This window comes from Actinoplanes sp. NBC_00393, assembly GCF_036053395.1.
Taxonomy (GTDB): domain Bacteria; phylum Actinomycetota; class Actinomycetes; order Mycobacteriales; family Micromonosporaceae; genus Actinoplanes.
Genome location: NZ_CP107942.1, coordinates 2839775 through 2951416, shown reverse-complemented (window position 1 = coordinate 2951416; position 111642 = coordinate 2839775). Strand labels below are relative to the sequence as shown.

General features: G+C 71.0%; 118 protein-coding genes, 1 tRNA gene, 3 pseudogenes and 1 riboswitch (2 of these 123 only partly in view). Of the genes and pseudogenes, 51 read left to right on the top strand and 71 right to left on the bottom strand.

Features of this window, described 5'->3' with window-relative positions:
- A protein-coding gene (locus OHA21_RS13750; protein ID WP_328473902.1) for a DUF808 domain-containing protein crosses the window boundary here: on the bottom strand, positions 1 to 766 show its 5' portion. The gene continues 521 nt to the left of window position 1, outside the view; 766 of the gene's 1287 nt are visible here — the first part of the coding sequence; its start codon is at positions 764 to 766; its stop codon lies beyond the left edge, outside the window.
- 287 nt (positions 767 to 1053) lie between these two features.
- Between OHA21_RS13750 and OHA21_RS13745 the strand changes: the two genes are divergently transcribed.
- From OHA21_RS13745 to OHA21_RS13735, 3 genes are read left to right on the top strand one after another with little or no spacing between them, the layout of a single operon-like run.
- Positions 1054 to 1560, top strand: a complete 507-nt coding sequence (locus OHA21_RS13745) for a DUF4158 domain-containing protein (protein WP_328473900.1) — start codon at positions 1054 to 1056, stop codon at positions 1558 to 1560.
- A complete protein-coding gene (locus tag OHA21_RS13740; RefSeq protein ID WP_328473898.1) occupies positions 1467 to 1988 on the top strand; it encodes a hypothetical protein in 522 nt (173 codons plus the stop codon). Before OHA21_RS13745 ends, OHA21_RS13740 begins: the two co-directional genes overlap by 94 nt.
- Entirely contained in the window at positions 1978 to 4116 is a 2139-nt protein-coding gene (locus OHA21_RS13735) for a Tn3 family transposase (protein ID WP_328478410.1), read from the top strand. Before OHA21_RS13740 ends, OHA21_RS13735 begins: the two co-directional genes overlap by 11 nt.
- A gap of 160 nt (positions 4117 to 4276) precedes the next feature.
- On the opposite strand, the gene OHA21_RS13730 is transcribed toward OHA21_RS13735, so the two are convergent.
- Both OHA21_RS13730 and OHA21_RS13725 read right to left on the bottom strand, forming a co-directional pair.
- The gene (locus tag OHA21_RS13730; protein ID WP_328473896.1) at positions 4277 to 5215 is read right to left on the bottom strand and encodes a hypothetical protein; all 939 of its coding nucleotides are present in this window, start codon (positions 5213 to 5215) and stop codon (positions 4277 to 4279) included.
- Positions 5216 to 5401: 186 nt separating this feature from the next.
- Positions 5402 to 6358 (bottom strand): hypothetical protein, encoded by a 957-nt coding sequence (locus OHA21_RS13725; protein ID WP_328473894.1) that lies wholly within the window; start codon positions 6356 to 6358, stop codon positions 5402 to 5404.
- 266 nt (positions 6359 to 6624) lie between these two features.
- Between OHA21_RS13725 and OHA21_RS13720 the strand changes: the two genes are divergently transcribed.
- Positions 6625 to 7491 carry a hypothetical protein gene (locus OHA21_RS13720; protein ID WP_328473892.1) on the top strand — a complete coding sequence of 289 codons (867 nt, stop codon included), beginning with the start codon at positions 6625 to 6627 and terminating at the stop codon, positions 7489 to 7491.
- Here OHA21_RS13720 and OHA21_RS13715 read toward each other — a convergent pair.
- From OHA21_RS13715 to OHA21_RS13705, 3 genes are all read right to left on the bottom strand, one after another.
- Positions 7446 to 7916 carry a DUF488 domain-containing protein gene (locus OHA21_RS13715; protein ID WP_328473890.1) on the bottom strand — a complete coding sequence of 157 codons (471 nt, stop codon included), beginning with the start codon at positions 7914 to 7916 and terminating at the stop codon, positions 7446 to 7448. The genes OHA21_RS13720 and OHA21_RS13715 overlap by 46 nt on opposite strands.
- Positions 7917 to 7957: 41 nt before the next feature.
- A complete protein-coding gene (locus OHA21_RS13710; RefSeq protein ID WP_328473888.1) occupies positions 7958 to 8527 on the bottom strand; it encodes a recombinase family protein in 570 nt (189 codons plus the stop codon).
- 198 nt (positions 8528 to 8725) lie between these two features.
- Positions 8726 to 10831 (bottom strand): HEAT repeat domain-containing protein, encoded by a 2106-nt coding sequence (locus OHA21_RS13705; protein ID WP_328473886.1) that lies wholly within the window; start codon positions 10829 to 10831, stop codon positions 8726 to 8728.
- A gap of 95 nt (positions 10832 to 10926) precedes the next feature.
- Between OHA21_RS13705 and OHA21_RS13700 the strand changes: the two genes are divergently transcribed.
- Positions 10927 to 11073 carry a hypothetical protein gene (locus OHA21_RS13700; RefSeq protein ID WP_328473884.1) on the top strand — a complete coding sequence of 49 codons (147 nt, stop codon included), beginning with the start codon at positions 10927 to 10929 and terminating at the stop codon, positions 11071 to 11073.
- Between the two features lie 19 nt (positions 11074 to 11092).
- Here OHA21_RS13700 and OHA21_RS13695 read toward each other — a convergent pair whose 3' ends face one another.
- Complete coding sequence (locus OHA21_RS13695) at positions 11093 to 11455, bottom strand: endonuclease VII domain-containing protein (RefSeq protein ID WP_328473882.1); 363 nt, start codon at positions 11453 to 11455, stop codon at positions 11093 to 11095.
- Positions 11456 to 11771: 316 nt separating this feature from the next.
- Here OHA21_RS13695 and OHA21_RS13690 point away from each other — a divergent pair, with 316 nt between their 5' ends.
- Positions 11772 to 12929, top strand: a complete 1158-nt coding sequence (locus tag OHA21_RS13690) for a tyrosine-type recombinase/integrase (RefSeq protein WP_328473880.1) — start codon at positions 11772 to 11774, stop codon at positions 12927 to 12929.
- A 148-nt stretch (positions 12930 to 13077) separates the two neighbouring features.
- Here OHA21_RS13690 and OHA21_RS13685 read toward each other — a convergent pair whose 3' ends face one another.
- Positions 13078 to 13647, bottom strand: a complete 570-nt coding sequence (locus tag OHA21_RS13685) for a hypothetical protein (RefSeq protein ID WP_328473878.1) — start codon at positions 13645 to 13647, stop codon at positions 13078 to 13080.
- A 242-nt stretch (positions 13648 to 13889) separates the two neighbouring features.
- Entirely contained in the window at positions 13890 to 14561 is a 672-nt protein-coding gene (locus OHA21_RS13680; protein ID WP_328473876.1) for an alpha/beta hydrolase family protein, read from the bottom strand.
- Positions 14562 to 14721: 160 nt separating this feature from the next.
- On the opposite strand from OHA21_RS13680, the gene OHA21_RS13675 reads away from it, so the two are divergent.
- Entirely contained in the window at positions 14722 to 15444 is a 723-nt protein-coding gene (locus OHA21_RS13675) for a Clp protease N-terminal domain-containing protein (protein WP_328473874.1), read from the top strand.
- A 182-nt stretch (positions 15445 to 15626) separates the two neighbouring features.
- Entirely contained in the window at positions 15627 to 15809 is a 183-nt protein-coding gene (locus OHA21_RS13670; protein WP_328473872.1) for a hypothetical protein, read from the top strand.
- A gap of 339 nt (positions 15810 to 16148) precedes the next feature.
- Here the strand turns inward: OHA21_RS13670 and OHA21_RS13665 are convergent, their stop codons facing one another.
- Positions 16149 to 16715, bottom strand: coding sequence for a TIGR03086 family metal-binding protein (locus OHA21_RS13665; protein WP_328473870.1), 567 nt, complete (start codon positions 16713 to 16715; stop codon positions 16149 to 16151).
- Positions 16716 to 16827: 112 nt separating this feature from the next.
- Here OHA21_RS13665 and OHA21_RS13660 point away from each other — a divergent pair, with 112 nt between their 5' ends.
- The 9 genes from OHA21_RS13660 (at position 16828) to OHA21_RS13620 (ending at position 28422) form a co-directional block, all read left to right on the top strand.
- A complete protein-coding gene (locus OHA21_RS13660; protein ID WP_328473868.1) occupies positions 16828 to 18603 on the top strand; it encodes a tetratricopeptide repeat protein in 1776 nt (591 codons plus the stop codon).
- A gap of 87 nt (positions 18604 to 18690) precedes the next feature.
- Positions 18691 to 19644, top strand: a complete 954-nt coding sequence (locus tag OHA21_RS13655; protein WP_328473866.1) for a nucleotidyltransferase domain-containing protein — start codon at positions 18691 to 18693, stop codon at positions 19642 to 19644.
- 59 nt (positions 19645 to 19703) lie between these two features.
- Positions 19704 to 20711: a LacI family DNA-binding transcriptional regulator gene (locus OHA21_RS13650; protein ID WP_328473864.1), complete on the top strand. Its 1008-nt coding sequence runs from the start codon at positions 19704 to 19706 to the stop codon at positions 20709 to 20711.
- The gene (locus OHA21_RS13645; protein ID WP_328473862.1) at positions 20708 to 21943 is read left to right on the top strand and encodes a sugar ABC transporter substrate-binding protein; all 1236 of its coding nucleotides are present in this window, start codon (positions 20708 to 20710) and stop codon (positions 21941 to 21943) included. The genes OHA21_RS13650 and OHA21_RS13645 overlap by 4 nt, the downstream gene beginning before the upstream one ends.
- Position 21944: 1 nt before the next feature.
- Positions 21945 to 22889: a carbohydrate ABC transporter permease gene (locus tag OHA21_RS13640; protein WP_328473860.1), complete on the top strand. Its 945-nt coding sequence runs from the start codon at positions 21945 to 21947 to the stop codon at positions 22887 to 22889.
- On the top strand, positions 22882 to 23703 hold the full coding sequence (locus OHA21_RS13635; RefSeq protein ID WP_328473858.1) for a carbohydrate ABC transporter permease: 822 nt from the start codon (positions 22882 to 22884) through the stop codon (positions 23701 to 23703). Before OHA21_RS13640 ends, OHA21_RS13635 begins: the two co-directional genes overlap by 8 nt.
- 10 nt (positions 23704 to 23713) lie before the next feature.
- The gene (locus tag OHA21_RS13630) at positions 23714 to 25213 is read left to right on the top strand and encodes a glucoamylase family protein (protein ID WP_328473856.1); all 1500 of its coding nucleotides are present in this window, start codon (positions 23714 to 23716) and stop codon (positions 25211 to 25213) included.
- Positions 25210 to 26955, top strand: a complete 1746-nt coding sequence (locus OHA21_RS13625) for a GH39 family glycosyl hydrolase (protein ID WP_328473854.1) — start codon at positions 25210 to 25212, stop codon at positions 26953 to 26955. The genes OHA21_RS13630 and OHA21_RS13625 overlap by 4 nt, the downstream gene beginning before the upstream one ends.
- A gap of 66 nt (positions 26956 to 27021) precedes the next feature.
- Positions 27022 to 28422 carry an amino acid permease gene (locus OHA21_RS13620; RefSeq protein WP_328473852.1) on the top strand — a complete coding sequence of 467 codons (1401 nt, stop codon included), beginning with the start codon at positions 27022 to 27024 and terminating at the stop codon, positions 28420 to 28422.
- Here the strand turns inward: OHA21_RS13620 and OHA21_RS13615 are convergent.
- From OHA21_RS13615 to OHA21_RS13600, 4 genes are read right to left on the bottom strand one after another with little or no spacing between them, the layout of a single operon-like run.
- A complete protein-coding gene (locus OHA21_RS13615; RefSeq protein WP_328473850.1) occupies positions 28412 to 28897 on the bottom strand; it encodes a suppressor of fused domain protein in 486 nt (161 codons plus the stop codon). The genes OHA21_RS13620 and OHA21_RS13615 overlap by 11 nt on opposite strands.
- Positions 28898 to 28950: 53 nt before the next feature.
- Positions 28951 to 29577 carry a hypothetical protein gene (locus OHA21_RS13610; RefSeq protein WP_328473848.1) on the bottom strand — a complete coding sequence of 209 codons (627 nt, stop codon included), beginning with the start codon at positions 29575 to 29577 and terminating at the stop codon, positions 28951 to 28953.
- Positions 29574 to 29975 carry a hypothetical protein gene (locus tag OHA21_RS13605; RefSeq protein ID WP_328473846.1) on the bottom strand — a complete coding sequence of 134 codons (402 nt, stop codon included), beginning with the start codon at positions 29973 to 29975 and terminating at the stop codon, positions 29574 to 29576. The genes OHA21_RS13610 and OHA21_RS13605 overlap by 4 nt, the downstream gene beginning before the upstream one ends.
- A gap of 30 nt (positions 29976 to 30005) precedes the next feature.
- On the bottom strand, positions 30006 to 31214 hold the full coding sequence (locus tag OHA21_RS13600; protein ID WP_328473844.1) for a S8 family serine peptidase: 1209 nt from the start codon (positions 31212 to 31214) through the stop codon (positions 30006 to 30008).
- 97 nt (positions 31215 to 31311) lie between these two features.
- Positions 31312 to 31384: riboswitch (cobalamin riboswitch) on the top strand.
- Positions 31385 to 31443: 59 nt separating this feature from the next.
- Between OHA21_RS13600 and OHA21_RS13595 the strand changes: the two genes are divergently transcribed.
- Together OHA21_RS13595 and OHA21_RS13590 are read left to right on the top strand one after the other, a co-directional pair.
- Positions 31444 to 31638 carry a CbtB domain-containing protein gene (locus OHA21_RS13595; RefSeq protein WP_328473842.1) on the top strand — a complete coding sequence of 65 codons (195 nt, stop codon included), beginning with the start codon at positions 31444 to 31446 and terminating at the stop codon, positions 31636 to 31638.
- A 90-nt stretch (positions 31639 to 31728) separates the two neighbouring features.
- On the top strand, positions 31729 to 32061 hold the full coding sequence (locus OHA21_RS13590; RefSeq protein ID WP_442875163.1) for a CbtA family protein: 333 nt from the start codon (positions 31729 to 31731) through the stop codon (positions 32059 to 32061).
- Here OHA21_RS13590 and OHA21_RS13585 read toward each other — a convergent pair.
- Positions 32058 to 32966, bottom strand: coding sequence for a nitroreductase/quinone reductase family protein (locus OHA21_RS13585; protein WP_328473838.1), 909 nt, complete (start codon positions 32964 to 32966; stop codon positions 32058 to 32060). The two genes, OHA21_RS13590 and OHA21_RS13585, sit on opposite strands and share 4 nt — an antisense overlap.
- Before the next feature lie 1664 nt (positions 32967 to 34630).
- Here OHA21_RS13585 and OHA21_RS13580 point away from each other — a divergent pair.
- Entirely contained in the window at positions 34631 to 35131 is a 501-nt protein-coding gene (locus OHA21_RS13580) for a hypothetical protein (protein ID WP_328473837.1), read from the top strand.
- 373 nt (positions 35132 to 35504) lie between these two features.
- Here the strand turns inward: OHA21_RS13580 and OHA21_RS13575 are convergent, their stop codons facing one another.
- Positions 35505 to 36539: a phosphotransferase gene (locus OHA21_RS13575; protein ID WP_328473836.1), complete on the bottom strand. Its 1035-nt coding sequence runs from the start codon at positions 36537 to 36539 to the stop codon at positions 35505 to 35507.
- On the opposite strand from OHA21_RS13575, the gene OHA21_RS13570 reads away from it, so the two are divergent.
- Entirely contained in the window at positions 36533 to 37570 is a 1038-nt protein-coding gene (locus OHA21_RS13570) for a DUF4037 domain-containing protein (protein WP_328473835.1), read from the top strand. The genes OHA21_RS13575 and OHA21_RS13570 overlap by 7 nt on opposite strands.
- A 10-nt stretch (positions 37571 to 37580) precedes the next feature.
- Positions 37581 to 38279 carry a hypothetical protein gene (locus tag OHA21_RS13565; RefSeq protein WP_328473834.1) on the top strand — a complete coding sequence of 233 codons (699 nt, stop codon included), beginning with the start codon at positions 37581 to 37583 and terminating at the stop codon, positions 38277 to 38279.
- Here the strand turns inward: OHA21_RS13565 and OHA21_RS13560 are convergent.
- Together OHA21_RS13560 and OHA21_RS13555 are read right to left on the bottom strand one after the other, a co-directional pair.
- Complete coding sequence (locus OHA21_RS13560) at positions 38276 to 39244, bottom strand: helix-turn-helix domain-containing protein (RefSeq protein WP_328473832.1); 969 nt, start codon at positions 39242 to 39244, stop codon at positions 38276 to 38278. The two genes, OHA21_RS13565 and OHA21_RS13560, sit on opposite strands and share 4 nt — an antisense overlap.
- A gap of 11 nt (positions 39245 to 39255) precedes the next feature.
- Entirely contained in the window at positions 39256 to 40149 is an 894-nt protein-coding gene (locus OHA21_RS13555; RefSeq protein WP_328473830.1) for an EamA family transporter, read from the bottom strand.
- Positions 40150 to 40218: 69 nt separating this feature from the next.
- Here OHA21_RS13555 and OHA21_RS13550 point away from each other — a divergent pair, with 69 nt between their 5' ends.
- On the top strand, positions 40219 to 41070 hold the full coding sequence (locus OHA21_RS13550) for a LysR family transcriptional regulator (RefSeq protein ID WP_328473829.1): 852 nt from the start codon (positions 40219 to 40221) through the stop codon (positions 41068 to 41070).
- 95 nt (positions 41071 to 41165) lie between these two features.
- On the top strand, positions 41166 to 41567 hold the full coding sequence (locus OHA21_RS13545) for an MmcQ/YjbR family DNA-binding protein (RefSeq protein ID WP_328473827.1): 402 nt from the start codon (positions 41166 to 41168) through the stop codon (positions 41565 to 41567).
- A gap of 196 nt (positions 41568 to 41763) precedes the next feature.
- On the opposite strand, the gene OHA21_RS13540 is transcribed toward OHA21_RS13545, so the two are convergent.
- The 4 genes from OHA21_RS13540 to OHA21_RS13525 all read right to left on the bottom strand — a co-directional run bounded on the left by OHA21_RS13540 (position 41764) and on the right by OHA21_RS13525 (position 45667).
- Entirely contained in the window at positions 41764 to 42018 is a 255-nt protein-coding gene (locus tag OHA21_RS13540; protein WP_328473825.1) for a DUF3040 domain-containing protein, read from the bottom strand.
- 107 nt (positions 42019 to 42125) lie between these two features.
- Entirely contained in the window at positions 42126 to 42983 is an 858-nt protein-coding gene (locus OHA21_RS13535; protein WP_328473823.1) for a MarC family protein, read from the bottom strand.
- A 1-nt stretch (position 42984) separates the two neighbouring features.
- Positions 42985 to 44226: an arginine deiminase gene (locus OHA21_RS13530; RefSeq protein WP_328473821.1), complete on the bottom strand. Its 1242-nt coding sequence runs from the start codon at positions 44224 to 44226 to the stop codon at positions 42985 to 42987.
- Positions 44227 to 44260: 34 nt separating this feature from the next.
- Positions 44261 to 45667 (bottom strand): basic amino acid/polyamine antiporter, encoded by a 1407-nt coding sequence (locus tag OHA21_RS13525; RefSeq protein ID WP_328473819.1) that lies wholly within the window; start codon positions 45665 to 45667, stop codon positions 44261 to 44263.
- Positions 45668 to 45826: 159 nt separating this feature from the next.
- On the opposite strand from OHA21_RS13525, the gene OHA21_RS13520 reads away from it, so the two are divergent.
- Together OHA21_RS13520 and OHA21_RS13515 are read left to right on the top strand one after the other, a co-directional pair.
- On the top strand, positions 45827 to 46237 hold the full coding sequence (locus tag OHA21_RS13520) for a helix-turn-helix transcriptional regulator (RefSeq protein ID WP_328478408.1): 411 nt from the start codon (positions 45827 to 45829) through the stop codon (positions 46235 to 46237).
- Complete coding sequence (locus tag OHA21_RS13515) at positions 46234 to 46650, top strand: VOC family protein (RefSeq protein ID WP_328473817.1); 417 nt, start codon at positions 46234 to 46236, stop codon at positions 46648 to 46650. Before OHA21_RS13520 ends, OHA21_RS13515 begins: the two co-directional genes overlap by 4 nt.
- Here OHA21_RS13515 and selB read toward each other — a convergent pair.
- On the bottom strand, positions 46628 to 48379 hold the full coding sequence (selB, locus tag OHA21_RS13510) for a selenocysteine-specific translation elongation factor (RefSeq protein WP_328473815.1): 1752 nt from the start codon (positions 48377 to 48379) through the stop codon (positions 46628 to 46630). The two genes, OHA21_RS13515 and selB, sit on opposite strands and share 23 nt — an antisense overlap.
- 1 nt (position 48380) lies before the next feature.
- Positions 48381 to 49709: an L-seryl-tRNA(Sec) selenium transferase gene (gene selA / locus OHA21_RS13505; RefSeq protein WP_328473813.1), complete on the bottom strand. Its 1329-nt coding sequence runs from the start codon at positions 49707 to 49709 to the stop codon at positions 48381 to 48383.
- Positions 49710 to 49818: 109 nt separating this feature from the next.
- Between selA and OHA21_RS13500 the strand changes: the two genes are divergently transcribed.
- Positions 49819 to 50316, top strand: a complete 498-nt coding sequence (locus OHA21_RS13500; RefSeq protein ID WP_328473811.1) for a pyridoxamine 5'-phosphate oxidase family protein — start codon at positions 49819 to 49821, stop codon at positions 50314 to 50316.
- Between the two features lie 85 nt (positions 50317 to 50401).
- Here OHA21_RS13500 and OHA21_RS13495 read toward each other — a convergent pair whose 3' ends face one another.
- Together OHA21_RS13495 and OHA21_RS13490 are read right to left on the bottom strand one after the other, a co-directional pair.
- Positions 50402 to 50968: a hypothetical protein gene (locus OHA21_RS13495; protein ID WP_328473809.1), complete on the bottom strand. Its 567-nt coding sequence runs from the start codon at positions 50966 to 50968 to the stop codon at positions 50402 to 50404.
- A gap of 268 nt (positions 50969 to 51236) precedes the next feature.
- Positions 51237 to 51330 (bottom strand) — tRNA-Sec (locus OHA21_RS13490).
- A gap of 150 nt (positions 51331 to 51480) precedes the next feature.
- Here OHA21_RS13490 and OHA21_RS13485 point away from each other — a divergent pair.
- From OHA21_RS13485 to OHA21_RS13475, 3 genes are read left to right on the top strand one after another with little or no spacing between them, the layout of a single operon-like run.
- Positions 51481 to 52059, top strand: coding sequence for a DUF998 domain-containing protein (locus OHA21_RS13485; protein ID WP_328473807.1), 579 nt, complete (start codon positions 51481 to 51483; stop codon positions 52057 to 52059).
- A gap of 33 nt (positions 52060 to 52092) precedes the next feature.
- A complete protein-coding gene (locus OHA21_RS13480) occupies positions 52093 to 52467 on the top strand; it encodes a YciI family protein (RefSeq protein WP_328473805.1) in 375 nt (124 codons plus the stop codon).
- A complete protein-coding gene (locus tag OHA21_RS13475; RefSeq protein WP_328473803.1) occupies positions 52464 to 53741 on the top strand; it encodes an RNA polymerase sigma factor in 1278 nt (425 codons plus the stop codon). Before OHA21_RS13480 ends, OHA21_RS13475 begins: the two co-directional genes overlap by 4 nt.
- On the opposite strand, the gene OHA21_RS13470 is transcribed toward OHA21_RS13475, so the two are convergent.
- Positions 53697 to 54314, bottom strand: a complete 618-nt coding sequence (locus OHA21_RS13470) for a hypothetical protein (protein WP_328473801.1) — start codon at positions 54312 to 54314, stop codon at positions 53697 to 53699. The two genes, OHA21_RS13475 and OHA21_RS13470, sit on opposite strands and share 45 nt — an antisense overlap.
- A gap of 105 nt (positions 54315 to 54419) precedes the next feature.
- Here OHA21_RS13470 and selD point away from each other — a divergent pair, with 105 nt between their 5' ends.
- From selD to OHA21_RS13455, 3 genes are all read left to right on the top strand, one after another.
- Positions 54420 to 55427, top strand: a complete 1008-nt coding sequence (gene selD, locus OHA21_RS13465; RefSeq protein WP_328473799.1) for a selenide, water dikinase SelD — start codon at positions 54420 to 54422, stop codon at positions 55425 to 55427.
- A 255-nt stretch (positions 55428 to 55682) separates the two neighbouring features.
- Entirely contained in the window at positions 55683 to 56651 is a 969-nt protein-coding gene (locus tag OHA21_RS13460) for a hypothetical protein (protein ID WP_328473797.1), read from the top strand.
- Between the two features lie 30 nt (positions 56652 to 56681).
- Positions 56682 to 57539 carry an alpha/beta fold hydrolase gene (locus tag OHA21_RS13455; RefSeq protein WP_328473795.1) on the top strand — a complete coding sequence of 286 codons (858 nt, stop codon included), beginning with the start codon at positions 56682 to 56684 and terminating at the stop codon, positions 57537 to 57539.
- Here the strand turns inward: OHA21_RS13455 and OHA21_RS13450 are convergent.
- The gene (locus OHA21_RS13450; protein ID WP_328473793.1) at positions 57532 to 58161 is read right to left on the bottom strand and encodes a response regulator transcription factor; all 630 of its coding nucleotides are present in this window, start codon (positions 58159 to 58161) and stop codon (positions 57532 to 57534) included. The genes OHA21_RS13455 and OHA21_RS13450 overlap by 8 nt on opposite strands.
- Positions 58158 to 59837 (bottom strand): sensor histidine kinase, encoded by a 1680-nt coding sequence (locus OHA21_RS13445; RefSeq protein ID WP_328473791.1) that lies wholly within the window; start codon positions 59835 to 59837, stop codon positions 58158 to 58160. The genes OHA21_RS13450 and OHA21_RS13445 overlap by 4 nt, the downstream gene beginning before the upstream one ends.
- A gap of 145 nt (positions 59838 to 59982) precedes the next feature.
- Here OHA21_RS13445 and OHA21_RS13440 point away from each other — a divergent pair, with 145 nt between their 5' ends.
- Complete coding sequence (locus tag OHA21_RS13440) at positions 59983 to 60459, top strand: hypothetical protein (protein ID WP_328473789.1); 477 nt, start codon at positions 59983 to 59985, stop codon at positions 60457 to 60459.
- Between the two features lie 5 nt (positions 60460 to 60464).
- Here the strand turns inward: OHA21_RS13440 and OHA21_RS13435 are convergent, their stop codons facing one another.
- From OHA21_RS13435 to fdh, 4 genes are all read right to left on the bottom strand, one after another.
- A complete protein-coding gene (locus tag OHA21_RS13435; RefSeq protein ID WP_328473787.1) occupies positions 60465 to 61244 on the bottom strand; it encodes a polysaccharide lyase family 7 protein in 780 nt (259 codons plus the stop codon).
- A gap of 381 nt (positions 61245 to 61625) precedes the next feature.
- The gene (gene nrfD / locus OHA21_RS13430) at positions 61626 to 62540 is read right to left on the bottom strand and encodes an NrfD/PsrC family molybdoenzyme membrane anchor subunit (RefSeq protein ID WP_328478406.1); all 915 of its coding nucleotides are present in this window, start codon (positions 62538 to 62540) and stop codon (positions 61626 to 61628) included.
- 95 nt (positions 62541 to 62635) lie between these two features.
- Positions 62636 to 63613: a 4Fe-4S dicluster domain-containing protein gene (locus OHA21_RS13425; protein WP_328473785.1), complete on the bottom strand. Its 978-nt coding sequence runs from the start codon at positions 63611 to 63613 to the stop codon at positions 62636 to 62638.
- Entirely contained in the window at positions 63603 to 66794 is a 3192-nt protein-coding gene (gene fdh, locus OHA21_RS13420) for a formate dehydrogenase (RefSeq protein ID WP_328473783.1), read from the bottom strand. Before fdh ends, OHA21_RS13425 begins: the two co-directional genes overlap by 11 nt.
- A gap of 209 nt (positions 66795 to 67003) precedes the next feature.
- On the opposite strand from fdh, the pseudogene OHA21_RS13415 reads away from it, so the two are divergent.
- A pseudogene (locus OHA21_RS13415) lies at positions 67004 to 68377 on the top strand (endo-1,4-beta-xylanase); the annotation flags it as partial.
- A gap of 156 nt (positions 68378 to 68533) precedes the next feature.
- Complete coding sequence (locus OHA21_RS52705; protein ID WP_442875162.1) at positions 68534 to 69007, top strand: cellulose binding domain-containing protein; 474 nt, start codon at positions 68534 to 68536, stop codon at positions 69005 to 69007.
- Positions 69008 to 69180: 173 nt separating this feature from the next.
- On the opposite strand, the gene OHA21_RS13405 is transcribed toward OHA21_RS52705, so the two are convergent.
- The 6 genes from OHA21_RS13405 to OHA21_RS13380 all read right to left on the bottom strand — a co-directional run bounded on the left by OHA21_RS13405 (position 69181) and on the right by OHA21_RS13380 (position 75859).
- Positions 69181 to 69546 (bottom strand): hypothetical protein, encoded by a 366-nt coding sequence (locus tag OHA21_RS13405; protein WP_328473781.1) that lies wholly within the window; start codon positions 69544 to 69546, stop codon positions 69181 to 69183.
- Between the two features lie 274 nt (positions 69547 to 69820).
- Positions 69821 to 71122: an IS256 family transposase gene (locus OHA21_RS13400; protein WP_328467659.1), complete on the bottom strand. Its 1302-nt coding sequence runs from the start codon at positions 71120 to 71122 to the stop codon at positions 69821 to 69823.
- Between the two features lie 166 nt (positions 71123 to 71288).
- Positions 71289 to 74042: an alpha-amylase family glycosyl hydrolase gene (locus tag OHA21_RS13395; protein WP_328473779.1), complete on the bottom strand. Its 2754-nt coding sequence runs from the start codon at positions 74040 to 74042 to the stop codon at positions 71289 to 71291.
- A 60-nt stretch (positions 74043 to 74102) separates the two neighbouring features.
- Complete coding sequence (locus OHA21_RS13390) at positions 74103 to 74786, bottom strand: hypothetical protein (protein ID WP_328473778.1); 684 nt, start codon at positions 74784 to 74786, stop codon at positions 74103 to 74105.
- A gap of 76 nt (positions 74787 to 74862) precedes the next feature.
- Positions 74863 to 75195: a TfoX/Sxy family protein gene (locus OHA21_RS13385; protein WP_328473777.1), complete on the bottom strand. Its 333-nt coding sequence runs from the start codon at positions 75193 to 75195 to the stop codon at positions 74863 to 74865.
- 13 nt (positions 75196 to 75208) lie between these two features.
- Positions 75209 to 75859, bottom strand: coding sequence for a TetR/AcrR family transcriptional regulator (locus OHA21_RS13380; RefSeq protein WP_328473775.1), 651 nt, complete (start codon positions 75857 to 75859; stop codon positions 75209 to 75211).
- A gap of 78 nt (positions 75860 to 75937) precedes the next feature.
- Here OHA21_RS13380 and OHA21_RS13375 point away from each other — a divergent pair, with 78 nt between their 5' ends.
- On the top strand, positions 75938 to 77395 hold the full coding sequence (locus OHA21_RS13375) for an MFS transporter (RefSeq protein ID WP_328473773.1): 1458 nt from the start codon (positions 75938 to 75940) through the stop codon (positions 77393 to 77395).
- On the opposite strand, the gene pflA is transcribed toward OHA21_RS13375, so the two are convergent.
- The 3 genes from pflA to OHA21_RS13360 all read right to left on the bottom strand — a co-directional run bounded on the left by pflA (position 77364) and on the right by OHA21_RS13360 (position 80589).
- Positions 77364 to 78107 carry a pyruvate formate-lyase-activating protein gene (gene pflA, locus OHA21_RS13370; RefSeq protein ID WP_328473771.1) on the bottom strand — a complete coding sequence of 248 codons (744 nt, stop codon included), beginning with the start codon at positions 78105 to 78107 and terminating at the stop codon, positions 77364 to 77366. The two genes, OHA21_RS13375 and pflA, sit on opposite strands and share 32 nt — an antisense overlap.
- 123 nt (positions 78108 to 78230) lie before the next feature.
- Complete coding sequence (locus OHA21_RS13365) at positions 78231 to 79709, bottom strand: benzaldehyde dehydrogenase (RefSeq protein WP_328473769.1); 1479 nt, start codon at positions 79707 to 79709, stop codon at positions 78231 to 78233.
- Positions 79710 to 79725: 16 nt separating this feature from the next.
- Complete coding sequence (locus OHA21_RS13360; RefSeq protein ID WP_328473767.1) at positions 79726 to 80589, bottom strand: helix-turn-helix domain-containing protein; 864 nt, start codon at positions 80587 to 80589, stop codon at positions 79726 to 79728.
- Positions 80590 to 80659: 70 nt separating this feature from the next.
- Here OHA21_RS13360 and OHA21_RS13355 point away from each other — a divergent pair, with 70 nt between their 5' ends.
- Entirely contained in the window at positions 80660 to 81085 is a 426-nt protein-coding gene (locus tag OHA21_RS13355; protein ID WP_328473765.1) for a DUF6157 family protein, read from the top strand.
- Positions 81086 to 81248: 163 nt separating this feature from the next.
- Here the strand turns inward: OHA21_RS13355 and OHA21_RS52700 are convergent.
- Positions 81249 to 81302, bottom strand: a pseudogene (locus OHA21_RS52700) (hypothetical protein); the annotation flags it as partial.
- Positions 81287 to 81853 (bottom strand): CPBP family intramembrane glutamic endopeptidase, encoded by a 567-nt coding sequence (locus OHA21_RS13350; RefSeq protein WP_328473763.1) that lies wholly within the window; start codon positions 81851 to 81853, stop codon positions 81287 to 81289. The pseudogene OHA21_RS52700 and the gene OHA21_RS13350, both read right to left, overlap by 16 nt.
- 140 nt (positions 81854 to 81993) lie before the next feature.
- Between OHA21_RS13350 and OHA21_RS13345 the strand changes: the two genes are divergently transcribed.
- On the top strand, positions 81994 to 82164 hold the full coding sequence (locus OHA21_RS13345) for a hypothetical protein (RefSeq protein ID WP_328473761.1): 171 nt from the start codon (positions 81994 to 81996) through the stop codon (positions 82162 to 82164).
- A complete protein-coding gene (locus tag OHA21_RS13340) occupies positions 82161 to 83090 on the top strand; it encodes an NAD-dependent epimerase/dehydratase family protein (RefSeq protein ID WP_328473759.1) in 930 nt (309 codons plus the stop codon). The genes OHA21_RS13345 and OHA21_RS13340 overlap by 4 nt, the downstream gene beginning before the upstream one ends.
- A gap of 25 nt (positions 83091 to 83115) precedes the next feature.
- On the opposite strand, the gene OHA21_RS13335 is transcribed toward OHA21_RS13340, so the two are convergent.
- The 3 genes from OHA21_RS13335 to OHA21_RS13325 are packed head-to-tail and all read right to left on the bottom strand — an operon-like array spanning position 83116 to position 87183.
- On the bottom strand, positions 83116 to 83328 hold the full coding sequence (locus OHA21_RS13335; RefSeq protein ID WP_328473756.1) for a helix-turn-helix domain-containing protein: 213 nt from the start codon (positions 83326 to 83328) through the stop codon (positions 83116 to 83118).
- Positions 83316 to 85862, bottom strand: a complete 2547-nt coding sequence (locus OHA21_RS13330) for an ATP-binding protein (protein ID WP_328473754.1) — start codon at positions 85860 to 85862, stop codon at positions 83316 to 83318. The genes OHA21_RS13335 and OHA21_RS13330 overlap by 13 nt, the downstream gene beginning before the upstream one ends.
- A 28-nt stretch (positions 85863 to 85890) precedes the next feature.
- Complete coding sequence (locus OHA21_RS13325) at positions 85891 to 87183, bottom strand: aspartate aminotransferase family protein (protein ID WP_328473752.1); 1293 nt, start codon at positions 87181 to 87183, stop codon at positions 85891 to 85893.
- Positions 87184 to 87201: 18 nt separating this feature from the next.
- On the opposite strand from OHA21_RS13325, the gene OHA21_RS13320 reads away from it, so the two are divergent.
- Genes OHA21_RS13320 through OHA21_RS13300 form a run of 5 tightly spaced genes read left to right on the top strand, consistent with a single transcriptional unit; the run spans position 87202 to position 91712 of the window.
- Positions 87202 to 87366, top strand: a complete 165-nt coding sequence (locus OHA21_RS13320) for a hypothetical protein (protein ID WP_328473750.1) — start codon at positions 87202 to 87204, stop codon at positions 87364 to 87366.
- A gap of 30 nt (positions 87367 to 87396) precedes the next feature.
- Positions 87397 to 88134, top strand: coding sequence for an esterase family protein (locus tag OHA21_RS13315; protein WP_328473748.1), 738 nt, complete (start codon positions 87397 to 87399; stop codon positions 88132 to 88134).
- 31 nt (positions 88135 to 88165) lie between these two features.
- Complete coding sequence (gene dxs, locus OHA21_RS13310; RefSeq protein WP_328473746.1) at positions 88166 to 90076, top strand: 1-deoxy-D-xylulose-5-phosphate synthase; 1911 nt, start codon at positions 88166 to 88168, stop codon at positions 90074 to 90076.
- A 44-nt stretch (positions 90077 to 90120) separates the two neighbouring features.
- Positions 90121 to 90486, top strand: a complete 366-nt coding sequence (locus OHA21_RS13305) for a YciI family protein (protein WP_328473744.1) — start codon at positions 90121 to 90123, stop codon at positions 90484 to 90486.
- Complete coding sequence (locus OHA21_RS13300; RefSeq protein WP_328473742.1) at positions 90486 to 91712, top strand: RNA polymerase sigma factor; 1227 nt, start codon at positions 90486 to 90488, stop codon at positions 91710 to 91712. The genes OHA21_RS13305 and OHA21_RS13300 overlap by 1 nt, the downstream gene beginning before the upstream one ends.
- 1 nt (position 91713) lies before the next feature.
- On the opposite strand, the gene OHA21_RS13295 is transcribed toward OHA21_RS13300, so the two are convergent.
- From OHA21_RS13295 to OHA21_RS13285, 3 genes are all read right to left on the bottom strand, one after another.
- Positions 91714 to 91908, bottom strand: coding sequence for a hypothetical protein (locus OHA21_RS13295; protein ID WP_328473740.1), 195 nt, complete (start codon positions 91906 to 91908; stop codon positions 91714 to 91716).
- A gap of 162 nt (positions 91909 to 92070) precedes the next feature.
- Complete coding sequence (locus OHA21_RS13290; RefSeq protein WP_328473738.1) at positions 92071 to 92478, bottom strand: DUF732 domain-containing protein; 408 nt, start codon at positions 92476 to 92478, stop codon at positions 92071 to 92073.
- An 88-nt stretch (positions 92479 to 92566) separates the two neighbouring features.
- Positions 92567 to 92755: a hypothetical protein gene (locus OHA21_RS13285; RefSeq protein ID WP_328473736.1), complete on the bottom strand. Its 189-nt coding sequence runs from the start codon at positions 92753 to 92755 to the stop codon at positions 92567 to 92569.
- Between the two features lie 113 nt (positions 92756 to 92868).
- Between OHA21_RS13285 and OHA21_RS13280 the strand changes: the two genes are divergently transcribed.
- Entirely contained in the window at positions 92869 to 93516 is a 648-nt protein-coding gene (locus OHA21_RS13280; RefSeq protein WP_328473734.1) for an HAD family hydrolase, read from the top strand.
- A 4-nt stretch (positions 93517 to 93520) separates the two neighbouring features.
- Here the strand turns inward: OHA21_RS13280 and OHA21_RS13275 are convergent, their stop codons facing one another.
- The 9 genes from OHA21_RS13275 to OHA21_RS13235 form a co-directional block, all read right to left on the bottom strand.
- Positions 93521 to 93805, bottom strand: a complete 285-nt coding sequence (locus tag OHA21_RS13275; RefSeq protein ID WP_328473732.1) for a hypothetical protein — start codon at positions 93803 to 93805, stop codon at positions 93521 to 93523.
- A gap of 135 nt (positions 93806 to 93940) precedes the next feature.
- On the bottom strand, positions 93941 to 94432 hold the full coding sequence (locus OHA21_RS13270; RefSeq protein ID WP_328473727.1) for an SRPBCC family protein: 492 nt from the start codon (positions 94430 to 94432) through the stop codon (positions 93941 to 93943).
- Positions 94433 to 94543: 111 nt separating this feature from the next.
- Positions 94544 to 95275 carry a hypothetical protein gene (locus tag OHA21_RS13265; RefSeq protein WP_328473725.1) on the bottom strand — a complete coding sequence of 244 codons (732 nt, stop codon included), beginning with the start codon at positions 95273 to 95275 and terminating at the stop codon, positions 94544 to 94546.
- Positions 95276 to 95294: 19 nt separating this feature from the next.
- Entirely contained in the window at positions 95295 to 95474 is a 180-nt protein-coding gene (locus tag OHA21_RS13260; protein WP_328473723.1) for a hypothetical protein, read from the bottom strand.
- Positions 95475 to 95485: 11 nt separating this feature from the next.
- On the bottom strand, positions 95486 to 95950 hold the full coding sequence (locus OHA21_RS13255; protein WP_328478402.1) for a DUF6325 family protein: 465 nt from the start codon (positions 95948 to 95950) through the stop codon (positions 95486 to 95488).
- Positions 95950 to 96183, bottom strand: a complete 234-nt coding sequence (locus tag OHA21_RS13250; RefSeq protein WP_328473721.1) for an SHOCT domain-containing protein — start codon at positions 96181 to 96183, stop codon at positions 95950 to 95952. Before OHA21_RS13250 ends, OHA21_RS13255 begins: the two co-directional genes overlap by 1 nt.
- A 186-nt stretch (positions 96184 to 96369) precedes the next feature.
- On the bottom strand, positions 96370 to 96615 hold the full coding sequence (locus OHA21_RS13245) for a dihydrofolate reductase family protein (protein WP_328478400.1): 246 nt from the start codon (positions 96613 to 96615) through the stop codon (positions 96370 to 96372).
- A gap of 30 nt (positions 96616 to 96645) precedes the next feature.
- The gene (locus tag OHA21_RS13240) at positions 96646 to 96972 is read right to left on the bottom strand and encodes a hypothetical protein (RefSeq protein ID WP_328473719.1); all 327 of its coding nucleotides are present in this window, start codon (positions 96970 to 96972) and stop codon (positions 96646 to 96648) included.
- Positions 96953 to 97918: an SDR family NAD(P)-dependent oxidoreductase gene (locus tag OHA21_RS13235; protein ID WP_328473716.1), complete on the bottom strand. Its 966-nt coding sequence runs from the start codon at positions 97916 to 97918 to the stop codon at positions 96953 to 96955. Before OHA21_RS13235 ends, OHA21_RS13240 begins: the two co-directional genes overlap by 20 nt.
- Before the next feature lie 86 nt (positions 97919 to 98004).
- Between OHA21_RS13235 and OHA21_RS13230 the strand changes: the two genes are divergently transcribed.
- Complete coding sequence (locus tag OHA21_RS13230; RefSeq protein ID WP_328473714.1) at positions 98005 to 98580, top strand: TetR/AcrR family transcriptional regulator; 576 nt, start codon at positions 98005 to 98007, stop codon at positions 98578 to 98580.
- A gap of 239 nt (positions 98581 to 98819) precedes the next feature.
- Positions 98820 to 99332 (top strand): LpxL/LpxP family acyltransferase, encoded by a 513-nt coding sequence (locus OHA21_RS13225; protein WP_328473712.1) that lies wholly within the window; start codon positions 98820 to 98822, stop codon positions 99330 to 99332.
- Positions 99333 to 99430: 98 nt separating this feature from the next.
- On the opposite strand, the gene OHA21_RS13220 is transcribed toward OHA21_RS13225, so the two are convergent.
- Positions 99431 to 100909: an MDR family MFS transporter gene (locus OHA21_RS13220; RefSeq protein ID WP_328473710.1), complete on the bottom strand. Its 1479-nt coding sequence runs from the start codon at positions 100907 to 100909 to the stop codon at positions 99431 to 99433.
- 77 nt (positions 100910 to 100986) lie between these two features.
- Between OHA21_RS13220 and OHA21_RS13215 the strand changes: the two genes are divergently transcribed.
- Positions 100987 to 101598 carry a TetR/AcrR family transcriptional regulator gene (locus OHA21_RS13215; protein WP_328473708.1) on the top strand — a complete coding sequence of 204 codons (612 nt, stop codon included), beginning with the start codon at positions 100987 to 100989 and terminating at the stop codon, positions 101596 to 101598.
- A 108-nt stretch (positions 101599 to 101706) separates the two neighbouring features.
- A complete protein-coding gene (locus OHA21_RS13210; protein ID WP_328473706.1) occupies positions 101707 to 102117 on the top strand; it encodes a hypothetical protein in 411 nt (136 codons plus the stop codon).
- An 87-nt stretch (positions 102118 to 102204) separates the two neighbouring features.
- On the opposite strand, the pseudogene OHA21_RS13205 reads toward OHA21_RS13210, so the two are convergent.
- The 4 genes and pseudogenes from OHA21_RS13205 to OHA21_RS13190 form a co-directional block, all read right to left on the bottom strand.
- Positions 102205 to 102417: pseudogene (locus OHA21_RS13205) on the bottom strand (RidA family protein); the annotation flags it as partial.
- Positions 102418 to 102617: 200 nt separating this feature from the next.
- Positions 102618 to 103766 carry an IS701 family transposase gene (locus tag OHA21_RS13200; protein ID WP_442875155.1) on the bottom strand — a complete coding sequence of 383 codons (1149 nt, stop codon included), beginning with the start codon at positions 103764 to 103766 and terminating at the stop codon, positions 102618 to 102620.
- 130 nt (positions 103767 to 103896) lie between these two features.
- Positions 103897 to 104679 carry a MerR family transcriptional regulator gene (locus OHA21_RS13195; protein ID WP_328473704.1) on the bottom strand — a complete coding sequence of 261 codons (783 nt, stop codon included), beginning with the start codon at positions 104677 to 104679 and terminating at the stop codon, positions 103897 to 103899.
- Positions 104676 to 105752, bottom strand: coding sequence for a serine hydrolase domain-containing protein (locus OHA21_RS13190; protein ID WP_328473702.1), 1077 nt, complete (start codon positions 105750 to 105752; stop codon positions 104676 to 104678). Before OHA21_RS13190 ends, OHA21_RS13195 begins: the two co-directional genes overlap by 4 nt.
- Positions 105753 to 105866: 114 nt before the next feature.
- Here OHA21_RS13190 and OHA21_RS13185 point away from each other — a divergent pair, with 114 nt between their 5' ends.
- A complete protein-coding gene (locus OHA21_RS13185; RefSeq protein ID WP_328473700.1) occupies positions 105867 to 106367 on the top strand; it encodes a GNAT family N-acetyltransferase in 501 nt (166 codons plus the stop codon).
- Here the strand turns inward: OHA21_RS13185 and OHA21_RS13180 are convergent.
- From OHA21_RS13180 to OHA21_RS13150, 7 genes are all read right to left on the bottom strand, one after another.
- The gene (locus tag OHA21_RS13180) at positions 106360 to 107076 is read right to left on the bottom strand and encodes a hypothetical protein (RefSeq protein ID WP_328473698.1); all 717 of its coding nucleotides are present in this window, start codon (positions 107074 to 107076) and stop codon (positions 106360 to 106362) included. The two genes, OHA21_RS13185 and OHA21_RS13180, sit on opposite strands and share 8 nt — an antisense overlap.
- Before the next feature lie 27 nt (positions 107077 to 107103).
- Positions 107104 to 107541: an ATP-binding protein gene (locus tag OHA21_RS13175; protein WP_328473696.1), complete on the bottom strand. Its 438-nt coding sequence runs from the start codon at positions 107539 to 107541 to the stop codon at positions 107104 to 107106.
- Positions 107542 to 107584: 43 nt separating this feature from the next.
- Entirely contained in the window at positions 107585 to 108769 is a 1185-nt protein-coding gene (locus OHA21_RS13170) for a helix-turn-helix domain-containing protein (RefSeq protein WP_328473694.1), read from the bottom strand.
- Between the two features lie 33 nt (positions 108770 to 108802).
- Positions 108803 to 109543: an alpha/beta fold hydrolase gene (locus OHA21_RS13165; RefSeq protein WP_328473692.1), complete on the bottom strand. Its 741-nt coding sequence runs from the start codon at positions 109541 to 109543 to the stop codon at positions 108803 to 108805.
- Between the two features lie 70 nt (positions 109544 to 109613).
- The gene (locus OHA21_RS13160; protein ID WP_328473690.1) at positions 109614 to 110276 is read right to left on the bottom strand and encodes a response regulator transcription factor; all 663 of its coding nucleotides are present in this window, start codon (positions 110274 to 110276) and stop codon (positions 109614 to 109616) included.
- A 1-nt stretch (position 110277) separates the two neighbouring features.
- Positions 110278 to 111483, bottom strand: coding sequence for a sensor histidine kinase (locus OHA21_RS13155; protein WP_328478398.1), 1206 nt, complete (start codon positions 111481 to 111483; stop codon positions 110278 to 110280).
- On the bottom strand, positions 111483 to 111642 hold the final stretch of the coding sequence (locus OHA21_RS13150; RefSeq protein ID WP_328473688.1) for an FtsX-like permease family protein. The gene runs 1151 nt beyond the window's last position; 160 of the gene's 1311 nt are visible here — the last part of the coding sequence; its start codon lies beyond the right edge, outside the window — the gene reads right to left on this strand; the stop codon is at positions 111483 to 111485. Before OHA21_RS13150 ends, OHA21_RS13155 begins: the two co-directional genes overlap by 1 nt.

The window sequence follows — 111642 nt, the reverse complement described above, 5'->3', positions numbered from 1 at the left end:
CGAAGTCGTACAGGAAATGCACGCCCAGATCGTCGAGACCGACCAGCAGGATGTGCCCACCGACCCACAGCATCGCCGCCGTACCGACCACGCTCAGCCCGGTCAGCACCTTCGGCATCGCCTTCACCAGGCCCCGCCCGAACCGCGCCGCCGCCTTGCTGGGCTTCTCCGCCAGCCGCAGACCGATGTCGTCCATCTTCACGATGAAGCCGACCGCCCCGTACACCAGCACCGTCATGATCACCGCGACCACCGACAGGATCAGCAGCCGCGAGATGAACGTCTCGTTCGCCACCTCGTTCAGCGAGATCACCATGATCTCCGCCGACAGGATCAGGTCGGTCCGGATCGCCCCGGCGATCAGCACCTTCTCCTCGGGCTGCTGCTCCTTCTCACCGTGCGCGTCGTGGTGCGCGATGCGCTCCCACACCTTCTCCGCGCCCTCGTAACACAGGTAGGCGCCACCGAGCATCAGCAGCGGCGTCAGCAGGCCGGGCAGGAACTGGCTGAGCAGCAGGATCACCGGCATGATGATCAGGAACTTGTTCCGCAGCGACCCGAGCGCGATCTTCCGCACGATCGGGATCTCCCGCTCGGCGGCCAGGCCCCGCACATACTGCGGAGTCACCGCAGCGTCATCGATCACCACACCGGCAGCCTTGGCACCGGCCTTCGCGGCAGCCACCCCGACATCGTCGACCGACGCGGCTGCCGCACGCGCCAGCACCGCCACATCGTCCAGCAGAGCTGCGAGTCCAGCGCTCAAGAGAGGTCCTTCCCAAGTCGGGCGTGCATATGTGCACGCTCATTCTCGTCTAAGCCGACTACCCGTGCGTGACCCCCCTCATGCCACCTGTCGACTTCGAGGCACAGTCAGGCCCCGCTCCCTCGAAGATCACCTGACCGCGGTGCTTCGGCGCTCGACTAACGATCTTGTGAAAACTAGCGGTAAGGCTGGTCAGAGGGGCTGCAGCGGTAGTTTCCGGCCGCTCCTGGCTGGTCACCCGTTGGCGGGACTGTGACCATGGTTGCCGCACTCTACGTTGACCATCGATGTCAGACGATGGTGATGAGAGACGATTTCTTACTGCTGTCCAGGTCGAGGCGTACGGGCGTTTCGTGGGGACGCCCGTACTGGAGGACTTGGAGCGGTTCTTCCTGCTGGACGATGTCGATCTGAAGCTGGTCCGGGGCCGGCGTGGGGCGGCGAACCGGTTGGGCTTCGCGTTGCAGCTGACCACGGTGCGGTTCCTGGGAACGTTCCTGGATGATCCGCTCGCGGTGCCGGAGGCGGTACTGGAGTACCTGGCTACACAGTTGGGAATCCGCCGGCCAGGTGTAGTGCGCGACTACATGATGCGGGAGATGACCCGGTTCGAACATCGCTGGGAGATCCAGGCCGCGGACGGCTGGCAGGAGTTCGCACAGGTCACCGACGAGTTGACGAGGTGGATCGATCGGCGGGCGTGGGCGACCGGAGAGGCCGCAAGGCGATCTTCGACCGGGCGGTGCCGTGGTTGCGGCAGCGGCGGGTGCTGCTGCCGGCGTTGGAACCGCTGACCCGGCTGGTGGGCCGGGTGGTCGGGCAGGCGCATCTGCGGTTGTGGGAGACGCTGCTCGGCCTCGTCACCGCGGAGCAGGCGGTGCTGCTGCTGGGCTTGGTGGAGGTGCCGGAGGGAGACCGGATCTCGGCGCTGGAGCGGTTGCGGCGCGAGCCGACCGGGGACACGACGGCGACGCTGGTCAAAGCGCTGGGCCGGGTGGCGGAGGTCGCCGGGATCGGGCTGGGTGGGGTGGATCTCTCGGTGGTGCCGCAGCGGCGGGTGGTGGACCTGGCCCGGGTGGGGATGACGGCGAACGCGACGTCGTTGCGGCAGCGGCAGCCGTACGCCAAGCGGGTGGCCACGTTGCTGGCCACGATCGACGTATCTGGAGGGCAAGGCCACCGACGACGCTCTGGAGCTATTCGACGTGGTGATGACGACTAAGCTGCTGGCCCGGGCGCAGCGGGAGTCGGCCAAGGATCAGGCCAAGCGGTATCCGCGGGTGTCGCGGGAGGCGGCCAAGCTGGCCGCCGCGATGGAGGTGGTCCTGACGGCCACCGAGGCGGAGCAGGACATGCCGATGGCCCGGATGTGGGATCTGGTCGAGGACGTGGCGACGAAGGCGGAGCTGCGGGCCGCGGTGGCGCTGATCCACGAGGTCGCACCGCCCGGATTGGATCCGGAGCAGGAGTGGCAGGCGGCGCTGTGTGCCCGGTTCCCGGTGGCGCGCAAGTTCGTGCGACTGCTGGCCGAGACGATCGAGTTCGGAGCGACCGCGGACGCGGCCAAGGTTCTGATCGCGTTGAAAGGGCTGCCCGATCTGCTGGACGCCCGGCCGAGTAAGCGGGTGCCTACCGGATTCTTGGACGCCCGGCTGGCTGACGTCGAGGTAGTGCCGACCGGATGGCGTAAACAGGTGTTCACCGAGGGCCGGCCGCCGGGCACGGTGGACCGGGCCGGGTACACGTTCTGCGTGCTCTCGCAGTTCCACACCCGGCTCAAACGCCGGGACATCTTCGCTGCAGCGTCGTCGCGGTGGGCCGACCCGCGCTCGCAGCTACTCGACGGCGAGCAGTGGCAGGCCAAACGGGAGGTCCTGCTGGAGTCCCTGGATGTTCCGGAGGTCCCCGACGACCTGTTACAGGAGTGCGCGAGCGAGTTGGACGGGGCGTGGCGGCACATGGCCGCGCGGGCGGCGGCCGGTGAGGTCACCGTCGGCGCGGACGGTCGGCTGCACGCCGCCGCGCTGAAGGCGGTTGCCGAGCCGGACACCCTGACGGCGTTGCGGGACCGGTGCCAGAAGATGATGCCGCGCCTGGACATCGGTGACCTGGTCACGGAGGTGATGGGCTGGTATCCGGGATTCGTGGACGCCTACACCCACGTCAGCAGCGGCGGGGCGCGGATGGACGACCTGCCGGTCACCCTGGCGGCGGTGCTGACCGCGCAGGCGCTCAACCTGAGCTGGACCGCGGTGATCTCGCCGAACGTACCGGCGCTGACCCGGTCGCGGATCAGCCACGTCTATCAGAACTACGTGCGCGCGGAGAACCATGCGGCGGCCAACCGGTGGCTGATCGACGGGCAGGCCGGGTCCGCGACGGCGGCCTGCTGGGGTGGCGGTCTGGTCGCCGCGGTGGACGGCACCCGGTTCGTGGTGCCGGTCCGGTCGCTGCACGCCCGGCCGAACCCGAAATACTTCGGCCGGCGCAAGGGCGCGACATTCCTCAACCTGATCAACGATCAGGGTGCTGGGACGGCGGGCATGGTGCTCTCCGGCACGCCGCGGGATTCGCTGAACGCGGTCGACCTGCTGTACCGGCGTGACGGCGGTCGGCAGCCGCAGGTGCTCATCTCAGACACCGGTTCGTACTCCGACATGGTATTCGGCCTGCTGAAACTGCTGGGGGTGCAGTATCGGCCGGAGCTGGCCGACCTGCCGGATCAGAAGCTGTGGCGGATCAGCCCGTCCGCGGACTACGGGATGCTCGACGGCGCGGCCCGCGGGCGCATCGACCTGGCACGGGTGCGGCAGCACTGGCCGGACATTCTGCGGCTGGTCGCCTCGGTGCACAGCGGCGCGGTGTCGGCGTGTGACGCGATGCGGATGCTGCAGCACTGCGGGAACCCGACCCAGCTCGGGCAGGCCCTCGCCCACTTCGGCAGGATCTTCAAGACGTTGCACGTTTTGGCCTACGTCGACGCCGAGTCGTACCGGCGGGCGATCAAACGGATGCGTAACCTGCAAGAAGGGCGGCACGGCCTGGGCAAGTACGTCTTCCACGGCCGCCGCGGCGAGCTACGCGAGCCGTACCACGCGGGCATGGAGGACCAGCTCGGCGCGCTCGGCCTGGTGATCAACTGCATCACGTTGTGGAACACCGTCTATCTGGACACGATCCTCGATCAGCTGCGCGCCGACGGATTCCCGGTCCTGGACGCCGACGTGGCCCGGCTCTCGCCGTACATGTACGCGCACATCAACGTGCACGGGCACTACACCTTCACAGCACCGGATCTACGTGGCGATCGGCGGCCCCTGCGTGATCCCGACACGGTGGGCGAGGAATAGACGGTTCGTCGTTATGACTCCCGCCCCGTTGACCGTCCCCGCATCCGCCCGAACCCCGGGCTGAGCAATCAGGAACAGTGGTGGGCACACACGGCGCTCTCGCTCTGCGGACTGCCGCGGGTCGGGAACTACACGACTCTCCTGACCGTTGCGGGGCAATCTAGTCCCTGGCGGTGGCGGTGACTGCCCAGGTGACTCCCTGGGCAGGGTCTTCCGCCGCCAGATGAAGGTGGTAGCTGTACTCGGTCGGCCTTCGCCAGGTGACGCACCGCAGGCGCTCAACGAAGGTGGACACCGGATCGTCGCCGGCCATCAGGCGCAGCACCCGCCACACGGCCAGTCGGCCCATCGCCTGGCCGGTCTCCTGCGCCACAGCATAGGGCCCGGTGCCCGTCGCCAGGTGCACCAAGTGCGGGTATGCCCGGGCGAACGGCACCTCGGCGGCTCGGCACGTCTCCCGGTCGGTTGCCATCGTCGCGGCGGCCTCCCAGGCGTTCCCCCGGAAGGCGCACGCCCTGATCGGCTTATGAGGGTCGTTCAACCCGTTCAGAACCGGGACCGCGGGATGTTCCATCGGCTCCACGGTGGCAGCCGGTAACGGGACGCCACCGGGCAGATCCTCGATCAGCCAGTTGGGGAAGGACCACAGGTGGCAGCCCGAACAGCCGGTCAGGTCGTATTCGGGAATGTCCCACTCTGGGTCCCAGTGAGCGGACTCCCACGGCTCCAGCTGCAACGGGATCTCCGACTCCACGACCCCGCGAAGATCCTCGCCATGCAGGACCCTGGTCTGAACGACCAGCTCCCGGACGCGCGGGTGGGTCAGGTGCGAAGCGAGATCGCGCCACGGCCGGCGGGCGACCACCTCCCACAACGGACCGGGAAAACCGTGGTCCTCGTCCGGGTAGAGCTCGGCCGCGGCGGCAGCCAGGGCGGGCGGTGCCCCGACCGCGACAGCGTGCGCAAGTTCGCGGCGCTCCTCCGCAGTGGCCTCGTCGCCGTCAACCCTGCCATGGGTCGCCAGAGCGAGAAGATCCGCCCAGCGCCCGGCTTCCATCAGCAACGAACTGTTTCGGTACGAGACGCTCACCGTGGCCACCCGCCCATCCTCGCGGACCGTCCGACGCCGGGTCGATCTAGGTCGGAGCAATGGCACCGGTCTGCTTCCGGGGCCTCACCCGACTCAGTCGGGCGGGTGAGACCCCGGAAGGCTACGCCGCCCATCCGACAAAATGACGATCAAGATCAACGGCGGGGACGCGGTTCTGGGGAATCCCGGAACGGGTCAGAAGGGTGCGATCAGTTCGATGGCTCGGCGAGCTGCCTCCTGGGCGCCCTCGCTGGCCCCCACCGCGCCGGCCGCGGCGATCGGGGTAAGCCCGGTGCGCAGCACCATGAGCGCCCGTCGGATCGGCCCGGGGCGGGGCTCGTCGCGGACGATCTCGGCCGCGATCTCGTCGCTGGCCGCTTCGACGTCCTCGCGGGCTTCCGGGGAGAGGTTCATGGCCGAGATCAGGGTCGCCATCTCGGCCATGGCCCGGGCGAGAGGTTCGTACCCGGGAGCGACCTGCTCGATTCTGGTGGTCTGGGTCACCGAGTTGTTGTTCCAGGCCAGCTGTGCGCCGTTGGCGTCACCGTGGAACACCGGCGCGTTGTAGGTGGACGTCGAGCCGGTGTTTTCCTGGCGGCGTACGTAGGCGGACACGTCTGCGCTCCAATCGACGACACAGTCCATGCCGTCCGAGGTGATGGTGGCCCGGATCGGGCCGGTATGGCCGAACGCGCCAGGCCCTTTGATCAGGCCCCGCTGGGCGAGGTAGTCGGCGGCCCGGCCGATCTCCACGCTGCTGAACGGCCTGCCCTCGAAGTTGGCCTCGGGGTTCGTGGCGAAGCCACTGGGGGTCGGCATGTGCACGCCGGCGTCGTGCTGGTGGTACATCCAGCGCAGCAGGGCGCTGCGGGCGGCTGCGGAGCGCAGCGCCGGATCGTCACGCCGGCGCCGGCGGTCCTGAACGTGGGCCAGCCCGGCGGCGGTCAGCATGATGGCCGGGTTGCCGTACGTGGACACGGACTCGGCCAGGCCGATGCGCCCGCAGGCGTCGGCCAGGGTGTAGCCCGCGTCCGGATCGAGCTGATGGTTCTCGACGAACGGCGTGATGTCGACGTCCGTCGTGGTGTCTCCCCGGGCCTGGTCGTAGGCCCACTCCAGCAGCGCATCCAGCGTTGCTGCGATGTCGTTCATCGTGATCCTCGGTGGTCGAAAAAGCGGCCGCCGGCCGAGAACCCTCCCCGGTCGCGGTCATGGTGCGGCCATCATCCCCGCGGGGTACGACAAGAACGCAGAGCCCTTGCTCGTCGCACAGGGCGATCACGTGGCGATGGCCCCGCCCGGCAGTGGCTTGTCTTGGCGGTGGTGTTCGGGTGGCAAGCCTTCCCGCTCGCATGAGGACATGACAGTCTGTCTATCTGTAACTGTCTTGTCGCTATGGGTGATGGCGGTGGTTCGGGGTGACGCAGCTGTCGTTGTTCGGCCCGCGTGAGGAGGGCCCCGAGCCGAAACCGGTATCGGATCAGGCGGTCGCGTTGCAGCTGTTGATCACGGTGAAGGCGGCGCCGAACCCGTCGGAGCGCTACGGCGAGACCGTGTGCGTGGCCGGGCTGAGCGTCGACTGGCGGCGCCGCGGCTGGATTCGGTTGTATCCGATCAACTTCCGGGAACTGGCCAGCGACGACAGGTTCCGCAAGTACGACCTGGTCACCGTGTCCGCGATCCCCGCACGACAGGATCAGCGGCGCGAGAGCTTCCGGCCGCTGATGGACACCATGGTCACCGAGCGGCACCTGGACCCGTGGAAACCGCGCCGGGCACTGCTCGATCCGTACGTCGAGGACTCGATGTGCCTGCTCAACCGGGCGGCCCGCGCGGACCCCAACGCCCCGTCACTGGGGCTGGTACGCCCGCGGACGGTGGACGGCCTGGACGTGGAGCCGCATCCGGGGTGGACGCCGGAGGAACAACGCAAGATCGACGCCTACATCCGGCAGCCGGACCTGTTCAGTGGCACGGACCGGACCGCGCTGGAACCGCCCCGGTTCCGTGCCTTCTACCGCTACCACTGCCACGACGAGGCCTGCCGCGGACACCGGCAGGGGGTGTTGGACTGGGAACTGGCGGCCTTCCAGCGCCGACTGGCCAGCTCCGGTGACGACGAGCTGCGCCGGGCGATCAGTGACAAGTTCTTCGGTGAACTGTGCGGGCCCGGCCGGGACGTGGCCTTCTACGTCGGCAACCAGGCCAAGCGGGCGCACGTGTTCAGCGTGCTGGGCGTCTACTGGCCGCCGCGGGCGTCGGTGCCGGCACCGAGGCGCCGCTGAACCTCCTGGATCAGCACCTGGCGGTGGCACTGATCCTCGTCGGCCTCGAAGCAGAGCACCGCGACGCGTTCCTGGCGGCCGGCAGCGGCGACGTCCTCGAGCGCCTGGCGGGCCTGGGGCTGTGCCAGCAGTTCGGCGTACCGGGTGCGGGCCTGGTTGCGGGCGGCACCGGTGCCGGCGAACCCGGGCCGGTTGTCCTTCGGGTTGCCCAGCTCCCGGCGGTGCTCGTAGACGATGCCGGCGTCCTGCAGCGCCTGCCCGAGCGCGGTCTTGCTCAGCCCGCGCTTGCGCGACAGCGGGGTCAACCGGACGTCGACGAGCCGAGACACCCCCAGCGCGTGCAGTTGCGTGATGAGCTCTTCGACCGTTCGGCCCTGATAGCCGACACCGATCAGACCCGCGGGATCCTGCTGCCTGGACGTCACGCGATCACCCTTTCACTGTGGCCGGAGCGGGACGCGACCAGTCACCCGGCCGGTACCGCGGCCGGGGCGGCGCGCAGGTAGCTGTAGAGGGTCTCCCGGCTGATCTCGTACTCGCGAGCCAGGGCGGCCTTCTTCTCGCCGGCGGCTGCCCGGGCCCGGAGTTCGGCGGCCTGGTCGGGGGTCAGTGCCGGTTTGCGGCCGGTGTAGACGCCGCGGGTCTTGGCCGCGGCGATGCCCTCGCGCTGGCGTTCCAGAATCAGTGCGCGCTCGAACTCCGCGAACGCGCCCATCACGTTCAGCAGCAGGGTCGCCATCGGTGAGTCCTCGCCGGTGAAGGTCAGGCCCTCCTTGACGAACTCCACCCGCACGCCCTTGCCGGTGAGTGTCCGGACGAGGCTGCGGAGGTCGTCGAGGTTGCGGGCGAGTCGGTCCATCGAGTGGACGAGGATGGTGTCGCCGTCGCGGACAAACGTGATCAGCTCGTTGAGCTTGGGCCGGGTGGTGTCCTTGCCGGACGACTTGTCGGTGAAGGTGCGCTCGACCTCGATGCCGTCGAGTTGCCGGACGGTGTTCTGGTCGACGGTGCTGACCCGGATGTAGCCGACGCGCATCTTCGCCTCCCTGACCGCCCTCTGTCAGGTTGGACTCTATGAGGTTCCCGGACATGCGTCAAGAAATGCCAGATGGGACCCTATTCTGACGCTCTTTGGTGCTGGCGGTGACTGTGGTGTTGGGGTGTACCCCAAGATGACATAATTGGATTGCGATCTGACGGAGATGTCGCGTACTTCCAACAGGATCCCCAGCGATCAGCGCGGCGCTGGATGGATGGCGCGCAGCGCGGCCATAGCCGACTGTTGGCAACGCTGGTCCCAGTCGACCGGGTCGTTCAAGCCAAACTGCTCGATCCGGCGATCGGCTTCGAGGAAGGCGGTCAACGCCGGCACTGCGGCCGTTGCCGCCGGACCCATCCGGGCAAGGTAGTCCACGACGGTGGTGTCGGCGGAGCCGAACGGATTCCACTCCCAGGACTCATCGAGGACGGCAGTGAGGATAGGCACCGTGTCGGTCGTGTTGCCGGTGGCGCTCCACAGCGCGAAAGCTGCCTGCACTCTGGTCGTCAAGTGATTGTCGGCGCTCAGCCGGGCGCGGATTGCCGGCGCGTGTGCCGCGGCGACGGGACCCAGGTCGGCGAGCAGGCGCAGGGGTTGAGATCCGGTGCCCGCCATCGTGGCCAGCCGGGCCAGCGTGGCGGCGGTGTCTTCGGCGCGTAACCCGGTGATGCGCCAGCGTGCCCAGACCAGGATAGCCAGCAGGCCAGGTTCGGCGTCGGCGGCCAGTCGGTCCAGAACGGGCACCACCGCGACGGCCGGCGGACCGATCCGAGCGAGGCAGGATACGACCGTGGTGCGATCGCTGTTCGGCGCGGACAGCAGCTCAGTCAGCAGTGCGACAGCACCAGCTCCTTGTTCGCCCCAGTGGCTCATGCCCTGGAGAAGATCACACCGGAGACGCTGCCAGCCGTTGCCCATGTCGGCCAGACGTGCCATGACGACCGGTGCGAGCCGCTCGGCATACGGGCTCATCGCCGGTAACAGATTGCCCGGATCGGGGTTGCCATCCGGGTGCCAGCGGGGCTCGGGCCAGGGATAGGCCGGCCGGCTCAGTAGGTCCGCCAGCGGCTCGACTACGCGGGCGTCGCCCAGACGAGCCAGCATCACGACCGTCCAGGCCCACACCTCGGGGTCCGGATCGTCGAGCGCGGCAGCGATCCGATCGGCGGCGGGCACGACGGCGGCTCCGGCCCGGACCAGGTGCCGAGCAGCGCTGCGCCGTACGGCCGGATCAGTGTCGTGCAGACGGTCCGCCAGCAAGCCGATCATCGCGTCGGTCCGCGAGCGCCACTCGCTGGCAACAGCGTAGGCCGCACGCAGGGCCGATGCGCGCAGAGCTGGGTGGGGCGATACCGCCAGGCGTGCCACCAGATCCGTCTGGACATCTGGCATGTCGCCCAGGAAGGCGACGAGCCACGCGGCCAGCCCGCCACGGCGAAGGTGGTGGTTGGGCCACGGCACATCGTCCATCGCTTCAGCCAGGCGAGCGTCGACTACCTCGGCGAACAAGTCCAGCATCCGTGTAGGCACGGGCTCGGTCGTCGCGCACAACCAGCTCAACGCGGCGGCGAACCGTACGTCAGGCAGGTTGCCCGGGTCGGCCCACAGCGCGGCCGTCCACGCCGTCACGTCCGAGTCCGCGTGCTCCACCGCCAACTGCGCGAGAGCCAGCACCAGACTGATCCGTACGGCCGGGGACGTTTCGACCGCGAGGCGTTCCCGCAGCGCGGCCGTCACCTCGGGCGGTGGCATCAGCGCGCCGGCCAGGGCGTATGCCGCGTTCGCCCGGACCGGTGGAGTCGGATCGTCGAGCAGGCCGATCAGCAGCGGGGCGTCGACCGTGACCGCCTCCCGCGCCGCCTGGCAGGTCCACGCGACGGTGCGCCCGTACCCGTCGATCGTCTCGCGGTCCTGTTCGTCGACCATCTGGAACAAGGACGCGCGCACGTCCGTACCGAAGTGGTTTCGGTGTCCCACCTCGGCGGCAAGGTTCAGCAGCTCGCCGCGCTGGGACGCCGCAGGGTCAGCGGCGATTCGCAGCAGAAACGGCACCGCGAGGGCTCCGGTGACGTCGCTGGTACCCTCGGTGCGCACGATGGTCCACAGCTCGCTGAGGCTGCTGGAAGCGTGGTCGGGATTAGACAGCGCCCGCAGCAGATTGGGAACGGCGTCGGGTGCCCAGCACTCGTCAGTGAACCGCGCCCAGGGAACGGCGTCCAACTCCGGCTCGCCGGCCCCACGTAGTGCCGCCATCACCCACCGGACGTCCTGCTCTCCGCCGGGCTCACAAATCTCAATCACGCCGCGATCATGCCCTACCGGTACGACGCTTCTGTGGCTCCTCAACGTTCGCGAATGCTCTGATCTTCACCCCGTGCAAAGGACTTCGGGCAACCGTGCACAGCACCTCAGAATCGACACTGGCCGACCTCGCCGAGGAATACAGCGTCGGCCGCTCCACCATCCACCGCGTCATCCACGGCAACCCGGCAACCAGCCGCCACGAACAGGCGGAGCCCCAAGATCATCCGAATGCCCTCTGACCAGCCTTACCGCTAGTTTTCACAAGATCGTCAGTCGAGGGCCGCTTCCACGCGGTGCTTCCAGGTAATCCGCTCCGGCCCGCAGCACCTCCGGCCGGTCCCGCGCTTGCCCGATCATTGCGTTGCAGCTGTTGCACAGCAGGCCGCGCACTCGCTGGCTGTCATGGCAGTGGTCGACGACAAGCCGCACCGGCTCAGCGGTCGGCTCGCCATCCAGACGCGGGCGCCCGGTGAGAATTGACCTGATGTCGTTCTCATGGATGCCGCAGATCTTGCAGCGGTAGTGCTGTGACTCGCAGAGCGCGTCGTCCTGCTGCGGGGTGATCCGGTACTTCTTCCAGCGATTCGCGGCACGGATCGCTTCAGGCCCAGACGGGCGCACCACTTCCGATGCTGGTTGCGGACAGTGTCGAGGCAGCGGCGACAGCGGGCGGTCAGCTTTCCCGACGGCTGCCGGAACTCCTCAGTCGGCAGCAACCTGTTTGCAGCCCTGGCAACGCCGTTCAGCTTCAGGCTCCGAGCTCTCCATGTCGTCGGACGTTATCGCCAAGGTCTGACAAACCTGTCGGGTTGAAGGTCGCCTAATTACTGGATTGCGATTATCAGTAATCCAGTAATTCCGACACGAGGAAGAACCGCAGAGAGACCACAGATTCGGAGTCATAGAATAATTACTGTTATCCTATGAGTCCTGTCCTGTGAGCGATCGGATGCCGATGACCGCCGAACCTGTTCTCGAACCGCCGTCGACTGCCCTGGCACCCGCGGCTGCGGCGACGGGAGAGGCAGCGCTGGCGGCGCGGGTTACCCGGATCGTCACGCTGGTAGCCGGGATGCCGGCGCTGCCCGCCGACGACGGCAGCCGGTACAGCCCGCGCCGGCTGACCGTCGCCTGGCTGCTGGAAGCCGAATCGCCCCACACGGAGAAAGCCCACAGCCGCGACCTCGACGTCTTCCTGCGCTGGTGCGATCGCGAACGCCTCGATCCGCTCACCGCCCGGCCCACGGATCTGAGCCAGTTCAGGGTGTGGCGCGAATCGTCTGCAGCCGACGGCAAACCGGCGGCGGCCAGCACGGTCGCCCGCGCGCTCGCGTCGATCTCCAGCTGGTACTCGCATCTGGTCGCCAACACCGACGGTGCGGTGGCCCGCAATCCGGCTGCCGCGGTGAAACGCCCGGCGGTGAACCGGCACACCTCAACCACTGCCGGGCTCACCCTGGACGAGGTCGATGCCCTGCTGGCCGCCGCCGACGCTCAGGTGGCGGCCCGCGCCGCAGCCGCGAACCGCACTATGACCGGCCGGATCAACCATCTGGCGGCATTGCGGGACCGGGCTCTGTTGCGCCTGCTCGCCGACCTCGGCCTGCGCATCAGCGAAGCTCTCGACCGGGACCTGGCCGATCTGAGTAACAACGCCGGGCACCGAACACTGCGATATGTCGGCAAGGGCGGCGTCATCCGGGAACGCCCGATGCCCGCGCACACCCTGCAGGCCCTGGACGAGTACCTGGCGGCCCGGGCCGTCGCGACCGGCGCCGACAGGCTCACCGGCCCGTTGTTCGCCACGAGCGGCGCCGCCGGTGACGGCCGGCTCGCCGAACCAAACGTCTTCATGACGATCCGTCGTCTGGCCGGCAAGGCCGGCATCGCCTCCGCGAACCGGCTGTCGCCACACTCGTTGCGGCATGCCTTCGCCACCGGTGCCCGCGAAGCCGGTGTCCCCCTGGAAGATGTGCAGGACGCGATGGGCCACGCCGACCCGCGAACCACCCGTCGCTACGACCGCGACCGGCACAACCTGGACCGCGACCCGGCCTTCCTCCTCGGCTCCCGCCGCGCCAGCCGCCGTACCTGAGGCGACCGTGCTTGCGGCGCCCGCATCCCGTCACAGGCGTGGGCTACGAGCCAGCGCAACTGCGCCACCCCTGCTGGGCGCCACGTCGGATTTTCGCATCGAATGACCGGCGGGCCCGCGATCGAGGTCGCGGGCCCGCCGGCTCTGATCAGTACCAGAACCACCTCAGCAGCCCGTCCGGCTGCAGATTGCAGTCCTGCATGTACACCCTGGTCGGGTCCCCGGAGATGGATTGGGCCATGCACAGCAGCTGGCCGGTCACCGGATGCCTGGCGTACTCGTTCATCAGGACGTTTTGCCCGCCACGAAGTACCGGCGTCCAGAGCTGCTTCTCCTCATTGACGCAGAGCTCCGCATAAACCCTGCTGAAGCCGCCGTTCGGCGCGGACAGGCACCAGTTGGTCCGGTATGCGGGGTCCCAGCGGCTGTTGACCACCTTGTAGGTGTTGCCTCGCACGTGGCGGAACGTCCACTGCTGGTTGCCGACCGAGTGGCAGGGGTCGGGCCAGGCGTACACCATGATCGTCGCATTGCCGTCGGCGTTGAAATGCTGGTCGAGACAGTCGTAGGTCACGGCGTGCCGGATGGTCAGACCAGCTGCCGCGGCCGCCGGTGACGCCACGGCCAGATTGCCCGCCACTATCAGGACGACGGCCGCCAGCACGATCTTCAGCTTGCCCGCAGCCGACCACGCCGGTCTTCTTGCTGTGCGATACATCGATTTCCCCCGTTCTGTATGGCACGTTCCCACCGTGGTTAGCACTCCGGGAAGCCGACGGTCACCGTTCTGTCCTCGATCGCATAGCCTTTCAGCGCCAGAGCGGCGGCCGCGCCTCCTCGCACACGGGTGGGCAGTAGACGTTCGGATATCCGTTGGCCAGCGCCACCCAACTTCGGGCGAACACTCAGCTGAACCTCCAGAGCTGCGGACCGGCCTTCTCCGCCGGCCCGCAGCTGCTGTCAGAGGTAGCGGGCGAAGAACCGGATCGCGCTGTCGATCTCGTGTTCCGGTAGCCGGTCCGAGTGCTTGCCCGGATTGGCGTGCAGCGTCTTCTCCGCAGAACCGAACGCGTCGAACAGCGCCAGGCTCTGCTCCCGCGGCACCCGCTCGTCATCCCACTGGATCAGGAACTCGACCGGCACCGTGATCCGCGCGGCGACCTCCGCGTTGGCGGCGGCGCCGCCGAGGCCCAGGACCGCCGCCCGCACGCGGGGTTCGGCGGCGACGAACGGCACGCCCAGCCCGCAGCCCAACGACACTCCCCAATAGCCCGCGGTGTCCACGCCGAGGTGGTCCAGGACGGCTTGCCATTCGGGAACGGTCTGTGCGGCGACCTGCGCCTGGAATGCGGCGAGCAGCGAAGCCAGGTCCTCCCCGCCGTCCACCCGGGCCTGGATGGTGTTGGCGAGCCGTTCGAGCTTCTGATCGGTGGGCCGCTCTCCGTGGTTGGGCACGTCGGCTGCGGCGACCGCGTAGCCGGCCGAGGTGAACCGCTGGGCGAGATGTACGACGGCGGGAGCCGTCTTGTGCTGACCGCCGCCGTGGCAGATCAGGATCAGCCGCCGCGGGCCGGTGGTGTTCTCGGGGGTCCACAGTGCGACGGGTACGTCGTTGACGGTGAGAGTTCGCATGGCAAAGGGCCTTTCGGGACGCCGTTTGCGGGCGCTCCCTAGCCGATACGCGGGAGGGAGTCCCGACCTGTCACTGCGTTGATCGGTCTCACCTCCTTCGGTCGCGAACGCCGACCCTAGCACCTATCGTTCATAACCCCACTGGGGTTATGGTGGGGTCATGCCGAAAATCAACGTGTACCTCCCCGACGAACTCGCCGACGCTGTCAAGGACACCGGCATCCCCGTCTCGGCCATCTGCCAGCGCGCCCTGGAGCAGGCAGTCCGCCGGGTCACCGCGATCCGGGAGACCTCCCTCACCCAGCTCACCCACGACGACCTGGAGCAACGCTTCCCCTTGTTCACCCCACGGGCCCGCACCGTGCTCACCCTGGCCATCGAGCAGGCCGGCACGGCGGCGACGGTCGGCACCGGGCAGCTGCTCGCCGGCATCCTCGACGAGGGCGACAACCTGGCGTTGCGCGTGCTGCAGGCGATCGAGATCGAGCCGGCCCAGGTCCGCCAGGCGCTGGCCCGGCACACCGACGCCGAGCCCGGCCCGCCCGGCGCCACCCACTTCAGCACCGCGGCCGCCGGGGCGCTGGAGCTCACCGTCACCGAGGCGACGTCGCTGGGTCACAACTATGTCGGCTGCGAGCATCTGCTGCTCGGGCTGATCGGCGAACCCGACGGCGTCGCCGGGCAGGTGCTGCGCGGGCTCGGCGCGGAGGCGCGGCTGACCCGCCGGGCGGTCAGCGCGGCCCTGGCCGGTTATGTTCATCTGCGCGCCAACACCGCTGCGCAGCCGGCGGCGCCGAGCACGCAGGCCTTGGTCGCGGCGCTGCAGGAGCAGCTCAAGCCGCTGATCGCCCGCATCGAGCGACTCGAACACAACCTTCCATGAGAAGGGCCGCGGCGGTTCTTCTGGTCTTGCTGATAGTGGCGGCTTTGTAGGCTTTTGATGGGTACGAGCTACGAAGGAGTACTTCGGCTACCGCGCGAGCCGGCAGCCGGTCCCGGCCGTAACGCGGCCGCCGGGCCCATGCAGCGGGTCAAGCTTCCTGAAGATCAACAGAAAGGGCCGCCGTGTCCCACCCCAGTCACCGTCAGATGGCCGCCGACATGCTGGCCAGCGTCGACAACAAGCTGCCCGGCACTGCCGCGGTGATCGCCGCCGCGCACGCGCACGCCGTGCTGGCGCTGGCCGACGAGATGGCGGCGCTGCGCCAGGCCCTGCAGTCCGCGCCGCGCGACCAGGACCGCAGGTAAGCGATCATGGCCGGATGACGGTGGTGTGGCGCGACGTGCTCGTCGACGTTGCGGTGGTCGACGGTGACGGGTTCACCGCCGAGGTGGGTTCGACGGCCCGTTTCGCGATGGAGCTGGACTGCCGGTGCTGGGCACCCGCCCAAGGGCCGGCCGCGCCACGGTATGACGGCGGCGACCACGTGGTCGCGGGCTGCGACGTAACCACCGGCTCGGACCGAACGCGACTGGCAGGTGCAGCGCATCGTCCGGCTGTCGCACGACGGCGCCCGCACCGACGTGGTGGCCGTCAGCCGCGAACGGCGGGCCCGGCGCGCCTATCTGCTGGACGTGATGTGACGGTCAGGGCTTCCACTGCGGGTCGCGGCCGGTGCGGGCGAGCAGCCGGCCGAACTCGTCGGTGTCGTCGGGGGCGGTGACCTCGGGGCCGAAGGCGCCCATCTGGCGGCCGGTGTCGCCCATGACGTCGAGGAATTCGCGGGTGGAGGTGAGCAGGCCGTCGTCGACCCGGTACGGCTGGCCGGTGGCCTTGGCCAGGTCCCAGCCGTGCACGACGAGGTCGGTGACGAGCATCTGGCCGACGACGCGTTGCGGCAGGCCGAGCCCGGGTGAGGTGCCGTCCAGGCTGGACGGGTCGGCCCACACGTCGCGCAGGCCCTGCACGTCGTCGGCGAACTCGGTGCGCCAGTCGCCGGTGAGCCGGTCCGGGCCGGCGCTCCAGTCGACGTCCTTGCGGTGGGCCAGGGCCTGGAAGTTCTGGGCGACCTGCAGCAGATGGTTCAACAGGTCGCGCACCTTGAAGTCGGCGCAGGGGGTGCGGTCGTCGAGTTGGTCGTCGCGGACACCGCGGACGGCGGCGGTGACGGTGGGTGCGGCGGCGTCAAGTAGATCACTGATCTCGGTGGACACCCGGACCAGCGTACGGAGACCGGCCGTGCCAGACCAGAGCCGTCATCCGGTCGTGCGGGTTGCCGCGCCCGGTTTCCTCATCTGTGCAGCTCAGCGACCGACCGTTGCGCGCATGCAGGACTCGCACCCGGATCACGTCGCCGCCGTTGCCGCGCTGTGGCCGTACGTCAAGGTCGAACGTGTCGGCGCCTCCCAGCCGGCGGCGCGGCTGCTGCCGGCCTCGCGCGGCCGCTGCGGTCTGTATGTGCTGCGGTTCGCCGACGGTGCGCTGCAGGTCGGCCGGGCCACCGACGTGGTGACCCGTTTCGCCGCGCTGTGCCGCAGCGAGAACGACCTGGTGGAGATGCATTTCTGGCGGTTCGCGAAGGCCGGTCTGGACAGCGCCGAGCAGTCCGCGATCGGTGTGCTGCGCCAGGCGGGTTTCCGGCTGCGCGACACCGGCAACGGCCTCGACGATCTGCTGGCGCCGGCCGGCCAGCTGGCCTGGCTGACTTCCCCGCCGGCCGACACCGTCGGTGCCGGCGCGCGCCCCGACCGCCCGGAGCTGCGGGCGGCCAATCTGCCGAAGTTCCGCACCCTGCAGGCCGATCCGCGTTTCGGCGCGCTACTGCCGGCGGTACGCCGCTACCTGGCCCGCACCATGCCGCTCCCCCGCCGCACCGAGTTCTCCCGCTGGTCGGTCAGCGCCCGCCCGGCGACCAACGAGCACGCCTGGCCGCGGCTGCTCACGGTGAGCGTCAACTGCCTGGAGACCCTGTACGCCGGCGCCCCGGCCGGCGAACCGCACCGCACGATCTTCCACGTCAACGTCGACCTGGCCGTCATGCAGCGGCAGTGGGGCGCCGACGTCGAGGAACTGGCCGAACGGTTCGGCGCCGTCTACTACTACCAGGCCGGCTACCGGGCGCGGCCCGGCGTGCTGGCCCTGCAGGTCGAGGGCGCCCGCAACCTGATCCGGCTGCTGGACGTGCCCGGTGTCGTCGAGGCGGCCCGCCGCCTGAACCTCGACATGATGCGCAAGGGCCCGGCCCTGCAGCGGCGCAGCCACTCGTTCGCGCTCGCCGACCTGCTGCTCGAACCGGTCCCGCCCGCCGACGCCCCGGCCGACGCGGACGCCTTCCAGCAGGGTGAGCTGTGCGCCGAACGCGGCGAGCACGAGCAGGCCGAACTCTGGTACGCCCGGGCGGCCGCCACCGGCTACCAGGGGGTACGCCGCAACCCGGACTGGAGCAGCATCTGGGCGCTGATCGCGTGGGGCCGCCAGTTCGCCGCCGACGGTGACCTGCCCAGCGCGGCGTCCTGCTACGAGTCCGCGGCCGACGCCGGAGCCACCGAGGCCTACCTCGACCTCGGCGACACCCGCCTGGAACTGGGCGAGACCGGCGACGCCGCCGCGGCGTTCCGCACGGCCGCCGCCTGCGGTCACCACGCCGGCTGGCACGGCCTCGGCCTGGTCCACCACGAGCGCGGCGAGCTGCGGCAGGCCCGCCGGCACTACCTGCGGGCCGTGGACTTCGGCCAGACGCAGGCCCTGGTGGATCTCGCCGACTGCCACGCCGAGCTGGGCGAGACCGAGCAGGCCGCCGGCTGCTACCGCGAGGCCATCGCGGCCGGGCACACCGACGCCCACCTGAGCCTGGGTGACCTGCTGCACCAGCGCGGCGACGACGACGGCGCCGAGCAGCAGTTCCGGCACGCCGCGGCGGCCGGCCACCCGGAGGCGGTGACCCGGCTCGGCAGGCTGTTCTACGACCGCGGCGACCTGGACGCCGCCGAACCGCTGCTGCGTGCCGCCTCTGACGACCCGGAGGCCGCGCACCTGCTCGACCGGTTGCTGCGCCGCCGCAGCGACATCCCGGCAGCACCGGACCTGCTCGCCGCGGCCTGAGCGTGTCCACCCTGTCTAATCGACGCAGGCGCCGGTTCGGATCGGGGCGAGCCCCCCATCCGGGCCACTACGGGGAGGGAGCCGGGTGTGCAGCCGTCGCAACGCTGGCAGGAGTTGCTGGCCGAACGCCTGCAGGAGGCGCTGAGTGTGCTCGCCGGCACGCCGGGCGTGCACGGTTTCCTGGTGGGCGGCAGCGTGGGCCGCGGCGAGCCGTGGCCGATGTCCGATATCGACCTGCTGCCGGTCTGCACCGGCGACCACGCCCGGGCCGCTGCCGAGCTCGAGCGCCGCCATGCCCGGCTGGTCGACTGGTGGGCCGCGTCCGGCCGGGCGCAGACCCTCGACATGGGCGCCCTGGCGTTCACCACCGCGGAGATCCGCGACGCCGTCCGCGCCGGCCCGGAGTTCGCGGCCGCCCGGATGGGTGACCGGCGCTGGTTCCACGGCCTGGACAAGGCGTTCGGTGGTTACGGCACCGACGAACTCGGCACCGCGTTCACCGCGTGGATCGCCCGCATCCGGTTCGACCCGGCGGTCGTCGCGGCCCGGCTGGACGTCTGGCGCGGGCAGGCCCGTGACGCTCTCACCCGAGCCCAGCGGGCGGGCGACCCGGCCGCGGCGACCCGGCTGCTGCAGGAGTCGGCCCGCGCCGGGCGGATGGTGCTGCTCGAGTCGTGGGGTGAGCGGCTCGGCTCGATGGGCCGCGAGTGGACCCGGTTCGAGCGGATGGCCGCCCGGCACGGCCACGCCGACATCGCGGCCCGGATCGCGGTGCTGGCCGGCGCCGACGTGGACAGCGCGGCGCAGCGGGCCGAGCGTGCCCCGGCGTGGCTGCGGGAACGCATCGACCTGTGCCTGGGCGCCCGGCGGGCAGTCGGTGAGCAGGTCAGCGCCGCCGAGAACGCCCGCGATCAGCTCGCCGCGTTCGCGCTGCATGTTGCCCGGCACCGCCCTGACCTGGACGGCGACTGGACCGGCTGTCCCGACCCGCTGCTGGCCGAGCGTCTCTCCGAAATGGCCGGGCTCGACGCAATCTACTGATGATGAACGTCGATTGCTGCCGAGTTTCGGGGTGATTGCGCCCAGGTTACGTTCCGCCCATGGCGGTGAAAGCGCTTACATCGAACCGTCCGGCGACCATCTACCAGGTCGCGGAGCGGGCCGGCGTGTCCATCGCCACCGTGTCGCGGGCGTTGCGCGACGACACCCCGGTCACCGACGAGACCCGCCGCCGGGTCCGGCAGGCGGCCGCTGAGCTGGACTTCACCCCGTCACGCTCGGCCCGTTCGCTCGCCGAGGGCCGGCACGCGGCCAACGGCATCGTCTTCCCCGACCTGGTCGGGCCCTACTACGCCGAGGTGGTGCTCGGCTACGAGGCGGTCGCGGCCGGCCTGGGCAGCAGTGTGCTGATCCTGGCCACCCGGGACCGTGCGGACGCCGCCGACGCGGTGCGGGAACTGGCCCGCCGCGTCGACGGCCTGGCGGTGCTGGGCCGCACTGTCGACGACGACGTGATCACCGGGCTGGCCCTGCCGGTGGTGCTGATCGCCCGGGACCCGGTGCCCGGCGTCGACACCGTGCGCACCGGCAACGTGAACACCGCCCGGGCCCTGGCCGAACACCTGCGCGGGCACGGTTACGAGCGGTTCGCGTTCCTCGGCGACCCGGACGGCTCACCGGACGTCGTCGGACGCTGGACCGGTGTCCGGCAGGTGCTGGGCGGCGCGTGCTCACTCGTACCGTCGCCCGGTTTTGATCTGGAGGCCGGGCAGCGTGCGGCGCGTGCCCTGCTGCGCTCACGCCGGCCACCGCGGGCCCTGATCTGTGCCAACGACGAACTGGCGCTGGGCGCTTTGCGTGCCGCCGAGGCCGCGGGCCGGGACGTGCCCGGCGAGCTGGCCGTGACCGGCTGGGACGACCTGCTGGCGGCCCGGTTCGCCGGGCTGACCACGGTTGCCCAGCCGATGCGGGCGCTCGGCGCGACTGCGGCCCGCTGGCTGGACCGGCGCATCAACGATCCCACGCCCGCCGCCCGGCGGCGGGTCCTGCCCACCCGGCTGCTCGTGCGGGGCAGCTGCGGTGCCCACCTGGAGGTGCATCCGAGATGAGAACCCGATTGTTCACCGCCGTGCTGCTCAGCGCGGTGCTGGTGGCCGGCTGCGGACGCGGCGGCAGCGAGGGCGGCGAGGCCGCCGAGCAGGTCAGCGAGGGCAAGGCGACCGGTGAGATCACCGTGTGGGCGATGGGCACCGAGGGCGAGAAGCTCGGCGAGTTCGCGAAGGCGTTCACCGCGGAGAACCCGGAGGCCACGGTCACCGTGACCGCGGTGCCGTGGGACGCCGCGCACCAGAAGATCGCCGGGGCGATCGCGGCCCGGCAGACCCCGGACGTGTCGATGATCGGCACGACGATGCAGGGCGAGTTCGCCAAGTCCGGCGCCCTGGACGCCACCCCGCCCGATCTGTTCAGCAAGGACGCGTTCTTCCCGGGGGCGTGGGACACCACCGTGGTCGGCGGCACCTCCTACGGGGTGCCCTGGTACGTGGAGACCCGCGGCATCTACTACCGCACCGACCTGGCCACCAAGGCCGGGTTCCCGGACGGCCCGAAGACCTGGGACGACCTGAAAGCCATGGCGGCCGCGATGCAGGACAAGGCCGGCGCCAAGTGGGGGTTCAACATCCAGCCCGGCAAGACCGGCAGCTGGCAGTCGGTGCTGCCGTTCGCCTGGTCCAACGGCGCCGACATCTCGCAGTACAAGTTCGACACCCCGGAGATGACCGAGGCGCTCGCCTACTACCAGTCGTTCTTCACCGACGGGCTCAGCCCCAAGGACCTGCCGCAGGGCGCGCTGGAACCGGCGTTCGTCAAGGGTGAGATCGCCGCGTTCATGTCCGGGCCGTGGCACGTCGGCATCCTCAAGGAGCAGGGCGCCAAGGATTTCGCGGTGGCGCCGATGCCGCAGAAGAAGTCGTCCACCTCGTTCATCGGCGGCTCCAACATGGCCGTGTTCAAGGACGCCAAGAACCGCGACGCCGCCTGGAAGTTCCTGGCCTGGCTGAGCAAACCGGCCGTGCAGGTCAGGTGGTACGAGACGGTCAGCGACCTGCCGGCCGTGCAGGACGCCTGGGTCGACCAGTCGCTGAGCGGCGACCCGATCCTGCAGGTGTTCGGCGAGCAGCTCAAGTCGGCGCAGGCGCCGCCCGCCTACCCGACCTGGGAGCAGGTCGCCGCGGCCTTCGACGTCGAGGTGGAGAAGGTGTGCGTGGCCGGCGAGGACCCGGGCACGGCCCTGAAGGCTGTGCAGGGCCAGGCCGACAGCATCGGCACGGGCGCCTGACATGGCGACTGCCACCGAGGTACGCGAAACCCGCGCACCCACGCCCACCCCGGCGGCCCGCTCGTCGCGCCGCCGCCGGCGTGCCCTGACCGGCTGGGCGTTCGCCGCCCCGTTCGTGGCCGTCTTCGGCGTGTTCCTGCTGCTGCCCGTCGTCGCGTCGCTGGTCATGAGTTTCACCGACATGCGCTCCACCGACCTGCGCACCCCGTGGGCCGTCGAGTTCGCCGGCCTGGACAACTACGCCCGCCTGCTCAGCGACGAGCTGCTCGCCAAGGCCGCCGCCAACACGGCGATCTTCGTGCTGTTCGGCGTGCCGCTGACCATGCTGGTCGCCCTCGCCGCCGCGAACGCCCTGAACTCCGGGCTGATCCGGCTGCGCGCGGTGTTCCGGGTCGGCTTCTACCTGCCGGTGGTCACCAGCATCGTGGCGATCGCGGTGATCTGGCGATTCCTGCTCGACCCGGAGGCCGGCCTGGTCGACGACCTGCTCGGCCTGATCGGGGTGGACGGCCCGCACTGGCTCGGCGACCCGTCGACCGCGCTCGGCTCGATCGTGGTGATCGCGGCGTGGCGCAACTTCGGCTCCCTCATGGTGATCTTCCTGGCCGCGTTGCAGGGCATCCCGCAGCACCTGTACGAGGCGGCCACCCTCGACGGCGCCGGCCGCTGGCAGCAGTTCCGCCACGTCACCCTGCCGCTGCTGCGCCCGGCCCTGCTGTTCGGCGCGGTCATCACCGGCATCGGCTACCTGCAGCTGTTCGAGGAACCCCTGGTCATGACGCAGGGCGGGCCGCTGCAGTCGACCCTGTCGGTGTCCTACCACGTGTACAACCAGTTCGGGTTCGGCAACTACGGCTACGCCTCGGCCGTGTCCTACGTGCTGTTCGTCGCCGTGGTCGCCCTGTCGGTCGTGCAGTTCCGGCTGCTGGGGAGCCGTGATGACTGACCGCCTGGCCCGCACCGCCCTGTACGCCATCCTGATCGCCGGGCTGCTCGTCGTGGTCGGCCCGTTCCTGTGGATGCTGCTGTCCTCGTTCAAACCGGAGGCCGAGATCCGCTCGGTGCCGCCGACCTGGTGGCCGCAGCACTGGACGCTCGGCAACTACGGGCAGCTGTTCGACCGGCTCGACTTCCCCCGCTACTTCGCGAACTCGGCGATCGTGGCGCTGCTGGTCACCGCCGGCAACCTGCTGTTCTGCTCGCTGCTCGGCTACGCCCTGGCGAAACTGGACTTCCCCGGCCGCAAGGCGCTGTTCCTGATCGTGCTGGGCATGCTGATGGTGCCCGGCATGGTGCTGTTCGTCCCGCAGTTCGTGCTGGTGTCGAACCTGGGGCTGGCCAACTCGTACGCCGGACTGGTCCTGCCGTTCCTGGCCGGCCCGTTCGGGGTGTTCCTGATGCGCCAGTTCCTGCTGCAGATCCCCGACGACCTGATCGAGGCCGCCCGCGTCGACGGCGCCGGCGAATGGCGAGTGTTCTGGCGCATCGTGCTCCCGCTGTGCAAACCCGCCCTGGCCACCCTCGGCATCCTGACGTTCCTGGCCTCCTGGAACAACTTCCTGTGGCCCCTGGTCGTGGCCACCACCGACGACATGTACACCCTGCCGGTCGCGCTCGCGCTCTACAGCATCGGCCAGAACCGCATCTTCTACGGCCTGCTGCTCGCCGGCGCCGTCGTCGTGGTGCTGCCCGTGCTGATCGTCTTCCTGGTGTTGCAGCGGCACTTCATGCGCGGCATCGCCACCACCGGACTCAAGTAGGAGGTGCTGGGTGAAACGCCTGCTCGCCGTCCTGATCCTGCTCATCCCGTTCACCGCGGTGGGGGCCGCGCAGGATCCGCTGCGCCGTTATGCCGCCGACACGTGGAAGTCCCTGACCGCGATGACGTCGCCCCTCGGCCTGGTCGCGGACAACATCTCGGGCGATTTGTCCGCTCCAAGTGCTTACACCTCGCCGACCAACATCGGCGGCTACATGTGGTCAGCCATCGTCGCGCGCGATCTGAAGATCATCTCCTCGGCGGAAGCCACCCGGCGAGTGGAAAAGACCCTGCGCACCTTGAGCACGCTGCGCCACCACGAAGAGTCCGGCATGTTCTACAACTGGTACGACCCGGCCACCGGCGAGGTCGTCACGGTCTGGCCGGAGGACGGGTCAACCGTCACCCCGTTCCTGTCCAGCGTCGACAACGGCTGGCTCGCCGCCGGCCTGCGCGTCGTCGCCGGCGGCATCCCGTCCCTGCGCGGCCAGGCTCAGGCGATCCTGCGCGACATGGATTTCGGGTTCTCCTTCAACCCGGCCGCCACCAGCCCGATCGGCACCCGCGGCCTGATCCGCGGCGGGTTCTGGGACACCGCGCCGCCGGGCTGCTCGGTGCCGCAGGACGGGGTGTGGTTCACCTGCAACCACTACGACATCACCGTCACCGAACCGCGGATCGCCACCTACCTGGGCATCGGCGCCGGGCAGATCCCGCCGACCGCCTACTTCGACACCATGCGCACCCTGCCGGAGAACTGCGACTACGCGTGGCAGGAGATGCGCCCGTCCGGGTTCACCACCACCCACCTGGGCCGCAGCGTCTACGAGGGCTCCTACACCTACCGCGGGATCACGTTCGTGCCGAGCTGGGGCGGGGACATGTTCGAGGCGCTGATGCCGGACCTGTTCGTCCCGGAAGCGCAGTGGGGGCCCAAGTCGTGGGGGCGTAACCATCCGGCGACGGTGGCCGCGCAGATCGAGCACGGGCTGAACGACGCCCGCTACGGGGCGTGGGGGTTCTCGCCGGCGTCGAACCCGGCCGGCGGGTACGCCGTCTACGGCGTGGACGCGATGGGCATGGACACCGACGGCTACCCGTCGGACGTCGAGGCGTCCAAGTACGACGCCGGGTTCGAAGGGTGCCGGCCCGCCGGGCCCGCACCGGACTACGGCGACGGGGTGGTCACCCCGCACGCGGCGTTCCTCGCGCTGCCGTACGCGCCCGGCCCGGTCCGCACCAACCTGGCCCACCTGGAAACCCTCGGCGCGTACGGGCCGGGCGGCTTCTACGACGCCATCGCCGTCGGCTCCGGCACGGTCGCCCGCCGCTACCTGTCCCTCGACCAAGCCATGATCATGGGCGCGCTCGGCAACCACCTCGGCCGGGACCTGCTCAAACGGGCATTCGTCACCCGCGACTTCGAACGGGCGGTGCGGCCGCTGCTGGCCCGCGAGACGTTCAACATCCCGGCCGGGCAGCCGCTGCCGCAGCTGCGGGGCCAGTCGTGACCGCCGCCGACCACGCCCGCGACCAGTGGGCGCAGCTGATGGGCGGCGGCGGCGCCCAGGACCGTCAGGCGGGCGAACCGCAGACCGCCGACCTGCCCGCGCCGCGTACCGTCACCGTCGAAGTCGGCCGCGGGCAGGTCACCGTCGCCTGGGACCCGGTGCCCGGCGCCATCGGCTACGCAGTGCACCGCTCCGACAGCCCGGAAGGGCCGTTCACCGTCGTCGACCACGGCGGCGGCGACGTCCTCGCCGTGCCGCACGGCCCGTACGCTGACACCACCGACGGCCGCGGCGGCTGGTACGCCGTCGCCGCCCTGCAGACCGTCACCGCGCTCGGCCCGCTGTCCGACCCGGCGTCCCCGTCCCCGTGGACCCCCGACCCCGACGTCCTCGTCAAGGTCGGCGCCGAGGGCCGGCCGCTGCACCGGATCTGGCAGGCCATGGTCGGCGCCGAACACCTCAGCCACCTGCTGTCGGCCGACACCACCGGCGGCCGGCCGATCGGCGCCGAACTGCGCGAGGCGCTGCGCCGCGTCCACGACGACATCGGCGTACGCACCGTCCGCGCCCACCACATCCTCGGCTGCGACTTCGACGACATCGACCGCATCTACGACCAGGTCCTGGAACTCGGGATGCGCCCGGTCGTCGAACTCGGGTTCATGCCGGCCGACCTGGCCGCCGACCCGGACCGCACGGTCTTCGCCTACCAGGGGATCATCTCGCCGCCGAAGGACTGGGACCGGTGGGCCGCCCTGATCCGCGACCTCGCCGAACACCTCATCGACCGGTACGGGGCGGTCGAGGTCCGGCAGTGGGCGTTCGAGGTGTGGAACGAGCCGAACCTGTCGGTGTTCTGGTCCGGCACCCCGGCCGAGTACTGGCGGCTCTACGAGGTCACCGCCGCCGCCATCAAAGCCGTCGACCCGGCGCTGCGGGTCGGTGGGCCGTCCACCGCGGCGGTCGGCTGGGTCGACGAGCAACTGCGCGTCGACGCGCCGGTCGACTTCCTGTCCACCCACGTCTACGGCACCGTGCCACTCGATCTGCGCCCGCTCGCCGGTGGGCGGCCGCTGTGGTGGACCGAATGGGGAGTGACCGCCACCCACGGCAGCGCCATCAACGACACCGTGTTCGCCGCCGCGTTCCTGCTCAAAGGGATGCGCTCGGCGGCCGGGCGCATCGACGCGCTCGCCCCGTGGGTGGTCTCCGACCACTTCGAGGAACTCGGCCGCCCGCAACGGCTGTGGCACGGCGGATTCGGGCTGCTCACCGTCGGCAACCTGGCCAAACCCAAATTCTGGGCGCTCGCCCTGGCGCAGCGGCTCGGCGAGACGGAACTGCCGGTCACGCTGACCGGCGACGGCGCCGACAGCCTCGTCGAGGCGTGGGCGTCGCGCACGCCGACCGGGCTGGCGGTGCTGCTGTGGAACGCCACCCTCGATCACGGCAAGGCCGCCGGGGATCCGGCCCTCGCACGCCGGGTCCGGCTGCGCACACCCCATCAAACCCCGCATCGGGTACGGGTATGGCGCGTCGACGCTTCCCACGGCAACCCGGCCGGCGCCTGGGACGGCGGTGACTGGCCCACGCCGGCGCAGTGGGAGCAGCTCGCCGCCGCCGACCGGCTCGACGAAGCACAGCCGTCGTGGGTGGCCGAACCGGGCGAGGACATCGTCCTGCAGCTGCCCAACCCGGGTATCGCATTCGTGTCCCTGGATGCGATCACGACCGGGACGTGATACTCCGGTGTGTGCGGCCCGGCCCCGGCACGGGCTGGGCCGCGCGTACTGCGGCAGGAGGTTGCGGTGAGTGAACTGGAACGCGGAACCGGGATCTTCCGGCGCAAGCCGGTCGACGAGATCGTCGACGACCGGGAGACCGGGCTGACCCGCAGCCTCGGGCTGTGGCAGCTCACCGCGATCGGGGTCGGCGGCATCATCGGCGCCGGCATCTTCGCGCTGGCCGGCGCCGTCGCCCACGAAACCGCCGGCCCCGCAGTGCTGATCTCCTTCCTGCTCGCCGGGATCGCCAGCGCGGCCGCCGCCCTGTCGTACGCCGAGTTCGCCGGGCTGATCCCGAAAGCCGGCTCCGCCTACACGTACGGCTACGCGGTGCTCGGCGAGGTCGTCGGCTGGTTCATCGGCTGGGACCTGCTGCTGGAGTACACGGCGATCGTCGCGGTCGTCGCCATCGGCATCTCCGGCTACTTCAACTTCCTGATGGGCGAGCTCGGCGCCGACCTGCCGGCCTGGATGCTCGGCGCCCCCGGCACCGGCGACGGGCACGTCGTCGACCTGTTCGCCGTCATCCTGTGCCTGTTCATCGCCTACCTGCTGAACCAGGGCATCCGCACCGCCGCCCGCTTCGAGACCATCGTCGTGGCGATCAAGGTGGCGGTGGTGCTGCTCGTCATCGGCGTCGGCGTGTTCTACATCGACACCGCCAACTACAGCCCGTTCTTCCCGTTCGGCATCAGCGGGGCGATCACCGGCGCCGCGACCGTGTTCTTCGCCGTGTTCGGCTACGACGCGATGAGCACCGCCGCCGAAGAATCCCACGACGCCCGCCGGCACATGCCGAAAGCCATCGTCTACTCACTGATCATCTCGATGATCCTGTACGTGCTGGCCACCCTCGTGCTCACCGGCATGCAGAACTACCAGGACATCGACCCGGAGAGCGGGTTCTCCTCCGCGTTCGCCGCAGTCGGCCTTTCCGGGCTCGCCGACGTCATCGCCGTCGGCGCGATCATCGGCATCCTCACCGTCATGTTCACGTTCCTGCTCGGCGTCACCCGGGTCTGGTACGCGATGAGCCGCGACGGCCTGCTCCCGCAGTGGTTCGCCAAACTGCACCCCGAACGCCGCGTCCCGACCCGGGTCACCTGGATCGCCGGTGTCGCCTCCGCCGTGATCGCCGGGTTCCTGCCGATCCGCGAGGCCGCCGAACTGACCAACATCGGCATCCTGCTCGCCTTCGTCGTGGTCTGCGTCGCCGTGATCGTGCTGCGCTACCGCCGGCCCGACCTGCCGCGCACCTTCAAGGTGCCGGGCATGCCGGTCGTCCCGATCGTCGGCATCGTGTTCTCACTGTGGCTGATCACGTTCCTGGCCCCGGTGACCTGGCTGCGGTTCGCGATCTGGTTCCTGATCGGCGGCGTCATCTACTGGTTCTACGGGCGCAGACACTCCCTGCTCAACCGCTGACCCGCGCCTGCAGGAACACCACCCGCCCGTGCGGGGTGGCGATCTCACCGAGCAGCGGATCCCGGGCGAACACCAGCACCGGATCCACATCGATCGAGTCACCCTCGTCGAGCAGCGTCCCGCGGTGGTTCACGAACGTCGCCGCCCGGTGCAGCAACGCGAACGGCCACTGCGGCGCCTCCTGCTCGCCGGCGCCGCGCTCGAGCCGGAACGTCAACTCGAAACCCCAGCCCGACCACTCCGGGTCGTCGTCCTCCGACTTGTCGTACAGCTCGCTCAACCCGTACGTCACGTAATGCCAATGCCCGTCCGCCGGATACGCGGCACAGCCGTGCAGGATGCTGCCCGGCTCCGCCGACGCGGCGAACGTGACATGCCGCGCCTGCGCGCCCGGGTAGAGACGGCCGAGCGCGGCATCGATCGCGTCCCGGCCGGGAGCGGGCCGCCGGTCACGGCCGGGTTCGGTGCTGGTCACCGCGGCATTATGCCCCGGCCGCCCAGCCTGTTGATCTTCGGCCCGCCGGGTTCTCATTCCGGCCGGTGACACAGCCGCCAGGCGAGCGCGACAGCGCTCTCCGCCGGGCCGAGGAAGTACTCCCACGCCAGGGTGCCACCCGCGAACGGGCCGATCTCGGCGAACACCGCCCGCGCCTCCGGCCGCCGATTCGCCAGGAAGTAGTACAACGCCAGCCAGTTGCGCATCGTCATCGGCCGCCCGGGACCCTTCGGGCCGACCCGCCACTTCGCCGTACACGCGTCCAACTCGGCCTGCACCTGCGGCCGCTGGAAGTACATGGCGACGTCGGCGAGGCTCTGCGCGTCCGCCCGGTTCCAGCTGAACTCGCGCATCGCGTACTCGAAATGGGCCAGGAACGGCATCATCACCGCGGTCGCGCCGGCCGGAGCCGCCGCCGACACCTCGCGGGCCACCGCGAACATCTGCTCGTGCGAGCCGAACCACTTCTGGCAGTACAGGCTGACCAGGGTGACGTTCAGGTCGAAGTTGAACGGGTCCCGGCGGCGGGCCTCCGCGAGCACATCGTGGAACTCCCGGCTCTGCACCCGGGCCCGGCCGTCGGCGAACATCGCATCCAGCAGCTCCACGAACGGCGCCGGGTCATACGGGCCGGCCAGGGCGATCGCCCGGCGGCTCACCTGCGCGGCGGCGTCGGACAGGGCGGCGAAGGCCTGGAACTGCTCGGCGCTGGTCTGATTCGCCGGGGCGAACCGCGGGCCTCGCCGGCCCGGCCGTTGAGCATGGCGGCCTGGATCAGCACGGCGGCCGGGTCGTCGGCGTCGGTCCGCAACCACTGGTAGAGCCAGGCGTCGTTCGCGACGGCCTCGCCGGCCAGCAGGGTGATCCGGCGGCCGCGCAGCTCCCAGTCCGTGCCGGAAGCGGCCACCACGTCGCGGGCCGCCTGCCAGTCGCCGAAGCCCACCCGGGTCAGGGCGTCGCGCAGCGCGTGGTCGTCGAGAGCGGGGTGATGGTCGAACGGCGGCGCTTGCGGGCCGGCCGGTGCGGCGGGCTCACGACGGAGCAGGCGGGCGAACATCGCAAGATCATAAGGGCGGGACCTCGGCGATCAAGCCTCCGCGGCCGGGCCCTCGGACGCCGGGGTCTCCGATGCCGGGGCCTGAGATGCCGGACGTCGGGCACGGCTGATTGCGGCGGCGGCCGCGCCGCCGACCGCGAGCAGGCCCAGCACCGCCGCGGCGAACCAGAACGCGCGATCCCGGGCAGCACCACGCCGCTGCGCCACCGCGACAGCGTCCACCGTCGGCTGCGGCGCCGGCCCAGCCTCCGCCAGCGCCGTCCCCGCACCGGGCAGCGCCTCGGTCAGCGCCCGATACGGGTTCAGCAGGCCATGCCCGTACTCGTCGCGGGACTCGGTCGGCGCCGGATCCGCCGACGCCAGCAACCGCCGGGTGATCTCCGCCGCCCCCGCCTTCGGGAACCGCTGCTTGAGCAACGCCACCGTCGCCGCCACATACGGCACCGCATAACTGGTGCCCTGCCCGGTCCGGTGACCCCGCCCGGCAGCAGCCACCGTCACCCCATCACCGAACGCAACCACATCAACGTACGGGCCACGCTGCGAATACTCCGCCCGGACACCATCGGCCCGAACCGCGCCCACCCCGATCACCCCCGGATAGGAAGCCGGAAACGGCACCGGGTTCCCGTCCTGCGCCCGCCCGGCGTTCCCGGCCGCCGCCACCACGATCACACCGGCCTTCACCGCGGCCGCCACCGCCCGCCGCACCCGCACATCGTCCTCGGTCATCACCAGCGAAATGTTGATCACCTGAGCGTGCCGGGCCGCCCAGCTGATCGCCGCCGCGAACTGCGCCGCACTACCCCGCGCACCGACCGCCCGGCCACCGAGCTCCGACTGCTCACTGACCCGCACCGGCACGATCGTCGCGCCCGGCGCCAGCCCACGAAAACCCGTACCGGCCGCCGGCACCGCAGCGATCACACTCGCCACCCCGGTGCCGTGACCGACACAGTCACGACGCCCGTCGGAATCCCTGCGCAGCAGGTCACGGCCCGCCGCGACCCGGCCCCGCAACTGCGGATGCCGGGCATCCACCCCGGAGTCGAGCACCGCGACCCGCACCCCGGCCCCGGTCGCCAAAGGGGCCAGGCGCTGTGGCGCGTACGCCGCAATCTCCAACGGCGTGCCCACCGCAACCGGACCCGACGGCGGAGCGCAGCCCGGCGCGGCAGCCGCCGGCGCCGGCACGGCCAGCAGCAGCGCCACCGCAAGCCCCGCCCGCACCACCGCCACCGGACCCCCAATGATCGGCCAGGATGCTACCCGCCACGGTTGTGCCTGTACGCCCCCCGCAGCTAGGTTGAGGGCACGAAATCTGCGGCGACGTGAGGGAAACCGGTGAAAATCCGGTGCGGTCGCGCCACTGTGAACCAGCCCTTCGCGGGGCCGGTGAGTCAGGACACTCACGCGCAGCAGGCCCCAACGATCGGGACGCGTCATCCCGCAGGAGGTTGATTCCACCGTGCCCAAGGCACAGTCTCTCGCCGTTCCGGCAGTCTCCCTCAGGCTCCTCGCCACCGCCGCCGGTGTCACCGGCCTCATGCTGCTGCTCGCCTACCTGGTCGCCTTCGACCAGGGCGCCCTCTCCCAGAGCGGGACGTTCCTGCACGAGCTCATGCACGACGGCCGCCACCTGCTCGGGGTCCCGTGCCACTGACCTACCGCCGACTGCTGCTCACCGGACTGCTGCCGGCCTGATCGCCGGCGGCTTCGCCTACTTCGCCGGGGAACCGCACACCGACGCCGCCTGCACATCATCGCCTACCTCGCGGTCGTCGTGCTCGGCCTGGTCGCGGTCTGTGCCGCCGTCCTGGCCGCCCGCACCCAAACCGCCGAATGGCGCCGCGCTGCCGCCACGATCGGCTTCCTGGTCGAGGTCACCGCCGCCTACCTGCTGCTGCCCACCTTCGACGAGGTGCCCGCCACGTTCCCGGCAACCCTGCTGTGGGACTTCCGGGTCTCCTCACTCGGCACCCAGGTGGTCCTCTGGAGCGTGCTGGGCCTCACCTACGCCGACCTGGTTGCCCGGCACGGGGCACGGTCCCTCCCGGAACCGTCCCCCGTCCCCGCCGCCGGCTAGCCGTTCAACACCGGGATCAACGCCGTCTCTTCGTGATCCAGGTGCGCTTCCAGCTCGCCGATGAGCCGATCCACCTCACCGGCGAGCTGTTCCTTCTGCAGGCCCGGCTCGTCCAGCACCTTGCGCAACTGCTCGAGCAGACCCGCGATGATCTCGTGCTCGGCCCGCAACTGTTGAATCACCGGCGCCAGATCCGGGCGCAGATGCTCCACCCCCGGGAACATGCCCTCGTCCTCACGCACATGATGACCATGCAGCCCGGCACACAGACTCAGGCAGTTGATCCGCAACTGCGCCCCCAGCACCGCACCCGAACCGGCCACCTCCGCCCGGATCAGCGCCAGCTCACGCCGGAACGCGTCATGCACCAACTGCAACATGCCACCCGGCGTAGCAGCATCGGTGCGCGGCGGTCCGGGGACCACCGTCAGGGCAAACACCGGCAGCGTACGGCCGGACGAGCGCTCATACTCCGCCCAGCCCGGATCCTGCTCGACCGCCCGCGCGAACACTGCATCACGTTCGGCGCCGGCCAGCAGGGTGGCCGTCACCTCGTACGTGAAGGTGCCGTCCTCGACGGTCGCCACCGGGTTGGCGCGCAGGTTGTGCACCCAGGCCGGATTCCGCGGCGACCCACCGGCCGAGCCGATCACGAGCATCCGCTCCCCGCCATCGGGCAGATATCCGAGCGGCACAGTATGGGGCCGCCCCGACCGGGCGCCGGTCGTCGTCAGAAGCAGCAGGCGGGCCCCCTCGAACATCCCGCCGACCTTTCCCTGGTTGGCGCGGAACTCCTCGATGACGGGGGTGTTGAAATCGTTCGGCATTCTCACCTTTCTCATTGACTTCTTTTGTAGGCACTCATTGATTTCTCTTGTAGGCACTCGAAAGCCGGCCGCAGTCACGCTGACGCGGCAGGCAATGTGGCGGCACCGACGGACGTTCGTCCAGCGGGCCCGACGCCATGGCGTCAACGCGCAGGCCGCAGCAGCGCGGGTGCGATATTGGCTCCTGCCTGAGGGCCGGCGCAGTACACCAGCGCCTCGTGTGCCTCGGGTACCTGCGCGCACGGCTCGACCAGGTGAACAGCAACAACCCGGGCGGGCAGGCGTGGTGCCACCGGCCTCAGCGTGGAATAGGTCTCACACGGCGCAACCCGGTCCCTGCCGAAGGGTCACGACTGTCCGGTGCCGGTATAGGCGGGGGCGCAAGGGTTCCGCGTTGCGGAGAAGAAGCTCAGTCAGGGCAGGCGGGGCGCGGGCAGCAGGCGACCGGGGCGGCCGCCGGGCGATCACGCGCCGGCCGGGTGCCCCACTCGGTAATGGCCAAAGGCCGACCCGGCAGTCACGTCCGAAACCCTACCCCGAACCGGCCGTCCCGTGGATACCCGTCTCTGACCGCTCATGCAAAACGGCGGCCGGACCGTAGCGCCGCCGCCGTATCTCGTCGCTCGGCACCGCCCACCCGGTATCCGGGTCCCCGGCTGCCTCGCAACCGTCGACCCCGACCTCCAGCCGCGCCGTAGCCGACTGAGCGACGGCCGCGCGAACCGAGCCGTCGCCCACACGCCTACCTGGCAGGGATAAGCCGTCTCAGCGACGGCCGACCCGCATGGGGCCGTCGTCCGTGGGCGCTGAGTGTGCCCGCAAACTGCTCCAGCGAGGTCTCGGCGGCTGAGGGCACCGCGTTGCTGTCCCAGGACCACGGTCGACGACGGACCGGAGTCGCGAACGCCGCTCGAAGCTCCTCGGTGGAACAACGTCCTCGGATAAGGCCGGCCCAGACGTTGCCGACAACGTCCACTCCCCACTGCTTCTTGGAACGGAGCCGGCTCGGGCGAAGCGAACCGCTCAGTCACGGATTGCGGTCCCAGCCGCGGAGGCTTGCGGGCCGCATCCGTACCGAACACAGCTACCCAGCCAAGGCAAGAAGACCTGCGACCTCACGCCGAATCCGGTTCTTTCGGTGGTCGGCGAAGCCGTCCTTTTGGTTTTGATCTGTGTGCGGCTTGCCGCACACCCTGTAAGCCATCCTAGGATGGTAGGCTACCGGCCAACGTCAGGTCGGACGTGAGAATGCCAGGTCAGATGATGAATGCGGCAAGCTGCGAGCTGTGATGAAGGGTGCTGGCCCAAGTCGTCGAGGCGAACGGGTGGCGCAGCGAGTGCGACGGCAACCGGTCCGCGGCAGCCGGCCGACACGCGGACCCAAGTCGGCCTGCTGGCCGGCGCGCAGCCCAGGTCTCGCGGCAGGCCGAGATCAGCGGCAGGCCGCTGGAGTCAGACCGTCCGGTCCGGCGGGAGACAAGCTGCTGAAGGCGGCGCTGGCGAAGTCCGGACCATTAGAGTCCGGCCAGCGAGGGACAAGCTGCTGAAACTGCGCTGTCGGAGCACAGACCGCTGGAGTCTGGGTCGGCGAGCGACAAGCTGGGTGAAGACTGTGCTGTCGGAGACCGGACGCGTGGCGGTGGGTGATGGGAGCGCTCTTGTTCGGGCGGCGTGTCAACAAGATCTTTCACACAACACGGTGAGTTGATCATCGATCCCATGATCACTTAGCGTCTCGGCCTGTGAATCTTCTGAGAGCTGCTTCCGCCGTACTGATCGGCGTTTCGATTTCGGGTCTCGCCGCCTGCGGCGCGGAGGAGAAGGCTTCCTCGGCGGCTCCGGCCGTCACCACCGCTGCGGCTACCGCGGAGCCAGCCGCAGCGGTCGCCGGCCCCTCCGACCAGGAGATCTGCGTGGCCGCCGAGAAGGTGAGCCTGGCCTACGGCCAAGGGTTGGTGGCTCTGGCGGAGAAAGCCACCAACGGCGGTGCGGACTTCCCGCTTGCCGGCAGCAAGAAGGTGCTGAAAGAACTCGCAGCCTCCCTGACCGAGGCCGCCGGCAGCAGCGACACCGCGACCGCGAAGGCGGTCAAAGCCGTCGCCGCCTCGGCCACCAAGGCCGCCAAGGAGCCGGCGGACCCGATCGCCGAGTTCGACAACGATCCCAAGGCGACCAAGGCCCGCACGGCGATCGACACGGGTTGCGAGGCTCTCGGCGTCGACACCGCCATCGGATTCGAATAGGGAGGTGCGCCACGGGCGTCGTCGTCCGTGGCCGGTAGCTGCACGGCAGGATCATCAGCCGTGATGTCTCGCCGACCGGGGCATTACGGCTGCTCAGGAGGGTTTCGACCAGCCGGCGCACACGTGGCACTCGCCACCGCAATCCCAACCCTGACCAGCACGTGTCCGGCAGGACGACCACGATGTTCGGCGCGCCGGGCCCGGGACCGCATGCCGTCCAGGGCGGCGCCGCTGGATGACCAGCAGCAGCGGGTCGGTGAAGGCGGTGCCGTTGATACGGCCTGGCGGGACGCTGCGGGTGCAGCGGCAAGGCCTGGAGACGAGCGCGCGGCGAGCATGAGCGGGCTGTTGGTGGTACCGACAATCAGCGGGATCAGGGCGTGTTGTCCGCGGCGGAGGCCCACTCCACGATCACCTCGAACATCGGGGCGCGGCCGGCGAACATCTCCACCCAGTCCCGCGTGTCGTAGCCGGCGCCCCGCGGCCGCGCCCACGCCGTGGCCAGCATCCGCGGCGCCAGCCAGAAGTACTTGGCGGCGCCGGTCACCCGCACCGCCCGCCGCACCAGGTCCTCCCCCACCGCCCCGCGCATCCCCCGCACATAAGCGCTGGTCACGGCCTCCAAGACCGACGGCAGCAGGGCCACATCCGCCAGGCCGTCCCAGAACGTGTCCAGCGCCAGATTCGCCACATCCTCGCCGATCGCGCCGGGTCCCGCGTACGCCCAGTCCAGCAGCACCGGCCCACGACCGGAACCGATCAGATTCATCGGCCACAGATCGTGATGGCACAGGGTGCGCGGCAGCGCATCCGCGGCCGCCAGCAGCGCATGCCGCCGCGCCCACAACCGCTGCAGGCCGGCACGCAGCGCCGGCGGCCAGGCCGCCACCGCGGCCGGATGATCCCAGTCCAGCTCGGCGGGCACCGGCTGCGCCAGGGTGTAGTCCCGCAGGAAATCCCGGGCCAGCCAGGCATGTCGCGGCGGCCTTTCGAGCCAGGCGGCCTGGGCGACGCCGATCCGGTACGCGACATCGCCCAACTCCGCCGCCCCGAACGACATGCCCGCCGTCCCCGCCACATCCTCCAGCCACAGCGCGACCGACCCGTCCGGCCGGTCCTCACTCGCGTAGCATTCCGGCCCCGTCAGCCCACCTTCGGCAAAAGCCGAGGCCGCGAAGCCGGACGCGTACGCCAACGGCTCCCGCCGCCAGTAGTTGAAGTGCCCCGGCTCGTCGCTGGCCGCCAGATGCGCCGCCGCACCAGCCCGCCGCGGCGTCGCGATCTTCAAGATCGCCGTGCCGTCCGGGCGCCGCACCCGCCACACCCCGCCGGTGATCTCGTTCGCCGTGCTGTGCAGCAGTTCCTCGGCGGTCCACCCCGGACGGATAAGATCCTTCGGCAATGTCACCTCCGGACCATATGCCAGGCCTCGAACTCGCCCGCCTCTTCTACACCGAGGCGGTCCGGCCGCTGCTCGGCGACCGGCCGCACATCGCCGCCCGCATCGGCCCCGGCAGCGACGTCCTCGGCTTCGACACCGCCCGCTCCACCGACCACGACTGGGGCCCGCGGGTCGACCTGTTCCTCGACGACCCGGGCGACCTGTCCGGGCAGCTCAGCCAGAACCTGCCGAAACACTTCCGGGGCTGGTCCACGCACTTCGAGCCGCCGGGCGCGCGGGTCCGGTCGATGGCCGACAACGACGGGCCGGTCGACCACTACGTGCAGATCAGCGACCTGCCGGGCTGGCTGCACGGGCGGCTCGGCTTCGACCCGGCCGCGCCCATCGAAGTCCTGGACTGGCTGGCCACCCCGTGGCAGCGGTTCGCCGAGGTGACCGGGGGCGCCGTCTTCCACGACCCGGACGGCGCGCTCGAGCAGGTCCGGGCACGGCTCGCCTGGTATCCGGACGATCTGTGGCGGTACGTGCTGGCCTGCCAGTGGACACGGATCGGGCAGGAGGAAGCGTTCGTCGGGCGTACCGCGGAACTCGGCGACGACCTCGGCTCGCGCATCGTCACCGCCCGGCTGTGCCGCGACCTGGCCCGGTTGCTTCTGCTGCAGCAGCGACGCTGGCCGCCGTACCAGAAATGGCTCGGGACCGCGATCCGCACCGACCCGGCGGCCGTCCTGCTCACCCGGGCCGTGCGGGCGGGCACGCCTGCCGAGCGGGGAGCGGCGCTGTGCGCCGCCTACGAAGAGGCCGGGACCAGGCAGAACACCCTTGCGCTGAGCACGCCGGTGCCGGCTGAGCGCCGCGCCTTCTTCGACCGGGGGTACGCGGTGATCGGCGCCGGACGCTTCGCCGAGTCCCTGCACGCCGCCGTCACCGACCCGCAGCTCGCCGCCCGCCCACTGACCGGCTCGATCGACCAGATCAGCGACAACACCGACGTCCTGGAACGGCCCGTGGTGTGCCGCGCGCTGCTCAGCGACTAGGGTGCCCCCCGTGATCATCCCCGGTTACCAGGCCCGGTTCGGCGACGACGTCGACGTCGCAGCGCTGACCGTCGACGGCCGGCCGGTCGTGCGCAAGCCCGGGTTCTGGGCCGAGTACTGGCGCCAGCTGCTGCTCCCCGACGAGGACGACCTGCTCACCGAGGTCTGGGGCGACACCGGCGACGACCTGGGCGACTACCTCGGCCCGCACCGGTGGCCGGTGCTGACGGTGGACCTGCGCGACGGCGCGCAACTCGCGGTCGTGTTCCGCAACCTCGACTACGACGCCGGTGTGGACTTCCTGGTCCTGCCGGGCGGCGGCCGCGACGCCATCGAGATCGCCGCCCTCGACGGCCACCAGACCGGCCCCGGACTGTCCTGGCCGGAGCTGCAGGGCATCGCCGCGCGCCAGGCCGACCCGGTCCGGCGCGCCGAGACCCTGCTGCTGCTCGCCCCCGCGTTCGGTGACGAGGCCGCCGACACCCCGCAGGCGGTGGCGCTGTTCGCCGAGGCGATGCGCACGCTCGGCGCCACCGGCGACGTCGAGAAGGTGGCCGCGGCCGCGGTCTCCGACGAGGTGGACTTCTGGGGGCACCTGCGCTGGCAGGACGGCGCACCCGACTGCGACTACGCCCCGCGCAACCCGGACAGCGTCTTCGCCCTGCCGGAAGCCTCCCGGCGACTGGTCACCGCCCTGCTGGCGCCCTAGCCGCTGGTACGCAGGACGCTGCTGGGCGCGACCCCGTAGGTGGCGCGGAACAGTGCGGCGAACCTGCTGTGGTCCGCGAAGCCCCACAGTGCGGCCACCGCCGCCACCGTGGTGGACTCCGGGTCGGCGGCCAGCAACGCCCGGTGCACGTGGCCGAGGCGGACCTGGCGCAGATACGTCATCGGCGTGACCCCGTGATAGCGGCGGAACGCCAGCTGCACCGCCCGGATCGACACGTTCGCCGCGGCGGCCACGTCCGCCGCCGAGATGTCCTCACCGGCGTGCGCCTCGATGAACGCGACCGCCCGCCGCAACGTCGCCGGGGACGCGTCGTGCCGGTCACCCGCGGTCGGGTCGGTCAGCGCCGTGTTCGGGAACGTGGCCAGGGTGACCGCGGCGAGCAGCTGAGTGGCGTGCGCGACGACCAGCGGGGCCACCGGCTGCGGGGACTCCAGCAGGCCACTGACGTACGCGTAGGTGGCCCACCAGTCGGCAGCGGCCTGCGGCGAGTGCGGATCCAGCGAGGTGAACCGCAACGGCTGCGGCTTACGGCCGGGCGCGTTGGCGGCCACCCGGTGCAGCAGCGCCGGGTCGATCACGCAGTTGCGGGCGCCGCCCGGGTGGAAACTCACCGTGTACGGCTCGTCCGGGTACGCCATCAGGAACAGATCCCCCGCCTCGTACCGGCCGGCTGTGTCCGCGCAGGTCCGTTCCAGCCGGGCCGACGAACTGCGGGTCACCACCAGCCGCCCGTCGAGCGGCTCGATCGCGAAATCCATCGTCGCCGTCTGCACCAGCGTGTCCAGGGCCAGCGGACCCGCCTCGGTGCGCTGGTACCGCATCGCCGGCCGCTCGTGCTCGGTGCGCAGGCACATCCGATTGCCGTAATCGACGGTGAACGTCTGCTGAATCGCGTCGGCGTCGGTGAGTTCGAACGCGCGGGTTCGCGGAAGGATCGCGTCCATACTTCGCCGGTCTATCGTGCGTCAGCCGGCGCGGCAAGCCTGGTCGGGCCGGTAGTCCCCCGCGCGGGTGATCCCTTACCGGTGACAGTCAGGATGTTGACCGCAACCACCACCGCCATGCCCAGCCACTCGTGGGTCTTCAGCATCTCGCCGAGCAGCACCAGACCGGCGAGCGCGGCGAAAACCGGATGGATGCTCATCACCACCCCGAAGAAGCGGGCCGGCACCCGCCGCAACGCGATCAGATCGGCGGCGTAAGGCACGACCGACGACAGCACGCCCGCGCCGACGGCGAGCAGCAACGCGGCCGCGGTCAGCCGGCCCTGCACGGCCAGGACCAGCATCACCGGCAGATACAGCAGCGCGGCGACAGCGGACGCGGCCGCCGGCGCCTGCAGGCCCGGCAGGCGCGCCCCGACCAGGCGATTGAGCAGGATGTACGCCGCCCAGCACGCCGCCGCGACCAGGCCACAACCGATGCCGAACCAGTCACTGGAAGCGTCCGGCAGCACCAGCACATAGACACCGGCGCCAGCGCCGACCGCACAGAGCAGATCCTTCCTGGTACGCGAGCCGGCCAGCGCCACCGCCAGCGGACCGAGGAACTCCAGCGTGACCGCGAGGGCGAGGCCGACCCGGTCCACCGCGGTGTACAGGCTCAGGTTCATCGTGGCGAACACGAGCCCGAGCAGCAGCGTCGGCCACCACTGCGCCCAGGTGAAACGGCGCAGGTCGGGACGGGCCACCGGCAGCAGCACCGCGGCGGCGACGAACTGGCGTACCGCCACCACCCCGGCCGGGCCGATCGCCGGGAACGCGTGCGCGCCGACGGCCGCGCCGACCTGGTTGCTGGCGGCGCTGCCGGCCATCGTGGCCAGGCCGCTGAGCAGACGTTCGTGGTTCACGGCGCCAGTCTCGGCCCGCGGAGGCGGCCGGGAGAAATACCGCCAGTACGCCAGTAATACGCTCAGCGCATGAATGTGGAGCTGCGACAGCTGCGCGCCCTGGTCGCGGTGGTGGAGGCGGGCACGTTCACCGACGCGGCCGCCTCACTGGACGTCTCCCAGGCGGCAGTGTCCCGGTCGATCGCGGCGCTGGAGCACGCACTCGGCGTGCGCGTCCTGGAACGCTCCACCCGGCACGTCGCGCTGACCGCCCACGGCACGCAGGTCCTCGCGGCGGCCCGGCGGATCCTCGACGAGCTCGCGCACCTGCAGCGCATCGCGGAACAATCCCGCGAACTGCGGGTGGGGTACGCATGGGCAGCACTCGGCAAACACACCCGGCGACTGCAGCGGGCGTGGACCGGCGCTCCCCTGGTGTTCGTCCAGTCCAACACGGTCAGCGCCGGGCTCAGCGAAGGCACCGCCGACGTCGCCGTCGTGCGGCGGGCGCTGCAGGATCCGCGGTTCGAGACGGCGCTGATCGGCACCGAGGGCCGGTGCGCGGCCGTGGCCACCGACAATCCGCTGGCCCGGCGGCGCACGGTGACGGTCGCGGATCTGGCCCGGTACACGGTGGCGATCGACGACCGGACCGGGACGACGACGCTGGACCTGTGGTCCCCCGGGCCCGGGCCGGTCGCGGTGCGGGCCACCCACGGCGTGGACGAGTGGCTGACGCTGATCGCGGCCGGCCAGGCGGTGGGGATCACGTCGGAGGCGACCGCCAATCAGAATCCGCGGCCCGGCGTCGCGTACCGGATGCTGCGCCACGCCCCCCGCATCGAAGTCTGGCTGGCCTGGTGGCGTGACTCTCCGCCGGCCGGGCTCGCTGATCTGGTCCGGTTGAGTCGTGCGGCTTATGGGTCGTCAGCCCGCCCGTAGGGCGGTCCTATGTCAGCCTGCACTGCCTCTAGTGCGTCCTAGGAAGATAGGCTAATCGCCTGTCGCGATTGCCTGGCCGTGGTTAGCTACCAGGCGTGGCGCATCCTTTGATGTTCGACGACGCGGACCCGCTGCTCAGAAAGGTGCGGGCCATCGCCCTCGGCTTCCCCGACGCGGCCGAGAAGATCTCGCACGGCCATCCGGCCTTCTATACGACGAAGGTGTTCGCCTACTACGGCGGCTCGGTGAAGGTCGACGGCGTGTACCAGCAGCACGAACACTCTTTGCTCGTCCTTCCCGACCCGGACGAGCGGTCGGCACTGCTCGAGGAAAAGCGCTGCTACGTCCCGGCCTACCTGGGCGTGGCCGGCTGGGTCGGCGTCGACCTGGATGCGGACACCGACTGGGACGAGATCTCGGAACTGCTCGACGCGAGCTACCGCCGCACCGCCGGCGTCCGGCGGGTGGCCACCTTGGACGCCCGCCAACGCCCGTAACCCTCGGCTGGCGCTCAGGGCTGCTTCGCCAAGCCGGAAGCGACGCTCAGCGCCAGCCGGGCAGATCCGGCTGGCTCACAGGGCTGTCTCGGCGGGCCGGAAACGACACTCAGCGCCAGCCGGGCAGATCCGGCTGGCGCTCAGGGCGGTTTCCGGGGTCGGGAACGAGCCTGGGAGCCAGCCGGGCTGAGGTTGGTCAGCGGCGGTCGTAGTAGAGGGCCAGGCCGAGCGCGACGGCGACGGCCACGCAGGTGATGACCACGCCGACCGGGCCGGCGACGACCATCAGGACGGACAGGCCGGCCCAGGCCAGTCCCCCGACGACGGCAAGGACGATCAGGAGCGTGCGCCTGGGGAGGCGCCGGCGTACCGGTCGGGCCAGCGAGGGATAGTCGGCGGTCAGCTTGCCGACGATCTCGTCGAACTCCCGACGCGTGTCTCTCGTGGCCATGTCGACCTCACCCGCCCAATCCGATACCGCAACACCCGGCACAGTCTTACCCAGCAATGGTGCCCCGCACTCCCCCTAAGGCATCCTAGGAGGATAGGCCTTTCGGTCTAGCCGGTGCCCCAGGCGGCGTACACCAGGTCGGTGAAGCCGTTGGCCAGCAGCACCACGGCGATGCTGGTCAGCAGGATCCCGGCCACCCGGTCCAGGACGGCGGCCGCGGCCGGGGAGATCCGCCGTTCGACGTGCCCGGAAAGGTAGAGCGTCACACCGGTGACGATCGCGTAGGCGACCGCGGCGACCGACAACCACAGCCGGCCGGAGACGCTGCCGGCGTCGGCGGAGGCCGCCACCCCGAAGGCGAACGTGGTGCCGCCGACGGTCAGCGGGAACGTGATCGGTGTGAAGAGGACGGACCGCGGATCGGTCGGCCCGCCGACCTCGGCCGGCACGGCAGAGCTGACGGAGGAACCGGATCCGGCCGGCACAGGACCGGCTCCGGATGGCGCCGGGCCGGAGGAGCTGGTCACGGCACCGGCGGAGGCGGCCGGCACCGAGTCGGCGGAGGACGCTGGGACCGTACCGGTGATCGGTGTGGCAGTAGGAGCGACGGCCGCACCAGGCTGAGCCGCCGCCGCGGCCGCCGGGGAAACAGACGCCGCCGGAGCGTCCGGGACCACGCCCCCGGTGCCGCGCATCAGCGGCACCGAGGCGAGGATCAGCGCGATACCACCGGTGGCGGTGAGCGCAGCCGTGCTGATGCCGAGCAGTTCGAGCAGCGGCTCACCCACCCAGATGGCCAGCAGCACGAAGACCGTGACGTTGAGGGCCAGCCCCAACGCCAGCCGCAACTGCTGGGGGTGGGTGAACGGCCGCACGATCGGCAGGTACGACGACAGCGCCGCGACCGGGCTGTAGAGGGCGAACAGTGCCAGGAACAGCACCAGCGCCTCGTATTTGAAGGACACCTCAGAAGTCCACGGCGTCGCGGATCAGCGGGCACGTCATGCAGTGCCCACCTCCCCGGCCCCGGCCGAGTTCCGCCCCCACGATGGTGATCACCTCGACGCCGGCGCGGCGCAGCAGGGTGTTCGTCGTCGTGTTGCGGTCGTAGGTGAAGACCACGCCGGGCTCGACGGCGACCGCGTTGTTGCCGCTGTCCCACTGCTGGCGTTCGGAGGCGTACACGTCACCGCCGGTCTCGATGACCCGCAGTTCCTTGAGCCCCAGCGACGAGGCGACCACGTCGACGAACGGCCGGTCCCCCTCGTCGATCACCTCGACGCCCGGCTCCCGGTCGCTGGGGAGCAGGGAGAAGGTGTGTACGCCGTCCATGATGTTCGGATAGAGCGTGACGATGTCCCGGTCGGCGAAGGTGAACACCGTGTCCAGGTGCATCGCGGCCCGCAGCTTCGGCATGCCGGCGACCACCACCTTCTCCGCCGCGCCCTGGGCGAACAGCGCCGCCGCGACCTGGGTGATCGCCTGCCGCGACGTCCGCTCGCTCATACCCACCAGCACGACGCCGTTGCCGACCGGCATGACGTCGCCGCCCTCGAAGGTGGCCATCCCCCAGTCCTGCTCGGGGTCGCCCCACCAGATCTTGTTGCCGGCGAAGTCCGGGTGGAACTGGTAGATCGCCTTCATCAGCAGCGTCTCGTCGTGCCGGGCCGGCCAGTACAGCGGGTTCAGCGTCACCCCGCCGTAGAGCCAGCAGGTCGTGTCGCGGGTGTAGAGGGTGTTCGGCAGCGGCGGCATCAGGTACTCGCGGACCCCGGTCGACTCGCGGGCCAGCGCCACGTACCCGGAGCGGAAGTCGTTGGGCAGGTCCGAGGTGGCCAGCCCGCCGATCAGGAAGAAGCTCAGCTCCTTCGGCTTGAGCTCGTCGAGGAACGCCCGGGTGTCGGTGAGCAGCCCGATCCCCACCTCGTTGGCGATGATCTTGCGGTCCAGCAGCCACGCCTTGGCCTCGGGGATCTCCATGGTCTCGGCCAGCAGCTCGTGCAGCTCGACCACCTCGACGCCGCGGTTGCGCAGCTTGTTGACGAAGTCCAGGTGGTCGCGCTGGGCGTTCTCCACCCACATCACGTCGTCGAAGAGCAGGTCGTCCGCGTTGGTCGGGGTGAGCCGCCGGTGCGCCAGTCCGGGCGAGCAGACCAGGACCTTGCGCAGCCGGCCGACTTCCGAGTACACGCCGTGGTTGATGGGCATGAGCAGTCCCTTCAAAGGAGAGAACCAGGACCCTTCAGATGGAGATCCAGCCGGCCGCGAGCGCGACGACACCGGCGACGGCGCCGGCGATCGAGACGGCGAGGATGACGAGTTCACGTCCGGAGAACAGCTGCCGGCCCTGCTCGCGGCGCGCCTGGACGAACAGCAGGGTGGCGGGGGCGTAGATGATGAACGACAGGAGCAGGAACTTCGGGCCGGCCGCCACCAGCAGGAAGATCGTGTAGGCGACGGCCAGGAAGGCGATGACCAGTTCCCGGCGGGTGGCCTGGATCCGCAGCGCGTACCCGGCGGCCAGCAGGAACGGGATCAGGGTGAGGGCGCTGGTCAGGTCCAGGGCGAAGTTGAACGCGTCGGAGGAGAAATAGGTGATCACCAGGACGATCTGGACCAGGATCGTGGACAGCAGCAGCGCGTTGAACGGGACGTCGCCGCGGGTGGTGCGCCCCAGGAACCGCGGCATGTCGTCGTCCTTGGCGGCGACGTAGAGCACCTCGGCGGCCATCAGCGTCCAGGCCAGGTAGGCGCCCAGCACGGAGACGATCAGGCCGACGCTGACCAGCACCTTGCCCCATTCGCCGACGGCCGCCTCGAGGACGCCACCCATCGACGGCTGGCGCAGCTGGGCGATCTCGTCGGCCGGCAGGATGCCGTAGGACACGATGGTCACCGACGCGAAGACGGCGAACACGGCCAGGAAGCCGAGCACGGTGGCCCGGCCGACGTCTTCGCGGCGCTTGGCGTGCCGGGAGTAGACGCTGGCGCCCTCGACACCGAGGAACACGAAGACGGTCACCAGCATGGTGCCCTTGACCTGCTCGAACAGCGAGCCGTAGGACGTCGGCCCGCGCAGGTTGTCGGCGAACACCTGCGGGTCCAGGGCGAAAAGAGCCAGAAGAACGAAGACCAGGATCGGTACGACCTTCGCGATCGTGACGATCCGGTTCACCGCCGCCGCGTCCTTGACCCCGCGCTGGACCAGGTAGAAGAAGATCCACACGCCGATCGAGGACAGCACCACCGACAGAACCGTGTCGCCGTCACCGAGCGCGGGGGCGATCGCCCCGATCGTCGACATGATCAGCACCCAGTAGGTGACGTTGCCGACGCAGGCACTGGCCCAGTAGCCGAAGGCGGAGAAGAACCCCAGATACTCGCCGAAACCGGCTTTCGCGTACGCGTACACGCCGGCGTCCAACTCGGGTTTGCGCAGCGCGAGGGTCTGGAAGACGAACGCGAGCATCAGCATGCCGGACCCGGCGATCAGCCAGGCGATCAGCGCCCCGATGACCCCGGTCTCCTCAGCGAACCGCCGTGGCAGCGAGAACACCCCCGCACCGACCATGCCACCGACGACCATCATGGTCATGGTCGTGAAGGTCAGCTTCTGTACGGACGACGTCTGCGGCGCGGTCGCTGTCATGATCTGCCCTCCCGGGTACCTCGCGACCGTACGAAAGCGGGCTACTCTGTCACCTCATCCGCAACGGATGAGTGGGCCCGGTGGACATCGGGCCCTGACAGCGGGCACGCTGTGCCGGTGACCGGTAAAGACGACCCGCGGCTGCGTGAGCTGGTGCTGATGCGCCGCGTCCGGGACCGGATCGACCGGGACTACGCCCAGCCGCTGGATGTGGAGGCGCTGGCCCGCGGCGTGCACATGTCCGCCGGGCACCTGAGCCGGCAGTTCCGGGCGGCGTTCGGCGAGTCGCCGTACAGCTATCTGATGACCCGGCGCATCGAGCGGGCGATGACGCTGCTGCGCCGCGGCGACCTGTCCGTCACCGACGTCTGCTTCGCGGTCGGCTGCTCGTCGCTGGGCACGTTCAGCACCCGGTTCTCCGAGCTGGTCGGCATCTCGCCGAGCCGCTACCAGCAGATCGCCGCCGGCGACGCCGAGGGGCTGCCCAGCTGCCTCGCCAAACAGGTGATGCGACCGATCAGGAACAGAGAAGCCACACCCACCCGCACGCACCTAGCATCGCAGGCATGAACGTCACCATTCACAACACGTTCCTGCCGGCCGACGACCCCGAGCAGTCCCTCACCTTCTACCGCGACGCGCTGGGTTTCGAGGTGCGCGGCGACGTCGGGTACGGCGACATGCGCTGGATCACGGTCGGCCCGGCGAACCAGCCGCAGACCTCGATCGTGCTGCACCCGCCGGCCGCCGACCCGGGGATCACCGACGACGAGCGCCGGACCATCGCCGAGCTGATGGCCAAGGGCAGCTACGCGAGCATCGTGCTGAGCACCCCCGACCTCGAGGACGTCTTCGAGAAGCTGCAGGCCAGCGGCGCCGACGTGGTCCAGGAGCCGATGGACCAGCCGTACGGGATCCGCGACTGCGCGTTCCGCGACCCGGCCGGCAACATGGTCCGCATCAACCAGCAGCAGGTCGGCTGATCCGGCGGTCGTCCGGGAGCCGCTCGGTCACACCGGTGCGGTCCAGCAGTTCCAGCAGCGGGACGGCCACCCGGCGGCTGGTGTCCAGGGCCCGGCGGGCCTCGCTGAGCGTGAACGGCTGCGGAAGCCCGGCCAGCACGCCGGCCGCCCGGTCCGGGGCGCCGGGCCGCAGTAGCACGGTCTCGCCGAGCCGCATGACCAGGCCGGCGCGCACCGCGGCGGCGATCTGCCGGGCGCCGAGACCCAGCTCGGCGAGCCGGTGCGCTTCGGGTGCCGCGAACGGCCGGGACTCGTCGAAGGCCTCGTGCACGGCCGCGACCAGCTCGGGTGGGATGCCGGGAGTGCCGGCGGTGACCCGGCCGCCGGCCAGGCGCAGCGGTGGCTGGATGAGGGCCTCGACCAGCGAGCGGTCGGGCAGGCCGAGCCGGTGCCGCAGATCCTCCAGCGGCGCGCCGGGTTCGAGCGGTTGGTCGGCGGCGTGCCGGGCCACCTCGTCGGCGAGTCGTTTGCCCAGGTCGGCCCAGTGCTGCGGGTCGGCGTACCAGTCACCGGTCACCGGCGTGCCCACCGGAACACCCATCCGCAGCAACTCCTCGCCCCGGATCAGCCGGCGCCGGCGCAGCTCGCCGGCGAGGTCGGCGGCACCGGTCATCCCGGCCAGCTCGGCGGCACGCCGGGCCGCGGCGCCGCGGCGGGTCAGTCCGGGCGGCGCCACGTCGAGCACGGTCACACCGCCCGCGACGTGATGCCGGCCCGGGTCGCGCAGCAGCGCCCGGTCGCCGAGACGCAGCGGAAGCGGCCGGTCCAGCCGCAGCCGCGCGGTGTCCGCACCCAGCGGGCGGACCCGGACCGGTACGGCCGCCGAGCCCACATGCAGCGTCACGGTGGCCGGCAGGTCCGCGACGGGGTCGCCGTGCACCCGCACGTCGATCAGGTCGGTGGCGCGGAACCGGCCCGGCGCCAGCAGCGCGGCGCCGCGCGCGACCCGATCCTTGTCGACGCCGCGCAGGTTGACCGCGACCCGGGCGACGGCGTCGGCGTGATCGACGGGTTCGCCGAGGCTCTGCAGCCCGCGGACCCGGACCGGCCGGGACAAACCGGTGAGTTCCAGTTCGTCGCCGCTGCTGACCGACCCCGCGCCGAGGGTGCCGGTCACGACTGTTCCGGCGCCCTTGATCGTGAAGGACCGGTCGATCCACAGCCGCACCGGCGTGTCGGTCTCCGGCGCGGGCAGGGCGCTGACCAGGCGATCCAAGGCGGTCCGGAGGTCGTCGAGGCCGGCGCCGGTGCGGCCGCTGACCGGCACCGCTTCGACGGCGCCGAGCGAGGTCGCGGCGATCTCGGCGCGGGCGGCTTCCATGGCCGGCCGGGGATCGGCCAGGTCGCAGCGGGTGACGACGAGCAGGCCGTGTCGCACGTCGAGGGCGTTCAGCGCGGCCAGATGCTCGGCGGACTGCCGGCGCCAGCCCTCGTCGGCGGCTACCACGATCATGGCGGCGGGGACCGGGCCGATCCCGGCCAGCATGTTCGGCACGAACCGCTCGTGGCCCGGCACGTCGACGAAGGCGACCGTCGCCCCGGATGCCAGGGTGGTCCAGGCGAAGCCGAGGTCGATCGTCATGCCGCGGCGGCGTTCCTCGGCCCAGCGGTCCGGTTCCATCCCGGTCAGGGCCCGGACCAGGGTGGACTTGCCGTGGTCGACGTGCCCGGCGGTGGCGACGACGTGCATGTCAGCGCCCCGCCTCGCCGTCGCCACGGCCGTCGGCATCACGGCGCAGCGGGCCGGACACGGCCAGGACCGCTTGGACGACTGCGGCGTCGGCATGTTCCGGGACGCAGCGCAGGTCGAGCAGCAGGCGGCCCCGCTCGACGCGGCCCAGGACCGCTGGGGCGCCGGTTCGCAGCGGTTCCGCGTACGCCTCAGGCAGCGACAGTGACCACGACGCAAGCTCGACCTCGGGCGCACCGCCGCCACCGACCACCGCAACCGACGTCACCACCGCGGCGTCCCCGCCCACCTCGGCCCGCAGTTGCTCGGTGCGCTCGCGCAGCGCGTCCGGGTCGGTGCGCAGCGCCGCCCAGGTCGGCGTGACCGGCCCGCCCAGCGTGGCGGCGAGCGCTGCCAGCGTCAGCTTGTCCACCCGCAGCGCCCGGGCGAGGGGATGCCGCCGCAGCCGCTCCACCAGGTCGGCGTCGCCCAGCAGCAGCCCCGCCTGCGGGCCGCCGAGCAACTTGTCGCCGCTGGCCACCACGAGATTCGCGCCGCAGCGCAGCGTGGTGGCGGCATCCGGCTCGTCCGGCAGCAGCGGATCGGCCCGCAGCAGCCCCGACCCGATGTCGGCGACCACCGGCACGCCCAGCCCGGCCAGGTCGGGGATCGCCGCAGCGCTGGTGAAGCCGCGCACGACGAAGTTCGACGGATGCACCTTCAGGATGAGACCGGTCTGCGGCCCGATCACCGCGGCGTAGTCGGCGACCGACGTGCGGTTCGTGGTGCCGACCTCCCGCAGCCGCGCGCCGGTGGATTGCAGCAGGTCCGGCAGCCGGAACCCGTCGCCGATCTCCACCATCTCGCCGCGGCTGACCACGATCTCGCGCCCGGCAGCCAGCGCGGTAGCGGTCAGCACCAGCGCGGCCGCGCCGTTGTTGACCACGTGCACGCCGCCGGCATCCGGCACCGCGGAGGCCAGCGCGGCCAGGGTGTCGCGCCCGCGCCGGGCCCGCCGCCCGGTGGCGAGATCGAGCTCCACATCGGTGTACCCGCTGGCTGCCACGATCGCCTCGGCCGCCGCCGGGGACAGTGCCGCCCGGCCCAAGTTGGTGTGCAGCACGACGCCGGTGGCATTGAGCACCGGCCGCAGCCCGCCCGCGTTCGTCGGCAGGGCCGCCACCGCGGTGTCGGCGACCGCTTCCGGCGCCAGCTCGCCGCTGCGCACCCGCTGCTGCGCAGCGACCACCGCGGCCTTCACCGCCGCCCGGCCGAGCGTCTCGGCCGCGGCCACCAGGCGCGGATCTCCCAACACCGCATCGGTACGGGGTACCCGCCGCCGAGAATCCATGCCATCTCCGTTCGCCCAACAAATCTTCGCCGCGGATGTCGAGAACGCCGGGGCGGCTCCGTCCCCGGGATACCCAAGCATCAGAACATCGATCACAGGAGCGTTGGCAATGGAACAGCACGAGATCACCGAGGTCCTGAACCGCCCGTACAGCCAGGAGTTGCTCGCCCGCGACCTGACCCGCCTGGCGTACGTCGCCAAGGACGGCACCCCGCGCACCATCCCGATCGGCTTCACCTGGAACGGCTCGCAGATCGTCCTGTGCACCAGCCGCAACGCCCCGAAACTGCACTCCCTGCGCCGCAACCCGTCGGTCGCGCTGACCATCGACACCGAGGTCCACCCGCCCAAGATGCTGCTCATCCGCGGCCAGGCCGAACTCGACGACGTCGACGGCATCCCCGAGGAGTACCTGCAGATGAACGGCAGCTACCAGATGACCCCCGAGCAGCGGGTCGAGTGGGAGGCGCAGGTGCACGCCCTGTACGACGGCATGGTCCGCATCGTCATCACGCCGACCTGGGCGAAACTCATCGACTTCGAGACGAATCTGCCCACCCCGGTCGAGCAGCTGGTCCGCCAACAGGCCGAGCGGCGCAGTGCCTGAGCACGTCGGCGGCGGCAAAGCCGAACCCGGCGGAGCAACAGCGCGGGCCCCGGCCGACCGGCCGGGGCCCGCGCTGCGGAATGGATCAGACGGGGGTCGTCTCGGTGACCTGCTGGGTGGCGGTCACCGAGATGGTGCACGTCGTCGTCGGGTGGGCCGGGCCGAATGCCGGCTTGACGAGGGCGTGCACGTAGAAGTGGCCCTGCGTGATCTGCGGGGCGAGGTCGAACTCACCGCCGGTGGCGCCGCCGTTGGGCCACCACCGCCAGCCCGGTGCGGTGTACTGCCCGGGATCCGGGGTCGGCGCGGTGTTCGTCGGGTCGTCGGTGAAGCCCATCATCAACGACGGCCTGGGCTGCGTGCACTGCGCGAGGAACGAGACGTTCAGCGGGCCGGGCTGGATCTCCAGGTCACCGCTGAAGATGTGGCACCCGTTGGTCGCCGGGCCGCACTCGACGCCGGTCCCGCTGTACTGCCAGACCGTCTTGGTCGTGGTGCGGGTCGTGATGGTCTCGCCCACCGCCACCGGGTCAGGCGTGGCGCTGAACGTCATGGCAACCGCAGCCTTCCGGGCGGCCAGTGCCGCCGGGGGTGCGGCCACCACGGCCACCGTCAGGGCAACTGCCGGAATGAGGAAACGCGCAATTCGCATCGGGCCCCCGCCCTCCAATGTGTTGAGTTCGCCCCGGAAGAAGATCCAGAGCAAGATTCCGCACGACGTTAGTCGAAGATCGACTCGTGCGCCGCCCCATGGGGTGGCAGATCGCCTTGCCCCGGGCACCCGGACGCCTGGCCCGTGTCGCCCGTCCGGCCTGCCGCGCGACTGCTCGGCGGACGTGATTCCCGCCGACTCCTACGCCGCGAGCAGAGTGCTGACTGAGCGGCGTTGGGGCGGCTCAGTCAGCACTCTCTGCTGCTCAGCGGAGGCGGACGGGAATCGAACCCGCCCGGCCCGGATACCGGGCCGCAACGGTTTTGAAGACCGCGAGGAGCACCAGCTGCCTGAACGCCTCCGCTGATCACCGTAGCCGCACTGTCCGGTTCGCGCCCGCTGGGCCAGGACGGAGAAAAAACTTCGAGAACCGTGTCGATTCGGGGTGGGGCCGTTCGAGCCATGGGTGTGAGGGCCGGTAGGCGGCCCGCCTCCGACAGGGAGAAACACTCATGCGTACGCGTACGCTGCTGACCGCCGGCATCCTGGCCGGACCGCTGTATGTCCTGGTGTCGCTGGTCGAGATCGCGCTGCGGGACGGCTTCGATGCGACCCGGCACGCCTGGAGCATGCTGGCCAACGGCCCGTTCGGCTGGGTGCACAGCCTGAACCTGATCGTCTCGGGTCTGCTGGTCGTCGCCGGCGCGATCGGGCTGTCCCGGACGGTCAGGCCCGGCGCGCTGCTCGGCGTGTACGGGCTCGGCATGGTCGGGTCCGGCTTCTTCGCCGCCGATCCGGGCCGCGGGTTTCCGGCGGGCACGCCCGAGGTGGTGCCGATGAGCTGGCACGGGAGCCTGCACTTCGTGCTCGGCGGGATCGGGTTTCTCGCCCTGGTCGCCGCCTGTTTCCTGATCGGGCGGCGCCTCGACGGTGGATTGGCCGTCTTCTCGTACGTCACCGGGGTGTTGTTCCTGATCGGATTTGTTGCGATGGCCGCCGGCGGCGGCACCGCAGCGGGCCTGCTCGGCTTCACCGGAGCCGTGATACTGGCTTCGGCCTGGCTGTCCACGATCTTCGCCCACTACCGCTGAACCCACTACCGCTGATCTTGAAGGGGACCCGACATGCGTTACCTGACCCTGTTGCGTGCGAAGCAGTCCACCACCCCACCGCCGCCCGAGCTGATGGCCGCGATCATGGCGCTCGGCGAGGAGGCCACCAAGGCCGGCGCCCTGCTGGACACCTCCGGGCTGGCGCCGAGCGCGAGCGGCGCCCGGGTGAGCCTGGCCGGCGGGGAGCTGATGCTGACCGACGGGCCGTTCGCCGAGTCGAAGGAGGTGATCAGCTACGCGATCTACGAGGTGCGGTCGAAGGAGGAGGCGGTCGAGTGGGCGTCCCGGTTCCTGCGGGTGCACCAGGACCTCTGGCCGGGCTGGGAGGGTGAGGTGGACGTGCTGAAGCTGTTCGGGCCGGAGGACTTCCCGGCGGCCGGCGCTTGAACAGCGACGCGAAGGCCGTTCTCGAGGCGGTCTGGCGGATCGAGTCGGCGAGGCTCGTGGCGAGCCTCGCCCGGCTCGTCCAGGACGTCGGGGTGGCCGAGGAGATCGCCCAGGACACCCTGGTCATCGCGCTGGAGCAGTGGCCGCGTGACGGTGTGCCGCGCGAGCCCGGCCCGTGGCTGCGGGCGACCGCCAAGCACCGGGCGATCGACCTGATCCGGCGGCGGACCAACTACGCGTCGAAGCTGGCGGTGCTCGCGCACGACGCGATCCCGCGGGAGGACGACGACGAGCTGATCGACTCGCTCGACGACCACATCGGCGACGACCTGCTGCGGCTGATCTTCACGGCGGCGCATCCGGTGCTGTCGGTGGAGGCGCGGGCGGCGCTGACGTTGCGGCTGCTGGGCGGGCTGAGCACGCCGGAGATCGCGCGGGCGTTCCTGATCAGCGAGGCGACCGCGGCGCAGCGCATCGTGCGGGCCAAGCGGACGCTCGCCGAGGCGGGCGTGCGGTTCAGCATGCCGGCGCCGGCCGAGATCGGGGAACGGCTGGGCACGGTCCTCGGAGTGGTCTATCTGATCTTCAACGAGGGGTACGCGGCGACCGGCGGCACCGATTGGGCGCAGCCGGCGCTGTGCCGGGAGGCGATCCGGCTGGGCCGGGTGCTGGCCGGGCTGCTGCCGGACGAGCCGGAGGTGCACGGCCTGCTCGCCCTGATGGAGTTGCAGGCGTCGCGGCTCCCCGCGCGGATCGCCGCCGACGGCCGGCCGGTGCTGCTGGACGATCAGGACCGGCGGTTGTGGGACCGGCTGCTGATCCGCCGCGGTCTGGCCGCCCTGGAACGCGCCGAGGAGCTGGGCGGCGGCCTCTACTCGCTGCAGGCGGCGATCGCGGCCTGTCACGCGCGGGCGCACACCGCGGCCGACACCGACTGGGCGCGGATCGCGGCGCTCTACGAGGTGCTCGCCTACCTGCTGCCGTCGCCGGTGGTCCGGCTGAACCAGGCGGTTGCGGTGGGCCGGGCCGGTGATCCGGCGCGCGGACTCCGGATCGCGGACGGACTCGGCGCGGAACGGTCGCTGCGGGACTATCCGCAGCTGCCCGCGGTCCGCGGTGAGCTGCTGGCCCAGCTGGGGCGGGCGGCCGAGGCCCGGACGGAGTTCGGCCGGGCCGCCTCGCTCACGCGCAACGAGGCGGAGCGGGAGCTGTTCCGGGCCCGCGCCGAGTCAGCGGTGGTACATGTCGATCCAGGACCAGCCGTCGCCCAATGACCAGCGCACCTGACACGGGTCCCCCGCGCATTCGACGATGCTGCCGGCCGGCGGATCCCCGATGAAGGCGTAGCCGGTGACACCGTCGACGATCCCGGTCCAGGCGGGCAGGTACACCGTGCTCGCGCCGTAGACGATCGGATCCCCGGTGAACGCCAGATACCGCAGCTCGGCAGGGAAAGGGTCCAGCTGATGGGTGCGGGCCAGTTCGGCGACGGCCAGGAAGCCGGCGTGGTGCCGCTCGTAGTAGCCGTGCACGAAGGCGGCGGTCCAGTCGGTTCGCACGATCGCCGTCGCGCCGGCCGCACCGACCACGAACGCCATCCCGGCCAGGAGGAACCGGCGGACGAGACAGAATGCCGCCGCGACCAGCGCCGTGGCGGCGACGGCCACCAGCCAGGCCAGCCCGGACACGGCCCACGCCAGAGGCCCGATCCGGCTGAACAACCACACGCCGGACAGCTGAGTCACCGCCACCGCCGCCCAGGCCAGCGGAACGGCGAGGACCAGCGCTGTCGCCCCGCGCCGCAACCGGCGCGCCGGCGCAGCCTCGCGGCCTTCCATCGATCGCATCCCGTGATAGTGATGGCCGAGCCGCCACGGAACCGAGTCGCCATGCGCACCTTCACAGAACCTCCACGCCCTGCGGCGCCAGAATGGCTGTGCGACAGTGCGTGGGTGACGACCACAGCCCGCCCCCGCCTGACCCAGTACGCGCACGGCGGCGGCTGCGCCTGCAAGATCCCGCCCGGCGAGCTGGAGAGCGTGGTCTCCGGCCTGATCGGCGGCGCCGCCCCGGACGGCCCCGGTGAGCTGCTGGTCGGCCTGGACGACGGCGACGACGCCGCGGCGGTCCGGATCGCCGCCGGGACGGCCGTCATCGCCACCGCCGACTTCTTCACCCCGGTCGTCGACGACGCGTACGACTGGGGCCGGATCGCCGCCGCCAACGCGCTCTCCGACGTCTACGCCATGGGCGGCACGCCGGTGGTCGCTGTCAACCTGCTCGGCTGGCCGCGCGACACGCTGCCGATGGAACTCGCCGGCGAGGTGCTGCGCGGCGGCCTCGACGTGGCCCGCGAAGCCGGCTGCCACGTCGCCGGCGGCCACAGCGTCGACGACCCGGAACCCAAGTACGGCATGGCGGTCACCGGCATCGCCGACCCGGAACGCCTGCTCCGCAACGACGCCGGCACTCCCGGCACCCCGCTGACCCTGACCAAACCGCTCGGCATCGGCGTGCTCAACAGCCGTCACAAGTCCACCGGCGAGGTGTTTCCGCACGCCATCGCGACGATGACCACCCTGAACCGGTCCGCCGCCGAGGCCGCCCTCGCCGCCGGAGTCCGCTGCGCCACCGACGTGACCGGTTTCGGCCTCCTCGGCCACCTGCACAAACTCGCCCGCGCCAGCAACGTCACCGCCGTCATCGACAGCGCCGCGGTCCCCTACCTCGAGGGCGCGCGCAAGGCCCTCGCGGACGGCTTCGTCAGCGGCGGCACCCGCCGCAACCTCGACTGGGTGCGCCCGCACGCCGGCACCGGCCGGGTCTCCGAGGACGAACTGCTGCTGCTGGCCGACGCGCAGACCTCCGGCGGCCTGCTGATCGCCGGTGAGATCCCCGGACACCCGGTGATCGGCGAATTGGTCGCGCGCCGCGGCGACGTCACCCTGAGCATCAGATAGAAACCCATCATCGGTACGACAAGCGCTATCGCGACCACCGCATTCGGTCGCGGCCGATGCGCGACCGCCGGGCTGATGCGCGTTTTATCGAAGCTTCACATTTCCCCAACGGATTAACCCGATTCGTCAGCACCCGCGGCCCGATGGACGCCGGGTTCGACTGTCCGATTCATGGCCCGGCGGGAAACCGTTACGTAGGGTCGTTTACGGCGCGCCACGTCATATTCCGCCATTCCCCTTCCATCGGAGCACATCATGCGCCGTAATGCGCTCATCGCCGCGACCCTGGTCGCCGCCGGCATGTCATTCGCACCGCTGCCACCAGCGTCCGCCCAGGCAGAAGCTCAGCCCGAAGCTCAGACCGCAGCTCAGGCCGAAGCCCGAGCTGAAGCCAAGGCCCTGCCCAGCGTGCAGGTCGCCGCCCGCTACAGCGGAACCGTCGCCCGCGGCGAGACCTACTACCGTTCCGGGGATTTCGCGGTGTGGCGCAGCAGCGTCTCCAGCGCATTCCTCAGCGGATTCCGCAACGCGAACGGCCGCTTCGTCGTCGACGACGTGCTGACCATGACGGTCACCGGCGAAAACGGCCGCACGCAGACGTTCCGCCACGACTTCAGCCGGAACTGCACGGCACCCACACCGCAGCCACTCGACTATCTCAACCTGAACAAATACCTGTTCGCCGGCCTCAACACGGTACGGTTCGCACTCAGCGACAAGTGCGGCGACGTGGTCCGCAACTCGGACATCTTCCTGAGCGGATCCGGCGTCATCGACCCCGCGGTGGCCGGCGCCCGCGGCTGCTCCGGCAGCAACTGGGTGGGCGGCATCACCGGCAGCCCGGCGTTCATCCCGTCGACCAACCCACCGCAGCGCAAGGACCGCCGCGTCCAGGGCACAGCCGGGCTGAGCGTCGCCAACCGGATCAACTGCAGCGCGTCGGTGCAGGTCGCCCTGGAGACGAAGGTGTGCAACCGGTTCGGCTACAACTGCAATCCGCGGACCATCGCCAGCACCACCATCGAACGGCTGCCGGCCGCCGGCCCGCATGTGAAGACGCTGAGTGCGGACTGCCGTCGCGGCACCCACTCGTACCGGATGCAGGTCCGCGTGAAGTGGGTGACCTGGACCGGCTGGGCCCGCCAGACCGTGGTGCCGAAGTTCGAGACCCGGGTGCGCAACACCCCGGACGGTGACCGCGGCTGGACCCGGATCTCCTGCTGAGAGCCGCCGGGCCGGGGTAACAGGTACTCCATGTTCGAGGGATTCAAGGATGAGCGGGTGGACGTGGGCGACGTCGAGTTGCGAGTGCGGCATGCCGGGGACGGCCCACCGGTGCTGCTGATCCACGGCCACCCGCGCACCGGCGCGACCTGGCACCGGGTCGCGCCGCAGCTGCTGCAACGCGGTTTCACCGTCGTCTGCCCGGACATGCGCGGCTACGGCCGGTCCGGCACGGCGACGGTGCTCCCGGACCACTCGCAGCAGTCCAAACGGGCCGTCGCGCAGGACCTGGTGACGCTGATGCGGCGGCTGGGCCACGACAGGTTCGCCGTCGCCGGGCACGATCGTGGCTGCTACGTGGCGCTGCGCCTGGCCCTGGACCACCCGGACGCGGTGACCCGGCTGGTGGTCATGGACGGGGTGCCGATCAGCGAGGCCCTGGCCCGCTGCGACGCGAAGTTCGCCCGCGACTGGTACCACTGGTTCTTCTTCGCCGTGCCGGAGAAGCCGGAGCGCGCCATCCTGGCCGACCCGGACGCCTGGTACACCGCGGATCCGCGGGCCATGGGCGCGGAGAACTACGCCGAGTTCCGGGCGGCGATCCACGACCCGGACACGGTGCGGGCGATGCTCGAGGACTACCGGGCCGGTCTGGGCGTCGACCGCGATCATGAGCTGGCGGACCGCAGCGCCGGGCGCACCGTACGATGCCCGGCCCTGTTCCTGTGGTCCACCCGCGACGACATGGAAGACCTGTACGGCGACCCCCTGGCAATCTGGCGCACGTGGGCGGGCGACGTGCGGGGCGTGCCGATCGAGTCGGGCCACCACATGGCCGAGGAGAACCCGGACGCCGTCGCCGCCGCCCTCACCGATTTCCTCAAGTGACCCCGAGACCGTTGGCGCGGGCCAGCGCGACGGCGTCCTCGCGGGTGGCGACGCCGAGTTTGCCGAGCATCTCGGAGATCCGGTTGCGGATCGTCTTCGGGGCCAGGAACAGCCGGGACGCGACCTGTGTGGTGGACAGGCCGCGGACGAGCAGCTCGAGGATCTCCAGGTCGCGGGAGTCCAGCGCGGCCAGGCTCGGCGGCGGCGGCGCCACCCGCGTCGCCGCCACCACCGCGGCCTGCGCGCCGCGGCCCAGCACCAGGGCGCCGCGGGCGGCCGAGCGGATCGCGGCGAGCACGTCCTCCGGGTCGGAGTCCTTCAGCAGGTAGCCGTCCAGGCCGGAACCCAGACTGCGTACGACGGACTGGTCATCAGCGTGCATGGTGAACACCAGCACCCGCAGGCTGGGCTGTCGCCGTTTCAGGGTCGCGCCCAGGCTGATCCCGTCGCCGTCGGGCAGCCGCAGGTCCAGCACGGCGATGTCGGCCTCGGCGGTGACGGCCAGCGCCTCCGCGGCCGAGCGGACCGCGGCGACCACCTCCAGGCCGGGCTCCGAGTCGATCAGCGCGGACAGGCCGGCCAGGACGATCGGGTGGTCGTCGGCCACCAGCACCCTGATCACGGCGCCGCCGGCATTTCCAGGCGCAGCCGCGTACCCCGGCCGGCGCCGGCGTCCACCTGCAGCGTGCCGCCGAGCTCCTCCGCGCGGCGGCGCAGCGACGACAGGCCGACGCCGGGGACGATCGGGCCGCCCACACCGTCGTCGGTCACGTCCACCTGCACGGTGTCGCTCGTCGTGCGTACCTCGACGGCCACCTGCCCGGCTCGCGCGTGCCGCAGCGCGTTGGTGAGGCCTTCGGCGACCAGCCGGTACACCGCCACCGCGACCTCCGGGGCGAGATGCGCGTCCGGGACCGCGCCGAGCTTGACCTTGGGCCCCTGCCCGGTGAAGGAGCCGGCGAGGCGTTCCAGCGCGGCGGCGAGGTCGCCGTCGTCGAGAACCGACGGCGTGAGACCGGAGACGATGCGGCGCAGGTCGCTGCGGCAGCCGGCCAGATCGTTCGCCAGCGCCTCGAGGACCGGGGCCGGGCGGCGCCGCAGTTCGGCGCGGACCCGCATGCTCATCCCGACCAGCATCGGGCCGAGGCCGTCGTGCAGGTCGCCGAGGATCCGGGCGCGTTCGGTGTCGCGCTCGCGGGCCAGGTCGCGGCGCACGTGGTCGGCCTCGACGGCCAGGTCGACAGCCTTCGCCACCAGCGACACCGTCGGCAGCAGCTGCCGGACGACGCGGTCCTGGCGAGGCTCGGGACCCTCCGGGTGGCGCGGTTCGAGGTAGAGGGTGCCCACCCGGTCGGCGCCGACAGCGAGCGGATAGAGCACCCAGTGGCCGGGCACGTCCGGCAGGTCCGGGCCGACCACCAGGCCGACCTCCCGGTGGCCGCTCGCGGCGGCCACCATCGCGGCGGCCTTCCCCAACAGGGCACGAGCATCATCGGTACGGGTGTGCAGCTCAGCGGTGATCTCGGTGACGTCGGCGGCGGACAGGGCGCCCGGGCCGTACCGGCGGGTCAGGAACTGCCGCCGCAACCACAGTCCGGCCGGCAGCACCAGGACCGCCGCCACCACCGCGGAAAACGCCCCGGACACATCCGGCCGCGGCACCCCGGCGTGCTCGGCGCCGGTCCGGACCAGGGTGCCGACCCCGGCGCCGATCAGCAGGGTGGCGGCCGCGACCGCGGCGTCGACCAGCGGTTCGTCGACCGGGCGCAGCTCGCGGATGGTGACCAGCCGCACGATCAGGGCCGCGGCGCCCCACAACCCGAGCGTGGTGACGACCGCCGCCACCCGCGGACCACCGGCGACCGACGCCGTCGACACCGCGCCGAGCAGCGCCGCGGACCCGGCGACCAGCCAGACCAGCCGGCGCCGCGACATCCGGTCGGCGGCGATGTCCATCGTCGCGGCGACCACCGCCAGGGCGGCCACGACCAGGGCGACGCCGGCGCGTTCCCAGAGCTGCTCGATGGCGGCCCAGCCGGGCTGGTCACCGCGGAACAGCAGGGCGATCGCGGTGACGACCGCGGGGATGACGGCGAGCCCGGCGAAGGCACGGCCGAGACGCGATCGCGCGTGCCGGTCGAGCAGCAGGGCGGCGGCGAGACCGAACGCCGGCCAGCCCAGGCCGTACAGGGCTCCGGTCGGCAGGGTGCTCTCGCCCAGCCCGACCAGGGCCGGCGCCGCACCGGCCGCGGTCGCCAGCGCGGCCCCGACGACCGGGCCCGGCACTCCACTGTTCACAGACTCATGGTGCAGCACCGCGGGACGCGGTCACAGAGGCGCGGGACGCTCCGGGACATCGCGGGACTGGTGCCCGGGACAGGGTGGCGCGCACGGTGGACACAGCCCCGGAACGACCGGGGCGGTCCACGACGGAGGTTTCCTCATGTCCAACACCACTGCGAACCGTACGTCCCGCGGCATGTCCGCACCGATGCTCGTCGGCGGCGCGTTCCTGCTCTCGACCGTCGCGAACCTCGCGTTCCGGGTCGCCGACCTCGTGTTCGGCGACGGCGACCCGCACCGGCCGGAAGGACCGGTAGACAGCATCGTGAGCATCAGCGTCGTCGGCGGCCTCGGCCTGCTGGTCGCGCTGGCGGTCGGGCTGCCGCTGATCCGCGACCCGGCCCGGGCCCGGATCGGCGCGATCATCCTCGGCGCGCTGTCACTGGTCACGCTGCCGGTGTGGTGGTCGGGCGCCCCGGCCGTCCTCGGCGCCGCGGCAGCGTGGCTGGCCGGCCTGACCAAGGACGGCCCGCCACAGACCGGAGTCGCTCGCGGTTTCGGCATCACCGGTTTCGTCGTCGCGGTCCTGGTGATCGTCGCCGTGCTCGCCGGCAACCTGGCCTCCCTGCTCGGCTGACAACCTCAGCCGTGCTGGACCGTCAGGCCGTAGAACTTGACCTTAGCGCCGTTGGTGGTGCTCTCCGACGACGACTGGTTGTAGGAGCCGGCCTTGAAATACTGCCGGTACGGGTTGAACGCGGACGGGATCGGGTAACTCGTCCGCGTCCCGTTGACGGTCAGGTTGAGCCGGCTGCCGGTCACGTTGAGGACGTAGGTCCACTTCACCCCGAGGGCGACGTTGCCGACCTTGTGCAGCGTCTGCCCGCTGGCGTCCGGCGAGTTCTGGGTGCCGAAGAAGATGTCGCCGTTCGGCCGGTAGTACAGCTCGGCGAGAGGCTTGGTGGACGTGCCACCGGTGCCGAGCTTCACCTGGCCGACGGCGACGTTCTTCGTCACCGACACGACCCGCAGCTGGGCGCTGAGCGTGTGATTGCCGGCGAGCGTCCAGTCCGCGACGCTGCCGTTCGGGTTCATCTCGCGCAGCTCCGACCGGGCGTACTTCGAGTTCGGCGTGGTCACGCCCTTCTCCGGCGCCCAGAACGTCATCGACCCGTCGTTCTTGTCGGTCCAGAAGAACGACGAATTGGTGTAGCCGCCCTCGAGCCGCGACGGCGAGATGGTGTCGGGCTTGCCCGGGCTGCCGCTCGGCAGCTGAAGCGACCAGACCGACAGGTCGAAGTTGCCGCCCGGCGGCAGGCTGGGGTCGAGGGTGGCGGCCTCCGCGGCGCTGATGCCCACGGCGCCGAGCGTACCGGCGACGGTGGTGGACAGGGCTGCGGCGAGCAGGGTGCGTCTCTGCATGGGGATGACCTCGTTACCGTCAGGGGAATCCGGTAAGACAGTTAAATAAAGCAGGCCGTCGATGTCCGGCTCAAGCGGTTCGCCCACCCAAATCCTTAAACATCCTTAAATCCCCCAGCTGACCGCGAGCGTCGCTTCCGCCGCCGGGAAACAGCACTGGGCGTCAGCCCAACCCCGCCGGCTGACCGCCAACGTCCCTTCCGCCGCCGGGAGGCAGCACTGGGCGTCAGCCCAACCCCGCCGGCTGGCCTAGAGCGCGGGCTGGGTGGGCGGCCACCTCCATCAGCCCGGCGGGCGCGGTGGGGCCTTGCGTTGTGCGCAGGCCGCGCGGACGTAAGGGGACGGCGTCGAATTCGGCGGGCGCGGTGTCGGGCGTACTGATCAGGGGTTTCGGGCTAGGCGTTCGCGTTGCGGGAGCACGGTGTATTTGGGGTCCTTGGCGGAGGCTACGCCGCCTTCGAAGATGCCGAAGCGGGTGGCGAGCGACGCGGTGAGCAGGGAGAGGCCGGACAGGCCGGAGATCAGGCGGCTGCGGCGGCCGAGGAGGGCGCCGGCTACGCCGAGGGCGGTCAGGGCGCGTCCGGCGCGCAGGAGTCTGCCGGGGCGGCCCTGGGTGTAGGGCTCGCTGAGGATGCCCAACGTGGTCTCCACGCGGTGGGCGCCGTAGAGCTCGAGGGCGGCGCCGAAGACGGCCATGCGGCGGGCCGGGCCGGCCTGGGACGGGGGTGCGCCGAGCAGGCCGACGCCGGCGCCGCTGGCCAGGGCGCTGCCGGCGAAGACGTAGGGCAGTTCGGGGTACGCGGCGTGCCAGCTCGGGGTGGCGGTGTCGGCGAGCAGCACCGCGGTGTACGTGGCCAGGGCCGGAGCGGCGGCTGCGGCGGCGTACTGGCCGGCGGTGCCCAGTGGCGTGACCAGTTTGCCGAGGGGGCGGGGCAGCATCGGGGCGGCCTCGGCGATGGCGGAGACGCCCGCGGCGGCGCCGAACGCGCTGAGGATCCACGTGCCCATCGACATCGGCGACGTGGGTTTGGCGATCCGCAGCATGTGGTGGAAGCGGTCCGGGCGGCCCAGGTCGTTGACGAGGAAGTAGCCGCTGGCCACCAGGGCGCCGAGCGCGGTGGTGCGGCCGGCGCGGCGCAGCGCGGGACGGCCGGTGGCGTCACCGCCGGCGGCCAGCAGGGCGGAGCCGGCGGCGAGGCCGCCGGTGAACAGGTACGCGGCGATGTCGTGATGCCAGACCGGCGGCCGCACGATGGGGCGGCCGTAGTAGGAGCGGAACTCGGCGGGCGGCACCATGGAGCGGTCGGCGCCGCGCTTCTTCCCGCGGCGGCCGCCGTTGTGTCCTCCGCGGCCGGCGCCGCCCGTTTCCGCCCGGGCCTTGTCCTGGTGGCTCATGGGCGACCGCCCAGGAAGGACACGACGACAGCCGCGGCCATGGCGAGGCCGGCCACGCCGGCGCGTTTCCACATGGCCGGCAGGTCGCGGGTGGTGACGATCGGGTCGGGCGGCAGGCCGTACACCTCAGGTTCGTCCAACAGCAGGAAAAACGCGCCGTCGCCGCCGACGCCGTCGTCGGGGTCGTGGCCGTACAGCCGGGCCTCGCTCACGCCCTGCTCGTGCAACCGCGACACCCGCTCCGCGGCCCGGCCACGCAGTTCTTCGAGTTCGCCGTACTGGATGGACTGGGTCGGGCAGGCCTGCGCGCAGGCGGGCGTCAGCCCGTCGCCGATCCGGTCGTAACACATCGTGCACTTCCAGGCCCGCCCGTCGTCCTGCCGCTGGTCGATGACGCCGTAGGGGCAGGCCGGGATGCAGTAGCCGCAGCCGTTGCAGATGTCCTCCTGCACGACGACTGTGCCGAACTCGGTGCGGAACAACGCCCCGGTTGGGCAGACGTCCAGGCAGCCGGCGTGGGTGCAGTGCTTGCACACGTTGGACATCATCAGCCAGCGGAAGTCGGTGCGCGGCGCGTCCAGGTTCCGGCCGGGCAGATCGCTGCCGGGCATGCCGAGAAACTGCGGCGATGCGGTGGTCGCGGCCGCAGCAAGAGCATCAACAGCCGGGGGTACGCCCGGAGCAGTGCCGGTCTCCGCCGGCGCGCCCAGTGATGCCCGGCCCGCCGCCGGCTGTTCGATGAACGCCACGTGCCGCCACGAGTTCGCGGTCAGCCCACCGGTGTTGTCGTACGACGTGCCGAGCAGGTTGAACCCGTCGTCCGGCACCAGGTTCCACTCCTTGCAGGCCACCTCGCACGCTTTGCAGCCGATGCACACGCTGGTGTCGGTGAAGAAGCCCATCCGCGGCGGCGCGTCCACATATCCCGCGTCCGGCGCCGGGTCGAGCGGCCCGTACAGGCTGTTACTTCCCATTCTCGCCCGCCCGTCTGCGATAGCTCTCGACGTACTCGAGCAGGGCCGGTCCGACCGGGCGCCGTCCCGGCTGGATGTCGCAGGTGCCCACTTTGCTCTCCTGGATCAGCACGTTCGGGTCGAGGGTGATGCCGATCAGGTCGTTCGCCGAGTCGCCGGTGACCAGGCCTTCACTGCCCCAGTGGTACGGCATCCAGATCTGGTGCAGCACCCGGCCGTCGACGCGCAGCGGCCGCAGCCGGTCGGTCACCATGACCCGGGCCTCGATGGCGGCGCGCGCGGTGACGATGTGCGCCCACCCGAGGTGTTCCAGGCCGCGTTCCGCGGCCAGCTGCGGGGAGACCTCGACGAACATCTCCGGTTGCAGTTCCGACAGGTACGCCAGCTGCCGGCTCATCCCGCCCGCGGTGTGGTGCTCGGTGAGCCGGCTGGTGCTGAAGATGTACGGGTACACCGAGTTCACGCTCGGGTTGGCCGGGTTGTCCGGCCGGTCGTACACCTTGCGGGCCGGGTTGGCCTGCTGGCCGTAGAGCGGGTTGCGAACCGTCGACTCGGCCGGCTCGTAGTGGGTGGGCAGCGGCCCTTCGATCAGGCCGCTCGGCGCGTACAGCCAGCCCTTCCCGTCGCCCTGCATGATGAACGGGTCGTCGCCGGCGATCGCCGCGACCCCGCTGGCTCCGTCCGGCGGCCGGTAGGAGGGCGGCTTGGTCTTCTCGAAGTCGGGCACGTCGTAGCCGGTCCACTCCCCCGCCTCCGGGTCCCACCAGACGTACTTCTTGCGTTCCGACCACGGCTTGCCGTCCGGGTCGGCGGACGCCCGGTTGTAGAGGGTGCGCCGGTCCGACGGCCACGCCCAGCCCCACTCGCGGGCCACCCAGTTCTGCTCGCGGCCGGGTCTGCGGCGGGCCGCCTGGTTCACCCCGTCCTTGTAGACGCCGGAGTAGATCCAGCAGCCGCATGCGGTCGAGCCGTCGGCCTTGAGCGCGGTGAAGTTCGGCACCAGCTCGCCGGTGGCCACGTCATACCCGTTGATCTCCTTGAGGACGTCCTCGCCGCTGGGCTCCTCGTCCGGCCAGGTCAGGTTGAGCAGGCCCTGGTCGCGCGGCAGGACGGAGCCGGCCAGCCTCTCCCGGACCAGCCGGCCCAGGTGATGGAAGAACCACAGCTCGGACCGGCAGTCGCCCGGCGGGTCGAGGGCCTTCTCGCGCCACTGCAGCAGCCGCTGCGTCTGGGTGAACGTCCCGTCCTTCTCCGCGTGGGAGGCCGCGGGCATGAAGAACACCTCGGTGCGGCACTGTTCGGGCACGATCTCGCCGGTGGCGACCTCCGGTCCGTCTTTCCAGAAGGTCGCGCTTTCGATCAGGAACAGGTCGCGTACGACCAGCCAGTCCAGATTCGCCATCCCGAGTCGCTGCGCCTTGCCGTGGGCCGAGCCGACCGCCGGGTTCTGGCCGAGCAGGAAGTACCCCTTGATCTTGCCGTCGATCATGTCGAGGGCCTGCCGGTAGGTGCCGTGATCGCCGGTCAGCCGGGGCAGCCAGCCGTAACCCCAGTCGTTGCCGGCCGTGGCGGCGTCACCCCAGTAGGCCTTGAGCAGGCTCACCGCGTACGCCTCGGCGTTGGCCCAGAATCCCTTCTGCTCGGGGTTGCGGATCGCGTCGACCCACTGCCGGAACGTCTCGTGCTGCTGGTGGTGCGGCATCGGCAGGTAGCCGGGAAGCAGGTTGAACAGCGTCGGGATGTCGGTGGAGCCCTGGATGCTGGCGTGCCCGCGCAGGGCCATCACGCCGCCGCCAGGCCGGCCCATGTTGCCGAGCAGCAGCTGGATGATCGCGCCGGTGCGGATGTACTGCACGCCGACGCTGTGCTGGGTCCAGCCGACCGAGTAGACCAGCGCGGTGGTGCGCTCGCGGCCGGAGTTCGCCGTCCAGGCCTCGCAGACCTCGAGGAACTTGTCCTGCGGCACTCCGCAGACCTGCTCGACGACCTCCGGGGTGTAGCGGGCGTAGTGCCGCTTGAGGATCTGGTAGACGCAGCGCGGATCCTGCAGGGTCGGGTCCCGGGGCACGTCGGCCGGGATCGGCGGTCCGTGCGACTCCTGCTCGAGGCCGGAGGCGGTCTCCCGGTCGGCGTGCGCCTCACCCTCCTCCTGGCCCTCGTCCTGCTGTCCCGCGTACTGCCAGCTGCTCTGGTCGTAGACGTTGAGCTCGGGGTCGTAGCCGGAGAACAGGCCGTCGAGGTCCTCGGTGTCCTGGAAGTCCGCGCTGACGATCATGGACGCGTTGGTGTACGCCACCACGTAGTCCCGGAAGTCCTTCTCGTTGGCCAGGATGTAGTTGATCACCCCGCCCAGGAAGGCGATGTCGGCGCCGGCACGCACCGGCACGAACGAGTGCGCGAGCGCGCTGGTCCGGGTGAACCGCGGGTCGACGTGGATGATCTTCGCGCCGCGTTTCTTGGCCTCCACCACGTACTGGAAGCCCACCGGGTGCGCCTCCGCCATGTTGGAGCCCTGGATGATGATGCAGTCGGCGTTGGCCAGATCCTGAAGGAATCCGGTGGCCCCGCCACGGCCGAAGCTGGTCCCCAGACCGGGAACGGTGGCGGAGTGTCAAATCCGCGCCTGGTTCTCGATCTGTATCGCGCCCATCGCCGTGAACAGCTTCTTGATCAGGTAGTTCTCTTCGTTGTCCAGCGTCGCCCCGCCGAGGCTGGAGATGCCGAGCGTCCGGTTCAGCGGGCGGCCCTGGTCGTCGGTGTCCTCCCAGGTCTGCTCCCGGGCCTGCAGCACCCGGTCGGCGATCATGTCCATCGCCGTGTCCAGGTCGAGCTCTTCCCAGTCGGTCGCGTACGGCCGGCGGTAGAGCACCTTCTTCTGCCGTCGCTCGCTGGTGACCAGGCTCTTGCTGGCCGAACCCTTCGGGCAGAGCCGGCCCTGGGAGATCGGGCTGTCCGGGTCGCCCTCGATCTGGGTGACCTCGCCGTCCTTGACGAAGATCCGCTGGCCGCAGCCGACAGCGCAGTACGGGCACACGGAGCGGGCCATCGAATCGGCAGTGGTGGTGCGCGCGGTCAGCTCCCGCGAGCGCCCGGACTGTGCGGCCGCGCCGCGGCCCAGCGGGTCGGTCCCGGTCAGCTGCCGGTAGACCGGCCACCCTTCGATCCAGGTGCGGACGCCCATGGAAGGACCCTAACCCCGATCTTCGGCGCCCGCAGGACTTCCCGGGCTCCTTGGGAACGCTCCCAGATTGACGAATAGCGCAAGTTTCGATTCCGTTGCGCAAGTTTCGGGCCGATATCGCTAACGTGTTGATCGAGCTGGCTCGATCGTCCCGGTGATCGGGCCGACAGCTGACCCACCGTCCCCTGAAGTCAGCGAAAGGCACCGCAATGACAACCGCTCCACATCCCCAGTCCCGTCGCTGGCTGCGCACGATAGCCATCGCGGTGACGGCCGGAACCGTCGCCGCGACCACGGCGACCCTGGCCTCCAGCGCCGAAGCGGCCACCACGCTCGGCGCCTCGGCGGCCCAGTCCGGCCGCTATTTCGGCACCGCCGTCGCGATCAACAAGCTCAGCGACTCGACCTACTCGACCATCCTCAACCGCGAGTTCAACATGCTCACGGCCGAGAACGAGATGAAGATCGACGCGCTCGAGCCGCAGCAGAACCAGTTCAACTTCACCACCGCCGACCGGCTGATCACCCGGGCCAACGAGATCGGCGCCAAGGTCCGCGGGCACACGCTGGCCTGGCACTCGCAGCAGCCCGGCTGGATGCAGAGCATGAGCGGCACCGCCCTGCGCAACGCGATGAAGAACCACATCACCCAGGTGATGACCCACTACAAGGGCAAGATCCACTCCTGGGACGTGGTGAACGAGGCGTTCGACGACAGCAACGGCGGACGCCGCGACTCCAACCTGCAGCGCACCGGCAACGACTGGATCGAGGACGCGTTCAAGACGGCGCGGGCCGCCGACCCGGCCGCCAAGCTCTGCTACAACGACTACAACACCGACAACTGGACGTGGGCCAAGACGCAGGGCGTGTACAACCTGGTCAAGGACTTCAAGGCGCGTGGCGTACCGATCGATTGTGTCGGTCTGCAGTCGCACTTCAACAGCGGCTCGCCGTACCCGGGCAACTACCGCACCACCCTGCAGAACTTCGCCGATCTCGGCGTCGACGTGCAGATCACCGAACTGGACATCGAGGGTTCCGGCACCACGCAGGCCACCACGTACGCCAACGTGGTCAAGGACTGCCTGGCCGTCGCCCGCTGCACCGGCATCACAGTGTGGGGCATCCGCGACAGCGACTCGTGGCGGGCCAGCGGCACGCCGCTGCTGTTCGACGCGAGCGGCAACAAGAAGGCCGCCTACAACTCCACCCTCGAAGCCCTGAACGGCGCCCCGCCGTCGTCGCCGCCGCCCTCGTCCTCCCCGCCGCCCACCGGCAACTGCGCCAACGGCTACGTCGGCCTGACCTTCGACGACGGCCCCGGCTCCACCACCCAGCAGCTGCTGAGCGCGCTGAAGACCAACGGTCTGCGGGCCACCTTCTTCAACCAGGGCAACAACGCGACATCAAACCCGTCTCTGGTACGCGCACAGGTCACCGATGGTCACTGGGTCGGCAACCACAGCTACAGCCACCCGCACATGACCCAGCTGAGCCAGGCCGAGATGGACTCCGAGATCAGCCGCACCCAGACGGCGATCGCCAACGCCGGCGGGGGCACGCCCAAACTGTTCCGCCCGCCCTACGGCGAGACCAACGCGACCCTGAAGGCGGTCGAGCAGAAGTACGGCCTGACCGAGATCATCTGGGACGTCGACACGCAGGACTGGAACAACGTCAGCACCGACGCCATCGTGGCGGCCGCCGCGCAGCTCACCAACGGCCAGGTCATCCTGATGCACGACTGGCCGGCCAACACCATCGCGGCGCTCCCGCGTATCGCCCAGGACCTGCGCAACCGCGGCCTGTGCTCGGGCATGATCTCGCCGTCCACCGGCCGCGCGGTCGCCCCCGACACCACCACCCCGCCGCCGTCCTCGTCGCCGCCTCCCCCGCCGTCCTCGTCCCCGCCGCCGGTCCCCACCGGGTGCTCGGCGACGATCTCCAACAACGCGTGGACCGGCGGCTTCGTGACCACGGTGAAGGTCACCGCCGGCTCGACCGCGCTGAACAGCTGGTCGGTCTCGATCACCCTGCCGTCCGGATCCACGGTCACCAACTCGTGGAACTCGCAGGCCAGCGGCACGAGCGGCACCGTCCGCTTCGCCAACGCCTCCTACAACGGCCGGGTCCCGGCCGGCGGCAGCACGGAGTTCGGCTTCCAGGGCAACGGCACACCGCCCGCCAGCGCCACCTGCACCGCAGCCTGACCCCGCAATGAAACGACCCGGGAGCCTTCGAGCTCCCGGGTCGTTCCGCACCGCCCCGTGGCCCGGCGGTCCAGCACCGCCCTTTAGCTGGGCGATTCAGCAATGGCCGACGGCTGGGCGATTCAGCAATGGCCGACGGCTGGGCGATTCAGCACTGGCCGGCGGCTGGCGATTCAGCGGCGGCCCGCGGCCAGGGCGACGAGGAACTGGCCGCCGCCGGCGTCGACGCTCGCGGTCACCGGCAGCCCGGGCACCAGCCGGGAGAACCGGTCGACCAGCCAGTCCGCCGCTTCCTGAGCATCCTTCTTGGTCGGGCACCGGGCGACCAACTCCCGCCCACCCTTGCGTTCGAGCCGCTCGGCGACCGTGATCAGCGGCGCGGGCTCCACCACGCGCAGCCGGTCCGGCCAGGCGATGACCACCTTGACCGCGCCCTTGCGCGTGTTGCAGGCCCGGTGCGCAAGCCGCTCCGCGACTTTGGCCTTACGGTCAGCGGTCCGGCTGTCCACGCTGGGGCCACGCGGGTCATTCACCGACATATCGGAATCGACCGGCTCGTCACAAACCCAGCAGCGCCAGCCGTCGCGCTCCCCAACGTCATCAAGCAGACTCATGCGCTCAAACTAGCCGGTCACCCCACGACAGCCGACGCTCATCGCTGCCTCCCGCGCGCCGAAGCAGCAGTGGCGGTCAGCCAAACCCACCCAGCTGACCGCTAACGTCCCCTCACGCGCGCGGAGGCAACGGTAGCGGTCAGCCAGACCCACCCGGCCGGGAGTGTCAAGAAAACGGTGTAACTCGATTTGTTGAAGGTCAGTTACGGCCTGCGGTGAGGCGTCCTTCGAAGGCGAGGTCGAAGGCGTTGAGGGCGGGTTTCCAGCGCATAGTCCAGCGGCGCTGGCCGGTGCCGGTCGGGTCCAGGGCCATCACGGCGAGGTAGACGCATTTCAGGGCAGCCTGCTCGTTCGGGAAGTGCCCGCGGGCCCGCACGGCCCGGCGGATCCGGGCGTTCACGCTCTCGATCGCGTTGGTCGAGCAGACGACCTTGCGGATCTCGGCGTCGAAGGCCAGGAACGGCACGAACTCGGCCCAGGCGTTCTCCCAGAGCCGGACGATCGCCGGGTATCGCTCGCCCCAGACCTCGGCGAACTCCAGGAACCGCTGCTCGGCGGCTTGCTCGGTCGGTGCGGTGTAGACCGGCTTCAACGCCTTCGCGATGGCGTCCCAGTGCTGCCGGCCGGCGTATTTGAACGAGTTGCGCAGAAGGTGAACCACACACGTCTGGACCACCGTCTGCGGCCACACGGTGTTGATCGCGTCAGGCAGGCCGGTGAGGCCGTCGCAGACGGCCATCAGCACGTCCTCGACGCCGCGGTTCTTGAGCTCGGTGCACACGCTGAACCAGAACTTGGCGCCCTCGCCGCCGTCGCCGGCCCACAGCCCGAGGATGTCGCGGGTGCCCTCGGCGGTGACCGCCAAAGCGACGTAGATCGGCCGGTTGGCGACCTTCCCGTCGCGGATCTTGACGTTGATCGCGTCGAGGAACACGACCGGATAGACACGGTCCAGGGGCCGGTTCTGCCACTCAGCCATGCCGTCCATCACCTTGTCGGTGATCGTGGAGATCGTCTGCCGCGACACCTCGGCGCCATAGACTTCGGCCAGGTGAGCGCTGATCTCCCCGGTGGTCAGGCCCTTCGCCGACAGCGACAGGACCATGTCCTCGACCCCGGTCAGCCGGCGCTGCCGCTTCTTGACGATCTGCGGCTCGAACGAGCCGTCCCGGTCCCGCGGCACGACGATCTCGACCGGGCCGACATCAGTGAGCACCGTCTTCGCCCTCGACCCGTTGCGGGAGTTCCCGCCGTCCTTGCCGGCCGGATCGTGCTTCTCATAGCCGAGGTGGTCGGTGATCTCACCGTCCATCGCCGCCTCGATCACCCGCTTGGTCAGCTGCTGCAGCAGACCACCCTCACCGGTCAGCTGCAGGCCCGCGGCACGAGCCTGCTCCACGAGCCGGCCGACCAGTTCGGCATCGACACTCCCAGACAAGGCTGCCGGGTCCTTCTTCTTGGCCACCGCGGAAGTATCCACGGCCTCCGTCATCATGGTCATCAGGTGCGTCTCCTTGATCAGGAGTTACACCGTTCTTTTTACAGTCCCACCCGGCCGACCGCCAGCGTCCTATCCCGGGCGGGGAGGCAGCGTTGGCGGTCAGCCAAGCCGAGCCGGGCCGCTGACGGCCAGCGTCGTGTCCCGCGCCGGGAAGCAGCGGTGCTGGTCAGCTGGGAGGCTGCGTGGTGTGGACGGTGGGGTCGCCCTGGACTATCCAGACGTCGGGGCTGTTGATCGGGAGGAAGGAGCGGTCGCCGCCGGGCTCGCGGGTGGTGGGGACGGTGTCGCCGTTCGGCAGGTGCATGATGAAGTTGACGGGCTTGGTGTCGTCGGCGAGGGCGATGTCGTACGAGGCCCAGCCGTTCTCGATGCGGGTGGGTGGCATCGGGCGGTCCCAGGCGATCGTGGCGAGCAGGTCCGGGTCCACCGCGTCGCCCCACAGGTGCAGGCCCCAACCCTCGTAGTCGCCGGCCGGGCGCAGGTAGTGCAGGGTGGCGGTCTGCAGCGGCGGGCCGGCGTACCGGACGGTGCGGATCGCGCTGGTCACCCGGGTGCCGCCGGGCTCGGTGAGCACGGCGCGGTAGCGGATCTGGGTGCCGGCGGCCAGGTTGAGGGTGGAGAGGTCGTCGAAGGCGGTGTACGCGGGCGACGAGCTGTCCGTGCCCAGAGCAGTCCAGGCGCCACCGGCGATGCTGCGCTCGAAGCGGACCACGTGGGTGGCGCGTTCCGGGTCGGCGACGGCACGGACCTCGACGCGGCCGCGGACGTTGCTGCCTTCGGCCGGGGCTTCGATGGTCAGGGCCGGCGCCGGGACGCGGGTGCTGCGGGCCTGGCTGGTGGCGGTGTGCCGGGCGTTGTCGAGGACGACCGCGCGGTACTCGACGGGGCTGCCGGCGCGCAACCCGCTGACGTCGTGGAAGACCCGGTACGGGGCGGTGTCGTCGGTGCCGATCGGGGTCCAGCCGCCCTTGCCGGCGCGGGCGTAGAAGGTGACCTCGTAGAACGACGATCCGGTGACATCTGCCGAGACCTGCATTCGGGAACGGGACTCGGCGGCCGGAGCCGGTGTGCCGAGCGAGATGCGCGGGGCCGCATGGGAGGCCGGGATCCGGTTGTCGGAGGCGTACACCACAGCGGACAGCGGGGGCACGGTGAGAGTGAGCGTACGGTCGGCGCCGCTCTTCGAACGGGCGGGACCGGAGCCGTACACCCGGGAGAATTGCTGCCTGCTCGCGTACGTCGGAATGTCTGCCGTTGCGGGCTGCTCGCTGTTGTTCAGAGCGACCACGTACTCACGCTGCCGGTCGCGGTCGATGCGGGAGAAGGCGTAGACGCCGGAAGCGTCGGAGGCGTACCGATGCTGGTGTGCCCCGTCGCGCAGCGCGGGGTGCTTCTTCGTCAGCGCCGCGAGTTCGCTGATGCTGCGGTAGAGCGGGTGGGTGGGCACGAAGTTGGCCTGCGCGTGGGTGGCGTCGGTGCCGAGCAGGTCGTCGTCGAGGTACTCCGGGACGCGGCTGGCGAACATGGTCTGCCGGGCGTCCTGGTCACCGCCGGGCCCGGTGAAGCCCTGCTCGTCGCCGTAGTAGACGACCGGGTTGCCGCGGGAGAAGTACATGAGTTCGTGGGCGAGCCGGTCACGGGCGAGCCATTCGGCGTCGCCGGCGCCCGGGTTGTCGGTGACCACGAAGTTGCCGATCCGGCCCATGTCGTGGTTCCCGAGGAAGGTGGGCAGCTGGTAGACGTTCGAGTCGGCGTCGGTGTACCAGTCGTCGCCCGCGAAGAACTGCCCGAGTTGGCTGGTGGGGGCGCTGCGGGAGGCGAAGTTGCGGGCCGCGTCCTGGAACGGGAAGTCGATGACCGCCTGCATCCGGTTGCGGGTGGTGTACTGCGAGGTGAAGCTGCGGCTGGTGTCGAACACCTCGCCGAACATGAAGAACTCGCGCTTGCCCTGTGACCGGGCGAAGTCGAGGACCTCGGGACCGAACTTCTGCCAGAACGCGTCGTCGACGTGCTTCATGGTGTCGATCCGGAAGCCGTCGACGCCGAAGTCCGCGATCCACGTCTTGTAGATGTCGATCATGCCGCGGACCACGCGGGGGTGCTCGGTGAACAGGTCGTCGAGGCCGAAGAAGTCGCCGTAGTACGAGTTCTCCCCGACGAAGGTGGTGTCGCCGCGGTTGTGGTACAGCGTCACGTCGTTGAGCCAGGCCGGCACCTTGAGGTCCCGCTCGGCGGGGTCGAGCACCGGGGTGTACGGGAAGGAGACCGCCGGGTCGAGCGCCGGGAACCGGCCGGTGCCGGCGTAGTCGCGGTCGTCGAACGGGACGCCTGCGGCCGTACGGTATGGCTCGGTGTCCTTGCTGACGTAAGGCTGCCGCGCGCCCTCCTGATAGCCGATCACGTCGGCGGTGTGGTTCGTGATGATGTCGAAGTAGACCTTCATCCCGCGCGCGTGGGCGGCGTCGACCAGGGCCCGCAGCTCCTCGTTGCTGCCCAGGTGCGGGTCGATCCGGGTGAAGTCGGTGATCCAGTAGCCGTGGTAACCGGCCGACGGCCCGTCCTCCGGCTGGACCGGCTTGTTCTTGAAGCTCGGCGTCAGCCAGATCGACGTGGTGCCGAGCCCCTGGATGTAGTCGATGCGGTTGAGCAGCCCTTTCAGGTCGCCGCCGTTGTAGAAGCCCTTGCGGGTCGGGTCGAAGCCGGAGACCAGCGGGTCGGCCGGCAGACCGCCGGTGTCGTTGGCGGTGTCGCCGTTCTCGAAGCGGTCGGCCATGACGAAGTAGAAGTTCTCATCGGTGACCGGGGCGCGCAGCGAGTGCCGGGCCGGCAGGGTGCTGCCGGCGGCCTCAGCGGGCTGGACGGTGAAGGCTCCCGCGAGGATCGCGGACAGGGCGACGGCCACGAAACGACGGATCGACATGCATGGTGATGGTAGTCACCCGCCGATCACCCGGGCGGCCTGTTGTCGGAATCGCGGCAATCAGGAGATCGTGCCCGCCCGCTGCACCGCCTTGCCGAGCAGGTCGCGTGCCACCTTCTCGGAGCCGCCGATGTCCTCCCAGCCCAGGTCGGTGACCGTGACGACGGCGTCGCCGACGCGGGCCAGGCCGGCGTAGTAGCTGACCTTGGCCGGCTTCTCGCCACCGTAGGTGATCATCTCGTCGATGCGGACCAGCATCCGGTCGTCGCTGGACTCCAGGACGGTCCACTGACGTTCACCCTCGCCGAGGCCGCCGGGGCAGCGCTTGAGGGCGGCGCCGATGTGATCGAACTGTTCGGCCGCGCCGCCCGGAGTGTGCCGTCCGATGAAGTGCACGACGACGACCGGGGCGGTTCCGGCGGCGGTGGGATCGACGACGTAGCGCACGGCCACCGCGTCGGTGCGGGTCTTGTCACTCGGGTACGGCTCGGTGCCGCACGGCCGCAGCGGCCGGTACACCGCGAGGTCGCCCTGCTCGAGCGCCTCGGGCTCGGCGTCGTTGACGTCGGCGGCCTGCAGCAGGGCGCTGCCCGGAATGCCGGTGGTGGCCGGCTCGGGGCCGGCGCTCGCCGGTGGGCCGGCGGACGAGGCGGTCGCCGGTGCGGTCTCGGTGGCAGGGGTGCACGCGGCCAGCGAGGCGCCGAGCAGCCCGGCGGTCACCGTTGCACGAAGCGCGGCAGACATGGCGCTCTCCTCTCTGCGGTCCTGTTCGAACCTGCCCGTTATGGACGTACACCATGCCCGGCCCGCCCAGAAAGATCTACTTCGGGGGCAGGGCGAGGGCGTACGCCAACCCGCGCCGGACCCACGGCGCGAGCTGCTCGGGAGTGGCGCAGGCCTGCGCCTCGACGGTCAGCCAGCCCCGCATCGGCCGGCCGCGCATGATCATCGTTTCGGTGCCGTCCTCGGCGAGCAGATCGTCGTGGTCGGCGGGATCCACCCGCACCATCAGGCCGCCCTTGCCGCGGGCCACCACGGCCATGTTGCCGTTGATCAGCCAGGCCAGGCCGCCGAACATGCGGACCTCGGTCAGGTCGTCGCGGTCGCCGAGCAGCTCCCGGATCCGTTTGGCAAGCTCTTCGTCGTACGCCATGCCTGCGAGTGTGTCACCGCCGGGCCACTGTGATGCCGGCGAGGATCAGGTCGACGCCGGCCAGGAACTGCTCGCGGTCGTCGTGCTCGCGCAGCTGGCCGGCGACGTGGTGCAGGAACGGGAAGTCGGCGGGGTCCAGGTCGGCCCACGTGGCCGACTCGGCGCCGAGCACGTCGGAGCGGCTGGTGCCCGGCTCCTGCGAGCGCGCGTTGGCGGCGTTCTGGCCGGCGACGCCGAGGATGTAGTTCAGCAGCGCGGACGCGGCGTTGAACTGGGCGCCATCGGGTACGCCGAGCGCCTGCACCTGCCGCCCGAGGCGCTCGAAGATCTGCAGGGTCGCCGACTGTGAGGCGAGGCGCGACAGCTGCGTACCGATCCAGGGGTGAGTGTCGATCGCGTCGAACAGCCCGAGCGCGACCGCCCGGATCTCCCCCTGCGGTGTCGCGCCGGCCGCACCGGAGGTGAGCAGGCCGGCGAGGACGGCGTCGGTGGCCGCGGCCAGCAGCTCGTCCTTGTTCGCCACGTGCCAGTAGATCGCGCCGGCGCCGGTCTTGAGCTGCGCGCTCAGGGCCCGGAAGGTGAGCCCGCTCTCGCCGCGGGTGTCCAGCAGCTCGATCGCGGCCTCGACGATGCGCTCCCGGGAGAGAGCCGTCCTGGCTGCCATGCGCCCATCTTGACATGCCTGGAACGGCGTTCCAAACTCAATCACTGGAACGACGTTCCAGAAACGGGGAGATCACTGATGACCACAGCAGTCCTGGACGCGCCGAAAGCGTCCGCCACCTCACTGCGGGCCGTGTGGCCCGCCATTCTCGGCCTGTCGGTCGTCTTCCTCGTGGAGATGCTCGACAACTCCGTGCTCAACGTCGCGCTGCCGACCATCGCCCGTGAGCTGCACGCCACCGCTTCCGACCTGCAATGGATCAGCTCCGGCTACTCGCTGCTGTTCGGCGGCCTGATGATCGCCTTCGGCGCGATCGCCGACCGGTACGGGACGCGCCGGGTGATGCTGCTCGGGCTGAGCCTGTTCGCCCTGGCCAGCCTCGCCGTGCTGGTCGTCCGCACACCCGGCGAGCTCATCGCCGTCCGCGCCGCGATCGGCGTCACCGCCGCGATGACCGCGCCCGGCACCATGGCCCTGTGCTTCCGGCTCTTCGACCAGGAGAACCTGCTGATGCGGGCCACCTCGCTGATCGCCACGGTCGGCCTGGTCGGCATGGCCGTCGGACCGACCGTCGGCGGCCTGGTGATCCAGGTGCTGCCCTGGCAGACCCTGCTGGTGATGAACGTGCCGATCGCCGTGCTCGCGCTGTTCTGCATCAGCCGCGGCATCCCGGCCGACGACCTGGCCAAGCGCAACCGCACCCCGCTCGACCTGCCCGGCGCGCTGCTCGGCACGGCCACGCTGATCCTCACCCTGTGGACCGCCACGCTGGCCGTCGAGGACGGCTGGGGCCACGCGACGCCGTGGCTGGCCGGGCTGGGCGCGGTCGCGGGGGCTGTCGCATTCGTCGTGCGCGAGCGGCGTACCGCTCACCCGATCTTCGATTTCGCCCTGATCCGGCGCCCGGCCGTCTCGGCGAGCCTGGCCTACGAGGCCGCCCTCGGCCTCGGCATGGCCGCGCTCGCCTACAGCGTCTCGCTGCAGCTGCAGTTGGTCTGGGGCTGGTCGCCGGCGCAGGCCGCGCTCGGCAACCTGCCGCAGGTCGTCGTCCTGATCGCGGTCGGGCCGTTCGTCGAGAAGTTCGCCGAGAAGCTGGGCACCCAGCGTGCCGGGGCGATCGGTGCTGCCGCCGTGGTTGCCGGGCTGCTGGTCTACGCCCTGCTCGGCCGCTACGACTACGTGTGGATCGCCGTCGCGCTGGCGCTGACCGCCGCCGGCATGCGGGTCGTCTCGACGATCGCCGGGGTGACCGTGATGCGCGGGCTGCCGGAGGACCAGACCTCCACCGGCGCGGCGCTCAGCGACACCAGCCAGGAGGTCGCCGGCAGCGTCGGCATGGCGGTCACCGGCACCGTCGTGGCGGCCGCGGTCGCCGGATCGCTCACCGACATCGGCGGCGGCGTGGCCCACGACTTCGAGAACGCTGTCACCACCGCGACGCTGGTCCTCACCGCGGTCTGCGCGGCGCTCGTGGTGTGGGCCGCCCGCCGCGGCGCCAAAGCGCTCACGTCGTCACCCGCAACCCCCGGTCAGTGAAGTGCCGAGCCGCCGCGGCCAGCTGCTCCCCCGTCGGCGGGGCGGCGTCCGGCAGGAGGTAGCGCAGGCCGAGTTCGCGGTACTTGCCGACACCGAGCCGGTGGTAGCGGAGGATGTCGACCTGCTCGACGACGTCGCTCCAGCGGACCGCGAGGTCGGCGACGCCGGCGATGTTGCCCGGGTCGTCGGTGAGGCCGGGGACCAGCACGAACCGGATCCGCATCCGCGTGCCGCGGGCGGCCAGCCGGTCGCCGAACGCGATCGTCGGGTCCAGCGCGACACCGGTGACCTTGCGGTACGTCTCCGGGTCGGAGCTCTTCACGTCGAGCAGCACCAGGTCGGTGTCGTCGAGCAGCGGGCCGGTGGCGCGGGCGCCGAGCAAACCCGAGGTGTCCAGGGCGGTGTGCATGCCCTCCTGCTTGCAGCGGTGCAGGTACGCCTCGACGAAGTGGCTCTGCAGCAGCGGCTCGCCGCCGGACACCGTCACCCCGCCGCCGGCCGCCCGGATGAACGCCTGGAAGGTGAGCATCTTGGCGATCAGCTCGTCGACGGTCATGTGGCGGCCGGTGCGGCCCGCCCAGGTGTCCGGGTTGTGGCAGTACAGGCAGCGCAGCGGGCAGCCGGCGAGGAAGGTGACGAACCGGGTGCCGGGGCCGTCGGCGGCAGTGACGACATCCCAGGAATGCACCGAGGCCCGGACCGTTGCGCTCATGCTTCCAGGCTTGTCGCCGCAGGCCCGTACGCCCAGGGGCGAAGGTCCTCGACGCGGCAGGCGGATAAGGTCTCTTCCGCGGCAGCGATCAGCTCGGGGCCGTGACCCGAAGGCCGGCCGCGATCAGAGGGGGTACTGCGGCGGCTCGCGGCGAAGCGTGATCCAGCGGGTCTCGGTGAAGGCCTCGATGCTTGCCTCGGCGCCGCCGTGGCGGGAGCCGGTGCCGGAGGTGCGGACGCCGCCGAACGGGGCGGTGGCCTCGTCGTTGACTGTCTGGTCGTTGATGTGGACGATGCCGGTCGGGATGCGCTGGGCCAGCTCGAGGCCGGCGAGGGCGTCCGCGGTGACGATGCCGAGCGACAAGCCGTACGGCGTGTCGGCGGCCAGCGACGCCGCTTCGGAGTCGGTGGCGTACGGGATGACCGACACGACCGGGCCGAAGACCTCCTCGCGGAAGATCGTGGCGTCCCGGTCCGGGTTGGCGAGCACGGTCGGGCGGTAGAACAGGTCCTCGTACGTGCCTCCGGCTGCCAGCCCGGCGCCCTGCTCGACCGCCTCCTGCACCCACGCGTGGATGCGGTCGCGCTGGGTGGCGTCGATGACCGGGCCCAGGTGCACCTGGCCGGTCGCCGGGTTGCCGACGACCATCGACTCGGCTTTGGCGGCGAGCTTGGTGACGTACTCGTCGAACAGCGACTCGTGCACGATGTGCCGGCCGATCGACATGCAGATCTGGCCCTGGTTCAGGTAGTTGCCCCAGGTCGCGAGGTTCACCGCCGGCTCGACGTCGGCGTCGGGGCGGACGATGAACGCCGAGTTGCCGCCCAGCTCCAGGTGGGCGCGCTTGAGGTGGCGGCCGGCCGACTCGCCGACCGAGCGGCCGGCCCGGGTGGAGCCGGTGAACGCGATGACGCGTACCCGCGGGTCCTCGACCATCGCGGTGCCGATGTCCGCGCCGCCGGGCAGCAGCTGCAGTAGGCCCGCCGGCAGGCCGGCCTCCTCGAAGATCCGGACCATCGTGATGCCGCCGGTGACGACCGTACGCGGATCGGGTTTGAGAAGAACCGCGTTGCCCAGCGCGAGCGCCGGCGCGACCGCGCGGATCCCCAGGATCAGCGGCACGTTGAAGGGCGAGATCACCCCGACGACCCCCACCGGTACGCGTTGCGCGTACGACAGCCGTGGCTCGGCGCTCGCCAGCACCTGCCCGAGCGGGTGGGACGGCAGCGCGGCCGCCTCGAAGCACTCCTCGGCGGTGACGTGTACGGCGAACCCGGCGAACGGCGGGATCGAGCCGACCTCGCGTACGTTCCAGCCGATCACCTCCTCGGCGTGCTGTTCCCACAGCTGCCCGGCCCGGCGCAGGACCGCGGCGCGCTGCGGGTGCGGCAGGGCCGCCCACTCCTGCTGCGCACGCTCGGCGCTCTCCGCGGCCCGCGTCACGTCGGCCGGCCCGGCCAACCCGACGGTCGCAAGGACTTCGCCGGTCGCCGGCTCGATCGAGTCGAGCGTCCCGCCCGCTCCCTCGACCCACTGTCCGTCGAGGTGGATCCGTCCGGTGAAGGCGGCCGGGTCGAGCAGCTTGTCCTGCGGTGCGGTCATGCGTGCGGTCCTCGGTTCAGGCGGGGGTCGTGGAGCTCCTTCCATCGGCCGGCGACCCCGCCGGTGAAGACGAAACCGCTAGTGATCTCAGATACTCCCCCGGTGTCATGCCGACCGCGGCGCGGAAGTCGTTGACCAGGTGCGACTGGTCGACGTAGCCCAGCCGGGCCGCGATGCCGGCCGCGCCGGCCTCGCCGTCGACGGCGAACTGGCGGACCACCTCCTGCAGGCGCACCCATCGCCGGACCCAGGCCGGGCCCTGGCCGATCGTCTCGCGCAGGGCACGCTGCACGCTGCGCGCGGAGGGCTCCGGCGGCAGCGGTTCGCCGCGCATCAGCGCGGCCACGGCGTCGTTCGCCAGCCGCTGCCGGGCGGTCAGGGGTCGTTCGGCAACGAGGGTACGGATTAGCGCCGTCGCCCGGGCGATGCGGGACGCGACGTCCGGCTCGTCGGCGACCGCGCGCATCAGCGTGTGCAGCCGGGCGTCCAGCGCGGGGACGACCGCGAGGGTCCGGTCGGCGATCGCGTCCGGGGTCAGGTCGCTGACGACGGCAAGCCCGGCCGGCCGCAGCCGGATCGCGAAGGCGCTGCCCCAGCCGGCGATCTCGCGGACCCAGGTGCGCCGGTGCACACCGGTGACGACGAGTTCGGCGGGCACGTTGCCGGCCTCGACGGTGAGCGTCACCGCCGGGTCGGTGACGACGTGCTGCTGGATGCGCTCGCCGTCGGGCAGGTGCCACGCCACCGTCCAGAAGTGATCGACGACCGCGGCGACGCTCGCGTGCGCGTCGTGGATCGTCGCGGCGTAGCGACGCAGGTTGTCCGGGTGCAGCACCCCCGACCGGTCAGCCCGGTCGAGCGGCCGCGACGTGCTCGTCATCGGGCCAGACTGGCACCGGCTGTCGCGAATCTCCAAGACCGGCCGCGGCCCGGCGACCAGGATGTCGGGCATGCACAGCACCAACTACGTGAACACGTTCATCCAGGTGGCCGAGGACAGCCCGGCGTCGAGCGCGACGGTGCCGCCGCAGCGGGCCACGGCCAGCGTCGCCGAGCTCACCTTCCGGATGATCGCCGAGGCGCCGTACCGGTACACCTCCGACGACGTGGTCTTCACCGTGTGGGCGGACCGGCGCGCCGTGCCGGAAGGCGAGCGGGCAGCGGCGCGCGAGCAGTTCTTCGCCAAGGGCCAGCCCTGCCTGCGGTCGAGTGACCTGGGCAAACGGTACGGGTGGGGAATCCACTCGGACGCCGAGGGCCGGATCGCGCTGGTGGCGGTCGGGTCGGCGGAGTACGCGCGGCTGGCCGAGGGGCGGGCACCCGACGGGACCACCGTCGCGCTGACCCGGGCGATGCGTACCAGTCGCCGGAAGTGAACCGGACCACGACGGCTGCCGCCGCGGTCATCGTGGCGGCGGCCAGCCACCAGGCGATCTGATAGCCGGTGCCGGTGAACAGCGGCATCAGCAGCGAGGCCGTGGTGTTCAGCGCGCCGTGGAACAGGATGACCAGCAGGATGCTGCCGCCGGTGCGCTCGTACATCCAGGTGTGCAGGACCGAGGCGGCCAGCACCCAGATCAGGAACTGGGCGAGCGGGCGCTGGCCGGTGGCCGGCCCGGACACCATCGCGGGCAGGTGGAACGGCGCCCAGACAGGCCGATCAGCAGGCTGGCGGCGAGCGCGCCGTGCCGGCGGCGCAGCAGCGGCAGCAGGTAGCCGCGCCAGCCCGGTTCCTCGCCGAGCGGGCCGCCGAAGATCGTGCGGACGGCGAACAGGGTCGGCAGCGCGGCCCACGGGAACGGGCCGCCGCCGGTGTCGGCGGGCACGCCGAGCGCGACGGCGATCAGCACGGCCGCGCCGAACAGCAGCACCGGCAGCAGGAACGCGGTCGCGTACCAGGCGGGATGGACCCGCCAGCGGACCAGGCGGCGCAACAGGTCGCGCAGGTCGCCGCGGCGCCCGGCCCAGGCAGTCAGCACGAGAGCGGCGATGGTGGGCCCGTACGGCAGGAACGGCGCGCTGGACGGGTTGAGCAGGGTCAGCGGCCAGGCGGCCCAGGACACCAGGTAGCTGATCAGCAGGTAGACGGTGATGCGCCGGCGGTCGCTCCAGGCCCGGCGCGGTGGTGCCAGTTCGACTGTCATGGCGGGGACGCTAGGGCCGGTCGGCGAGGGCCCACACCGGCGAGATTGCCGGGATCGGAACCCGGCAATTTCACCGGTCCGGCAGGCCGGGCGGCGGTCGCAGGCTGTGGTGCGTATCCGATCCGTCGAGAGGAACTACGATGCGCATCGCCGTGAAAGTGCTGCTCGCCTGGTTCGCCTTCGTCAGCCTGGTCGCTGGGTCGTGGCAGCTGCTCGCGACCGTGGTCGCGGTCGCGCTGTGGGCCGTCCGGCTGCCGGCCGAACCGGTGAGCCCGACGTCGCGCGAACACGTGGCGGAGGTGGCCCGATGAGCCGGCTGTTCGTGACCGGCGGGACCGGCGCGCTGGGCGTACCGGCGATCGCTCATCTGCTGCGGGCCGGCCATCGGGTGGTCGCCCTGGCCACCGGAGCGGCCTCGGCCGCGAAGTTGCGGGCCGTCGGCGCCGAGCCGGTGGCCGGGCCGGTGTTCGATCCGGCGGCGATGGCCGCCGCCGTGCGCGGCGCTGACGCGATCCTGCACCTGGCCACGCGCATCGCGCCGCCGGCATCTGCGCGGCGCCGGTCCGCCTGGTACGCCAACGACCGCCTGCGCCGCGACGGCACCCGCGTCCTGGTCGACGCCGCCCTGCACACCGGCGTCAGCACGGTCGTCTATCCGAGTTTCGCCCCGGTCTACGCCGACGGCGGGTCACGCTGGCTGTCCTACGGCGATCCGGTCGCGCCGACCGACATCCTGCAGTCCACGCTCGACGCGGAACGGGAGGTCGACCGGTTCACCGCCGCCGGTGGGCGGGGTGTGGTGCTGCGGATGGCCGGGGTCTACGGCCGGCACTCCCCCGCCACCCGCGACGTGCTCGCGCTGGCCGGCAAGGGGTTCAGCGGGTTCGCCGGGCCGGCCGGCGCGTATCAGCCGCTGGTCTGGGACGAGGATGTCGCCGCGGCGCTGCTGGCGGCGGTGGAGACCAGGGGGCTGAGCGGCGGGTACGACGTCGCCGACGACCGGCCGCTGACCCGGGCGGAGCTGGCGGTCGCGCTGGCCGAGGTGGCCGGGCGCCGGTCGGTGCGCCGCCCGCCGACCTGGCTGGTGCGCGCCGCGACGGGGCGCCGGATGAGCTTCCTGCTGCGCAGCCAGCGGGTCAGCAACCGGCGGTTCCGCGAGGCGACCGGCTGGGCGCCGGCGATCCCGGACGCGGCCACCGGCCTGCGGTCCCTGCGCCGGTCCGGCGAGCGGGTGTAGCGCTCTCAAAGGTGCGAGCAGGTGGTCACCCGCCCGGCTCGGCGCCGGGGACGCGCCGTTCGGCGATCAGGTGCGCCAGCTCGGTACGCGAGGTGATGCCCAGCTTCGCGAACACGTTCCGCAGGTGGAAGTCGATCGTCCGGCGGGACAGGAACAGCTGGGCGGCCACCTCCGCGCTGGTCAGCCCGCGCGCCACGAACTGGGCCACCTGCACCTCCTGCGGGGTCAGCCGGTCCACCGCACCGCCCGCGACCCGGCGGTGGACCGCCTGCCCGCAGGCCCGCAGCTCGGCCTGCGCGCGAGCGGCCCACCCGGCGGCGCCGAGCGCGTCGAACCGGTCCAGCGCGGCCCGCAGGTGCGCCCGGGCGGCGGTGCGCTGCCGGGCCGGCGCAGCACGGCGCCGTACGCGTACTCGGTCCTGGCCTGCTCGAACGGCCGGTCCGCCGCCCGGTGATGTTCCAGCGCCACCACGAACCGGGAGGGGTCCGCCAGTCCTTCGGCGTGCGCGGCCCGGGCCTTTGCCCACGGTTGGCCGGTGCGCTCGGCGTACCCGGAAAGCTCCTGCGCCCACCCGGCGGCCCGCTGCCGGTCGCCGGCCTGATGGGCGGCCTCCACCCGGTCCAGGGCGGACATCATCCGCACCATCGGATGCCGGATCTGCGCCAGCCGGTCCAGCGCCGCCTGTGGCGCGGCCCGGGCGAGGTCGAGCGCGGACAGCGACCACCGGACCGCGTCGTCGAGCACCGCCATCGGCCGGTGCGGTCCGGCGGCCGCCTCGTCGAGGTGGCGACGGCATGCGCTGGCGTCGCCGCGCAGCGCCGCCAGCAGACCGAGGTGGGCCAGCGCCGGCCGGGCCAGATCGTCCTGCCGGGTCGCCCGGGCCAGTTGGACGGCCTCGCTCGCCACGGCCTCGCTGGCCACCCACTGCCCGGCGAGCAGGTGCGAGATGGCCTGCCGGGCGCCGGCCAGTGGCAGCACGCCGACGTCGCCGGCTTCGCGGGCCCGGGCCACCATGTCCGCGCTCAACCTCCGCTCGGCGGCATCGTCACCCAGGTAGAACGCGGCACGGTGGGCCGCGGCCAGCAGCGGCGCCTCGGCCACCCAGGCCGGCGCCGGCGACGAGGCACCGGCCAGGGAAAGGGCCTCCCGCAGCGGTCCGGTCGCGGCGGCCTCGCGTCCGGCGTACTGATCGGCCAAACCGGCCAGGAAGCGCACCAGGAACCGTTCCCGCGTGCCGTCAACCACCTGCAGGCTCGTGGCCAGGCGCGCCAGCGCGGCCATCTCGTCGCGGTCGGCGGCGAAGGCCGCCGCATCCACCGCGACCAGCAGCAGGTTCAGCGCGCGCAGCGGGTCGGTCACGGCCGCGTCCCGGGCAGCCGTCCAAAGGATGCGGTACGCCGCAGCAGCATCCCCCGCACCCAGGTGGATCAGGCCCAGCAGCCGGTCGATGTCGCTGTGCCACCGCGGATCGCCGGATGCCTCGCGCGCCCGCTGCAGCAACGGAACCGCCTGCTCCCCGCGCCCGTCCCGCCACAGGTTGTCCCCCGCACCGACGAGCCGGCGCACCTGGTCGCCCGGTTCCACGGACAGCTCCGCCGCACGGCGCAGCGCCGCCGCAGCCGCCGCGAACGCCCCACGGGCCCGGGCCCGGCCGGCGGCACGGTCGAGCTCCTGCGCCACCTCGCCATCGGGTCCGACCGTCGCCGCCGCCCGGTGCCAGGCCCGCCGGTCCGCGTCCCGGTCCTGGTCGAGCACGCCCGCGAGTGCCTGGTGAGCCGCCTGCCGGTCGGTGAAGGTGGCTCCGTGATAGACCGCCGAGCGCACCAGCGGATGCCGGAAGTCCAGCCGCGTGCCCTCCGCCCGCACCACCCCGGCCTTCTCCGCGGGCCCGAGCGCGCCCGCTTGCACGCCCAGGGCGGCCGCGGCAGCCAACACGGTGGCGATCCGGCCGGTCTCCTCAGCGGCGGCGACCAGCAGCAGCCGCTGGGTGTGCTCCGGCAGCCGCCGGACCCGGTCGAGGAAGGCCTGCTCGACGCCGGCGGTCAGGGGCAGCGGCACCGGCAGCGGCTCGGTGCCGGCCAGCTGCGCCGCGTCGAGGGCGCCGGCCAGCTCGGCCAGGGCGAGGGGGTTGCCGGCGGTGGCGACGGTGAGCCGTTCGGCGACGTCGGGGTGCACCGGGCCGGCGGTGTGCGCGGCGAGCACCTGCTGTGCCGCCGCGGTGTCCAGTGCGGTCACCGCGAGCTGCGGCAGGTCGTCGGCGGTGAACCCGCGGGCGGCCGGATCGCGCACGGCGAAGATCATCACGACGGCCTCGGCGAGCAGGCGCCGGGCCACGAAGGTCAGCGCCCGCGCCGACGCGGTGTCCAGCCAATGCGCGTCGTCGATCACGCAGAGCACCGGCTGCCCGGCCCCGAGGGCGTCGAGCAGGCCGAGCACGGCCAGTGACACCAGGAACCGGTCGGTGTCGCGGTCCGGTTCCATCCCGAGGGCCCGGCGCAGCGCGCCGGCCTGCGGCGGAGGCAGGATCTCCAACGCCGGCAGGGCCGGGCGCAGCAGCCGGTGCAGGGCCGCATAGGGCAGTTCCGCTTCCGATTCGACCCCGCGTACGCGCAGCACGGTCATTCCATCCGCCGCGGCGACCGTCTCGTCGAGCAGGGTGGACTTGCCGATGCCGGCCTCGCCCCGCAGCAGCAGCACCCCGCTGCGGCCCTGTCCCGCGGCGCCGAGCAGGTCCGCGAGCCGGCGCCGCTCCCCGTCGCGTCCCGCCAACACGCGTCGATGATACGAATCCGGCCCGCGCTCAGGCGACCATCGCGAAGGCCCGCCGGGCGGCCGCGATCGTCTCGTCGACGTCGTCGCCGGTGTAGGCGGCGCAGATCCGGTTGTCGGTGATCACATAGGGCGGGAGCAGGATGCCGGCGTCCAGCATGGCCAGCCGGAACGCCTCGGCCCGGCCGAAGTCGGCGTCGACCGCCTGGCGGAAGGTGACCGGCGGCTCGGCACGCCAGTTGACGATCCAGCCGGACCCGATCCCGGTGACGTTCGCGGTAACGCCGGTGTCGATGATCGCCTGGGCCAGGCCGGTCCGCAGCCGCTCACCGAGCCGGTTCATCCGGGCGATCCCGCCGTCCTCGAGCAGCGCGACGGTACGCCGGGCGGCCGCCACCGCGTACGGATTGGCGTAATACGTGCCGTCCATGGTGACCTCGCTGCCCAGCAGGTCCATCAGGTCGGCCCGCCCGCACAGCGCGGCGATCGTCCAGCCGTTACCCAGCGCCTTGCCGAGCGCGGTCAGGTCCGGCAGCACCCCGGCGATCGCCTGGTACCCGCCCAGGTGGTCACGGAAGCCGGTCTTCACCTCGTCGAACACCAGCACCGTGCCGTGCGCGTCGGCGAGGTCGCGCAGCAGTTCCAGGAAGCCCGGTGCGGGGGCGGCGTTGGTGTAGCTGTGCAGGTACGGCTCGGCGAAGACGGCGGCGAGATCCCGGCCGTACGCCTCGAACACCGCCCGCACCGCCCCGGCGTCGTTCCACTCGACCACGTGCGTGTCGTCGCCGACCCCGCGTCCGGCGCCACCGGAGTTCGGTGCGCCCGGCGGCGGCGCCTGCCCCGGGGCCACGTCGAAGTTGGCGCCGACCCCCAGCGCCCCGGCCCAGCCGTGGTAGTGCCCGTGGAACTTGAGGATCTGCCGGCGCCCGGTGGCCGCCCGGGCCACGTGCAGGGCATGCTGCAACGCGTCGGTGCCGGTGTTGAGGAAGGCGACCTTCTCCGCCGACGGCACCACCTCGACGATCTTCTCGGCGAGTTCGACCTCGCCGGCCTGCGGCCCCACCCAGGTCAGGCCGACACGGGCGGCGACGGTGTGCACCGCCTCGTTGACCCGGGCGTCGGCGTGCCCGATCACGATCGGGCCGTAGGACAGCAGGTGGTCGAGATAGCGGCGCCCGGCGGCGTTCCACAGGTAGGCGCCCTGCGCCCGGACCACGACGTCGCGGTAGACGTCGCGGCCGCCGGCCGACACCCCGTTCGGGATCACCCGGGCGGCCCGGTCCAGCAGGTCCTGGCTGTGCGGCAGTGCGGTGTGCGCGGTCATCGGTGCCTCCTCGGTCGGTTGCCGACACCGTGCCCCGCCCGCCGCACCCCGCGGACCGGCGAAATTGCCGGGGCTGTCCCCACCGCCACCGCCCGCAGCCCGCAGCCCGCCTTCAGCGGCGAGATCGTCAGCTCCCGCGACTACTTCGACCACCTGACCGCCGCGACCGGCTCGACCCCTTGATCGAGGCGGTCAAGGCGCGAAGATGACGGCATGCGTCACTACGTGGCAGACCTGCAGTCTCCGGCCGGCGCCCAGGGCACGGTCGCCGTTTACGGGCATTACGGGCGGCCGGTGCTGGTGTTCCCCAGCGAGTACGGCAGCGCGCACCAGTTCGCCGACCGCGGCATGGTGTCGGCGGTCGAGGGCCTGATCGAGGCGGGCCGGGTCAAGCTCTACTGCGCCGACTCGTTCGACGCGGGGACCTGGTCGGCGGCCGGCCTTCCGCTGGAGGAACGCGCGGTGCGGCACGGCGCGTACGAATCCTGGATCCTCGACGCGCTGGTCCCGCACATCCGGGCCGACACCGGGGACGCGGAGATCATGACGACCGGGTGCTCGCTGGGCGCGTTCCACGCCCTCAACTTCGCGTTCAAGCGGGCCGATCTGTTCCCGCTGGCGCTCTGCTTCTCCGGCAACTACGACCCGACCACCTGGCGCGGCTGGGGTTCGCCGGGCGACGCGGTCTACTTCAACAACCCGATCGCGTACGTCGAGAATCTGCACGGCGACCACCTGGACTGGCTGCGCTCGCGGCTCTCCATCCTGCTGGTCTGCGGCCAGGGGCAATGGGAGGACACCACCGGCGCCTTGGCGTCGACCCGGCGCATGGCTGAGCTGTTGACCGCGAAGGGCGTACGCCATGAACTTGATCTCTGGGGTTTCGACATCCCCCACGACTGGCCGTCCTGGCGCGCCCAGCTGGCCCACCACCTGCCCCGCTTCTGCTAGCCGCGTAGGCGCCGGTCGATAGAATCCGTCCATGGATGACCGCGCGCAGAGCCTGCTGAGCACGATCCGTGGACCTCAGGACCTGAAGGGTCTGGCGCCTGAGCAGCTGGCTGTGCTCGGCGCCGAGATCCGGGACTTCCTGATCGCCAAAGTGGCGCGCACCGGTGGTCACATCGGCCCCAACCTCGGCGTCGTCGAGCTGACCTTGGCGATGCACCGGATCTTCGACAGCCCCCGCGACCGGTTCATCTTCGACACCGGGCACCAGGCCTACGTGCACAAGATGGTGACCGGGCGGCAGGACGGGTTCGACCTGCTGAAGCAGCGCGGCGGGCTCACCGGCTACCCGAGCCGGGCCGAGAGCGAGCACGACCTGGTGGAGAACTGTCACGCCTCGACCGCGCTGTCCTACGCCGACGGCATGGCGAAGGCCTACGCCCTGCGCGGCGAGTCGCGGCACGTCGTCGCGGTGGTGGGCGACGGCGCGCTCACCGGCGGCATGTGCTGGGAGGCGCTCAACAACATCGCCGCCACCCGCAACCGGCTGGTCATCATCGTCAACGACAACGGCCGCTCCTACGCGCCGACGATCGGTGGGCTCGCGGATCACCTCGCCACCCTGCGGCTCAACCCGAACTACGAGAAGTCGCTCGAGCTGATCAAGGACGCGCTGGAGCGGACGCCGCTGGTCGGCAAGCCGGTGTTCGACGCGCTGCACGCGGTGAAGAAGGGCATCAAGGACGCCGTCGCGCCGCAGGCGATGTTCGAGGACCTGGGGATCAAGTACGTCGGACCGGTCGACGGTCACGACCTGGCCGCGGTGGAGTCGGCGTTGGTCCGGGCCAAGCGCTACGCCGGCCCGGTGATCGTGCACGCGGTCACCAAGAAGGGTCATGGGTACGCGCCGGCCGAGCAGGACGAGGCCGACCGGTTCCACGCCCCCGGCGCTTTCGACCCGGCGACCGGCAAGTCGTTGGCGGCCCCGAGCCTCAAGTGGACGAAGGTGTTCGCCGACGAACTGGTGGAGATCGCCGGCGAGCGGCCCGATGTCGTCGGCATCACGGCGGCGATGCCGGAGTCGACCGGCATCGACAAGCTCGCGAAGGCGTACCCGGATCGCGCTTTTGATGTCGGCATCGCCGAGCAGCATGCGACGACGTCGGCCGCGGGGCTGGCGCTGGCCGGGATGCACCCGGTGGTGGCGATCTACGCGACGTTCCTCAACCGTGCGTTCGACCAGGTGCTGCTGGATGTGGCGCTGCACCGGCTGCCCGTGACGTTCGTGCTGGACCGGGCGGGTGTCACCGGGCCGGACGGGCCCAGTCACTACGGCATCTGGGACATGTCCATCCTCGGCGTGGTGCCGGGCCTGCGGGTGGCCGCGCCCCGCGACGCCGAGACCCTGCGCACCGCGCTGCGCGAGGCGGTGGCGATCAGCGACGGCCCGACGGTGGTGCGTTTCCCGAGCGGGTCGGTGCCGGCCGCGCTGCCCGCGCTGCGCCGGGTCGGCGGTGTCGACGTGCTCGCCGAGACGCCGGAACGCAAAGACGTCCTGCTGGTCGCGGTGGGACCGTTCGCCCAGGTCGGCGTGCAGGTCGCGGCTGAGCTGGGGAAACGTGGCATCGGGGTGACCGTGGTGGATCCGCGCTGGGTCCGTCCGGTGCCGGTCGAGCTGGTCGGTCTCGCGGGCGCGCACCGGCTCGTCGTGACCATCGAGGACGGGGTCCGCAACGGAGGCGTCGGCGATGCGGTCGCCAAGCTGCTCCGCGACCACGAGCTGGACATGCCGCTGCGCGACCTGGGCGTGCCGGTGCAGTGGATCGAGCACGGTACGCGGGGCGAGATCCTCGCCGAGATCGGCTTGACGGCCGCCGAGGTGACTGACCGGGTCGAAGGATTTCTCCGCGGCATTGTCGATCTGCAGTCCACTCGTTCGACGTGAGGGTGCGGGAGCCGGGAGGCGGCCCCGCCGACGAGGAGGACACAGTGTCCAAGTACATGCTGATCATGCGGGGTACCGACGAGTCGAACGCGGCCATGATGGCCGACATCGAGCAGATGATCACCGCGACCCGGCAGTTCATCGACGACATGGTCAAGGCCGGCGTCTACGTCGCGGCCGAAGGGCTGGACGATCCGGGCAAGGGCGTCGTGGTCGACTTCAGCAGCGAGACCCCGGTGGTGACCGACGGCCCGTACGGGGAGACCAAGGAGCTGTTCGGCGGCTTCTTCCTGGTCGACGTCGCCTCGAAGCAGGAGGCGGTCGAATGGGCGAAACGGGTCCCGGCGGCCCGCGGCGCCAAGGTCGAGGTCCGGCGGGTGCCCGAGGGCGACGAGACCCCGCAGACCTGATGGGTACGCCCGGCATCGAGGCGGTCTGGCGGATCGAGTCGGCGCGGATCGTCGCCGCGCTGACCCGGTTCACCGGCGACTTCGGGCTGGCCGAGGACGCGGCCCAGGAGGCGGTGGCCGAGGCGCTGGAGTCGTGGCCGCACGCCGCTCCGGCGAATCCGGCAGGCTGGCTGATGGCCACGGCCCGGCGGCGGGCGATCGACACGATCCGCCGCCGGGCCGCCCTGCAGGACCGGTACGCCCTGCTGGCGGCCTCGTTCTCCAGCCCTTCCCCGGCCGCCGAACACTTCGACCCCGACCGGATCGACGACGACGTGCTGGCGCTGATGTTCATCAGCTGTCACCCGGTCCTCTCCCCCGAGGCGCGGGTGGCGCTGACGCTGCGCGTCGTCGCCGGACTGTCCAGCGAGGAGATCGCGCGCGCGTTCCTCGTACCGGTGCCGACCGTGCAGGCCCGCATCACCCGCGGCAAGAAGACCATCGCGGCGGCCGGAGTGCCGTTCGAACTGCCCCCGGCCGGCGAGCGCCGCGAGCGGCTGGGCGGCGTGCTCAGCGTCATCTACGTGATCTTCACCGAGGGTTCGACCGCCACGTCAGGCGACCGGCTGCTGCGTCCCGGCGTCGCCTACGAAGGGATCCGGCTGGCCCGTACGCTGGCCGCCCTGCAACCCGGCGAGCCGGAGGTGCACGGCCTGCTCGCCCTCTGCGAGCTGACCGCCGCCCGCTTCCCGGCGCGGACCGCCCCGGACGGATCGCCGATCCTGCTCGAGGACCAGGACCGCCGGCGCTGGGACGTCTCGGCGATCCGCCGCGGGCTGGCCGCGCTGGGCAAGGCGTCGGCGCGCGGCCTCGGCCCCTACGGCCTGCAGGCCGCGATCGCCGCCACCCACGCGTCGGCGCCCTCGGTCGAGGCGACCGACTGGGACCGGATCGTGCTGCTCTACGAGGCGCTCGGCCGGGTCGCGCCCTCACCGGTGGTCGAGCTCAACCGCGCCGTCGCCGTGGCCATGGCAGCCGGCCCGGCGCCGGCGCTGGCCATCGTGGACGAGCTGATCGCCTCGAACCGGCTGCCGGGTTCGCACCTGGTCCCGACCGTACGCGGCGAACTGCTGACCCGGCTCGGCCGCCGCCCGGAGGCGCAAGCCGAGCTCGAGCTGGCGGCCCGGCTCTGTTTGAACGAGCGGGAACGTTCCGTGCTGCTGCGCAAGGCAGCCACACTGGCCTGAGCTACGACCGCAGGCCGCGATACACGGCGGTGATACCGACGAACAACAGGCCGATCAGTACGAGCGTGATCGCCGCATTGATCGCCACCGGCCAGTCCTGCACGAAGTACTGCTTGACGTAGTTCGAACCCACGATGATCACCACATAGATCCACCAGGGCGCCCAGCGCCCGTCCGACTGCTTCTTCGCGGTCATGACGTCCACCTCCTGTCCACATGGTTTCCGGCATCGCTGTGCTTGCCGTCCGCCATCGGATGGAGGCCCACGTCATCATTTGGTATCAGCGCTGGTTCGCCGTCACCCGGCACACCGCGAAGCGAGAGAGCCTACTGGCCGCGGGTGCCACCGCCTTCGTGGCTAGAACTCGGTGACCCGCGGCGCCTGGCCCGGGCACGACGTGTCGATGGCCAGCTTGATCACCTCGTTCGCGGTCGCGTGGTCGATCGGCACCCCGTCGCGCGAACCCATCGAACGGGTCGCGTCGACGACGTCCTCGCTCTTCGCGTCCTTGGCCAGCGCATTGCAGATGACGTCGGCCATGGCCTGGATCTCATCGTCGCCGCGGCCGCTGCCGAGGTCCGGCAGCTGCTCGCGGACCACGCTCACGAAGGCGTACGTCACCGCGGTCGTGGTCGTGGGCTGCGCGGTTGTCGGCCGGGACGTGGGCGCCGCCGCGCCCTCTCCCGGCACGTTCACGTTGACCGTGCATCCGCTCAGAGCGACGATCGCCGCCATCACGGTCACTGTCGGCCAGCGTCTCAGCATCGTGTACCCATCCCTCAAGATCGTCAGTGCGGCGAGCAAGAGAGTAGATGACGTCCGCCAGCAGGGCGCTCAGCCCTCGGCTTGCGGGCTACTGCGGCGACTCTCGGTCGCGGATCGCACCCTCGATTCTCAGCAGCAAGCCACCGAACAGCATCACGAGGCCCCAGAACTGCCAATCCCCGCCGGGAGCGTCGGTGAATTGGGCAACCAGCAGACAGATGACACCAAGGAGCGCGAGGAAGGTTCCCACGACACCGGGTCTGGATTTCGTGTTCACGGCGGAAGTGTAGGTCCCAGGTGATCTTCTGATGTCGGCGCTCCGCACCACCGCCGGAGCCGCGCAGCGTGAGCAATGCACCCCCATGATCTACTGCGTTCATGCCGTTGTTGTTGATCGATCTGGACAACACGCTGATCGATCGCGATGCGGCTTTCCGTGGCGCTGTCGTCGCCTTCCTCGCCGACCACGGACTTCCGGCCATCGACGTGGCCTGGGTGATGAGTGTGGACGCGAGCGGCTACACCGCACGCGACGCAGTCGCCTCCGCCCTGGTCAACCGGTACGGACGTACAGTGCCGGCCGCTGCGGTCGGCGACCTCCTGGACAGCGGCGGCGCCGAGCATGTCGTTCTGCCCGATGCCATTCGTAACGCCCTCTTGAGGGCTCGCGAGAACGGTTGGACGTGCGTGATCGTGACCAACGGCCGAAGAGAGCAGCAGGAGACGAAGATCCGGAACGCCGGTCTCGATCAGCTTGTTGAAGGCTGGGCAGTATCGGAGGTCGTCGGCCACAAGAAGCCCGCACCGGAGATCTTCCGGGCGGCCGCTGACATCGCCGATGGTCTCCTCGACGGTGCCTGCGTCATCGGTGACTCGCCGCACGCGGACATCGCCGGCGCCGTAGCACTGGGGCTTCGCAGCGTCTGGATCGCCAACGGAAGAGCCTGGACCCAGGATGCCTACCGGCCTACCCATGTCGCCGGCGACGTCGCCTCCGCCATCGGCCGGGTGCTACCGGCCGGTTCCAGATCACGGTAGGTGGTCACGGCCGTTCTCGCGGAGCGCCGTGCTCCCACCAATCGCTGGGCGGCCGCTCCCTGATGATCGCTGCCGCGATCTCCACCCGGCCGAGATTGCAGAACTTCCACAGCTCCTTCGCCGCGCGCGAATACTGGAACAGGACGCGATCGACGTCGAAGGCATCAAGCTCGCCGGCCCGGTGACGATCGATAGCCTCACCGACCTGGGCGACGAGCGCCCGCAGCTCGGCCTCGTGATACTCCGCGACCACTGCACGCGCCGCCCGCCGCTCCGCCTTGTCCGACACGTCGACGAGGTTACTCAGCGCCCTGCTGGCTGAGTCGCCTGGACCGACGACCACCCGGACCGCCGTCCAGCGAAGTCCCGGATGATCGGAGCAGGAGAGGTAGCAGACTGAGCCGGCACAGCGGCCGGGCCCTCCTCAGCCCGCTACGTTGCGGACGTCCTGTCCCTGCTCGGCGAATGCCTTGAAATCCTGCATGTGCTGCAGTGACTGCTTGCGGAAGGCGCCCGGCATCACGAGCGCCACCAGCCGCATCAACAGGCTGCTGAACCGGTACTCATTTTCGCTCTGCCAGAGCGTCCTCTGCGGGCCGGCTTCGGTCAGCCGCTCCCGCGCGGCGTTCCACATGCCGGCGCCGACGATCTCGCGCTCGAAATGAACGACCGTGTCCTCCGGGATCTCGGTCAGGTCCTCCGGTTCCCGGCGCGTGATGGTTTCGGTGGCCTCCATCCTCTGCTTACCCATCTGCATCACGACCCGCGACGTGGTGCCGACATGTCCGTGTGCGCCGCTGATCGGCTCGTGCAGCACCAGGCCCCGCAGCCATTTCGGCATATGTGCCGGGTCTGCCAGCAGCTGGGCAACCCTCTCCCGCGGCAGGGCGATCTCGATCGAGACGGTGTACTTCATGGTGGCGCGCTCCAGATTTCTCGAGTGAACGAGCACACGTTGCGGCGCCGCTCATGTTAGTCCGGGGTCGTTCCGGCGGTTTCGCGGCAGTGGACGTACGCCGTGCCCCGCTCAGCCGAGATGGTTCGCGGCCGTACGGAGCAGGTCCCACAGCAGCGCGCTCAGCGTCGCGGTAACCACCAACGCGAGGAGCATGAGGTGCCACGCGCGCCAGAGGCGTCGAGCGCCGGCCAACCACGCGAGCACGGCGAGCGGAACGATCACCTCGACCAGTTCCGCCGCGACGAATCCGCGCACGATGCCGGCGTCCGGTCCGTCAATCTCCCAGAGCAGCCAGGGTGGCGGTGGAATCTCCTGCCAGCCCTGGCCGGACAGCAGCCCGCAGCCGGCACCTGCGGCCAGCGCGGCGCTCGGCAGTCGCGCAGTGCGCGTCATGTGGCCCAGCAGGCCCAATGACGGTCCCGCGACCACCGACACCAGCAGCCAGGCCGTGGTCATGACCGCCAGCGAACGCAGCCCGTACCAATCGGCCGACGACCCGTCGACCAGCGTGCCGCCGCTCCAACGGCGGCTGACCGCGAGAATCAGCAGGTAGTAGACAAGGGTGGCCGAAACCAGCAGCACGGTCGCACCCGTCATCGCGCTGCGCCGGTCCGGAGCCGCCCGTCCGGCCAGCAACGCCGCTGAACCCCAGGCGACCCCACTGCTGACCACCGCGATCATGACCGGCCCGGCAACACCGTCGACGCCGTCCGCCGCGAACGCCAGCACCCCGAGCACAACCGCCACCACGGCGATCATCACGGTTCGACTTGCCGGACGCTGCGCAATGACGTTGACCACGCGGCGAATGCGGACCGTACTAGGCGTCTTCGCGCGCGCCGCGACGCCCCAGTGCCGCCACGATGCCGGCGATGGCCAGCCCGACCACGACGGCCACGAGCAGTGAAACCACCACCGAGTCAGTGATCAGACGGGTGGCGAGAGCCGAGACGGCTCCAGCAACGAAGGGAGTCCAAGGCGAGGCACTGTAGCGCTTCACAGGGATCGACTCTACCCAGTAGACGGTCGTGACCGCTGTCCCTGCTCGTCGAGACGCTCAAGCACCGCAAGGTCGTCGGGCGCCAGCCAGGTCTCCTCCAGCGGGGCGCCACCCGCCTTCCGGATCGCCGCAGTCAGGGGCCCGGCCCAAAGGTGCTCGATCAGGGCGACCGCCGCCACGGACCCCGGCGGCACGGCATCGGCCAGGGACCACACAGAATCACCAGCATCGCGTACGCCGTTCGCGTCCTCACCTTCCGACTGTCCGAGGAGCGCAGCCGCCACACCGCCGAGTCCCGCGTCGGCGCCGTCCGGCACGGCCAGCGTCTCGACCGCACCGTCCTCGGCACGCGAGACGAGGAGCAGGTCGACCAGGCGAACGATTCCAGCCTGCCGCAACCGGGTGAACTCAGCGATGATCTCCCCGGAGAACGCCGGCTGGTCGAACCCGACAACGAGCACCTGCACCGGCCCCATCACCGGTTCACCCGCGCCCGCAGGTCCCGATACTCCTCAGCGGTGATCACCCCGGCGTCGAGCAGCTCCTGCAACGCCGGTAGCGGGTCCCTGTCCGGCGCCATCGCCGGCCGAGGCCGCGGGCCGGACGGATGAGAGGCCGCATAGGCCTGCGCAGGCGTGAACCGGCCACCGTAGTACGGCACACTGCCGGTCATCCCGGAACGCCGCAACTGCTTCGGCACCAACAACATCGGTCCTCCTCTCGACCTCCGGCCAGTCTCACCCGCCCGCCGCAGCAACACCTCATCCCCAGCGGGTGCATCGTGGGTCTCACCGGCGGAGCAATGGCCGATCGCAGGACACTCGACTCGACGTTGCGGCGCGCGGCGTTCAGCGGGCCACACGCAACATGTTGCCGCGGCGGGCCATCCACATCCTCAGGCGACGTCGTAGACCAGGTGGGTTGCGGTCGAGGTCGCGGTCACGCTCCGCCGCACCAGCGTGCGCGGTACTTCGCCGCCGGCGAACAGTGGCGTGCCTGCGCCCAGGACTACGGGCGCGAGGTGCAGCGACAGCGTGTCGACCAGGCCGGCGTCGAGGGCCGCGCGGATCGTGGCGCCGCCGCCCATGAGGACCACGTCGCGAGCCGACGCTGCCTCCGCGCGCGAACGCGCGACCTCGATGGCATCGGGTACGCCGGTGGTGACGAACGTTCAGTCGAGTTCGGTGAGCCGCACCGACTTCGGCGGCGAGCCCGTCACGACGATGAAGGCCGGCTTTCCGACCTCGCCGGCGCCGTAGCCGGTCTCGTCGTTCCAACCCTGCGGGCCGTCGACCACATCGAAAAGCCGGCGACCGAGTACGACGGCGCCGGAACGGGCGGTCGCCTCGCGCAGGACGCGGCGGTCCTCGGGGTCGGCGGAGAACGCCCAGGCGTGCAGGGCCTCGCCGCCGGTGCCCAGGCCGTTGCGCGGGCCGGGTTCGGGCCCGGTGACGAAGCCGTCGAGGGAGACCGAGATGTCAGCGATGATTCGGGTCATGCGGGTGTAGACCGGATCCGCCGCGCAGACTCATCGCTGTCGGCAAGACGGTGAGGCCGGTGATTGCCTCGGAGCGTGACCACAGTTGCCGCGCGAGGTCGGGATTGGTCGCCGGGCCGGAGAGCTTTTCGAAGGTGGGCCGAGCAGGGCCGAAAGGCCGGCCGGGGCCGATGTGGCGGCCGGTGGGGGCGGCGGTTTCGGTGGCGGCGTAGAGAATCGGGGTCACGGCCTCGTCGATGGGCCGGCGCAGGGCGAGGCCCAGCAGTGTGCCGACGGCGCGGTCCAGCAGCGGCGCGTTGCGATCGAGGTGGGTCTTGGCCATGCCGGGATGGGCGAGCAGGCTGCGTACGGGCGATCCGGTCGCGCGTAGCCGGCGGTCGAGTTCCAGGGCGAACAGCACGTTGGCGAGTTTGGACCGGGCGTAGGCGCGGCCGGGTGAGTAGCCGCGTTCGGCGGCGAGGTCGTCGGGGTCGAGGCGGCCGATGCGGTAGAGGCCGGAGCCGACCGTGACCACGACCGGGTTGCGGCCCGCGTTCAACCGCTCGAGCAGTAGCGCGGTGAGGGCGAAGTGGCCGAGGTGGTTGGTGGCCAGCTGGCTCTCGACGCCTTGCGCGCTGAGCCGGCGCGGCACGTTGCCGATGCCGCCGTTGTTGATCAGCGCGTCGACGGTGACGGCGTCGGCGCGCAGGCCCTCGCCGAACGCGTGCACGGTGTCGAGGTCGAGCAGGTCCAGATGGCGGATCTGGAGGTCGGCTGCCGGGTGGTCGGCGATCAGCTGGTCGCGGGCCTGCCGGCCTTTCGCGATGTCGCGGACCGCCATGATCACTCGGCCGCCGTGTGCGGCGAGGTGGCGGGTGATCGCGAGACCGAGGCCGCTGCTGGCGCCGGTGACGACGAAGGTGCGGCCGGTCTGATCGTTGAGGGTCCAGTCTGCGGCGTGGTCCATGGGTTCTCCCGAGCGCTAAGCGGATTACTTATCCGATTCAAGGGCAGCGTAAGCGGATTGTCAATCCGGTTAGGTAGAGTGGCGTGGTGACTCCACCGCTTCGCGCCGACGCCGCCCGTAACCGTGACCAGCTGCTGGTGACAGCCCGCGAAGCGATGGCCGAGGGTGATATGGCTCTGCAGCTCAACGACATCGCCCGCCGGGCCGGGATGGGCGTCGGGACGGTGTACCGGCACTTCCCGACCCGCCGGGCCCTCATCGAAGCGCTCGCCGAGAGCGCCTTCGCCACACTGGTCGAGGAAGCTCGCAACGCGAGCCGGCACGATGACGCCTGGACCGGAGTCGAGGTCCTGCTGCGCGCCCTACTCCTGGGGCAGCTGACCGATCCCGCGTTCGCCGAAGTGATCTCCACCGGAGCCGAGCAGGACGCCTTCACACAGACGACCGCTCATCGCGAGGAGTTCAGGACGGCGGCCCGCGAGGTGCTCGAGCGGGCGCGACAGGCTGGTTCGCTGCGCCCCGGCCTCACCGATGAGGACCTGCACCACCTGGTCTGCGGCACCGCGTTCGCCCTGCGGATCGGTGCCGACCCCGCCGATCGCATCGAGCGATACCTGCGGGTGCTGCTCGACGGCATCCATGCCGCAACGATGAAGCGGTGACGGTTACCATCCCGGTGTGAGAGAGGATCTTGCCAGCTGGCTCTACAGCCTTGCCTGGCGAGTCACGCCGCGGTTGCCGGGCCCGGTCGCCGGGCTCGTCTTCGACTCCGTCGCCGCCGGGATGCGCTGGTCGGGTGCGGGCGGGATGCGCCAGCTGCGGGTCAACCTGGGCCAGGTGCTCGGCCAGGCCGTGGACAGTCCAGCCGTGACCGCCGCGGCCGCTCGGGGCGCGTACTCAAATGGCCGGCGCCGCGCTGGTGCTGAGCGGGCACCGGTTCGCCACGGTCGCGCAACGCCTGCGGCCGGAGCGGCTCTATCAGCGGTTCGTAAGCCACCGTGCGGCGCTCGGCATCGAGGTGCTCCCCGCCGACGAGACTCGGCGGACGGTCACCACGCTCGCCCAGCGGCTGCGTGCCGGCGAGGTGGTGTGCCTGGTCGCTGACCGGGACACGTCCGCGGCCGGCATCGGCGTGCGGTTCTGCGGCGCGCCGACGACGTTCCCGGCCGGGCCCGCGCAGCTGGCGCTGCGCACCGGGGCCGCGCTGCTGCCCGTGTCGCTCTGGTACAACGGTCCGCGACTGCGGGTCCGGATCCACCCGGAGATCCTCCCGGGCCGTGAAGCCGCCACCCGGGCCCGGGTGGCGGCTATGACGCAGGAGCTGGCCGACGTCTTCACGGACGCGGTCCGCCGGCATCCCCACGACTGGCACGTGCTGCAACCGGTCTGGCCGGCCCCAGCCCACCGGACCTGAGCAGAAGCCGGCGGCGCTGAGGGTTGTCACGGCCGGCAGGGCCGCTCGGACGCTCAGAGGCGCTGATCCGGGCGGACAACACCGGCCGGCCGACGTGGTCAGTGGATGGCGGCGTGGCCCGGGACGACCGCTTCGGTACGGCGTACCAGAAGGGAGACTGCGACCGCGACCAGGGAGATGGCCGCGCCCCACAGGAAAGCCTGCTGGATGCCGGCCGTGGTGGCCGACAGGGTGTCGGCGCCGTCGGCGAGGCGCGACGTGGTGGTCTTGGACAGCACGGTGATGAACAGGGCCGTGCCGGCCGCGCCCCCGACCTGCTGCAAGGTGCTGATGATGGCGCTGCCGTGGCCATAGAGGTCAGCGGGCAGGGCGCCGAGCGCGGCGGTCATCAGCGGGGTCAGCAACGTGGCCAGGCCGCTGGTCAGCAGGACGTGGTAGCCGACCACCAGGGCTAGCGGCGTCGTCGGGCCGGCTGTGGACAGCAACCACAGCGCGGCGGTGAGGGCGATCGTGCCGGGCAGCACCAGCGGGCGCGGGCCGAAGCGGTCGTAGAGGCGGCCGACGATCGGCGACAGCACGCCCATGGCGACGCCGCCGGGCAGGACCAGCAGGCCGGCCTCGAGGGTGCCGGTGCCGTGCACGTTCTGCAGGTAGATGGGCAGCAGGATCAGCGCGCCGAACAGGCCGATGAAACCCGTCACCAGTACGAGCAGACTGACGGTGAACGAGCGGTGCCGGAAGACGCGCAGGTCCATCAGCGGGCCGCGGCCGTTCTGCAGGGCTCGCTGGCGCCACACGAACAGGGCGAGGGCAGCCAGGCCGGCGGTGACCGGGATCCAGGGCGCGACCGGGGCGTGACCGGCGGCTTCACCGAGGCTCGACAGGCCGTAGATCAGACCGCCGAAACCGGCGGCGGACAGGACCAGAGAGAGTACGTCCAGGTGCGCCTGCTTCGGCGTGGTGATGTTGCGGACCTTCCAGGCGCCCAGTGCCAGGGTGAGCAGGGCGATCGGCAGGACGACCAGGAACAGCCAGCGCCAGCTCAGCCGGGACAGCACCAGACCGGAGATGGTCGGGCCGACCGCGGGCGCCACCGAGATGACGATCGAGATGAGGCCCATGATCCGGCCGCGGGCGTGCGGCGGGACCAGCGTCATCGCGGTCGTCATGACCAGCGGGATCATCACACCGGTGCCGGCGGCCTGCACGATGCGGCCGGCCAGGAGCAGTTCGAAGCCGGGTGCGGCGGCGGCGATGGCGGTGCCGAGGCTGAACAGGCCCATCGCGGCGACGAAGATCTGGCGCAGCGTGAAGCGCTGCATGATGAAGCCGGTCGCCGGGATGACCACGGCCATCGCCAGCAGGAAGCCGGTGGTCAGCCACTGCCCGGTCGCCGCGGAGATCTGCAGGTCCGCCATGAGGCGCGGCAGCGCGAGCGACATGACCGTCTCGTTGAGGATCACGACGAACGCGGAGAACACGAGCAGGCCGATCAGGGTCCGGTCGGAGCTGCTCAGCCCGGTTGTCCGGTCCTCCGGCGGTGCGGTTGACGCGGTGGTCCGAGATGCGGTGGTCACAGGAGCTCCTCCGTTGAGTGGCAGCAACCAGCATAGTGGCAGTGACTGCCAACTCGGCAAGCGCTAGCATGGTGCGCGTGACTGACACCACGGATCTGCGGGAGCGGCGCCGACTCGCCACCCGTGCCGAGATCGAGGCCGCGGCCATCGACCTGTTCGCCCAGCGCGGGTCCGAGCGCACCACCGTCGAGGACATCGCCGCGACCGCCGGTGTCTCGCAGCGGACGTTCTTCCGCTACTTCCCCACCAAAGAAGATGCCGCCCTCGACGTCAATCGGGTTTTCCAGGAGGCCATCGCCACCCGGATCGCCGGTTCGAGCGGACTGCCGGACGTCTTCGAGGCCGTCTCGGCGGCACTCGCCGAGTTGAGCGCGGGCGGCAGCGCGCCGATCGACCGGCTGCTGCGGGTCCGCTGCCTGGTCGCGCGCGACGACAACCTGCGCCGGGTCGCGATGAATCTGGACGCCGAGTTCTGCCGCGCCAACCAGGACCGGATCGCCTCCGCTCTCGGCGGCGGGTCGGAGCTGCGCGCCCGGGTGATGATGGACACGGTCACGGCTGCCATGCGGGCCGCGCTCGACGAGTGGGCGATGCGCCGCCAGTCCGGTGAGGACACCGATCTCGTGGAGGTGTTCCGTCAGGCGTGCGCGTTCCAATACGAAATGCTGCAGAGCGTTTTCGCGCGATGACGTTTCGACGAATCGTGAAGTGTTTGCGCGGCGAATAGCTCCCTCCGCAGTATCGGCGGCGTGCCGGTTCCACTCAGCGCGCCGGCCGGAGCAAAGGAGATTTGCCGCATGTCCCGATCGCAGCGGATCAGCGCATTGGCCGCCACTTCGGTGGCAACCTTTGCCATGATCGCCCTACCCACGTCGCCGGTGTATGCAGCCAGTGCGTGCGTCCAGACCAACACTTACAAGACCAATCCCAATCATCCGCCGTACACCGCGCGGATCGCGTATTGCGACAACGTGGCTCCGACGACGGTCTATTCGGGTGCGACGTTCGCCGAACCGGCCGGAAAGCTGACGACATCACGCAGTTGGTTCATGTGCTTCAACGACCACGGCGAATATCACGGCCGAGGTCCGCATCCGACCCGCTGGCTCTACACCAAGGCCGATACTCCCGCCAACACATGGGGGTATGTGCCTGACTTCAGGATCTACAGCGAGACCGACACGGTCGCGACAAGGTGCTTCTCCTGACGCGCAGGAGACGGGTCATCGCACAGCGTGCTGCATCGGCGTCGCCGGCCGCCCGCCCAGGGCCTTGATCCGGGCAGCAGCGTTCGCCTAGGCGTAGCCCGGGTCGCGCAGGTAGCTGGTGAGCCGGACGATGTGGTCCACCGTCATGTCTGCGGACGCGAGGATCGCGCGGATGTTGGACCAGAGCAGCTCCAGCTGCTCGTTCAGGTCAGCACCGGGGACGCCGGCCGGGTCGAGTCCCATGGTGCCGGCGACGAAGGGCATCCGCTGGGCGCCGCGGACCTCCATGGCGTGGACGTAGTCGCCGGTCGCGGCTTAGTACTGCTACGGGGGTTCGTAGCTTCCGAGCGTGCTGAGTCGTTTGCGGTAGTGGGAGTTGCGGGCTCGCTGCAGGCAGCGGCGGCGGAAGTTGGACCAGGCCAGTATGTGTGCGGCGGGGTGCTGAACGGCCAGGACGAGAGCGGCGAACAGGCGTCTGATCTCGTTGACGGTCAGCGGGATCAGGCCGTCCTCGTCATCGTCGGCGGGTGTTTGCTGGCGGCGTTCTCGGTGGTGCGGGTGACGATGAGGAACGCGGCGGCGGCCATGGCCAGGGTGATGTGGGCATACCAGCCGTCGTAGCGGCGGGCCTGGTACTGGTCCAGGCCGACCTCGTTCTTGGTGGTCTGGAAGCCCTCCTCGACCGCCCACCGTGAGCCCGCCGTGCGAACGAGAGTCCGTAGCCGGGTACCGCGCGGGCCGAAGCACACGTAGTAGGCCAGCTCGCCGGTGTTGATGTTGCGGCGGGCGAGAACCCAGCCGCGGCGGCCGTGCGGGAACTCAGCACGGATCGGGGTGGACACCCAGTCGTAGACCCGCGGCCCATGGGCGCCGTCGCCGCAGGAGATCCGCCGCCATGCCCCGGCCCGGATTCGGCTGATGAGGGCGTCGACGCGGGTGGTGGTGTGCAGTCCGGCAGGCACCTCATGATCTTTGCGGGTGGCCATCACGTAGTGGATGTCTTGTTCTTCACACCAGTCGCGCAGACCCCGGTTCTGGCCGTAGGCCTCGTCGGCGGTGAACCAGGCGAACGGCGTCCCGGCGTCGACGGCGCGTTCCAGCATGGTTTTCGCCTGCTGTGGTTTGGTCGCGAACGCGACCTCGTCGCCGATGTTCGCCTTGCGGCACCGGTCTCGGTCGTCGGTCCACGATGCCGGCAGATACAGCTCCCGGTCGATCAACGCCTGCCCGGCCGGGGCGTGATAGGCGAGGAAAACCCCGATCTGGCAGTTGTCGACCTTGCCGGTGGTCCCGGTGTACTGCCGTTGGACCCCGGCGGAGTGTTTGCCCTTCTTGATGAACCCGGTCTCGTCAGCGACCAGCACTCCACCCGGATCGCCGAGCTCCGCGACGATCCGGGCCCGGACAGCGTCACGGACCGCGTCCCGGTCGAAACACGGGCTGCACAGCAGCGCTTGCATCGAGTCCGGGGTGGCATCACCGGCATGCTCGGCGAGGGTCCAGCTGTTACGCCGTTCGATCGGAGCCATCAATCCGCGCAAGTACTTCCGTGCCTGCCAGCGGGTCTCCACCCGGCCGAAATGGTGCGAGAACTCCAGGAAGAACTCCTGGAACGCCTCATCCCAACCCTGAACCTGCTCAACCGTCACCACGTCCGGCAAACGATCCAGAACTACTCGAAGTAGTGATCCGCCGTAGCAGTATTAGACCGCGCCGGCCGGGTTGTGCGGAACCGTCTGCATGGTCATAGGCATACCGTGCGACGGCGTCAAGCGGGCTTCACCGGGACGTCGCGGGGATGTGGATGCCGGCGGCGCGGAGCCTGGCCTCGAACAGCGCGGTCAGCCGTGCCGCGGCCGGCGTCGGCTCCTCGCCGTGGTGGGCGATCAGGGTGTACCGGGTAGCAGCTTCGGTGCGGGCACGTAGGCCGGTAACGGTCTTCAGCAGCACGGGATCAGCGAGGTAGTGCTCGGCCGCAGCGGTGGCGAGCTCGGCGATGCGGGGGTCGTCCGGCTCCCAGGCCGCGGCTTCGGCGGCCCGCCTGGTCAGGGTGACCAGGCGGGTGTCCTGCAGGGCGTGCTCGAAGTGGGTCAGGTAGTCGTCGAAGCCGTCCGGGACCAGGGCCCGGGCCAGCACCCAGCCGTCCCGGGTGGCGGCCACCTCGGCCTCGGTGAAGCCGAGGCCCGGCATCCGTTCCAGCAGAGTGACAGCACGGTCCGGCAGCAGGGCCCGGTCACCGTCGGCGAGCCGGTGCAGCGTGTCGCGCCGCGCCGTCAGCTCGTCGATGCGTGCGGTGAGCTGCCGCTCGACGCCGGCGAGCGCGGCGGCGAACCCCTCACCGTCGGCGTCGAGCATCGGCCCGATCTCGGCCAGCGGCACCCCGGCCTCGGCCAGCGTCCGCACCTGCACGAGCCGCAGCAGGTCGGCCGATCCGTACCGCCGGTAGCCGGAGCTGTCACGGTGCGGCTCCTCGGCCAGGCCGAGCTTGTGGTAGTGCCGCACCGTCTTGATCGTGACGCCGACGAACGCGGCCGCCTGCCCGATCGTCACCCCGTTGCTCATCCGCTCACTCTGCCGAATACCTCGCCGACGAGCCGCTGCTGGGCCTTCTGGAACGCCGGACCGATCGACAGGGTGGCGTCGTCGACGCAGTTCAGCGTGGCGGTGAGGGTCTTGCGGCCGTCGGGCGTGCTGTACATCAGCGCCGCATGCCCGACCGCCGCCCCGTTGTGCGAGATGAGCGTGCCGCCACTATCCGTGGTCACTACGAAGACGCCCAGGCCGTACTCCATGTCGGGGATGCCGGTCGGGAGCGGCCTGCACATCTCGGTCAGCAGCTCAGCCGGCAGGAGCCGGCCGCCCAGCAGCGCCGAGATGAACGTGTGCAGGTCCCGGTTGGTGGAGATCATGTCACCGCCGGTGGAGATCCAGGACGGATTCTGCCGGGTGACGTCAACGATCGTGTCACCGTGCCGGTAGTAGGCGTGCGCGTGCGGCGCGGGCAGCTCCGGCGAGGCGTCCGGCACCAGGGTGCCGGCCAGCCCGAGGGGCCCGACGATCAAACGCTGCAATTCTTGAGCGTACGAACGACCGGTGACCTTCTCGACGAGCAGCCGGGCGAGCACATAGTTGGTGTTCGAGTAGCTCCAGCCCGCTCCCGGCTCGAACCGGGCCGGCTCGCCCAGCGCGAGCCGCACCAGTTCCTCGGGCCGATAGGTCCGGAACCGGTTGTCCAGCCATTGCTGCCCAGTCGGGCCGTACGGAATGGCGATCCCCGGCGCGATCGTCCCGTCCGGGTAAACCTCACCGGTGAAGTTGAACAGCCCGCTGGTGTGCTGCAACAGCATCCGCACCGTGATCCGCTGGTCCACCCCGAACTCGCTGAGGTGCTTGCCGACCGGATCGTCCAGCCCGAGCCTGCCTTCGGCGACCAGCTGCAGTACGAGAGTCGCGGTGAACGTCTTGGTGTTGCTGCCGATGCGGTGATACCCGTCGACCGGCGGCTTCTCGGTCCCGCCCAGCTCGGCGGCCCCGGCGCTGCCGACCCACTCCCCCTGCTCGTCGTGCACGCGCAACGACACCCCGACGAATCCGGACTCGACGATCTCCTCGATCGCCGTCTGCAACTGCGACATGGTGTCTACTCCTCTGCGGTCTGTACTGCGGCTGCGAGAAGACTCCGCCTTGACCCAAGGTCAACCTCAACAGTGACCTGGCTCACACATGTGCACGGGCCCTACGATGCGGCCGTGGGTTCGCCGCTGACCGTGCGCCCCGCCCGAGCCGAGGATGCCGGGCAGATGGCGCTGGTCAACGTGCGCAGCTGGCAGGAGACCTACCGCGGGATCGTGCCGGACGCTGTCCTAGACGACCCGGGCTTCGTGCCTGCGCGGCAGCGGTTCTGGACGGCCGCGCTGACCGACGAGCGGTACCGCGCGAACCGGGTGGCGGTCGCCGAGCGCGACGGCGAGCTGATCGGCATCGCGATGTCCGGCCCGCCGCTGGACGCCGGGGCGGCGTGGGGACGGCAGTTGTATGTGCTCTACGTGTGCGCCGCCGAGCACGGCACCGGCGCCGGACGCGCGCTGCTGGAAGCGGTCGTCGATCCGGGCGAGTCGGCGGCGCTGTGGGTGGCCGACCCGAACCCGCGCGCTCAGGCGTTCTACCGCAAGCACGGGTTCATGGCCGACGGGGCGGTCCAGGTCGACGGCGGGATCCGGGAGATCCGGATGGTCCGGGCGGTCAGCTGATCAACGGCCGGTACGGGTCCTCGCCGTCCGGGCAGGTGTCGGTGCGCTGCGCCCACGGCTGCCAGGCGCCCCGGTCCTGCCGGCCGCTGAGCCGGTCGGCGTGTTCGGCGACCTGGATGAGCTGGCCGGTGGTGAGCGGGATCGCCGCGACGTAGACCTTGCCGACGTGATGGCACATGGTCGAGCAGTCGTTGACCGGCCCCAGCGGCTCCCCTGCGACGGCGGCCAGGTCGGCGTACCGCCAGCCGAGCGGCCCGGCCATGGCCTTGAGCTGCTGCAGATTGTGCCAGCCGCCGCCGAGCATGCCCCGGATCGTGGCGCGCGACAGCCCGGTGAACGGCAACTCGCTCAGACCCATGCCGCGGTTGCGCAGGAAGGCGGCGAGGATCTCCGGGAACCGGTCGGTGCCCGGTGCGGCGGCCGTCACCTCGTCCGGCACGTCCAGCCCGGGTGGCGGCGCCAGGGACCGGGCGAACGCGGCGAGGGCGGCCAGGTGCGGGTGGTCGCCGAAGGTGACCCGGTACGCGAACTCGCGCACGACCTCGGGTTTGCGCTGCGGTGGCAGCAGCGACGAGGGCACCGGGCGGCCGGCGAGGACCAGTACGTCGGCGAGGGGCAGGTCGAGTTCGCCCGCCAGCTCGATCAGGCGTGCGGCGTCGTAGCGGGCACCGTCCTGCAGAAGTTCACGAATCGCAGCTGTCCGCGTCACCCCGACACCGTACTCAACATCATCGATTCAGTCGGGGCACTGCAGCACCGCCCAGACGATCTTGCCGGTCGGTATGCGTACCGCTCCCCATCGGGTCGCGGTGGCCTGGACCACCTGCAGACCCTGCCCGCGATCGTCCAGGGGTGTGCCCCGGCGGACCGGGGCCAGCGCCCGCAGTCGGGGCAGCTGGGCGTTGCCGTCGCAGACGGCCAGGTGCAGACCCTCGCGGCGGCGGGTGATGGTGACCTGCACGTCGGTGCCGGCGTGCTCGACCGCGTTGGTGACCAGTTCGGAGATCACCCGCCGGGCCGGGTGCAGCAGCTGCGGCAGGCCCCAGGCCAGGCAGGTGTCGGCCACCAGGGTGCGCGCCAGGCTCGGCGCGTCCGGGTCGGGCAGCAACCCGACGGTCACGTACGGCGCCGGCTCCCCCGGTTCACCGGTCAGCTGCTGTTGCTGCTGTGTCATGGTCGGACGCTAAGCGGTCGCGGGTCGCGGACTATTACCGGAATTAATCGCGGATCCCGGCGCGGCGGGCGAGCCCGCGCACCCGGCTGTCACGGCCGTAGCGGGGCCGCGACAGCAGGATGCGCAGGGCGTCGCGGGCGCCGTCGGACGTGGACACCTGCTGCGGGGCGATCGCCTCGGCCCGGTACAGCGCGACGGCTGCCGCCTCGTCCTGGCCGCGACCCTGCAGCAGGGCCCGGGACAGGTCGATGAAATAGGTGGCCCGGCGGTGCGCGGACGCCAGGAAGTCCGGCCGGAAGCCGGGCGGCGCGGTCCGGGCAGCCGGACCGTCACCGAGCGCCACGAGTACGGCAACCCGCCACATCCCCACGTTGGTCGGCCCGAAGTTGAACCAGTCGTTGCCGCGTTCACCGGTGTGCGCGGCGACCCGGGCCGCCTCGCCGAGGTGCGCGGACGCCGCCGCGGCCAGCCCGGCCCGGGCCGCGAGTTCGGCGCTGATCAGGTGATGCATGCCGTAGGTGCTGGCGGCCGCGGCATCCGCGCCGGCGAACGGGGCGAGCCGGTCGATGCCTTCGGCGGCGACCCGTTGCGCGCCGGTCGTCCCCGCCACGGCCCGGATCCGGGCGTAGTTCGCCAGCCCGACGTAGGCGGGTTCGCCGAGGTCCTCCGCGGTGTGCATGGCCACCCCGGCGACGGCCAGGGTCAGGTCCGGGTGGCCGAGCTGCACGCAGGTGGACACGGTGGTCGAGCAGGCTTCGACGGTCCGGCGCTGGTGCAGCCGTTTCGCGTGGCCGGTGACGGTCCGTGACTCGATGGCGAGGGCGGTCAGGGTCGCGGCGAGCGCGGGGACGAGCAGGTCGTACCGGCAGGCGTCGAAGTAGTGGTCGAGCACCGCGGTGTCCGTGCAGCCGTCCGGCGGGTCGTCGCCGGCGGTGACCGCCGGCATGGTCAGCGCGATGACGCCGGAGCGCAGGCCGGCCATCGCCGCGGCGCTGACCGGTGTGTCGCAGGGGTCCTCGCCGGGCCGGCCGGTCAGCTCCGCCACCGAGATCTGCAGGGCCCGGGCCAGCGCCGCGCGGGTGGCCTGCCGGTCCAGCGGCGCCAGGCCGCTCTCGATCTGCGCGACGTAGCCCTGACTGAAGCCGGCCAGCTCGGCCAGCACTCGCTGGGTCAGGCCCCGGCGCAGCCGCCAGCGCCGCAGCCTGGCACCCACTTGTTCGCTGTCCACGGCCTCCCCGATCAGCCGACGACGGTCAGTTCATCAAAGCGTCCCAGCGCGACTGCGGGCGGACAACGGGTACGTCCGGCACAAATGGGTGGCGATGGCCTGCGCCGACCGGCGGCCCGAGGTGGTCAGCACGTTGTGCGCGGCCGCCGGCACAGTCACCGACGTGCCGCCGGTCATCGCGGCCACCTCGGCGCGCCAGCGCGGCGGTGCCACCGGGTCGAGGGAGCCGCCGAGCACGAGCGGCGGCGCCGGCAGCCGGCGCAGGTCGTCCTCGATGGCGTTGTGCACCGAATGGCCGACCGTGGACAGGACCCGCCACGGCTTCGCGTCGGCCACGTCGCGGGCCAGCACCAGGGCCTGCCAGGGCTGTTCGACGAACAGGTCGAGCGCCCAGCGGCCGATCAGGTCCCGCCGGGACCGGGCTCGCGGGTCGGTGGTGGGGCCGGCCAGCACCAGCGCGGCCACCAGGTCCGGGCGCTGCACGGCGAGCCGGGCGACCACCTCGGCGCCGAAGGAGTGCCCGACCAGGCAGGACCGGTCCAGGCCGAGGTGGTCGAGCCAGCCGGCCAGGTGGTCGGCGTGGCGGCTCACGTCGTACGCCGCCGGGGGTTTGCCGCTGTGCCCGAAGCCGGGCAGATCCGGCACGAGCACCGGGTGCCGGGCGGCCAGGACGCGCGCGGTGGGCATCAGGTAGCGGTGCGACACGGCGAGACCGTGCACCAGGACCACCGGCAGGCCGCGGGCACGGCAGCAGTGCCGATCATGGGTACGCACACCGCGCACCGTCACCCAGCGGCTTTCGAATCCCTCGTCCTCCGGCACCGCCTGGACATACCCACAAAGATCACCGATCACCGGCCGCCGAGGCGTTGAGATAGCGCAGCACGGCCAGCACCCGGCGGTGATCGGTGCGGGCCTGCGGCAGGTCGAGCTTGGTGAAGATGGCCGTCACGTGCTTCTCCACGCTGCGCCCGGCCAGGTTCAGCTGCTCGGCGATCGCCGGGTTGGAGCGGCCCTGCGCGACCAGGTCGAGGATCTCGCGTTCGCGGGGCGACAGGCTGGCCACGCCCCGGTCCACCGCGGGCGCGGCGAGCAGCTGCCGGACCACTTCGGGGTCCAGGGCGGTGCCGCCGGCGGCGACCCGGCGCAGCGCGTCGACGAAGTCGTCGGTGCGCACGATGCGGTCTTTGAGCAGGTAGCCGATCCGGGCCGGGTGGTCGGCGAGCAGCCGGCGGGCGTACGACGTCTCGACCCACTGGGAGAAGACGAGCACACCCATGTCCGGGTGGTCCTGCCGGATGCGCAGGGCGGCGCGCAGACCCTCGTCGGTGTGGGTGGGCGGCATCCGTACGTCGGCGACCACGATGTCCGGTTGCAGCGAGGCCGCGGCGGTGACCAGGTCGTCGGCGTTGTCGACGGCCGCCAGCACGTCGATGTCGTAGTCGGCGAGCAGCCGGGTGAGCCCGTCGCGCAGCACCGGGTTGTCCTCGGCGATGACGGTGCGCATGTCAGCTCTCCTTCGGCAGGGTCAGGGTGATGGTGGTCGGCCCGCCGGCCGGGCTGTCGACGGTCAGCGACCCGTCCAGGGCGGTGGCCCGGCGGGTGAGCCCGGCCAGCCCGCTCCCGTCGCCGGGCCGGGCGCCGCCGCGGCCGTCGTCGCGCACGCTCAGCCGTACCGTGTGGTCGTGCTCGTCGAGGGCGACGCTGACCCGGCCCGCCCGGGCGTGCCGGGCGACGTTGGTGAGCAGTTCGGCGACGCTGAAGTACAGCGCCGAGGCGACCGCGTCGCTGGGCCGCCCGGCCAGGTCGACGCGCAGGTCCACCGGCACCGGGCTGCGCGCTGCCAGGGTCTGCAGGGCGGTCGGCAGACCGTCGTCGAGCGCCGGCGGGTGGATGGTGCGGATGATGTCGCGCAGCTCGGCGAGCGCCTCGGTGATGTTGTCCTGCGCGTCGCGGACCAGGGGCCGGACCTCGTCGCCGGTGCGGCGTTCGATCCGGGACAGCGACACCGCGAGCGCGACGAGGCGGGCCTGGGTGCCGTCGTGCAGGTCGCGTTCGACGCGGCGCAGCACGGCGGCCGCGTCCGCCTGCAGGGCCGCCCGGCCGGCCTCGAGCTGGGCGATCCGGGCGCGGGCCGGGTCCGGTTCGAGCAGTGCGCGGATCAGGACGCGGTCCAGGGCGGTGCAGAGCCGGACCAGCCACGGGCAGATCAGGGCGCAGGAGGCGCCGATGGCCACGGTGGACCAGGCGATCTCCTGCGGGGCGCCCAGGGTCTCGTGCGCGAACGACCACCAGGCCGGGGATGTGACAGCGGCCAGCCCGACCAGGATGAAGACTCCGAGGTAGACGGTGATCACCGCGAGCGGGAGTTTCAGCAGGCAGTAGCCGAGCGCGCGCCACCCGGTGGGATCACGCAGGACGGCAGTGGCCCAGCGCACCGGGTTGCTCCGGCGGCCCAGCGGCTGCGGCGCCGGCCAGTCCCAGCCGAGGAGCGACCGCGCCGGGGCCCGCACCCAGCGCGCGGTGCCGCGCAGCAGGAACAGCACGGCGACCAGGAACGGCAGGCCGACGGTGAGCACCGACAGCACCGACGCGAGCAGACCGAGGACGGCCAGCGCGAACAGCGGGAGGGCCAGGAACAGGCTGGTCAGCGCGTAGCCGACGGCCCGCCAGGTGCGGGCCTCGACCGGCGCCCGCAGGATCCGCAGGACCATCACGCGTCCACGCTGACGGCCTCGAGCGGCCGGCGGCGCAGCAGGACTGCGGCGGGCAGCAGCATGCCGAGACCCACCACCAGAACCACGCCGAGCACCCCCGCGATGATCGCCCCCGCCGGCAGGTAGGGCATCGTGACGCCGAGGCTCGCGTGCAGC

Bases quoted from the DNA above. Each gene is read 5' to 3' on its own strand.
- OHA21_RS13745 (WP_328473900.1), top strand. From the start codon at position 1,054: ATGTCAGACGATGGTGATGAGAGACGATTTCTTACTGCTGTCCAGGTC.
- OHA21_RS13735 (WP_328478410.1), top strand. From the start codon at position 1,978: ATGACGACTAAGCTGCTGGCCCGGGCGCAGCGGGAGTCGGCCAAGGAT.
- OHA21_RS13725 (WP_328473894.1), bottom strand. From the start codon at position 6,358: ATGAACGACATCGCAGCAACGCTGGATGCGCTGCTGGAGTGGGCCTAC.
- OHA21_RS13710 (WP_328473888.1), bottom strand. From the start codon at position 8,527: ATGCGCGTCGGCTACATCCGGGTCAGCACCGTCGACCAGAACACCGTC.
- OHA21_RS13685 (WP_328473878.1), bottom strand. From the start codon at position 13,647: ATGTATCGCACAGCAAGAAGACCGGCGTGGTCGGCTGCGGGCAAGCTG.
- OHA21_RS13680 (WP_328473876.1), bottom strand. From the start codon at position 14,561: ATGCGAACTCTCACCGTCAACGACGTACCCGTCGCACTGTGGACCCCC.
- OHA21_RS13675 (WP_328473874.1), top strand. From the start codon at position 14,722: ATGCCGAAAATCAACGTGTACCTCCCCGACGAACTCGCCGACGCTGTC.
- OHA21_RS13660 (WP_328473868.1), top strand. From the start codon at position 16,828: ATGCAGGACTCGCACCCGGATCACGTCGCCGCCGTTGCCGCGCTGTGG.
- OHA21_RS13650 (WP_328473864.1), top strand. From the start codon at position 19,704: ATGGCGGTGAAAGCGCTTACATCGAACCGTCCGGCGACCATCTACCAG.
- OHA21_RS13645 (WP_328473862.1), top strand. From the start codon at position 20,708: ATGAGAACCCGATTGTTCACCGCCGTGCTGCTCAGCGCGGTGCTGGTG.
- OHA21_RS13640 (WP_328473860.1), top strand. From the start codon at position 21,945: ATGGCGACTGCCACCGAGGTACGCGAAACCCGCGCACCCACGCCCACC.
- OHA21_RS13635 (WP_328473858.1), top strand. From the start codon at position 22,882: ATGACTGACCGCCTGGCCCGCACCGCCCTGTACGCCATCCTGATCGCC.
- OHA21_RS13605 (WP_328473846.1), bottom strand. From the start codon at position 29,975: ATGTTCGCCCGCCTGCTCCGTCGTGAGCCCGCCGCACCGGCCGGCCCG.
- OHA21_RS13570 (WP_328473835.1), top strand. From the start codon at position 36,533: ATGTCACCTCCGGACCATATGCCAGGCCTCGAACTCGCCCGCCTCTTC.
- OHA21_RS13560 (WP_328473832.1), bottom strand. From the start codon at position 39,244: ATGGACGCGATCCTTCCGCGAACCCGCGCGTTCGAACTCACCGACGCC.
- OHA21_RS13550 (WP_328473829.1), top strand. From the start codon at position 40,219: ATGAATGTGGAGCTGCGACAGCTGCGCGCCCTGGTCGCGGTGGTGGAG.
- OHA21_RS13540 (WP_328473825.1), bottom strand. From the start codon at position 42,018: ATGGCCACGAGAGACACGCGTCGGGAGTTCGACGAGATCGTCGGCAAG.
- OHA21_RS13530 (WP_328473821.1), bottom strand. From the start codon at position 44,226: ATGCCCATCAACCACGGCGTGTACTCGGAAGTCGGCCGGCTGCGCAAG.
- OHA21_RS13525 (WP_328473819.1), bottom strand. From the start codon at position 45,667: ATGACAGCGACCGCGCCGCAGACGTCGTCCGTACAGAAGCTGACCTTC.
- OHA21_RS13520 (WP_328478408.1), top strand. From the start codon at position 45,827: ATGCGCCGCGTCCGGGACCGGATCGACCGGGACTACGCCCAGCCGCTG.
- OHA21_RS13515 (WP_328473817.1), top strand. From the start codon at position 46,234: ATGAACGTCACCATTCACAACACGTTCCTGCCGGCCGACGACCCCGAG.
- selB (WP_328473815.1), bottom strand. From the start codon at position 48,379: ATGCACGTCGTCGCCACCGCCGGGCACGTCGACCACGGCAAGTCCACC.
- selA (WP_328473813.1), bottom strand. From the start codon at position 49,709: ATGGATTCTCGGCGGCGGGTACCCCGTACCGATGCGGTGTTGGGAGAT.
- OHA21_RS13500 (WP_328473811.1), top strand. From the start codon at position 49,819: ATGGAACAGCACGAGATCACCGAGGTCCTGAACCGCCCGTACAGCCAG.
- OHA21_RS13495 (WP_328473809.1), bottom strand. From the start codon at position 50,968: ATGCGAATTGCGCGTTTCCTCATTCCGGCAGTTGCCCTGACGGTGGCC.
- OHA21_RS13485 (WP_328473807.1), top strand. From the start codon at position 51,481: ATGCGTACGCGTACGCTGCTGACCGCCGGCATCCTGGCCGGACCGCTG.
- OHA21_RS13480 (WP_328473805.1), top strand. From the start codon at position 52,093: ATGCGTTACCTGACCCTGTTGCGTGCGAAGCAGTCCACCACCCCACCG.
- OHA21_RS13470 (WP_328473801.1), bottom strand. From the start codon at position 54,314: ATGCGATCGATGGAAGGCCGCGAGGCTGCGCCGGCGCGCCGGTTGCGG.
- OHA21_RS13460 (WP_328473797.1), top strand. From the start codon at position 55,683: ATGCGCCGTAATGCGCTCATCGCCGCGACCCTGGTCGCCGCCGGCATG.
- OHA21_RS13455 (WP_328473795.1), top strand. From the start codon at position 56,682: ATGTTCGAGGGATTCAAGGATGAGCGGGTGGACGTGGGCGACGTCGAG.
- OHA21_RS13440 (WP_328473789.1), top strand. From the start codon at position 59,983: ATGTCCAACACCACTGCGAACCGTACGTCCCGCGGCATGTCCGCACCG.
- OHA21_RS13435 (WP_328473787.1), bottom strand. From the start codon at position 61,244: ATGCAGAGACGCACCCTGCTCGCCGCAGCCCTGTCCACCACCGTCGCC.
- nrfD (WP_328478406.1), bottom strand. From the start codon at position 62,540: ATGGTGCCGCCCGCCGAGTTCCGCTCCTACTACGGCCGCCCCATCGTG.
- OHA21_RS13425 (WP_328473785.1), bottom strand. From the start codon at position 63,613: ATGGGAAGTAACAGCCTGTACGGGCCGCTCGACCCGGCGCCGGACGCG.
- OHA21_RS52705 (WP_442875162.1), top strand. From the start codon at position 68,534: ATGCACGACTGGCCGGCCAACACCATCGCGGCGCTCCCGCGTATCGCC.
- OHA21_RS13405 (WP_328473781.1), bottom strand. From the start codon at position 69,546: ATGTCGGTGAATGACCCGCGTGGCCCCAGCGTGGACAGCCGGACCGCT.
- OHA21_RS13400 (WP_328467659.1), bottom strand. From the start codon at position 71,122: ATGACCATGATGACGGAGGCCGTGGATACTTCCGCGGTGGCCAAGAAG.
- OHA21_RS13395 (WP_328473779.1), bottom strand. From the start codon at position 74,042: ATGTCGATCCGTCGTTTCGTGGCCGTCGCCCTGTCCGCGATCCTCGCG.
- OHA21_RS13390 (WP_328473778.1), bottom strand. From the start codon at position 74,786: ATGTCTGCCGCGCTTCGTGCAACGGTGACCGCCGGGCTGCTCGGCGCC.
- OHA21_RS13385 (WP_328473777.1), bottom strand. From the start codon at position 75,195: ATGGCGTACGACGAAGAGCTTGCCAAACGGATCCGGGAGCTGCTCGGC.
- OHA21_RS13380 (WP_328473775.1), bottom strand. From the start codon at position 75,859: ATGGCAGCCAGGACGGCTCTCTCCCGGGAGCGCATCGTCGAGGCCGCG.
- OHA21_RS13375 (WP_328473773.1), top strand. From the start codon at position 75,938: ATGACCACAGCAGTCCTGGACGCGCCGAAAGCGTCCGCCACCTCACTG.
- pflA (WP_328473771.1), bottom strand. From the start codon at position 78,107: ATGAGCGCAACGGTCCGGGCCTCGGTGCATTCCTGGGATGTCGTCACT.
- OHA21_RS13365 (WP_328473769.1), bottom strand. From the start codon at position 79,709: ATGACCGCACCGCAGGACAAGCTGCTCGACCCGGCCGCCTTCACCGGA.
- OHA21_RS13360 (WP_328473767.1), bottom strand. From the start codon at position 80,589: ATGACGAGCACGTCGCGGCCGCTCGACCGGGCTGACCGGTCGGGGGTG.
- OHA21_RS13355 (WP_328473765.1), top strand. From the start codon at position 80,660: ATGCACAGCACCAACTACGTGAACACGTTCATCCAGGTGGCCGAGGAC.
- OHA21_RS13350 (WP_328473763.1), bottom strand. From the start codon at position 81,853: ATGACAGTCGAACTGGCACCACCGCGCCGGGCCTGGAGCGACCGCCGG.
- OHA21_RS13345 (WP_328473761.1), top strand. From the start codon at position 81,994: ATGCGCATCGCCGTGAAAGTGCTGCTCGCCTGGTTCGCCTTCGTCAGC.
- OHA21_RS13340 (WP_328473759.1), top strand. From the start codon at position 82,161: ATGAGCCGGCTGTTCGTGACCGGCGGGACCGGCGCGCTGGGCGTACCG.
- OHA21_RS13325 (WP_328473752.1), bottom strand. From the start codon at position 87,183: ATGACCGCGCACACCGCACTGCCGCACAGCCAGGACCTGCTGGACCGG.
- OHA21_RS13315 (WP_328473748.1), top strand. From the start codon at position 87,397: ATGCGTCACTACGTGGCAGACCTGCAGTCTCCGGCCGGCGCCCAGGGC.
- dxs (WP_328473746.1), top strand. From the start codon at position 88,166: ATGGATGACCGCGCGCAGAGCCTGCTGAGCACGATCCGTGGACCTCAG.
- OHA21_RS13300 (WP_328473742.1), top strand. From the start codon at position 90,486: ATGGGTACGCCCGGCATCGAGGCGGTCTGGCGGATCGAGTCGGCGCGG.
- OHA21_RS13295 (WP_328473740.1), bottom strand. From the start codon at position 91,908: ATGACCGCGAAGAAGCAGTCGGACGGGCGCTGGGCGCCCTGGTGGATC.
- OHA21_RS13290 (WP_328473738.1), bottom strand. From the start codon at position 92,478: ATGCTGAGACGCTGGCCGACAGTGACCGTGATGGCGGCGATCGTCGCT.
- OHA21_RS13270 (WP_328473727.1), bottom strand. From the start codon at position 94,432: ATGAAGTACACCGTCTCGATCGAGATCGCCCTGCCGCGGGAGAGGGTT.
- OHA21_RS13255 (WP_328478402.1), bottom strand. From the start codon at position 95,950: ATGGGGCCGGTGCAGGTGCTCGTTGTCGGGTTCGACCAGCCGGCGTTC.
- OHA21_RS13250 (WP_328473721.1), bottom strand. From the start codon at position 96,183: ATGTTGTTGGTGCCGAAGCAGTTGCGGCGTTCCGGGATGACCGGCAGT.
- OHA21_RS13240 (WP_328473719.1), bottom strand. From the start codon at position 96,972: ATGACCCGAATCATCGCTGACATCTCGGTCTCCCTCGACGGCTTCGTC.
- OHA21_RS13235 (WP_328473716.1), bottom strand. From the start codon at position 97,918: ATGGACCACGCCGCAGACTGGACCCTCAACGATCAGACCGGCCGCACC.
- OHA21_RS13225 (WP_328473712.1), top strand. From the start codon at position 98,820: ATGGCCGGCGCCGCGCTGGTGCTGAGCGGGCACCGGTTCGCCACGGTC.
- OHA21_RS13210 (WP_328473706.1), top strand. From the start codon at position 101,707: ATGTCCCGATCGCAGCGGATCAGCGCATTGGCCGCCACTTCGGTGGCA.
- OHA21_RS13195 (WP_328473704.1), bottom strand. From the start codon at position 104,679: ATGAGCAACGGGGTGACGATCGGGCAGGCGGCCGCGTTCGTCGGCGTC.
- OHA21_RS13190 (WP_328473702.1), bottom strand. From the start codon at position 105,752: ATGTCGCAGTTGCAGACGGCGATCGAGGAGATCGTCGAGTCCGGATTC.
- OHA21_RS13175 (WP_328473696.1), bottom strand. From the start codon at position 107,541: ATGACACAGCAGCAACAGCAGCTGACCGGTGAACCGGGGGAGCCGGCG.
- OHA21_RS13160 (WP_328473690.1), bottom strand. From the start codon at position 110,276: ATGCGCACCGTCATCGCCGAGGACAACCCGGTGCTGCGCGACGGGCTC.
- OHA21_RS13155 (WP_328478398.1), bottom strand. From the start codon at position 111,483: ATGGTCCTGCGGATCCTGCGGGCGCCGGTCGAGGCCCGCACCTGGCGG.